Annotated in this window: 81 protein-coding genes and 3 pseudogenes (1 of these 84 running past the window's edge); 38 read left to right on the top strand and 46 right to left on the bottom strand. The window is 69.8% G+C overall.

All coding sequences use genetic code 11. The annotated features are described in order from the left end of the window. Together K0817_RS03140 and K0817_RS03135 are read left to right on the top strand one after the other, a co-directional pair. A partial coding sequence (locus tag K0817_RS03140; RefSeq protein ID WP_374209516.1) for a DUF222 domain-containing protein occupies positions 1-1,360 on the top strand: 1,360 nt, incomplete at its 5' end. A 475-nt stretch (positions 1,361-1,835) separates the two neighbouring features. Beyond that, positions 1,836-2,216, top strand: coding sequence for a hypothetical protein (locus K0817_RS03135; protein WP_253735147.1), 381 nt, complete (start codon positions 1,836-1,838; stop codon positions 2,214-2,216). A 39-nt stretch (positions 2,217-2,255) separates the two neighbouring features. On the opposite strand, the gene K0817_RS03130 is transcribed toward K0817_RS03135, so the two are convergent. The 4 genes from K0817_RS03130 to K0817_RS03115 form a co-directional block, all read right to left on the bottom strand. Continuing rightward, on the bottom strand, positions 2,256-2,804 hold the full coding sequence (locus tag K0817_RS03130; RefSeq protein WP_219979895.1) for a GNAT family N-acetyltransferase: 549 nt from the start codon (positions 2,802-2,804) through the stop codon (positions 2,256-2,258). Between the two features lie 91 nt (positions 2,805-2,895). Further along, positions 2,896-3,495, bottom strand: coding sequence for a class II aldolase/adducin family protein (locus K0817_RS03125; protein ID WP_219979894.1), 600 nt, complete (start codon positions 3,493-3,495; stop codon positions 2,896-2,898). After that, a complete protein-coding gene (gene otnK, locus K0817_RS03120) occupies positions 3,492-4,763 on the bottom strand; it encodes a 3-oxo-tetronate kinase (protein WP_253735146.1) in 1,272 nt (423 codons plus the stop codon). The genes K0817_RS03125 and otnK overlap by 4 nt, the downstream gene beginning before the upstream one ends. Beyond that, positions 4,760-5,512, bottom strand: coding sequence for a DeoR/GlpR family DNA-binding transcription regulator (locus tag K0817_RS03115; protein ID WP_219979893.1), 753 nt, complete (start codon positions 5,510-5,512; stop codon positions 4,760-4,762). Before K0817_RS03115 ends, otnK begins: the two co-directional genes overlap by 4 nt. Before the next feature lie 74 nt (positions 5,513-5,586). On the opposite strand from K0817_RS03115, the gene K0817_RS03110 reads away from it, so the two are divergent. From K0817_RS03110 to K0817_RS03095, 4 genes are read left to right on the top strand one after another with little or no spacing between them, the layout of a single operon-like run. Beyond that, positions 5,587-6,993, top strand: coding sequence for an FGGY family carbohydrate kinase (locus K0817_RS03110; RefSeq protein WP_219979892.1), 1,407 nt, complete (start codon positions 5,587-5,589; stop codon positions 6,991-6,993). Continuing rightward, positions 6,990-7,853 (top strand): hypothetical protein, encoded by an 864-nt coding sequence (locus K0817_RS03105; protein WP_219979891.1) that lies wholly within the window; start codon positions 6,990-6,992, stop codon positions 7,851-7,853. The genes K0817_RS03110 and K0817_RS03105 overlap by 4 nt, the downstream gene beginning before the upstream one ends. 2 nt (positions 7,854-7,855) lie before the next feature. Then, positions 7,856-8,512, top strand: coding sequence for an aspartate/glutamate racemase family protein (locus tag K0817_RS03100; protein WP_374209517.1), 657 nt, complete (start codon positions 7,856-7,858; stop codon positions 8,510-8,512). Continuing rightward, on the top strand, positions 8,509-9,963 hold the full coding sequence (locus K0817_RS03095; RefSeq protein ID WP_253735145.1) for an alpha-amylase family glycosyl hydrolase: 1,455 nt from the start codon (positions 8,509-8,511) through the stop codon (positions 9,961-9,963). The genes K0817_RS03100 and K0817_RS03095 overlap by 4 nt, the downstream gene beginning before the upstream one ends. Here the strand turns inward: K0817_RS03095 and K0817_RS03090 are convergent. The 3 genes from K0817_RS03090 to K0817_RS03080 all read right to left on the bottom strand — a co-directional run bounded on the left by K0817_RS03090 (position 9,926) and on the right by K0817_RS03080 (position 12,020). Next, positions 9,926-10,591 carry a class I SAM-dependent methyltransferase gene (locus K0817_RS03090; protein WP_219979889.1) on the bottom strand — a complete coding sequence of 222 codons (666 nt, stop codon included), beginning with the start codon at positions 10,589-10,591 and terminating at the stop codon, positions 9,926-9,928. The two genes, K0817_RS03095 and K0817_RS03090, sit on opposite strands and share 38 nt — an antisense overlap. Positions 10,592-10,783: 192 nt before the next feature. Further along, positions 10,784-11,206 (bottom strand): VOC family protein, encoded by a 423-nt coding sequence (locus K0817_RS03085; RefSeq protein WP_253735144.1) that lies wholly within the window; start codon positions 11,204-11,206, stop codon positions 10,784-10,786. A 22-nt stretch (positions 11,207-11,228) separates the two neighbouring features. Beyond that, positions 11,229-12,020, bottom strand: a complete 792-nt coding sequence (locus K0817_RS03080; protein ID WP_253735143.1) for an inositol monophosphatase family protein — start codon at positions 12,018-12,020, stop codon at positions 11,229-11,231. A gap of 302 nt (positions 12,021-12,322) precedes the next feature. On the opposite strand from K0817_RS03080, the gene K0817_RS03075 reads away from it, so the two are divergent. Then, complete coding sequence (locus tag K0817_RS03075; protein WP_219979888.1) at positions 12,323-13,612, top strand: cytochrome P450; 1,290 nt, start codon at positions 12,323-12,325, stop codon at positions 13,610-13,612. A gap of 38 nt (positions 13,613-13,650) precedes the next feature. On the opposite strand, the gene K0817_RS03070 is transcribed toward K0817_RS03075, so the two are convergent. Next, on the bottom strand, positions 13,651-15,225 hold the full coding sequence (locus K0817_RS03070) for a protein O-GlcNAcase (protein WP_219979887.1): 1,575 nt from the start codon (positions 15,223-15,225) through the stop codon (positions 13,651-13,653). A gap of 29 nt (positions 15,226-15,254) precedes the next feature. Between K0817_RS03070 and K0817_RS03065 the strand changes: the two genes are divergently transcribed. Genes K0817_RS03065 through K0817_RS03055 form a run of 3 tightly spaced genes read left to right on the top strand, consistent with a single transcriptional unit; the run spans position 15,255 to position 19,926 of the window. Then, positions 15,255-17,039 (top strand): hypothetical protein, encoded by a 1,785-nt coding sequence (locus tag K0817_RS03065; RefSeq protein ID WP_219979886.1) that lies wholly within the window; start codon positions 15,255-15,257, stop codon positions 17,037-17,039. Next, entirely contained in the window at positions 17,036-18,886 is a 1,851-nt protein-coding gene (locus tag K0817_RS03060; RefSeq protein ID WP_219979885.1) for an MBL fold metallo-hydrolase, read from the top strand. Before K0817_RS03065 ends, K0817_RS03060 begins: the two co-directional genes overlap by 4 nt. 5 nt (positions 18,887-18,891) lie before the next feature. Beyond that, positions 18,892-19,926 (top strand): LacI family DNA-binding transcriptional regulator, encoded by a 1,035-nt coding sequence (locus K0817_RS03055; protein ID WP_219979884.1) that lies wholly within the window; start codon positions 18,892-18,894, stop codon positions 19,924-19,926. Between the two features lie 118 nt (positions 19,927-20,044). On the opposite strand, the gene K0817_RS03050 is transcribed toward K0817_RS03055, so the two are convergent. Beyond that, the gene (locus tag K0817_RS03050) at positions 20,045-21,493 is read right to left on the bottom strand and encodes a sulfatase-like hydrolase/transferase (RefSeq protein WP_219979883.1); all 1,449 of its coding nucleotides are present in this window, start codon (positions 21,491-21,493) and stop codon (positions 20,045-20,047) included. A gap of 180 nt (positions 21,494-21,673) precedes the next feature. Between K0817_RS03050 and K0817_RS03045 the strand changes: the two genes are divergently transcribed. The 5 genes from K0817_RS03045 (at position 21,674) to K0817_RS03025 (ending at position 28,594) form a co-directional block, all read left to right on the top strand. Continuing rightward, positions 21,674-22,639 (top strand): ROK family protein, encoded by a 966-nt coding sequence (locus tag K0817_RS03045; RefSeq protein ID WP_219979882.1) that lies wholly within the window; start codon positions 21,674-21,676, stop codon positions 22,637-22,639. Continuing rightward, positions 22,632-23,210 carry an SIS domain-containing protein gene (locus K0817_RS03040; RefSeq protein ID WP_219979881.1) on the top strand — a complete coding sequence of 193 codons (579 nt, stop codon included), beginning with the start codon at positions 22,632-22,634 and terminating at the stop codon, positions 23,208-23,210. Before K0817_RS03045 ends, K0817_RS03040 begins: the two co-directional genes overlap by 8 nt. After that, on the top strand, positions 23,207-25,810 hold the full coding sequence (locus tag K0817_RS03035; protein ID WP_253735142.1) for an alpha-mannosidase: 2,604 nt from the start codon (positions 23,207-23,209) through the stop codon (positions 25,808-25,810). The genes K0817_RS03040 and K0817_RS03035 overlap by 4 nt, the downstream gene beginning before the upstream one ends. Before the next feature lie 2 nt (positions 25,811-25,812). Continuing rightward, positions 25,813-27,699: a hypothetical protein gene (locus K0817_RS03030; RefSeq protein WP_219979911.1), complete on the top strand. Its 1,887-nt coding sequence runs from the start codon at positions 25,813-25,815 to the stop codon at positions 27,697-27,699. A gap of 166 nt (positions 27,700-27,865) precedes the next feature. Continuing rightward, on the top strand, positions 27,866-28,594 hold the full coding sequence (locus K0817_RS03025) for an alpha/beta fold hydrolase (protein ID WP_219979880.1): 729 nt from the start codon (positions 27,866-27,868) through the stop codon (positions 28,592-28,594). Positions 28,595-28,617: 23 nt separating this feature from the next. Here K0817_RS03025 and K0817_RS03020 read toward each other — a convergent pair whose 3' ends face one another. The 3 genes from K0817_RS03020 to K0817_RS03010 form a co-directional block, all read right to left on the bottom strand. Then, positions 28,618-29,652 (bottom strand): Gfo/Idh/MocA family protein, encoded by a 1,035-nt coding sequence (locus tag K0817_RS03020; RefSeq protein ID WP_219979879.1) that lies wholly within the window; start codon positions 29,650-29,652, stop codon positions 28,618-28,620. Continuing rightward, entirely contained in the window at positions 29,649-30,716 is a 1,068-nt protein-coding gene (locus K0817_RS03015) for a Gfo/Idh/MocA family protein (protein WP_219979878.1), read from the bottom strand. The genes K0817_RS03020 and K0817_RS03015 overlap by 4 nt, the downstream gene beginning before the upstream one ends. 166 nt (positions 30,717-30,882) lie before the next feature. Further along, positions 30,883-31,314 (bottom strand): NUDIX domain-containing protein, encoded by a 432-nt coding sequence (locus K0817_RS03010; RefSeq protein ID WP_219979877.1) that lies wholly within the window; start codon positions 31,312-31,314, stop codon positions 30,883-30,885. Positions 31,315-31,651: 337 nt separating this feature from the next. On the opposite strand from K0817_RS03010, the gene K0817_RS03005 reads away from it, so the two are divergent. Both K0817_RS03005 and K0817_RS03000 read left to right on the top strand, forming a co-directional pair. Continuing rightward, the gene (locus K0817_RS03005; protein WP_219979876.1) at positions 31,652-32,224 is read left to right on the top strand and encodes a hypothetical protein; all 573 of its coding nucleotides are present in this window, start codon (positions 31,652-31,654) and stop codon (positions 32,222-32,224) included. Then, the gene (locus K0817_RS03000; protein ID WP_219979875.1) at positions 32,212-32,739 is read left to right on the top strand and encodes an RNA polymerase sigma factor; all 528 of its coding nucleotides are present in this window, start codon (positions 32,212-32,214) and stop codon (positions 32,737-32,739) included. The genes K0817_RS03005 and K0817_RS03000 overlap by 13 nt, the downstream gene beginning before the upstream one ends. Before the next feature lie 220 nt (positions 32,740-32,959). On the opposite strand, the gene K0817_RS02995 is transcribed toward K0817_RS03000, so the two are convergent. Continuing rightward, positions 32,960-34,966 (bottom strand): ATP-dependent helicase, encoded by a 2,007-nt coding sequence (locus K0817_RS02995; RefSeq protein WP_219979874.1) that lies wholly within the window; start codon positions 34,964-34,966, stop codon positions 32,960-32,962. 321 nt (positions 34,967-35,287) lie between these two features. On the opposite strand from K0817_RS02995, the gene K0817_RS18675 reads away from it, so the two are divergent. After that, positions 35,288-36,493 (top strand): alpha/beta fold hydrolase, encoded by a 1,206-nt coding sequence (locus K0817_RS18675; RefSeq protein ID WP_253735141.1) that lies wholly within the window; start codon positions 35,288-35,290, stop codon positions 36,491-36,493. Positions 36,494-36,612: 119 nt separating this feature from the next. Here K0817_RS18675 and K0817_RS18670 read toward each other — a convergent pair. Together K0817_RS18670 and K0817_RS02980 are read right to left on the bottom strand one after the other, a co-directional pair. Next, positions 36,613-36,822, bottom strand: a pseudogene (locus tag K0817_RS18670) (deaminase); the annotation flags it as partial. A 439-nt stretch (positions 36,823-37,261) separates the two neighbouring features. Beyond that, a complete protein-coding gene (locus K0817_RS02980) occupies positions 37,262-37,834 on the bottom strand; it encodes a TetR family transcriptional regulator (protein WP_253735140.1) in 573 nt (190 codons plus the stop codon). Between the two features lie 103 nt (positions 37,835-37,937). On the opposite strand from K0817_RS02980, the gene K0817_RS02975 reads away from it, so the two are divergent. Genes K0817_RS02975 through K0817_RS02965 form a run of 3 tightly spaced genes read left to right on the top strand, consistent with a single transcriptional unit; the run spans position 37,938 to position 41,084 of the window. Next, positions 37,938-38,276: a cupin domain-containing protein gene (locus tag K0817_RS02975; protein ID WP_219979872.1), complete on the top strand. Its 339-nt coding sequence runs from the start codon at positions 37,938-37,940 to the stop codon at positions 38,274-38,276. A gap of 18 nt (positions 38,277-38,294) precedes the next feature. Continuing rightward, positions 38,295-39,599 carry an NAD(P)/FAD-dependent oxidoreductase gene (locus K0817_RS02970; RefSeq protein ID WP_219979871.1) on the top strand — a complete coding sequence of 435 codons (1,305 nt, stop codon included), beginning with the start codon at positions 38,295-38,297 and terminating at the stop codon, positions 39,597-39,599. 33 nt (positions 39,600-39,632) lie between these two features. Continuing rightward, complete coding sequence (locus K0817_RS02965; protein ID WP_219979870.1) at positions 39,633-41,084, top strand: APC family permease; 1,452 nt, start codon at positions 39,633-39,635, stop codon at positions 41,082-41,084. A 445-nt stretch (positions 41,085-41,529) separates the two neighbouring features. Here K0817_RS02965 and K0817_RS02960 read toward each other — a convergent pair whose 3' ends face one another. The 5 genes from K0817_RS02960 to K0817_RS02940 all read right to left on the bottom strand — a co-directional run bounded on the left by K0817_RS02960 (position 41,530) and on the right by K0817_RS02940 (position 44,581). Continuing rightward, entirely contained in the window at positions 41,530-42,297 is a 768-nt protein-coding gene (locus tag K0817_RS02960) for an ABC transporter permease (RefSeq protein WP_219979869.1), read from the bottom strand. Next, positions 42,294-43,115, bottom strand: coding sequence for an ABC transporter ATP-binding protein (locus K0817_RS02955; RefSeq protein WP_219979868.1), 822 nt, complete (start codon positions 43,113-43,115; stop codon positions 42,294-42,296). The genes K0817_RS02960 and K0817_RS02955 overlap by 4 nt, the downstream gene beginning before the upstream one ends. Beyond that, a complete protein-coding gene (locus K0817_RS02950; protein ID WP_219979867.1) occupies positions 43,112-43,480 on the bottom strand; it encodes a DUF1048 domain-containing protein in 369 nt (122 codons plus the stop codon). Before K0817_RS02950 ends, K0817_RS02955 begins: the two co-directional genes overlap by 4 nt. A gap of 1 nt (position 43,481) precedes the next feature. Beyond that, a complete protein-coding gene (locus K0817_RS02945; RefSeq protein ID WP_219979866.1) occupies positions 43,482-43,844 on the bottom strand; it encodes a PadR family transcriptional regulator in 363 nt (120 codons plus the stop codon). 110 nt (positions 43,845-43,954) lie between these two features. Next, entirely contained in the window at positions 43,955-44,581 is a 627-nt protein-coding gene (locus K0817_RS02940) for a TetR/AcrR family transcriptional regulator (protein ID WP_219979865.1), read from the bottom strand. Between the two features lie 113 nt (positions 44,582-44,694). Between K0817_RS02940 and K0817_RS02935 the strand changes: the two genes are divergently transcribed. From K0817_RS02935 to K0817_RS02905, 7 genes are all read left to right on the top strand, one after another. Next, on the top strand, positions 44,695-45,234 hold the full coding sequence (locus K0817_RS02935; protein WP_219979864.1) for a dihydrofolate reductase family protein: 540 nt from the start codon (positions 44,695-44,697) through the stop codon (positions 45,232-45,234). An 88-nt stretch (positions 45,235-45,322) separates the two neighbouring features. Then, complete coding sequence (locus tag K0817_RS02930) at positions 45,323-46,534, top strand: sensor histidine kinase (RefSeq protein ID WP_219979863.1); 1,212 nt, start codon at positions 45,323-45,325, stop codon at positions 46,532-46,534. Then, positions 46,531-47,205 (top strand): response regulator transcription factor, encoded by a 675-nt coding sequence (locus tag K0817_RS02925; RefSeq protein WP_253735139.1) that lies wholly within the window; start codon positions 46,531-46,533, stop codon positions 47,203-47,205. Before K0817_RS02930 ends, K0817_RS02925 begins: the two co-directional genes overlap by 4 nt. A 58-nt stretch (positions 47,206-47,263) precedes the next feature. Further along, positions 47,264-48,373 (top strand): hypothetical protein, encoded by a 1,110-nt coding sequence (locus tag K0817_RS02920; RefSeq protein WP_219979861.1) that lies wholly within the window; start codon positions 47,264-47,266, stop codon positions 48,371-48,373. Positions 48,374-48,563: 190 nt separating this feature from the next. Beyond that, entirely contained in the window at positions 48,564-49,544 is a 981-nt protein-coding gene (locus K0817_RS02915; RefSeq protein WP_219979860.1) for a ThuA domain-containing protein, read from the top strand. A gap of 152 nt (positions 49,545-49,696) precedes the next feature. Beyond that, positions 49,697-50,434 (top strand): IclR family transcriptional regulator, encoded by a 738-nt coding sequence (locus K0817_RS02910; RefSeq protein ID WP_219979859.1) that lies wholly within the window; start codon positions 49,697-49,699, stop codon positions 50,432-50,434. Positions 50,435-50,438: 4 nt separating this feature from the next. After that, complete coding sequence (locus K0817_RS02905; RefSeq protein ID WP_219979858.1) at positions 50,439-51,188, top strand: IclR family transcriptional regulator; 750 nt, start codon at positions 50,439-50,441, stop codon at positions 51,186-51,188. A gap of 8 nt (positions 51,189-51,196) precedes the next feature. On the opposite strand, the gene K0817_RS02900 is transcribed toward K0817_RS02905, so the two are convergent. From K0817_RS02900 to K0817_RS02885, 4 genes are read right to left on the bottom strand one after another with little or no spacing between them, the layout of a single operon-like run. Beyond that, positions 51,197-51,871: a TetR family transcriptional regulator gene (locus K0817_RS02900; RefSeq protein ID WP_219979857.1), complete on the bottom strand. Its 675-nt coding sequence runs from the start codon at positions 51,869-51,871 to the stop codon at positions 51,197-51,199. After that, on the bottom strand, positions 51,868-52,791 hold the full coding sequence (locus K0817_RS02895; protein ID WP_219979856.1) for a shikimate dehydrogenase: 924 nt from the start codon (positions 52,789-52,791) through the stop codon (positions 51,868-51,870). The genes K0817_RS02900 and K0817_RS02895 overlap by 4 nt, the downstream gene beginning before the upstream one ends. Continuing rightward, complete coding sequence (locus K0817_RS02890) at positions 52,788-53,090, bottom strand: Dabb family protein (protein WP_219979855.1); 303 nt, start codon at positions 53,088-53,090, stop codon at positions 52,788-52,790. The genes K0817_RS02895 and K0817_RS02890 overlap by 4 nt, the downstream gene beginning before the upstream one ends. Continuing rightward, the gene (locus K0817_RS02885; RefSeq protein WP_219979854.1) at positions 53,087-54,931 is read right to left on the bottom strand and encodes a bifunctional sugar phosphate isomerase/epimerase/4-hydroxyphenylpyruvate dioxygenase family protein; all 1,845 of its coding nucleotides are present in this window, start codon (positions 54,929-54,931) and stop codon (positions 53,087-53,089) included. Before K0817_RS02885 ends, K0817_RS02890 begins: the two co-directional genes overlap by 4 nt. Before the next feature lie 135 nt (positions 54,932-55,066). On the opposite strand from K0817_RS02885, the gene K0817_RS02880 reads away from it, so the two are divergent. Then, positions 55,067-55,825 carry an IclR family transcriptional regulator gene (locus K0817_RS02880; RefSeq protein WP_219979853.1) on the top strand — a complete coding sequence of 253 codons (759 nt, stop codon included), beginning with the start codon at positions 55,067-55,069 and terminating at the stop codon, positions 55,823-55,825. A gap of 4 nt (positions 55,826-55,829) precedes the next feature. Beyond that, a complete protein-coding gene (locus K0817_RS02875; protein ID WP_219979852.1) occupies positions 55,830-56,555 on the top strand; it encodes an IclR family transcriptional regulator in 726 nt (241 codons plus the stop codon). A 73-nt stretch (positions 56,556-56,628) separates the two neighbouring features. Here the strand turns inward: K0817_RS02875 and dctP are convergent, their stop codons facing one another. Next, a complete protein-coding gene (gene dctP, locus K0817_RS02870; protein ID WP_219979851.1) occupies positions 56,629-57,687 on the bottom strand; it encodes a TRAP transporter substrate-binding protein DctP in 1,059 nt (352 codons plus the stop codon). A gap of 303 nt (positions 57,688-57,990) precedes the next feature. On the opposite strand from dctP, the gene K0817_RS02865 reads away from it, so the two are divergent. Then, positions 57,991-58,512, top strand: coding sequence for a Gfo/Idh/MocA family protein (locus K0817_RS02865; RefSeq protein ID WP_219979850.1), 522 nt, complete (start codon positions 57,991-57,993; stop codon positions 58,510-58,512). Positions 58,513-58,530: 18 nt separating this feature from the next. Next, a pseudogene (locus K0817_RS02860) lies at positions 58,531-59,091 on the top strand (Gfo/Idh/MocA family oxidoreductase); the annotation flags it as partial. Positions 59,092-59,130: 39 nt separating this feature from the next. On the opposite strand, the gene K0817_RS02855 reads toward K0817_RS02860, so the two are convergent. The 4 genes from K0817_RS02855 to K0817_RS02840 all read right to left on the bottom strand — a co-directional run bounded on the left by K0817_RS02855 (position 59,131) and on the right by K0817_RS02840 (position 64,389). After that, complete coding sequence (locus tag K0817_RS02855; protein ID WP_253735138.1) at positions 59,131-59,574, bottom strand: type II 3-dehydroquinate dehydratase; 444 nt, start codon at positions 59,572-59,574, stop codon at positions 59,131-59,133. Between the two features lie 26 nt (positions 59,575-59,600). Next, positions 59,601-60,881: a TRAP transporter large permease gene (locus K0817_RS02850; RefSeq protein ID WP_219979848.1), complete on the bottom strand. Its 1,281-nt coding sequence runs from the start codon at positions 60,879-60,881 to the stop codon at positions 59,601-59,603. A gap of 3 nt (positions 60,882-60,884) precedes the next feature. After that, positions 60,885-61,523, bottom strand: coding sequence for a TRAP transporter small permease (locus K0817_RS02845; RefSeq protein WP_219979847.1), 639 nt, complete (start codon positions 61,521-61,523; stop codon positions 60,885-60,887). Between the two features lie 163 nt (positions 61,524-61,686). Then, entirely contained in the window at positions 61,687-64,389 is a 2,703-nt protein-coding gene (locus K0817_RS02840) for a PQQ-binding-like beta-propeller repeat protein (RefSeq protein WP_219979846.1), read from the bottom strand. A gap of 238 nt (positions 64,390-64,627) precedes the next feature. On the opposite strand from K0817_RS02840, the gene K0817_RS02835 reads away from it, so the two are divergent. The 3 genes from K0817_RS02835 to K0817_RS02825 are packed head-to-tail and all read left to right on the top strand — an operon-like array spanning position 64,628 to position 67,612. Continuing rightward, entirely contained in the window at positions 64,628-65,689 is a 1,062-nt protein-coding gene (locus K0817_RS02835; protein ID WP_219979845.1) for an iron ABC transporter permease, read from the top strand. 17 nt (positions 65,690-65,706) lie between these two features. Continuing rightward, complete coding sequence (locus K0817_RS02830; RefSeq protein ID WP_219979844.1) at positions 65,707-66,699, top strand: ABC transporter substrate-binding protein; 993 nt, start codon at positions 65,707-65,709, stop codon at positions 66,697-66,699. Between the two features lie 13 nt (positions 66,700-66,712). Next, positions 66,713-67,612 (top strand): ABC transporter ATP-binding protein, encoded by a 900-nt coding sequence (locus tag K0817_RS02825; RefSeq protein WP_219979843.1) that lies wholly within the window; start codon positions 66,713-66,715, stop codon positions 67,610-67,612. Here K0817_RS02825 and K0817_RS02820 read toward each other — a convergent pair. From K0817_RS02820 to K0817_RS02780, 9 genes and pseudogenes are all read right to left on the bottom strand, one after another. After that, complete coding sequence (locus K0817_RS02820) at positions 67,582-68,505, bottom strand: urea transporter (RefSeq protein ID WP_219979842.1); 924 nt, start codon at positions 68,503-68,505, stop codon at positions 67,582-67,584. The genes K0817_RS02825 and K0817_RS02820 overlap by 31 nt on opposite strands. Positions 68,506-68,527: 22 nt before the next feature. Continuing rightward, a complete protein-coding gene (locus tag K0817_RS18665; RefSeq protein ID WP_219979841.1) occupies positions 68,528-69,637 on the bottom strand; it encodes an urease accessory protein UreD in 1,110 nt (369 codons plus the stop codon). Next, positions 69,604-70,239, bottom strand: coding sequence for an urease accessory protein UreG (ureG, locus tag K0817_RS02810; protein WP_219979840.1), 636 nt, complete (start codon positions 70,237-70,239; stop codon positions 69,604-69,606). Before ureG ends, K0817_RS18665 begins: the two co-directional genes overlap by 34 nt. A gap of 47 nt (positions 70,240-70,286) precedes the next feature. Then, the gene (locus tag K0817_RS02805) at positions 70,287-71,006 is read right to left on the bottom strand and encodes an urease accessory protein UreF (RefSeq protein ID WP_219979839.1); all 720 of its coding nucleotides are present in this window, start codon (positions 71,004-71,006) and stop codon (positions 70,287-70,289) included. A gap of 3 nt (positions 71,007-71,009) precedes the next feature. Beyond that, positions 71,010-72,734, bottom strand: a complete 1,725-nt coding sequence (gene ureC / locus K0817_RS02800; RefSeq protein ID WP_219979838.1) for an urease subunit alpha — start codon at positions 72,732-72,734, stop codon at positions 71,010-71,012. Positions 72,735-72,861: 127 nt separating this feature from the next. Next, positions 72,862-73,173 (bottom strand): annotated as a pseudogene (locus K0817_RS18660) (urease subunit beta); the annotation flags it as partial. 25 nt (positions 73,174-73,198) lie between these two features. Beyond that, positions 73,199-74,047 (bottom strand): sirohydrochlorin chelatase, encoded by an 849-nt coding sequence (locus tag K0817_RS02790; protein ID WP_219979836.1) that lies wholly within the window; start codon positions 74,045-74,047, stop codon positions 73,199-73,201. 23 nt (positions 74,048-74,070) lie between these two features. Then, a complete protein-coding gene (locus K0817_RS02785; RefSeq protein WP_219979909.1) occupies positions 74,071-74,376 on the bottom strand; it encodes an urease subunit gamma in 306 nt (101 codons plus the stop codon). Between the two features lie 111 nt (positions 74,377-74,487). After that, entirely contained in the window at positions 74,488-77,865 is a 3,378-nt protein-coding gene (locus K0817_RS02780) for an FUSC family protein (RefSeq protein ID WP_219979835.1), read from the bottom strand. A gap of 64 nt (positions 77,866-77,929) precedes the next feature. On the opposite strand from K0817_RS02780, the gene K0817_RS02775 reads away from it, so the two are divergent. Next, complete coding sequence (locus K0817_RS02775) at positions 77,930-78,661, top strand: Pr6Pr family membrane protein (RefSeq protein ID WP_219979834.1); 732 nt, start codon at positions 77,930-77,932, stop codon at positions 78,659-78,661. A gap of 50 nt (positions 78,662-78,711) precedes the next feature. On the opposite strand, the gene K0817_RS02770 is transcribed toward K0817_RS02775, so the two are convergent. The 7 genes from K0817_RS02770 to K0817_RS02740 form a co-directional block, all read right to left on the bottom strand. Beyond that, positions 78,712-79,608, bottom strand: coding sequence for an alpha/beta hydrolase (locus K0817_RS02770; protein ID WP_219979833.1), 897 nt, complete (start codon positions 79,606-79,608; stop codon positions 78,712-78,714). Positions 79,609-79,662: 54 nt separating this feature from the next. Further along, positions 79,663-80,244 carry a DUF6790 family protein gene (locus K0817_RS02765; RefSeq protein ID WP_219979832.1) on the bottom strand — a complete coding sequence of 194 codons (582 nt, stop codon included), beginning with the start codon at positions 80,242-80,244 and terminating at the stop codon, positions 79,663-79,665. A gap of 106 nt (positions 80,245-80,350) precedes the next feature. Further along, the gene (locus K0817_RS02760) at positions 80,351-82,510 is read right to left on the bottom strand and encodes an alpha-N-acetylglucosaminidase (protein ID WP_219979831.1); all 2,160 of its coding nucleotides are present in this window, start codon (positions 82,508-82,510) and stop codon (positions 80,351-80,353) included. Further along, positions 82,507-83,904: a Gfo/Idh/MocA family protein gene (locus K0817_RS02755; protein WP_219979830.1), complete on the bottom strand. Its 1,398-nt coding sequence runs from the start codon at positions 83,902-83,904 to the stop codon at positions 82,507-82,509. Before K0817_RS02755 ends, K0817_RS02760 begins: the two co-directional genes overlap by 4 nt. Beyond that, positions 83,901-84,770, bottom strand: a complete 870-nt coding sequence (locus tag K0817_RS02750; protein ID WP_219979829.1) for a carbohydrate ABC transporter permease — start codon at positions 84,768-84,770, stop codon at positions 83,901-83,903. Before K0817_RS02750 ends, K0817_RS02755 begins: the two co-directional genes overlap by 4 nt. After that, a complete protein-coding gene (locus tag K0817_RS02745; RefSeq protein WP_219979828.1) occupies positions 84,767-85,726 on the bottom strand; it encodes a carbohydrate ABC transporter permease in 960 nt (319 codons plus the stop codon). Before K0817_RS02745 ends, K0817_RS02750 begins: the two co-directional genes overlap by 4 nt. Then, on the bottom strand, positions 85,723-87,114 hold the full coding sequence (locus tag K0817_RS02740; RefSeq protein WP_219979827.1) for an ABC transporter substrate-binding protein: 1,392 nt from the start codon (positions 87,112-87,114) through the stop codon (positions 85,723-85,725). The genes K0817_RS02745 and K0817_RS02740 overlap by 4 nt, the downstream gene beginning before the upstream one ends. 177 nt (positions 87,115-87,291) lie before the next feature. On the opposite strand from K0817_RS02740, the gene K0817_RS02735 reads away from it, so the two are divergent. After that, positions 87,292-88,272 carry an Lrp/AsnC family transcriptional regulator gene (locus K0817_RS02735; RefSeq protein WP_219979826.1) on the top strand — a complete coding sequence of 327 codons (981 nt, stop codon included), beginning with the start codon at positions 87,292-87,294 and terminating at the stop codon, positions 88,270-88,272. Between the two features lie 13 nt (positions 88,273-88,285). Here K0817_RS02735 and K0817_RS02730 read toward each other — a convergent pair whose 3' ends face one another. Beyond that, complete coding sequence (locus K0817_RS02730; RefSeq protein WP_219979825.1) at positions 88,286-90,496, bottom strand: PQQ-binding-like beta-propeller repeat protein; 2,211 nt, start codon at positions 90,494-90,496, stop codon at positions 88,286-88,288. Positions 90,497-90,798: 302 nt separating this feature from the next. On the opposite strand from K0817_RS02730, the gene K0817_RS02725 reads away from it, so the two are divergent. Then, positions 90,799-91,054 carry the 5' portion of an alkaline phosphatase family protein gene (locus tag K0817_RS02725; protein WP_219979824.1) on the top strand. 1,058 nt of this gene lie beyond the right edge of the window, so only the first 256 of its 1,314 coding nucleotides appear in the window; its start codon is at positions 90,799-90,801; its stop codon lies beyond the right edge, outside the window.

Raw genomic sequence — 91,054 nt, 5'->3', positions numbered from 1 at the left:
TTACTACTGTTGGGGTATGGCGGATGCTTCCGAGATCGATCCTTCGGACCTGTGGGGTTGGGAGGGTGTTCCGGATGCTGCGGAGTGGATGCCGGTGCCGGATGCGGTGGATCTGGTGACGGAGACGGCGACGATGATGTCGGTGTTCGCCGCGGAACGCTTGGTGCGGATCGATGCGATGCGGCGGGAAATGCTCGCTGAGGCGGTGGGGCGTGGTGTCGGGGTGTTGGAGATCGTGGAGCGGTCGATCCGGTTGGAGTTGGCGGCGGCGATGCGGGTCACCGAGTACACCGCCGGCAGGCTCCTGGTGCTCGCGGAGGCGTTGACGGGCCGGTATCCGGGGGTGTTGGCGTCGTTGTCGGCGGGGCGGATCACGGAGAAGCATGCCGAGGTGTTCGTCGATCTCATCGACGAGGTCCCGACGGAGCTACGCGGCCAGGTCGTTGAGAAGGCGGTGGGGTTGGCGGAGGCGGAGCCGGTGGGATCGTTCCGGCGGGCGCTGCGCACTTTGATCGACACGGTGCAAGCCCGCACTTTGGAGGAGCGGCATCGGGACGCGGTGCGGGAGCGGCGGGTCTGGGTCGAGCCCGGGCGGGACGGGATGGGCACCCTGTGCGTGTATGCGCCGCTGGTGGAGGTGCAGGCCATCCACGGTCGGGTGACCGCGATCGCCAAGACCATCACCGGCCGCCGGAACGACCGCGACCAGCACGACCGCGACGCTGAGGACACTCGCGCGTTGGATCAGGTGCGCGCCGATGTGGTCTGTGACCTGCTCATCGACGGCACCACCGACACCATCCCCGCCGCGGCGCACGGGATCCGTGCCACCGTGGTCGTCACCGTCCCCGCGCTGGCCCTGCTGGAGGATGAGGTGGCGGAGAGTTGTGATCCGCCGGTGGTGGAAGGCATCGGCCCCATCCCGTTGCCCCGGGCGCGGGAGTTGTGCGGTGGGGACGGGAGATGGATGCGGGTGCTCACCCACCCCGAGACCGGGATGGTCCTCTCCGTCGGCCGCGACCGGTACGAACCCCCCGCCGCACTCCGGAAACTGGTGAAATGGCGCGCCGACCGGTGCATGGGACCCGGCTGCACCCTCCCCGCCAGCAGGTGCGAGGTCGACCACACCATCCGGTGGACCGACGGGGGCGACACCGACCTGCGCAACCTGACACCCCTGTGCAAAGGCCACCACATCGTCAAAGACAACACCGACTGGACCGTCACCCAAATCCCCGGCAGCGGCGGCGCCATCCAATGGCTCTCACCCGCCGGGCGGCGGTACATCGTGCAACCCGAACGCAAGATCCCGGTCTTCACCACACCCCGCGACCACACCACCCACCACGCACCCTTCTGAGTGCGCGGCGGCATGCCGGCGTGAGACGATGCCGGGGATGGATAGCGCCGCTCGAGAGGAACTTGGCCGACTCCGTGCTCGCGCGTACGGCCCCGCAGCTGACATCGAGCAGGATCCTGTAGCGGTCCAGCGCCTCCACGAACTCGAAGGTCTGCATGCCGGCCCGGACTCCGCGCCTTCCGCCGATATCGAGCCGGCGGCGGTGCCGGAGATCGTCGAGCCAGATGAACCGCCCGCCGGGGCAGAGACTGATGCCGCGCCCCCTCAGCCGCGCATCGAACCCGCCCCGGAGCCATCCGAGACGCCAGAGAGCGAAACGGTCGCCCAAGCGTCAACCGCGCGTCTGCCGATTCGATGGAAGCTGTTGTGGGCAGCGTCGATAGTGGGATCGGCTGCGCTGGCCGCGAGCGTCATGTTCGGCCTCGTGTGGATTTCGCCTGTCCCTGCTTCGGCGGGGGCTCCCCAGATCGCCACATTGGAGACGACGTCGACGGCCGAGGTTCCCTCCGGCTTCGCCGGTGCCGGCCCGAGTTCCTCGGTGTTCGAGTTCCACGGGCTGACGCTTTTCGAGAGTGCGGGCGGGTTCGGCAGTTACGGATCCGGCGTCGGGGCTGGGCCGTGCCTCACCGTCATGGCGACGGAGCAGGTGCCGTCCGCGGAGGAGTTCGATCCGTCCTCGTGGAGCTTCAACGGCCCGGTGTACTCGGGCTGCGCGATCGGCGCGTTCCCCGCGTCTGTAGAGGTCGGCTTCGACAGCAACACCCCGAGCGAGCTGCGTGATCGCTTCCCGTCGGGCCGAGCATTGCAGTTCGTCCTCGACGGCGATCGGCTCGGCGTCTTCCTCGACAGCGAGTAGCCGGCACGCCGTGCCGCGGGCCGGTCCGCGTTCAGGTGGTCACGAACGACCGCCCGGTGGCGGCGGCGCAGGCCAGCTGCTGACAAGAATCACTTCGTGCACCCCATCCACGAACCGATCCAGGTCGGGGCGACGCTTCAGTCCGATGGATGCCGCGGTGCGCTGAGACGGGATGTTGTCCACCGTCGTCCTCGCCACCACAGGCAGCCCCGGGAACCGCTCTTGCGCCATCCGCACGGCTGTTCCGGCCGCCTCTCGGGCATAGCCGTGCCCCCAGCTCGCCGCCGAGAACCTGTAGTACAGGTTGAGAATGGCGACGCTCGACCACGTGCCATGCCTCAGGCCCGAGAAGCCGATCACGTCAGCGCTGTCGACCGCCTCGATCGCCCAATATCCGAATCCGTGCCGCTCCCAATGCGCGATCCATTCCGCCAAGCGCCGCGCGCTCGCGTCTCGGTCTGCGTCGGGACCGTCGGGGTTGAAGCGGTTGGTCTCGGGTGCCGAGTGCACCTCGAAGGCGGCATCCAGATCGCCACTCGTCGGCCGACGCAGCAGCAGGCGCTCTGTGCGGACCTCATCCCAGTCCATACGCACACCTCCGCCATGAGTCGTCTCCCACATCTCACCATGGCCTGGTACGGCACGTGATGATCTGCGCGATCTCGCGCGGGCAGCCAAGTCAGCGCCAGGCAGTCTCGGGGTCGAGCAGTCTCGCGTCGCGGCCGTGCAGCGTCAGCGCGAGCCCTGCCGCCGCCTCGAGCTCTTCACACAGGTCCACCGCGCGCACGAGATCGGGCGCACACACGACGCTGCCGTGACTGGCGAGCAGCATGACGTGGGCGTCCACCGCCGCCTCCCCCACTCCGCGAGCGAGGTTATCCGATCCGGGTGGCGCGTAGTCGACCAGCCGAACGCGGCCCAGCGTGCGGATCCGGTACGGGGTATACGTGGGCAGCGGGTCGGCGCCGGGCGGGCACGCGAGGCACGACACCGCCGTCGCGGCGCGCGAGTGCAAGTGAATGACGGCACCGGCATCGGGTCTCGCTCGGTAGGCGGCGACGTGAAGCGCCCACTCCTTGGTCGGCGCCGGACCCGTCACATGCGCGCCGTCGATCGTCAGCTCGGCGATGTCGCCGGGCTCGACGCGCCGCAGCGACGACCCCGTGGGCGTGATCAGGATGCGGTCGCCCGCACGCACGCTCGCATTGCCAGAGCTCCCCGGCGACAGGCCCGCCGCCGCGACCGCCCGGCAGGCATCCACCAGCAGCTGCGCGCTCATGCATCCTCCTCGAAGGCTCCGGTCTCCTCGAAGGCTTCCGTGAAGAAGTCCGTGCCCCCGAAGTTCCCCGACTTGAAGCACAGGTCGAGCGCACGACCGGCCTCGTCTGTCGCCGTCGTCCACGCGACGCCCGGCGCAGCCACGCGGCGCACACGCAACACATCCACGCCGAGACCCGCGGCGACCGCGCCCGACGTCTCGCCGCCCGCGACGAGGATGCGACGCACGCCCAGCTCGTCGACAGCCGCGACGGCGATCGTCGCGAGCGCGTCCTCGACAAGAGCAGCCGCCCGCTCGCGCCCCCAACGCTCCTGAGCATGAGCGACGGTCGCAGGCTCCGCCGTCGCCGATACGAGTGGCACCGTGTCGCACGACCGAACGAACGCGAGAGCCTCCGCGACGACGGCGTCGAAGTCACCCGCGAGCGCGTCAGTATCGAGGTCGAACCTCGGGCCCGCGAACGCCGCCACCTGCCCGCGCGTGCGCTCCGAGCCGCTCCCCGACAGCACCAGCGCCCGGCCTGCAGGCGGCGCCGCCACGACCGGCGTCGCACCCGCACCGAGCCGCCGCGCGAGAGCCACGGCAAGACCGGCGGCTCCACCGAGCAGCACGCCATCCGCGTGTGCGACCGCTGCGGCCGCGGCATCCAGATCCCGGTCCTCCACCGCGTCGAGCAGCACATGCCGCACGCCCTCATCGCGGAGATCCCGGATGCCGGAGGCCACGGCATCCGCTCCCGCCCTGGCCTGCTCGATCGGCACGAAACCGACGCGATGCGGAGTCTGACGCCCGAGCACCCGCACGAGGTCGGCATCGCGCATCGGCGTCAGGGGATGGTGCGCGAGAGAGGACTCCGACAACAGCCGATCGCCCACGAACAGATGCCCGCGGTGCATCGTGCGCCCGACCGCCGGAGTCGCCGGCGTGCCCACCGAGCCCCACACCCCGAGCTCGTCGACGAGAGCGTCGGCGACCGGGCCGATGTTGCCGTCGTCGGTCGAGTCGAACGTGGAGCAGTACTTCTGGAAGATGCGCCCCGCGCCCCACTCACGCAGCACGCGCGCCACCGCGACGCTCTCGGCCACCGCCGATGCGACCGGCGCAGTGCGGGACTTCAGCGCCACGATGACGCAGTCGCTCGACGGCGACCGGCCCGGATCGGGCACGCCGAGCCGCACCTCCGCGCTCAGCCCCGCCGCGGTCACGCCGGCAGCGACGTCGCACGCACCCGTGATGTCATCGGCGATCACGCCGAGCACGATGCTCATCGGGCGACTCGCACCTCGACGCCGGCGGACTCGAAGCTCGCGATCACCCCAGCGTCTGCCCGGTCGTCGGTGATGAGGGTGTCGACGATGTCGAGCCCGGCGATGCGCACGACCGAGCCCTGGTCGAGCTTGCTCGCGTCGGCGAGCAGCAGCACCCGCTCGGACTGCCGCGCCAAGACGCGCTTGATCGCGGCATCCAGCACGTTCGTGCCCCACAGCCCATCGAGCCCCACCGCGGTCGCCGACAGCAGCGCGACGTCGCACCGCACCGCACGCAGCGTCTCTTCCGCGAGCGGCCCCGCGAAGCTGCGCGTGTCGGGTTGGTAATGGCCGCCGGCGGCGATGAGCCTCGGCTCCGGCTCCCGCGAGAGCGCCTCGATCACGGGAAGCGAATGCGTCACGATCGTTGCGGAGCGCAGGAGGGATGCTGCGGCGGCGACCGTCGTGCCCGCGTCGAGCGCCACGACCTCGGCGCCGGCAGCCTCACGCGCGGCCAGTTCGGCGATCGCCTGCTTCTGGGCGGCGCCGACCGCACCGCGGCTCTCGAACGGGATGCCCGCCGAAGCGATCGTGGCACCCCCGGCCACGCGCCGCAGTACACCCTGTTCCTCGAGCAGGCGCAGATCACGGCGGACGGTCATCTCCGACACCCCGAGACGCTGGGCGGCGGCGGCCGACGCGAGGTACCCGTCCGTCGACACGAGCCGTTCCAGCTCTGCACGCCGTTCCGGCGCTGCCGTGTATCGCATGCCCCCATCCTTCCGTCCTGACGATTATCGAACAACATTTGCCAAATGTGTTTGAAATGTCACAAACTGGACGCGTGACGCTCGTCCTGGGTCTGGACATCGGCAGCACGACGACGAAGGCCGCCCTCGTCGCCGTGGCCGCTGAGGTCTCGGTCGTGCGCGTCGCCCGCACACCGACGCCCGCCGACGCCGCCGAGCTCATCGCCGCCTGCGCCGCCGTCGCCCGCGAGTGCCTGGCCGATGCGCGGCAAGCGATCGCCGCCGTCGGCATCGCTTCGATGGCCGAGAGCGGCGCCGTCCTCGGCGCGGACGGAAGCCCGCTCACACCGCTGCTGCGCTGGGATCGGCACGTCGACCAGCAGCATCTCGACGACCTGCTCGCGCAGCATCCGGGCCTCCCCTCTCTGACCGGAGTGCCGGCGACCACCAAGCCCGCCGCCATCGCTCTGCGTGCCCTGCGCGCCGAGCACCCCGGTCTGTTCGGTGCGACACGCCACTGGGCCGGCGTGGCCGACCTCGTCGCGCACGCGCTCACGGGCGTGCGGGCGACCGACCACACCCTCGCGGCGCGCACGATGATGGCCGGCGCCGACGGTGATGGGTGGGATGCCGCGGTGCTGGCGTCCACGGGCATCGCCCTCGCCGCACTCCCCGATGTGCGGGCGCCGGGCGAAGCCGTCGCACCGACCACGGCCGACGCCCTCGCGTTCGGGTTGCCCGCCGGCGTGCCCGTCTTCATCGCCGGACACGACCACGCCGTCGGGGCATGGGCCAGCGGTGTGCGCGCGCCCGGCGCAGTGGCCGATTCGCTCGGCACGGCCGAGGCGATCGTGCGAGTGACGGATGCCGCGGCCACCCCCGCTGCGGTCGCCGACGGCTTCTCGGTCGGGCGCACGGTCGACGGTTCGGCGCGGACGCTGGTGGGCGGCAGCCGTGCGTGCGGGGCGATGCTCGAGTGGTGGGAGGCGAAGCATCCCGCCGATCGCCTGCTCAGCCGGCTGGGTGCACTCGACCCCGAATCCTGGGCGACGAGCAGGATGACGGTCCTGCCCTACCCCTCGGGCCGGCAGTGTCCCCGACCCGACCCCGACGCACGCGTGGCTATCCGCGGCGAAGAGACCGATCCCGCTGGCCGGGCCCGGGCCGTGCTGCAGGGCCTCGTGCTCCACGCCCGCTGGATGCGCGAGACGATCGACGCGCACGCCGGCTCTCCGTCCACCGACCTCACCTTGCTCGGGTCGCTCGCCGATCGCATCCCGCCGTGGGCTCCGCTCACCGGGACGGCCGGTATCCCGGCCCACCGCACCACGACCGGCGAACCCGTCGCCGCCGGCGCCGCGCTGCTGGCCGCCGTGCGGGTGGGCGCGGCATCCCCCGATCTCACCCTCGAGCGCACCGACGTCGCACCCGCGACCGCTCCCGGGCTCGACGACGCCTACCGACGGTTTCTCGACGCCGCCCTCACCGAAGGAGAACGATGACCACCCTCGACGCCATCGCCCGCCCGTCCGGCGCATTCGCCATGGTCGCGATGGACCAGCGCGAGAGCCTGCGCCACATGTTCGACGTCGCCGGTCGCGGCCGGCCCGCCGATGACGTGCTCATCGACTTCAAGGTCGCCGTCGCCGAGACGCTCGGCCCGTATGCCTCCGGGTTCCTCGCCGACCACCAGTTCGGCTTCGACCAGGTGCGCGCGGCGCTGCCCGAGTCCGCCGGCCTGATCCTCGCCGTCGACGCGCTCGACCAGGCCGACGGCGGCCCCGTCGAAGACACCGACCTCGACGAGGCCGCTCTGTCCGACATCCCGGAGCAGGTCACCGGCCTCAAGCTGCTGCTCATCTGGCGCCGCGACGAGCGCCGCGAGGCGCGCGTCGAGCTGGCGTCGCGCTTCATCGAGACGGCCCGGGCGAACGGGGTGCTTTCGGTGCTCGAGCCGGTCGTGCGCGCGGCGCCGGGCGAGGCGGACTTCGATCCGGACGCCGCGATCCGCGAAGCCGCGCGCGAGCTCGCGGCACTGCATCCCGATCTGTACAAGTCCCAAGTGCCCCTGGCCGGAGCCGGCGACGAGGCGCAGCAGCGGGCCGCGAGCGCCGAGCTCAACCGATGCATGACCGGACCGTGGGTGGTGCTGTCGCAGGGGGTCGAGCGGGACCGGTTCGCCGACGCCGTACGCGCCGCGTGCCTCGAAGGCGCCAGCGGCTTCCTCGCCGGACGCGCCCTGTGGAGCGACGTCGTCGGCACCTCCGACGTGCGCGGCGAACTGCGTGCCCGCTCGATCGACCGGCTCACGGCCCTCGGCGACATCGTCGACGAGACGGCACGGCCGTGGCACGAGGCGTGACCATGCGTGTCGGCGTGCTGCACACCGTTCCAGCCCTGGTGCCGGTGTTCCAGGGGCTGCTCACCGAACGCCGCGGCGACCTCGACATCGTCCACGTCGCCGACGGCTCGCTGCTGGCGCGTGCGATCGCGTCGGGCATCACCGACGACGTCGAGGCCGGCATCCGGGGACATCTCACCGCCCTGCGCGACGCCGGAGCGCGTGCGGTGCTCGTGACGTGCTCGTCGATCGGCGAGGCGGCGACGGATGCTGCGGCCGCCGTCGGCGTGCCGCTCGTGCGCGTCGACCAGGCCATGGCCGGCGAGGCCGTCGCGCGGGCGAAGGCGGGCTCCGGTCGGATCCTGGTGCTCGCGACACTCGCGGCGACGCTCGGACCGACCAGTCGGCTCGTGCAGTCCGCAGCGGCGGCGGAGCCCGCCGTCAAAGACACCGCCGTCGAGGTGACGTCCCAGGTCGTGACCGATGCGGCCGATGCGCGCGCCGCCGGCGACCTCGCGACCCACGACCGGCTGATCGCCGACGCCATCGCGGCGGCCGGCGACGTCGATGTGATCGTGCTCGCACAGGCGTCGATGGCGACCGGTGCCGGCGGCGACCCGCGCGTGCTCACGTCGCCCGAGTCGGGAGCCGACGCCTTCGTCGAGAGCCTCACGTCGTGACCGGGCCCCTCATGAGCGGAGTCTCGCTGCTCACGTACGCGGACCGGCTCGCCGGCGACCTTCCCGGGCTCGGTCGGCTGCTCGACGACGAGCTCGCGGCATTCGACGGCGTGCACGTGCTGCCGTTCTTCACGCCGTTCGATGGCGACGACACCGGCTTCGACCCGATCGACCACACCGCCGTCGACCCGCGACTCGGCTCATGGAGCGACATCCGCCGTCTCGCCGGTGCGCGCGAGGTGACCGCTGACCTCATCGTCAACCACGTCTCGAACCGCTCGGCGGAGTTCGAGGACTGGCTCGCACGCGGCGACGCCTCGCCGCACGACGGCATGTTCCTCACGTTCGACCGCGTCTTCCCGGACGGCGCGTCCGAGGCCGACATCACGGCCTTCTACCGGCCCCGGCCCGGCCTGCCGTTCACGCCCTATCGCGGCTCCGACGGACGCCGTCGCCTGGTGTGGACTACGTTCATGCCCTCGCAGGTCGACATCGACATCACCCACGCGGCCGGCATCGGCTACCTCGAGCGCCTCGCCGACACGCTCGCCGCCGGGAGCGTCGGTACGGTGCGACTCGACGCCGTCGGTTACGCGGTGAAGACGCCCGGCACCGACTCGTTCATGACGCCGCTGACCCTCGATTTTGTGGCGCAGGTCGCGGAACTGATCCGTGCGCGTGGCATGCGAGTGCTCGTGGAGGTGCACGCGCACCACTCGCAGCAGCAGGCGATCGCCCCGCTGGTCGACCTCGTGTACGACTTCGCGTTCCCGCCGCTGCTCCTGCACGGGCTGGCGACCGGCCGAACCGATCGCATCGCGTCGTGGCTCGGCATCCGTCCCTCGAATGCCGTGACGGTGCTCGACACGCACGACGGCATCGGCGTGATCGACGCGGGCCCTTCGGGCGACCGACCCGGGCTGCTGTCGCACGACGACATGGCGGCGGTGTTCCGCGCCGCGCACGACGCCACCGGCGGGCACTCTTCGGTCGCGTCGGTGATCCCCGCATGGATGACCCTGCCCCACCAGATCAACGCGACCTTCTTCAGCACCCTCGGACGCGACACACGACGGATGCTGCTGGCCCGCGCCCTGCAGACCTTCCTGCCCGGCGAACCGCAGTTCTATTACGTCGGGCTGCTCGGCGGCGCCGACGACACCGAGCTATTCGCACGCACGGGTCAGGGACGCGACGTCAATCGGCACCACTGCACACGCGACGAGGTGCTGCGGGCGCTCGACACCGACGTGACGCGAGGCCAACTGGCGCTCGCACGACTGCGGCGGCATCCCGTCTTCGGCGGTTCCTTCTCGTGGGACGCACCCGACGACGCGTCGCTCGTGCTGCGCTGGCAGGGCGGTGGCCACGTCGCGGTGTTGCGAGCGCGGGTCGACGACCCCGACTTCGAGATCACGCTCGACGGGATGCCGGTGGATCTGCTGGCGTGACGGACCGGGCGAGCACGAAGCCCTGGGCGTGCTTCTCGGCCGGACGGGCCGCACGGTCGAGCACCGTGTCGATGCCGAATCCGTGAGCACGGAGCGCGTCGCACACGTAGGGCGTGTGGTGCAGGTATGCGGTCAGCTCGACGTCGTGGCCGTACGGCCTGTCGAGCCGGCGATCGCCGGTGCCCGCCTGATACCCGAGCAGGAGCACGCCGCCCGGACGAAGAACACGGGCGAACTCGTCGAACACGGCGCCCAGCTCGTGCGGCGGCGTGTGGATGACCGAGTACCACGCGAGCACCCCGTCGAATCGGTCGTCGTCGAAGGGCAGAGCCGCGTGGCCGGCCACGACCAAGTCGAGATCCGGATGACGCGACCGCGCCTGCGCGAGCATCCCTGGTGACAGATCGCTGCCGGTGATGTCGAGGGCGCCGTCGAGCTGTGTGAGGAACGTGATCATGCGGCCCGTGCCGCAGCCGGCCTCGAGCACGGAGGCGGGGCGGTCCGGCATGGCATCGACGAAGTGCCGCACCATCGCGAGATCGACCGGTGCCTCGTACCGGGTGTCGGGCAGCAGCTCGGCATAGCTCGCCGCCACAACGTCGTACCCCACTCGCGTCGCGTCCGTCACCCCTCGGATGCTACCGCCGCCCTGCCCCGCCCCCGCCGAGCATGTCGGTTTCACGCCGAGCATGCCGGTTTCACGCCGAGCATGCCGGTTTCACACCGACCATGCCGGTTTCACACCGACCATGCCGGTTTCACGCCGACCATGTCGACATGGTCGCGGCGAAACCCACATGGTCGGCGCGGGAAGGAGGCGTCAGGGAAGGGGTGGGGAAGCGACCAGCTCGACCTTGAAGCGGTCGGCATTCTCGAGGAAAGCGGCGTAGTGCTCGTCGCCGCCCGCCCACGGATGCCTGTCGGTGTATAGCTGTGTCCATCCGTGCCCGGTCGCTGCAGCCCAGAGCCGATCGACATCCGCCTCGGAGCCCGCGTGGAAGGCGAGATGGCTCAGTCCCGGGCCCCGACGATCATGCGAGCCGGGGCGCGGGGCCCGTGCGATCACGATGTACGCCTCGCCGTTGCGCCAGCTCCGGCCACCTTCCCACTCCTGGTAAGGGAGATACCCGAGTTCGCCGAGCAGCCAGTCCCAGTGCGGGATCGCGCGCGCAAGGTCGGCCGTCTGCAGCTCGACATGATGGATGGCTCCGAAGCGGTGCATCCGTCCATCTTCGTCGTGCATCGTGATCCTCCCGCATCCCGTGTCAGCGGAGTGAGTTCATCGCGGACAGCAGCGACGCGTGAGTCTCGGCATCCGCGGCGGCGATCAAGCCGTGCTCACCGGTATGCAGCTCGTCGCCGGCGAGGTTGGTGACGCGCACCCCGGCGGCACGGCACAGCGCGATCCCGGCGGTCCAGTGCACGCTCCCGCGAAGGTCCCCGCCGGTGATGTAGCCGGCCTGCTGTCCCGTCGCGACCCACGCGAGCGCCAGCGTGGTCGACAGGCAGCGGGGGCCGAACTCTGCCCGAAACGGTTCGTGCGACAGCAGTCGGATGCCGATATCAGCCGGGTAGGAGGCATCGAGGTCGATGCTCACCAGGCGGGACGACGGACTCGGCACCAGCGGCCGGTCGGCGGGCTTGTCAACGCTGCGGCGCCATGCTCCCGCACCGTCGGTCCAGAAGACGTCTCCGGCGGCCGGGTCCGCGACTGCAGCCGTCGTGGCGAGCCCGTCCTCCTCGAGCGCGACATTGACCCCGAACAGCGGCACGCCCGCCGCGAAGTTGAGAGTCCCGCAGAGGGGATCGACCAGCCATCGCCGGGACGACAGGCCCACCGCGCCGAGTTCCTCACCGACCACGCCGTCGTCGGGGCGCGACTCTGCCAGCACATCACGGATGGCGCGTTCCGCCTCGATGTCGACATCCGTCGCGAAGTCGAGGCCTTGCTTCGCGATGCGGCGCGTCTCGGCGCCGAATCGCGAGCGCACGACCGCCGCTCCAGCCAGGGCCGCCCGCACGGCGACCTCCACATCAGACACACCGAGATCGACCACCGCGAACTGGATCCTTCGTTCGATGGGCCGAACCCGCCACCGTTACGACCGTGCCCAGATCGATCTTCGCAGAGAGGGCCCTCGTGTACCGATGGCGGAGGCACGACGCCGAGCATGTGCGTTTTGCGCCGAGCATGTTGGTTTCACGCCGAGCATGTCGACATGGTCGCGGAGAAACCGACATGGTCGCGGAGAAACCGACATGGTCGCGGAGAAACCGACATGGTCGCGGCGGCCTAGCACACAGGATCGCGGAACCGCACCCCCTGGAGCCCAGCGCTGCCGCCTGAGACATTGGCGTCATGCGCGTCCTCGTCGATGACTCCCTCTCGCTCCTCGCCCACGGCTACGACGTCGGCGCGCGAATCTGGCGACGCGCTCGCGACGGCGCACGCTCTGCCCCCATGCGATTGCTGGGCAAGGACGCCATGCTGGTGCGCGGTGTCGAGGGCGTCGATCTCTTCTACGACGAAGAGCTCATCGCCCGCCACGGCGCCATGCCGGCTCTCGTGCAAGAGACGCTGTTCGGCCATGGCTCGGTGCACAGTCTCGACGGCGACGAACACCGTCATCGCAAAGCGACGTTCGTCGATGTCGCCTACGACGATGCGCAGGCCCAGCGCTTCTCGCCCCTGCTCGAGAACGAGTGGCGGCTCGAGCTCGATGAGTGGGTCAGGGGCGGCGCCCGGACGGCGTACGACGCCGCGGTCGGCGCCTTCGGGCGGGCGGTCATGAGGTGGGCGGGGCTTCCCGGCACCCGCGCGGCGCAGACGCGCTGGGCCTCGCGGCTCGCCCAGATCGTCGACGGGTTCGGCGCTCCCTATTCGCCGGCCTTCGTCCTGGCGCAACTGAACCGCATCTGGTCGGACCGGCACACCGAACGTCTCATCGAAGCCGTGCGCGCAGGCTCGCTCATCGCTCCCGCGGGCACCGCTCTCGCGGCGTGGGCCTGGCACCGCGACCGCGAAGGCGCCCTGCTACCCGCACGCGTGGCCGGGGTCGAACTGCAGAACAGCATGCGGCCGATGATCGCGGTGGCCCGCTTCGTGGCCTTCGCCGCGAAGGAGCTTCACGACCGCCCCGAGTGGCGAGAGCGCATCGCCGCCGAGGCGGCCGAGCGCGATTCGCTGGTGGGCGGGGCCCTTGCCACGATGTTCGCGCAAGAGATCCGGCGCACCGCTCCCTTCGTTCCGATGCTGCCCGGATGGGCGACGGCCGATATCGAACTGGACGGGCAGCGGATGGATGCCGGGGGGCGAGTGCTCCTCGACATCCTGGGCACCGACACCGATGGGCGGTCGTGGGAGCGCCCGGACGAGTTCGATCCGGAGCGCTTCCGCGGCGTGGACGACTACGAGGCGCTTCGGGCATTCATCCCGCACGGCGGAGCCGGCGTTGCGACAGGGCACCGCTGCCCCGGAGAGAAGCTCGCGATCGCCGGGCTTGCCGCGGCCATCTCGGCGCTGAGCGACCCGCGCGTGACGATCCTCGACTCGGGTCTCGAGGTGAACCGGCGGCGTCTGCCCACGATGCCCCGCTCGGGCGGCCGCGTCCGAGCGACGGGTGCGCCCTCGCGCTGCCCCATCCACTGAATACTGCGGCCATCGCTTGCCGCAGGGCCACCAGACCGTCAGGAGCCCTCGCGCTCCAGCACGGTGCGAACGAAGGCGGGCACCACATCGGTCGCGACCTTCGCCGCGTGCTGCTCGGCGCGCGTGAGCGCCGCCTCGACGTCCGCGCGAGTGCCACGCCGCTCGGCGAGGTTGAGCGCGGCGAGCCCGGCCGCACCCATGCTGCTCGCCGCCTCGAGCCACGGCCGCAGCGAACGCACCGGCTCGCGCCGGCCGTCGACCTCGCCCAGGGCGACGAGCTCTTCGAGCCGAGCGCGCAGGTCCGAGCTGTCCCCGCCGGCGAGAACTGCATCCACAGCGTCCGCTAGCGCCGGATCCATCGGCGCCGACGGCGGCCACGACGACAGCGTCCGCACGAGCGGCGCCAGGGCCGCGGCATCCGTTCCCGCCACGATGCGCAGCGCGGCCCGGGCTGCACGTTGCGGGTCGTACGCGGCGGGGTTCCAGGCCCAGTCCGCGAAGGCGGCCATGCCGAAGCAGCCGGGCGCGAACTCCACCATCGGGTTGGTCCACGCGCCGCGCAGCGCCGAGCCGTCGAGGTCACCGGTGCGCCCGAGGAGAGGCCCGAGGAACGCGCGACCGCGGTCGAAGTCGTTGACCGGGAAGTTGTCCCACAGCAGCAGCCGATCGCCGAAGACCTCGCCGGCCGCATCGATGTCGGCGCGCGTGATCTCGCCCACCACGATGTCGCGGCCCGTCCACCACACGTAGGTGTCGTCGGGAAGCCCGGCCGCGAACGCCGTGCGGTAGTCGGAGGCACGGGTCCCCGCGTAGTCGGTCGCCACGACGAGCAGTTCCGCATCCGCGCGCCGGGGACGCAGCACGTCGGCCAGGAACCGGCTCGCGGTCAGTGCGTGCGCGGTGCCGATCCCGGCTCCGTCGTCGCCGAATCGCTCGCGATCGAGGTCGTTGGTCGGCGTCATCGGCACGTCGTCGAAGAGCAGGGCGATCGACGGGATGCCGGCATCCAGCAGCTGCGTCGCCTTGGCCGCGAGCAGCTCGTGCTCGGCGTCGTCGGCGAAGACCATCGATCCGGCGGGGTGCAGCGCCACCACGACGTCCACGCCGTTGGCCGCACCCTCACGCGCGAGCTCGACGAGCCGTGCCAGCGCATCGGGCGGATACAGGTCGCGCCACCGCTCGCGATGCCACGGGTCGTCCTTGGGCGCGTAGACGTAGGAGTTGAGCTTCACACGCCCGGCGAAGTGCAGGGCCGAGAGCCTCTCGTCGTGCGACCACGGCTCGCCGTAGAAGCCCTCGATGATGCCGCGCCACCGCAGCGCGGGGGCGTCTTCGATGCGGATGCCCGGAACCCGGCCGCCGTTCGCATCTGCGAGCTCCTCGAGCGTCGCGCTGGCGTGCCGAAGACCGCGCACGTCGGATGCCTCCACCACCGCCCGACCGCCGGACACCTCCAGCCGATAGGCCTCGGGGGGAAGCCCCGCCACCGTGGTCTCGCTCACCACCAGGTCGGCCAGCGGCCACGCCCCTGGACGAGTTTCGCCGCGCTGCGGCCTCGGAATGAAGGGCATCTGATCGGGAATCGGGTGCGCAATCGCGTCGACTTCGAGCACCTGGGAACGTTATCACATAGACTGTCGGCATGACCTCGTTCCCCTCGCTGACGAGTGACGATGACCGACGGACGGTCCGAGGTGCCGGCTATTCGCTGTCGTGGCGCACCGGCTCCTCGGGACTCGTGCGTTCTCCCTACCTCGAGTTAGCCGCCGCCGACGGCTCCCGCTGGATGCGCCTCTGTGCGCTGTCGAGCGTGCACACCGGTCAGGGGCGCGACGAGAGTATGAGCCTTTCCGAGCCCGACGTGCGCACCGAAGCGGACGCGGTGGTCATCACCATCCGCACCGCCTCGCCCGTGTGGCGCGAACGCGCGCTCGAGCTGCGCTGCACGCGCGACTCGGTGGAGGTGACGCTCGAGGCCCGCGGCACCGGCGTCCTCACCGATGTCACCATCCTCGGCGGCGACGGCGTCGTGCCCACCGGCGCCAGCGGCACCTTCCGCTCCGGCTTCGATGCGCAGTCGCTCTACGTGCCCAGCCCGACCGAGCCGGTCGCCTTCGTGCGTCCGGTGTGGTCGGCGGCGTCGCTCGGCGTCGTCGGCGACGCCGACCCCGGACGCCTGAACGGCATCTTCTCGCCACCGCCCCTCGCGCTCGCGTTCGGCCGCGACCCCGCGACGGATGCGTTCTCGCCTGGCGCCGGCCCGTGGCTGGCGACGTGGCTGCGCGCCCCGGTCGAGGAGCTGCGGTTCACCACGATGCGCTTCGACCCCGTCGACGGCGGCGGCCTGCTGCGCTTGGCGTACGAGGGGCACACGCCCGTCGACGGCACGTGGCGCTCGCCGACCGTGGTCATCCGGCCCGTCGACTCGCCCGCCGAGGCCTTGCGCGCGCATCGCGACGACCTCGTGGCTAGCGGGCACGCCCCGCAGGCCGGTCCCGAGATCCACCCTTGGTGGCTCGAGCCCATCTTCTGCGGCTGGGGTGCGCAGGTCGCCCAGGGCGGCAAGAACGGCTGGGCGCCCGACCTCTGCCGCCAGGAGATCTACGACGGCTTCCTCGACACCCTGGCCGCAGCATCCCTCGATCCCGGCACCATCGTGATCGACGACCGCTGGCAGGCCCAGTACGGCACGGCCGAGACCGACACCGAGGCGTGGCCCGACATGCGCGGATGGATCGACGGCCAGCACGACACCGGCAGACGAGTGCTGCTGTGGTGGAAGGCGTGGGATCCTGCCGGCCTCCCGCTCGAGGAGTGCATCACGGATGCCGCGGGCCGGCCGATCGCGGCCGATCCGGGCAGCCCCGCCTACCTCGCGCGCCTGGACGCCATCGTCGAGCGACTGCTCTCGCCCGAGGGGCTGGACGCCGACGGGTTCAAGGTCGACTTCACCCAGCGCGCGCCCAGCGGGACGATGCTCCGGCCTGCGCCCGGAAGCGACGGCGTGTGGGGCGTCGCGGCGCTGCACCGACTGGTCGGGCGCATCCACGCCGCAGCCAAGCGGATCAAGCCCGACGCGCTCGTCATCACGCACACGGTGCACCCGTCGTTCGGCGACGTGTCGGACATGATCCGCACCAACGACGTGCTCGAGCATGACGTCACCGGGACGCCCGTCTCGGTGGCCGCGCAGTTGCGAGCTCGATACGAGATCGTCGCCGCGGCCTTGCCGGGTCACCCGGTCGACACCGACCAGTGGCCCATGCCCAGCCGGGACGAATGGCTCGACTACGCGCACGCACAGGTGGGGCTGGGGGTGCCCGCGCTGTACTACCTGGACCGCGTGAGCGACGACGAATCGATCGATCCCGAGCACCTCGCGATGATCGGCCGGACGTGGGCGAAGTACCGAGAGAGCCTCGCATGACGACGGCGACGACGGCGACGGCGATCGCCCGCGGCGTGTGGCGGATCTCCGACACGTGCCACGTGTACCTGCTCGTCGACCCCGACGCTCCGGCGGGCGAGCGGGATGCCGTGGCCATCGACTTCGGGTCGGGTCTGGCACTGGATCACCTCGAGGATCTCGGCATCCGTCGCATCACCGATGTGCTGATGACCCACCATCACCGCGATCAGGGGCAGGGGCTGCCGCGCGCCGTCGCGCACGGCGCCCGGATCCATGTGCCGCCGGTCGAGCGCGAACTGTTCGACCGCGTCGAGGAGATGTGGCAGAGCCGCCAGCTCGACAACGACTACAACGTGCGCCAGGACCGGTTCTCGCTGCTCGAGTCGGTGCCGGTGCACGCGACCGTGCCGGAGTACCGCGAGCTTGAGGTGGGCGGAGTGCGGCTGCTGGTACTGCCGACGCCGGGGCACACCATCGGATCGGTGACGTACCTGCTCGATCGCGACGGCGAGCGCCTGGCGTTCACCGGCGACCTCATCTATGCGCCCGGCAAGGTGTGGTCGCTGGCGGCGACCCAGTGGTCCTACACGCAGACGGAGGGGCCCGCCATGACGGTGCTCAGCGCGCTGCTGCTGCACCGCTACCGGCTGTCGATGATCGCGCCGTCGCACGGCGAGATCATGCACGACCCCGATCAGGCGCTCGAGCTGCTCGCCCGGGTGATGCAGGAGTACGTCGACTCACGGCGGTCGTACCCGTGGGAGCTGCGCGCGCGGCTCGAGGACCCCTTCGTCGCGCTGACACCCCATCTGCTGCTCAATCGCACCGCCATGTCGTGCTCGTACGTCGTGCTGTCCGAGACGGGCGAGGCACTCATGATCGACTACGGCTATGACATGACCACCGGGCTCGTGCTCGGCCAGGAGCGCGCCGCACGCCGGCCGTGGCTCGCTTCGCTGCCCGCGCTGCGCGAGCTGTACGGGGTCACGCGCATCTCGGTGGCCCTGCCCACGCACTACCACGACGACCACATCGCCGGGATGCCGCTGCTGCGCGACGTCGAGGGCACCGAGTTGTGGATCCCCGAGAACGTGGCGCCGACGATGGCTGATCCGTGGCTCGAGGACCTGCCGTGCCAGTGGTACGACCCCATCGTCGCCGACCGCGTGCTGCCGCTCGGCGAACCGTTCACCTGGAACGAGTACACCTTCACGGCGCACGAGCAGCCGGGCCACACCCTGTACGCGGTGGCCTACGAGCTCGAGATCGACGGCGTCACGGTGGTGTTCACCGGCGACCAGCAGGAGGGGCTGGGAGGACGCGACGGCCGCCGAGACATCATGAACTACCAGTACCGCAACCTCTTCCGCCTCGGCGACTACGTGCAGAGCGCGGCGCTGTACCGGCGCATCGGGCCGGGCCTCATGGCGAGCGGACACTGGGATCCTCGCTGGGTCGACGAGGAGTATCTGGAGTACCTGACCCGGTCCGCCCGCTTCGTCGACGACATCCATCAGCGCCTGCTGCCGCTCGACGACCTGTCGATCGGTCCAGACGGACAGGCCGCACGCCTGCTGCCCTATCGCCGCCGAGCGCGCGTGGGCGAGTCTCTGGATTACACGGTGCGTGTCAGCAATCCGCTGCCCGCCACCGCCCTCGCGCGGCTGACTCCGGTCCTGCCGGTAGGCTGGCGCTCGTCCGTCCCCGAGCTGACGCTCGAGCTCGGACCCGGCGAGGAGTCCACCGTGCAGTTGACCGTGACCCCTGCGTCCCCGGGGCGCAGGCAGCGACTTGCGGTCGACGTCGCCATCGGCGACCTGCGCCTGGGCCAGCACGCCGAGGCGCTGGTCGACGTGGAGGAGTGAACCGCGTGAACGAGACACCGCGACGAGAGCCCGTCGTCCGTCCGACGATCCGAGAGGTCGCCGACGCGGCGGGGGTGTCGCGGTCGACGGCGTCGCGTGCGCTCTCGGGCAACGGCTACGCCGCCCCCGAGGTGCGCGACCGCGTGCGGGCGGCGGCGAAGGAGATCGGCTACGTCGTGGACGTGACCGCGCGCAGCCTCAAGCAGCGCACGAGCCGCTCCGTCGGTGTGCTCGTGTCGGACCTGCGCAACGTGTTCTACGCCGAACTGGCATCAGGCATCGGCGAGGAGGCGCGCGCACACGGACGCACACTGGTGATGGTCGATCTGCGCGGCGAAGAGTCCGACGAGCTGGAAGCGGCCGAGACACTCGTCGGGTCGCGCGTGTCGGGTGTCATCGCGACACCCGTGTCGCGCGAGCTCAGCGCATTCCTCACCCGCGTGGGCGTACCGCTCATCGAGGTGGACCGCCGCTTCGACGCCGAAGACACCGACGCGGTCGTCGTCGACAACCGTGCCGCCGCGCGCGACACCACGACGCGCCTGCTCGCCGCGGGGCACGAGCGCATCGCACTGCTCATCGACGAGACCGAGTGGACGACCGGCGAGGAGCGCCAGCGCGGCTACCTCGACGCGCTGGCCGCGCGTAAGGTCCGCGTCGACGAGTCGCTCATCGTGCAGGCCGGCTGGGACGCCGAAGAGGCGATGGCCGCGGCGCAGGGCATCCTCTCCCGCCCCGACCGGCCCACGGCGGTGTTCGCCGCCAACAACGTGCTGACCGAGGGCACGTGGCGGGCGGCATCCGCTCTCGGCCTCCGCATTCCCGAGGACGTGAGCCTGGCCGGCTTCGACGATGCGCCGTGGATGACCATGGTGCAGCCGGGGGTGTCGACGAGGAGGCAGGATGCCGGAGCCCTCGGCGCGACCGCGATGCGCGCGCTTCTCGAGCGCATCGACGCCCCGCAGGCGCCGGTGCGCACGATCGTGATGCCGACGCAGTTCGTCGACCGCGGGTCGATCGCGCCGCCTCCCGCGCGCTGAGCCCCCCGCCCGGTGTTCGTTCGCCACATATGTACGCCGAATCGCCCGTTTCACGTACATATGTGGCGAACGAACCGGAAGGGGGACGGCGGTGCGCCGCGGGGGCGGGGGCGGGGCGTTAAGGGGCGAGCGCGGCGGTGCGACGCACGAACGCGCGGTGGAGGAACGCGCGCCGGCGCTGCGATGCGCGAGCGCGCCGCTCGACATCCGCGGGATCGACCATCGCCAGCAGCTGCGCTCGGAGGCGGGTCAGGGTCTCGGCGTGCTCGCGCGCGCCGGCCAGATCGTGCCGCTCCCCCGGGTCGGCGCCCAGGTCGTAGAGGTGCTCCTGGTGTCCGTGCACGAGCACGTACTTGAGCGAGCCGTGCCGCAGCAGGAAGCACGGGGCGTGCACGCCCTCGCCGTGATACTCCGCGACGACCGGATGCCGCGGCGCATCACCTCCGGCCAGCGCCGGTGCCAGATCCACGCCGTCGAGGTCGACCGGAAGCGGAGCACCCACGAACGACGCGAGCGTGGGCAAGAGGTCGACGAGACTCACCGGGGTGGCGGGACTCGTCCCGCGGGCGATCCCGGGCCCGCTCACGATGAGCGGAACCCGCACCGAGCGCTCGTAGAGGGTGCGCTTCTGCAGCATCCCGCGGTCTGCCAGCATGTCGCCGTGATCGCTGACGAACACCACCACCGTGTTCTCGGGTCGCGGAAGCGCCGCCAGCAGAGCGCCGACGCGACGGTCGAGCTCGTGGAGCATCGCGTACACGGTCGCGTACATCCAGCGCAGGTTGCCGGGCTGCATCAGGCGGTCCTGCACCTCGGGCACGTAGTGGAAGTCGTCGAGCCAGCGGTCCATCACGCCCGCCGGCGGCACGATCTCAGGGCTGAGCCTCGGCATCGCCCCGTCGAAGCGCGCGACGAGCTCATCGGCCGCCCAGAACGGGTTGTGCGGAGCGTGATACGAGACGACCGCGAGGAACGGTGCGTCATGCTGGCGTGAGAGGTACGCGAGCGCCTCGTCGTGGATGCGGTCGTCGCGCTCGTCATGCAGCTCACGCCGGAACCGCTCGCGGTAGACCGCCGCTGACTCGGCCGCGAGATAGGACTCGCCCATCATCTGCGGGCTGTTCGGGTTGCCGCCGCTCGGCGTGTTCCAGTCGTACGCGAGCGCGTACAGGCGAGGGTCATGGCCCTTGCTGTAGTCGGTGTCGAGCGCGAGACGCTCATCGAAGCCGTGATGCTGATCGTGCCCGATGAAGTGCATCTTGCCGACGATCGCGGTGCGATACCCGAGCGCGCCGAACGCGTGGGCGATGGTGGGATGCTCCGCCGAGAACTCGCCGGCATTGTCGAAGCAGTCCAGCCGGCTCGCCAGCCGCCCGGTCATCATCGACGCGCGCGACGGGGTGCACAGCGGGGCGTTGCACGACGCATCGAACCGCACGCCCCGGCCTGCGAGCGCGTCGATGTGCGGCGTCGCGCCGTTCGGATCGCCGTACGTGCCCACGAGATCTGGGGGAAGCGAGTCGCACTGGATCACCAGCACGTCGGGGCATCCGGCGGGGGTCGGCATGGTCTGCTCCTTCGATCGGTCGTCGGCAGTGGCGTGGCACGCGTCGGTGTTGATACTATGTGGGAACGATGTCACATCGTGGTCACACCGTGTGGTCACATATGTGATCACTTGGCTGATCACATCGTGATCGTGACCACAACGTGTGAGAGAACGACGCCGCGCAGGCCGGAGGAACCCATGGCAACGAAGCACCCCGTGCTCGCGCTCGACATCGGCGGGACGAAGCTCGCTGTCGCGATGGTCACACCCGACGGGCGCACGCACGGGTTCCTCTCCGAGCCCACCGACAAGCACCGCGGCCCCGAGGCCGTCATCGGCCACCTCTTCGACATGGGAGCCCGCAGCATCGCCGCCGCCGGAATCGGCGCACCGCACGCCGTGGGAATCAGCTGCGGCGGTCCGCTCGACGCCACCGCCGGCATCCTCACCAGTCCCCTGCATCTGCCGGGATGGATCAACGTACCCATCGTCTCGATGGCCTCGGAGGTGTTCGGCGTGCCGGCCGTCGTCGAGAACGACGCGACGGCCGCCGTGCTCGGCGAACACCGCTTCGGCGCGGCCCGTGGCGCCGAGATCGCGCTCTACCTGACCCTCTCGACCGGCGTGGGCGGCGGCTCGATCATCGACGGGCGGCTGCACCGCGGGGCGGCCGGCAACGGCGGCGAGTTCGGCCACCTGATGGTGCGACCCGGCGGCCGACGGTGCGAATGCGGCCGGAACGGATGCCTCGAGGCCTATGCCTCGGGCACGAACATCGCCGTGCGCGCCCACGAGCTGCTTGCCACGAGCGACCGCCCGTCGGCGCTGCGCGAAGTCCCGCTGGTGCGTGCCGAGCACGTCTCGGCCGCGGCCGCCGCGGGGGATCCCGTCGCCGCCGAGGTCTGGAACGAGACGACCGACCTGCTCGGCCAGGCCGTCACCGACCTCGTCAACCTCTTCGAGCCCCACGTCGTCGTGCTCGGCGGCGGCGTCACGCGCTCGGGCTCGATCCTGCTCGACCCGGTGCGCGACACCGTGCGCGACACCGCAATGCCGCCCGCCGCCGCTCGCGCCCTCGTCACCCTCGCCGGACTGGGCGACGCCGTGTGCGTCGTCGGCGCCGGCGCACTCGCCCTCGACCTCGTGGAGGCCGCCCGTGTCTGACTGGCTCGAAGATCAGCTCGACGCGCACATCCACACCGCGCAGCAGGCCAAGCCGCTCCTGGACGACGTCCGCGCCGTCGGGACCGCCCTGATCGACGCCTTCGCGCGCGGCGGCACCCTGTACACCCTCGGCAACGGCGGCAGCGCTGCCGACGCGCAGCACTTCACCGGCGAGGTGATCGGCCACTACAAGCGCGACCGGCGCCCGCTGCCCGCGGTCACCCTCACGACCGACGCCACGGTCTCGACATGCATCGCGAACGACTACGCCTTCGAGGAGGTGTTCTCGCGTCAGGTCGAGGCGCTGGCGAAGCCGGGCGACGTGGTCGCGGCATTCACGACCAGCGGGCGCTCGGCGAACGTCGTCAACGCGCTGTCGGCCGCGCGCGCCAACGGTGCGACGACGCTGCTGTTCGCGGGCGGCGACGGCGGACCGTCGCTCGCACTGGCCGATCACGCCTTCCTCGCGCCGTCGAGCGAGACCCCCCGCATCCAGGAACTGCACACCTTCCTTCTGCACGCGCTGTCGGAGATCCTGGATGCCTGGGCAGCGGGAGAGGAGCCGGCATGACCGACCGAGCCCGCGTGAACAACAGCGCCCCGATCGCGAACGCCCCGTCGGGGAAGCAGCCCCGCGATATGGCTCCCGCTCCGCGACCCACCGCGACACCCGACCGCACACTCCACATGATCGGCAACGCCCACCTCGACCCGGTGTGGCTCTGGCCGTGGCAGGAGGGGTACCAAGAGGCTCGGGCCACGTTCGCCAGCGCCCTGGACCGCATGGACGAGTACGCCGACTTCGTGTTCACGTGCGACCAGATCGTGCTGCTGTCATGGGTCGAGGAGCAGGATCCCGAGATGTTCGCGCGCATCCAGGAGCGCGTCGCCGAAGGCCGATGGGTCAACGTCGGCGGCTGGTGGGTCGAGCCCGACTGCAACATGCCGATGGGCGAGTCGTTCGCACGGCAGGGCCTGTACGGGCAGCGCTACCTGCAGTCCCGCTTCGGCAGGATCGCGACGGTCGGCATGAACGTCGACCCGTTCGGACACACCGCCTCGCTGCCCCAGATCCTGCAGGGGCAGCGCATGGACTCGTACTGCTTCCTGCGCCCCGGCCCGCACGAGGGCGACCTCGACGACACCCTGTTCAATTGGGAATCCGCCGACGGATCGCGTGTGCTCGCCTACCGCATCCCCTTCGAATACGGCAGCCCTCCCGGCGACGTCTCGGGGCAGACCGAGAAGTCGCTCGGCCAGCTCGACCGGGCACTGGGCGAGATGATGGTGTTCTACGGCGTCGGCAACCACGGCGGCGGGCCGACGAAGGCGAACATCGAGTCGATCCATCGCTATGACCGCATGGGAAGCTTCGGAAGGATGACGATGTCGTCTCCGCGCGCGTACTTCGACGAGATGCTCTCGCGTGGAGAGGGGTTCCTCGACGCGCTGACGGTGCGCCGCGACGACCTGCAGCACCACGCGCCGGGGTGTTACTCGTCGCACTCGGGCATCAAGGCATGGCAGCGGCGCGCGCAGTACGCCGCACTTTCCGCGGAGCGGTGGGCCATGATCGATGTCGCCCTCACTGGGAGCGAGTACCCGCGCGACGACCTCGAGCGGGCGTGGAAGCAGATCCTCTTCAACCAGTTCCACGACATCCTGCCCGGCTCCGCGATCGAGCCGTCGTACGACGACGCGCGCGACCAGCTCGGCGAGGCGGTGGCGATCTCCAAGCGCATCATCACGCGCGCACACAACCGCATCGCCCGCCGCATCGACATTCCCATGGATGAGGCCACGCAGCCGGTCGTCGTCTTCAACCCGCACCCGTGGCCGGTGTCGGTCGACGTCGACATGCAGTATGGCGCGCAGCGCAACGGCGTGCGCATCGTCGACCACGAGGGGCAGCCCGTCCTCTCGCAGGCCACCCAGTCCACCGCGACCACCGGCGACCTGAGCCGCGGAGCCGTGACGTTCCGCGCCGACGTGCCCGCACTGGGATACGCGCTGTACCGGATGCTGCCGGGCCCGGCCCTGCCCGCCGACACCGGGCTTTCGGTGGCCCGGGACGGCACCGTCATCGAGAACGCCCACGTGCGGCTCGAGCTCGACCCGCAGACCGGCGACGTGGTGTCGCTGCTCGACAAGGCCAGCGGCGTGGATCCGCTCGCCGGCACGCGGGGGCAGCCGCGCACCGCGGTGTGCGACGACCCGACCGACACGTGGGGACACCGCGTCATCTCTTACGCATGGCCCGGCGCCGCGATGACCCTCGATCGCATCGTCGTGCGCGAGACCGGCCCGCTGCGCTCCCGCGTGCGGGTGGAGAAGTCGTGGGGCGCCAGCACGCTCGTCGAAGAGTACCTCCTCGCGCATGACGCCGCGGCGGTGCGGGTCGACGTGACCATCGACTGGCGCGAGAAGGCGCACCTGCTCAAGCTCCGCTTCCCCGTCGGCCTCGAGGATCCCTCGGCGACCTACGAGATCCCGTACGGCACGATCCAGCGCCCGGTCGACGGCGCCGAAGAGCCGGCGCAGTCCTGGGTGGATCTCACCGGCACCGTAGACGGCGCCGCCGCCGGGCTCACGGTCATCGCCACCACCAAGCACGGCTGGGATGTCTCGCCCGCAGGCTCGGCGGGCGGCGAGACTCCCAGCATCGGCATCACCGCGGTGCGCAGCCCCGTGTACTCGTGGCACGATCCGCGCCTGCTCGACCCCGAGGGCGTGTACTCGTTCCAGGATCAGGGCATCCAGCGCTTCAGCCTCGAGCTGGTCCCCCACGCCGGCGACTGGCGCACCGCGCAGCCGACGCGTCGCGCCGCGGTGCTCGGCGCGCCGGTGCGCGCACAGCTCGAGTCGTTCCACGACGGCGACCTGCCGCCGCGGCGCAGCTTCGCCGACGACGGCGCGGGCGCGGTCATGGTGACGGCGGTCAAGGGCAGCGATGACGTGCCGGCCATCGGCCCGGCCGACCTCATCGTGCGCGCGGTCGAGACGCGCGGCGAGCCGGCGACGGCGCACATCGACGTGCCGCTGGCAGGTCGCGCGATCGACGCCGACTTCCGGCCGCACCAGGTCCGCACGTTCCGCGTGCCGCTCGAGCCCGACGGCGACATCGTCGAGGTCGATCTGCTCGAATGGCCGCTCGGAGAGCAGCCCGCGTGAGCATGACGCCACCGGCTGAGCCGATCGGCACGAAGCCGACCGCGCCGACCGCGCCGACCGCGCCGACGGTCACGATCCTCGACGCAGAACCCGCGGACTTCCACGTCGCCGTCTTCGCCGACGGCGACGTGCACCGCGTGATGGTGCGCTTCGACGGCGAGAGCCCGGTCGAGGCCGCCGTCCGCGTCACCGTGCAGGCCGGCGACGCCGACGACCCGTGGTGGCTCATCCCGGGCCTGTTCTACGGCGAGAACCGGCCGGCGACCAACGACCGGCTCTATCCGCGCTTCGAGGCCGGCGCCCGCGCCCCCGAGCAGCACGCCGCGTTCGTGAGCGACGAATGGCATTTCCGCTCGGATCGGGCGGCCACGCCAGTCGCGTTCGTGTGGCCGTCACCGGGAGCGGCGGGCCTCGCCCTGTCGGTCGAGCCCGTCACCGCTCTCGGGCTCACTGGTCTCGGCTTCGCGCTCCGGGACGGCGCTGCCGAGCTGAGCGCCACGTTCCCGGCAAGGGAGTTCCCCGTCACCTACTACGGCGACAGCCGGCCTCGCCCAGCCGAGGTGCTCCGTCACCGCTTCGACCCCGGCGATGCGGTCGAGCTCTCGGTGCACGTGCACGTGCTCGGCCCGGACCGCCACGACTACGCCCCGGTGCTGCGGGCTCTGCACGCGGCATCCGTCTCTTCCGCACCGTTGCGCCCGTGGGTCGATGTGCCGACGGCCGCCGCCCTCAGCGCCGAGGGTCTCCTGCGCTGGCACTACGACCCCGACCCGGGAGTGCTGCTCGAGACCGTCGGTTTCGACCGCGAGGTCTCGGGGCGCGACGGCACCTCCGTCGATCGTCAGGCGATGCACGTGGGCTGGGTCTCGGGCATCCCGTGGGCCTACGCCATGCTGCGCCACGCGGAGCGGACGGATGCCCCGGCCCTTCGTGACGCCGCGCTCGACGTGATCGACTTCTGCACCGCCGAGCTGTCGCCGAGCGGCACGCTGTGGGGCGTGTGGTACCGCGAGAGGGGATGGACGCAGAGCTGGACGACCCACCGCCGTGGACTGCACAGCCGGACGCTGGGCGAGGCGACGCAGTTCCTCGTGCGCGCCATTGCCCTCGCCGATCGCCCGCAGTGGCGCGACGCCGCGCGATCGAACCTCGACGTCGTCGTGGCCCGCCAGCGCGACGACGGCAACCTCGGCAGCATCCACCATGCTGAGACCGGCGAGGTGCTGTCGTGGAGCGGCTCGGCGGGGCTGGCGTGGGTGGGCGCGCTGGTCGAGGCCGCGGCGTGGGATGGGCGCTATCTCGACGCCGCCGCGCGGGCCGGCCGTTACTACGCCCGGTTCGTGCACGACGAGTACCTGCACGGCGCCCCCGAGGACGTCGACCTCGCCGTCACCAGCGAAGACGGCTACGTCGCGCTGATGGCCTACGTGGCGCTGCACCGCGCGACCGGCGACCGCGAATGGCTCGACCTGGGACGGCGGGCGGCCGATTTCGCGCTGACGTTCCGCTACACCTACGACGTGGAGTTCGCGCCGAGCACGATGCTCGGGATGTACGACTTCGGCACTCGCGGCGCGGATCAGGCCTCGGCATCCAACCAGCACCTCCACGCGTACGGGCTGGTCTGCACGCGCGAACTGCTCGAGCTGGCCGACGCCGCGGCAGACCCGCACTACCGCGAGCGCGCACTCGAGACCCTCGCCTGCTTCAGGCAGTTCGTCGCCCGGTTCGACGGCGACTTCAACGCCTACCGCGGAATGGTGACCGAACGGTACTACCAGACCGAGTGCTTCCAGCCGAAGGGGATGCTGCTCACCCTCTCGCACGCCTGGAGCGCCGGCGTGCTGCTGCTCGGCTGCGAAGACGCCCTCGCTGCCCGCGCCGGCTGAGCCGCGGCATCCGTCCCTGCCCGCCCACCTGCGGTCGCCATGCCGCGAGACGGTCAGGCGCCCCGCTTGCACAGCGCCGACGGGGAAGCAAGCCCCTCGGGACGAGCAAGCGGCGGGGCGAACATGGCTTCTCGCGCAATCGCGACGCCAAGCGCATGGAGGTGGGATGGACGTCATTCTCGTTCCCGGACTGTGGATGGGCGCGTCGTCGTGGCACGACGTGGCGACCGCCCTGACCGCGGCGGGGCACACGCCGCACGCCCTCACTCTGCGCGGCCTCGATTCGCGCACCGCCGACCGCAGCGGAACGATGCTCGCCGACCACGTCGCCGAGATCGTGGCCGCGATCGATCGCTGCGCCGGCAAGGTCGTGCTGGTCGGCCAGGCGCAGGCGTGCGGGCTTGTGCACGCGGCGCTGAATCGTCGCGTGGACCGTGTCGCCGCCGCGGTGCACGTCGGCGGGCTCCCCAGCGCTCACGGCACGCACGTCCTCAGCGGATTCACGTTGGACGCGCGCGGAACCCCGACGAACACGGCGGGCTACCGCGCGGTCGACGCGAGCCTTTCGGGATGGCATGACCGCGTTCGCGAAGACGCCGACCACGTGCTGGATCAGGTGCAGAAGCTGACCGACGAGCGCCGGCACGCGGTTCCCGTCACGGTGGTCGCCACGGAGTTCACCGCCGACGACGTGCGCCGGTGGATGGCCGCGAACATCGACCCCGCGCGCGAGCTGGCGCTTCTGCACGACGTGACGCTGGTCGACATGCCCGCGGGCCGCTGGCCGCAGATCGAGCGGGCGGATGACCTGGCGCGCATCATCGTCCAGGCGGCATCCGTTGCGGATGCCGCGTCCCCGAGCGCGCACTCCGCTCCGCTCGTCCCGGGCAACTGAGCCCTGACCGGGCGCGCCACGGCTCAGACGGCGGCGGACCTCTCGACGGCGCGCACCGGGGCGACCGAGCCCGTCGTCGCGGACTCGTAGGCCGCGAGGATCACGCCGAGCACGTCGATGCCCTCGACGTGCGTCTGGATCGGCCGGCGCCCTTCCAGGATGCACTCGGCGAAATGCGCCACCTCAGCCGCGAACTCGTGCACCGGCTCGAACGTCGCCGTGACGGGCTCCTGGCCGCGCACGCGCGAGATGAGCGTGGTGCCGTCGGAGCTGAGCGATCCGTTCTCTCCGACGAGCGAGAACTTCTCGGTGCCGACCGCCGGCTCGTACGCCCAGCTCGTGGTGACATGGCCGACCACTCCATTGTCGTAGCGCACCAGCACCTGGGCGGAGTCCTCGCCCTCCATGAACTCCAGCCGATGGCGCGAGAGCATCGCGGCGACCTCGACGGGCGTGCCGCCTGCGAAGTGCTGCAGCAGATAGAGCGGGTGATACCCGGTGTCGATCAGCTCGCCGCCTCCCGCGGTGGCCGCCTGCGCACGCCATCCCATGCTCTCGACGGTGAAGTCGTTGAAGAAGCTGTACGTCGTCCGCACCTCGAAGACACGTCCGAGGGCACCGCTCTCGACGAGCTCCTTCGCGGCGGCGACCGCCGGCTGGAAGAGCTGGTTGTGCGCGCACATCACCGTCACGCCGTTGCGCTCGACCGCGGCGGCGATCGCCTCGGCCTCGTCGAGCGTGAGGCACAGCGGCTTCTCGCACAGGACATGCAGTCCGGCATCCGCGGCCGCGATCACGGCCTCGGCGTGCAGGTGATGCGGCAGGCAGATGTCGACGGCGTCCAGCCCGCCCGCCGCGATCATCTCGCGGTAGTCGGCGTAGATCCGCACGCCTTCATCGTCGCCGCGCCGCTTCTCGGCGCTCTCGCGCACCGGATCGGCGATCGCGGCGAACTCGACCGTGTCGGGATTGCGACGGAAGCCTGCCACATGCGCACCGGCGATGCCGCCCGCTCCGATGAGTCCGATCCGCACCTTGCGGGCTTCGCTGACCGTCATGACCGTCCCTCTGTGTCGGTGTGTGCTTCGGTGTCTGGGTCGATGTCTGTGTCTGGGTCGATGTCTGTGTCTGGGTCGATGTCGACCGCCGCGCCGGTCACGGCGGCGGTGTTCGCGGCGACGACGAACCGCGTGAGGTCGATCGCCGCCTTCAGGTTGTGCGTGGTGTCGGCGCCGTTACTAATCGCGTCGATCCACAGGTCGAACGGCGACGTGGCCGCGTCGGGGAGCGGCACCGGCGTCCAGTCGTCGCCGAGCTCTCCGCCCTTGCCGATCAGCTCCTCGCGGCCGAAGCCGTACAGCAGCGAACCCTTGGTGCCGCGCACCTCGAACGCGAAGGCGCCCGGGGTCGTCACGAAGCTCGCCTCGGCGACGCCGATCCCACCGTCGGCGTACCGGGCGACCACCACGGCGTTGTCCTCGACGGCGCGCCCGGTGACGCGACCGTAGACGGCCGTCACCTGCGCGGGGCGGGGTCCGAGGAACCGCTGCACGAGGTAGGCGGGGTGGCAGCCGAGGTCGGCGAACGCGCCGCCGACCGCCGCGACCGGGTCGGCGAAGCGCTCGGGAAGCCAGCCGCCGAGCCAGCCGTCGTGCGCCATGCGCACGCGGGCGTACGTGATCTCGCCGAGGGCTCCGGCGTCGATGAGACCGGATGCCGCGACGATCTCACGCTCCGACAGCCGGGGCAGCGACACCGCGAGCGCGACGCCGGCGTCGCGGGCGGCGGTGGCGAGCGCCTCGGACTCAGCGACGGTGGGCGCCAGGAGCTTCTCGGTGAAGACGTGCTTGCCGGCTTGAATGGCGCGGGTGATGACCTCGGTGTGGTCGGCGGTGGCCGTGGTCACGGTGATGGCGTCGACATCCTGCCGCGCGAGCAGTTCGTCCAGCGATGCGGCGGCGGGGATGCCGAGATCCGCGGTGCCTTCGTCGGCCAGCGCCGGGTCGGCATCCCAGCCCGCGACCACCTTCGTGGCCGGATGCTCGGTCGCGCTGCGCGCGTAGTCCGGCGCATGGACATGCCAGAATCCGGCGATCCCCACGCCGATGACGTCGTCTGTCACGCTGTGCACTCCTCTGTGTGTGGCGTTGCTCGGCCGACGTGTGGCAACGTTACCAGATGCTTCTCGCCCGTCGCGAGAGCCGCAAGAGCCTCCCGATCTCGGGGGGTGAGGAGGTGTCGCTCGACGCCATCGCCCGTCGTAGCGAGGGGACAGCTCACCTCGCGTGCTAGCTTTCGATCCGGCCGAGCAGTGCTCCGAGTCCGGCGGAGAGGACGTGTGCGTCGGCAAGGGCAAGCCACCAGCATTCCCAGCGCTCCGCGCCGCCTCCGGTTGCGGGATCTCTCTCACCCGCAATCCACCGCTCGGGAGCCTCTTCGTCGAGCTCGAGCTGAAAGAACGACCTTCGGGCGATCTCGTCCCGGTACGGGGCCATGTCGTATTCGGAGCTGCCGAGCTCACGAACCACTCGTGTGCGCAGGCCGGTCTCTTCGAGAGTCTCGCGGACGGCCGCGTCGGCCGCGTTCTCGCCCGCCTTGACCGTGCCCGCCGGCACCTGAACTCCCGTCACCGTCGACGGGCGGTCCAGGTGGGTGAAAACGAGAAGCCGCTGCCGGTCCACCACGTAGCAGACGACCTTGTCAGTCCTCACGCGCGCCATCACCCGAACCTATCCATCGTTCGCGAGTAGATCCGGCTACGGGCGATACTGATCAGGTCTCTGCTGAGGAACATCCGGCGGCGTTGTCGTCTGAGCATTCATCTGTTCCGCCGGCTTCAACACGGCGAAGAAGACCGTGATCGCTCGAAGGAGAACGCGACCAACGACGGCCATCCATCGCTTTGCCGTTGAGCGGTAGTGCGTCACGTATTCAGCATCACCTGCGCGAGCGCGCTTGTCCATCCGCTCAGTGCACGGTCGGATGTGGACCGTTTGCGAGGTCTTTCGGACAGCTCGACGTTGAGCGCACATGTTCTGTGTAGATGAAGGGTGAGCCGTGGACGATACGAAGATGGAAGAGCTGCTGTACGCCTCTTCTCCGCCGACAGTTGTGCCGCCAGAGCTGTCGTCCTTGAACGACGAGATCCTCGCCAGAGCCGCCCGCCGGCGGACGGGGCGGCGTCGGTGGTTGGCGGGAGTGGTGGCCGGTTTGCTGGTGGTTGCCGGCGGTTCCGTTGCAGTGGCCGGTGACGGCCGTCTGACGCCGTGGGGCTGGGTTGCCGACAACATCTTCGCCTTCGCGCAGCCGGATGGATCGCTGTGCTTTCAGGGCATGCGGATCGATTTCCGCGGGCTCGACCAGGACGCACCCATCGTGACGGATGCCCAGGAGATCTTGCGAGGTATCGATGTGTCGTCGCTGGACACCACGCAGATGGAGAAGGGCTTGGTGTGGGAAGCGACCGAGTCCAAGCACAACCCGAACCCGATCACTCAAGCGGAACTCAAGCAGAGCGCGATCGGAACGATGGTTGCTGAGATCCTCTTCGATGAACTCGCTGCACGAGGATATGACCTGAACCCGAGCCCGATCAGCATGGCCGCCCAGACGACGGAATGCGGCGCGTGAGGCCATCAGGGAGGGACGCGCACTTCGAGCGATGCATCGAGGCGAACGGCCCCGACATCCTCCGATACCTGCAACGACGAGCCACTGACCAGGGCGACGCCGCGGACACCTACGGCGAAACTCTCCTCACTGCGTGGCGAGCGCGTGGCCGCATGCCGCGGGAAGAAGCAGCCAGTCGCATGTGGCTGTTCGTGGTCGCGCGCAACACTCTCTTGAACAGCCGTCGTGGGGACCGCCGCCGGTCTGCCGCTGTGACGCGTCTGAGCGAACGCATCGCCATTCAAGCTAGCGACGCGGAGACGGATACCGCTGTGGAGCTTCGCCTGGCGATCAGTAGGCTTCCAGCCGAGCTGAGCGAGATCATCCGCCTCACCTACTGGGACGGATTCAGCTCGGCAGAGGTTGCCCAGATCCTGGGTTTGAACGCTTCCACGGTGCGAACCAGGCTCTCACAAGCTCGCGCGCAGCTTCGAACGGAGCTGGCCCTGTGGGACGATCCCATCGCCACAGACTGAGCGCCTACCTGACAGCGCCGAAACAGCAGAGTCCGACCCGATCGCGTCGGACTGAAGGCACTCTATGACGCGCTCCCGGGTCCGAAGACGTTCATGCTGTTCACCGACGTCGAGGGCGCGGGCGTGCACTGGGAGACGCTCAATTGCTCGCTCGCGACCCGTCGCACTTTCGACTGGCTCGACGAGCCGGCTTCGAGACGGCGAAGAAGATCGTTGTCGTTCAGGCGAACAGCTCGTCGAACGCGTCCGTGCGGACGCGGGGTATCCCGACGGCGCGCTTGATCGGAGGCTCGGGGTTGACGGCGGCGGTGCTGACCGACTCCATGAGAGCGCGGGCGGGCTCGGTCAGGAACCTGCTCGGCTTGGCGGCGACATGTCTCGCCAGGAAGGCGGTGGGGTGGGTGGGCAGTTGTGAGGGCACATACACGTCGAGGGCGTCGCGTGCGCGGGTGAGCGCGACGTAGAAGAGGCGCTCCTCCTCGGCGAGGCCGGCAGGCGAGGTGAGTGCCATGTCCGAGGGCATCGCGCCATCGTTCACGCGTAGGAGATGCACCGTGTCCCATTCCAGGCCCTTTGCAGAGTGAATCGTGGACAGTGTCAGCCAGTCCTCGTCGAGATGTGGCTGCTTCGCCCAGTCACTGGTGACGTTCACCGGGTCGATCGCCTGCTCGCTCACGAACGTGCGGAGATCGCTTTGCCCGGCGGCGGCCTGTGCGATGCCGTCGACGTCGGTCACGCGACGCTGCCAATCCGGGTAATGCGCGCGCAGCAGCGGATCCACCGCGCCGCGGCATGCCTCAACCAGCTCCGGTACGGCGGTCGTGGAGTTGACGGCGCCCAGCAGCCCCAGGGTCGCCGCGAGCCCGGTGCGCGCCTTCGCCGGTGCCGCCGCGACCGCGTCGGCCGTGCGATCGACGCCCCCGTCCGCGATGATCCTTGCGAGTCCGCGGGCACTCGCCTTGCCGATCGCGCGGTGGCGGGTGAGCAGGCGGTACCAGGACACCTCATCTGCCGGATTGAGCACCACTCGGAAGCTCGCCAGCAAATCGCGCACATGAGACGTCTCGAGGTAGCCGATCCCACCGAACTTGTGGAACGGGATGCCCCGCACCTTGAGTTCGACTTCGAGCTGCGCGCTGTGGGATCCGGTGCGCATCAGCACGGCCTGCGAACGCAGCGGCGTGCCATCGACATGCGCGGCGAGGATGCGGTCCGCGATCGTGCGGGCCTCGTCGTCGGCATTGCGGCAGGTGACCAGCGTCGGCCAAGCCCCCGGCTGAGGACGGTCTGCGATGAGCCGCAGCCGCAGTTCACCCGGGCGCACCTGGTTCGCGAGGTCGAGGATCTTCTGCGTGGAACGGAAGTTGCGCTCGAGCCGCACGAGCGTGGCGTCGGGGTACGCCTCGATGAGCTCGAGCAGGTGCCCGGCGCTGGCCCCCCGGAACGCGTAGATCGCCTGTGCGTCGTCGCCGACGACGGTGAGCCCGCGACCCTCGGGGCTGAGCCCGCGCACGATGTCGACCTGAAGCTGGTTGACATCTTGGTACTCGTCGACGAGCACCCAGTCCCAGCGCGCCCGCAGCCGCGCTCCGATATCGGGATCAGCGACAAGCGCCCGCCAGGCGATGAGCAGATCATCCAGGTCGAGCAGGCCGCGCTCGCGCTTGCGGTCGCGGTAGTGGCGCAACAAGGCGGCGACCTGGTCGGCCTGCTCGAGCGCCCAGGGAAACTGCTCTTCGATGACGGTGCGTGCCGGGGTCGCGGTGTTGATCGCGCGGGAGGCGATGTCCGCGATGGTGCGTGTCGTGGGCAGCCGCACCTCGGTCCCGTCCAGGCCATGCTCCGCGCGCAGCAGGTCGATAAGGTCGATGACATCGTCGGGATCGATGACCGTCACGTCCTCCAGCCCAAGATGCTGCGCGTGCTCGGCGACGATGCGGTGCGCGACGGCATGGAACGTGCCGCCGGCGATGCGCTGCGCAGCCTGCGCGTCGCCGCACATCACCGCAGCGCGAGAGAGCATCGCGGATGCCGCGCGCCGGGTGAACGTCAGCAGCAGGATCCGTTCCGGCGCGACCCCCGCCTCGAGCAACCGCGCGACACGCGCGGTGAGCACGCGCGTCTTCCCAGTGCCGGCCCCCGCCGCGACCACAAGCGGCCCGTCGTCGTGCTCGACGGCCTCAAGCTGCGCCGGATCCAGCCCGGCGAGCGCATCAGAAGTTGTCACGGAGGGGACGGTAACCAGATCCCCCGACATCCAGCCGTCATGGCGACTTTGCGGAGATGGGAGAGCGGGTCCGTGTGATCGCGTCCGAGCGGTATGCGAACCCGCAGCACCTGATGGCACGAATTACGGGCAACTACAAGCGGGGGAACGAGCGGCCGAATCCTCGTCAGCGGTAAAGCATCAGCCACGCGCTAAGGAGGGCGCGGGCACGCTACGCGTTGTCGGTGATCACGCCCGTCTGCGCACCTATCCAAGCCAGCCCGCAGGGCATACAGTCGGCCCGTGTGACCCCCTGATCACTGAGCAGCTTTGGAGGCCCGCGTGCAACTCTTCGACGATCCCATCCTGAACGAGTACGCGAGCGTCCTTTTGGGCCTCGCACCCTATGGCGGCGCCGACATCGGCGAGGTCGAGGTGATGATCAGCAAGGTGACGGACGGTGACGACGACTCCTTCTTCGAGGCCTGCTCGGCCGGCGCTCGCGCGCGCATCGAAGAGGGCGACGCGGCCGCCGCGGCGGGCCACACCGAGACCGCGTACGACTGCTACATGCGCGCGTCGCTCTGGCTCGGCATCTCCTACCATCCTCTGTACGGCACGCCCGTCGACCCCCGGCTCGTGGATGCGTTCCACCTCCAGATGGAGACGTTCGAGAAGGCGCTACGGCTCGGCGTCGTGCGCGCCGAGCCCGTCGACATCCCCTACGGGGACACGAAGCTCCCGGCGTGGTTCCTCCGCGCACCCGGCCACGAAGAGGAACGTCGCCCTGTTGTCCTGGTCGGCGGTGGCTGGGACTCGACCATGACCGAGAATCACTTCGGGTTCGGCATCGCCGCCCTCGCACGCGGCTACCACGTGCTGCTGCACGACGGTCCAGGCCAGGGCAGGCTGCTCATCGACGAGGGACTCACCCTGAGGCACGACTGGGATGCGGTGGTCACTCCGGTGGTGGACGCGGCGCTGCGCATCGACGTCGTCGACCCTGAACGGATCGTCTATTGGGCGTGGAGCCTCGGCGGCTACTTCGCGCCGCAGGTCGCCGCGCACGAGCACCGCCTCGCCGCGATCGTCGCCGACCCCGGTCAGATGGACGTCGGCGTCAAGGTCACAGCACCGCTGGCAAGGCTCGGACTGGACGCCGACGCGATGGCGCGGCTGCCCGAGATGTCCGACGAGGACGAGCACAAGATCATGGCGTTCTTCTCCGGGAACCGCGCGATGCACTGGAAGATCATCCAGCGCGGCCTATGGACCAACGGCGGTGGCGACCTCTCCGGGTTTCTTGCCGAGATGATGAAGTGGAAGCTTGAGCCGTCGGAGATCGCCTCGATCACCTGCCCGGTGCTCGTTGCGGCGGCGGAGTCCGACCCGATCGCGTCGGACTCGAAGGCGCTCTACGACGCGCTCCCGGGGCCGAAGACCTTCATGCTGTTCACCGATGCCGAGGGCGCGGGAATGCACTGTGAGACACTCAATCGCTCGCTCGCGAACCGTCGCATCCTCGATTGGCTCGACGACACGCTCTGAACATCGATATCCCCGCCGGCGGTCAAACCTCGCTGTTCAACAGGATGGGACTCTCGGGGCAGGTTGTAGCGGTCGATGAGACCGGCGGTGCCGAGTCGGCGAGCGAGGTCAGCGCTGCCGTGGATGAAGATTGACCCGCCGTCGCTCTCTTTCAGTGCGCGGACGTCATCGGTCGAACGGAGGATCGATTGCTCCCCCCAACCCGCTGCGAGGCTGTCCTCGCGGAGCGTCGTGGAAACGACATACTTGGGACGATCCCGGTATGCGACATGGTCTTCGGATGCGGGCCAGACGCGTGAGAAGGCGTCATCGCTGCGGCGTCCGAACATCAGAGCCGTCGTCTCCTCCAGTTCTTCGCTCTTGAGCGAGTATGCCTCCGGCGAGAAGAGGGTTCGAAGACCCACCCTCCGTTCGGGTGTCCTTCGGCGGTGCCGCTGGGGAGTCGACAGTGCCGTCGACAGTGATGAAGCCGGTGTAGACGAGTTCGCGGGCCATGAGCTTGCCCCCTACCTCAGTGGGGCGGCACTGGTGGCCGTTCCTACGATGACGTCAAACGAGCCGGACTGCGATCGACGTGGACGGAAGAATCGGTACTCTGGGCCATCGCTGCTGCGGGTACGCCGGATGCGGCGGTGATAGCGACCCGAGGGCGCACACTCAGCTGATCGCGCGGGCAAACGGAAGCGGCACGACCGCCGCGCATGCGGCTTTCTTGTGATCAGTGAGCCGCAAGTCGACCCGCGGATCGGCGGGCGTCGGTCGTCGCTCTTAGTCCTTCGATACAGGGGTCGCGATCCTTGGTCGTATGCCCGCCCATACTTGCTCGAGCGCGCCTCGCAGGTCGGTTTGGTCGACACCTGCCATGTACTGCAGCACGATGCCATCGAGTGCTGCGAAGGTGGCCCGCGCGATCGCGTCTGCGTCTCCCTCGACGTCATAGTGCCGAAGGCTCTCCATCACCACCTCGTGATAGCGGGTGTAGAGCCGGATCACTGGCGCCCGATACAGCTCATTCCTGCGTGCCTCCAGGATCATCTCGTACTGGAATGCCTGCAGCTCGGGGCGGACCGAGATCGCTTCCAAGAGGGTGTCCGCGAACTCCTTCTCGGATGCGAGCTCGAGGAGGTCGGTGGTTTCGATCGACCGCTCCACCGCCCACTCGAGCGCCGCGGCGAGGAGCGCCTCCCGAGTGCCGAAGTGATGCGCGATCAGCGAGTTGTTGACACCCGCGCGCTCGGCGATGGCTCGGAAAGTAAGGCCGCGCAAGCCCTTCTCCGCGACGACGTCGACAGTCGCAGAGATCAGCAGGTCTCGGCCCTCGCCGTATGCCACACGCGCCACGCCCTCATGGTACTCACCCAATTTGCCCCTTGTGCGAAGAACTAAGCATTTGCTTAAATCTTCTCAGCGCACCGCAGCGCCACCCTGCCGAGGAGGACGACCGATGTCTGAACAGTTCACGATCGCCGGCTCAATCGACCGCGCCGCCGCCGAGCCTTTCGAGGTCGGCGTCGTCCAGTGGGTGCGCCGCCCAGGTGAGGGTGGTCGGGAGGCGTTGTCTGCCGGGTACTGGTTCGTGTCCCCCGATGAGACGCCGGGCCCGATGCTTGTCGTCGGTCACGCCGACGAGACCGTTCACATCGTCGAGGGTCGGGTACGAATCGAGCCGAAGGGCGGCGAGCCGATCGAGCTCACCGCCGGCGGCTCTGCGTCGCTGAACAAGGGAGTCCCGGCGACTTGGACCGTGCTTGAGCCGACCGTTGAGTTTTTCGTCTACTCCTGAGCGAGCGCACAGATCACTATGGACAACACCTCCGACGTCATCGTCATCGGCGCCGGCTTCGCCGGCCTCACCGCCGCCCGCGAGCTCGCGCACGCCGGCAAGCGCGTGACGGTCCTCGAGGCCCGCGACCGCATCGGCGGGCGCACCTGGCTCGACGAGCGGATGGGGCTGAACCTCGAACTCGGGGGCACCTGGGTGCACTGGACACAGCCGCACGTCTGGGCCGAGCTGCGACGCTACGGTATCGGCCTGGCGCCGAGCCCGGTGCCGCAAAACGCCTACTGGTGGAACGGCGCGCGCGCCATCGCCGGCAGCCCCGACGAACTCCTCAAGCTCCTTGACCGCCCTAACGAGCTCCTCGCGGCTCGTTCCCGAGAGGTCTTTCCGCAACCCTTTGCCCCGCTCGAATCGGCGCTGTTGGCCGACTTCGACGACGTTTCGCTTCTCGACGAAATCGACCTCCTTCCGATCTCCGCAGAGCAGCGCGCGCTGCTCGAATCGTTCTGGACGCTCAACTTCAACGGCCGGATCGAGGATGCCGCGTTCACGCAGGCGCTCCGGTGGGTCGCCCTCACCAACGGCGACTGGAAGGTGATGTTCGAGGCCTGCGCGACCTACAAGATCGCCGGCGGAACCAAGGCCCTCGCGCAGGCCATCCAGGCCGACACGACCGCAGAATTCCGGCTCGGCACTGACGTCCGCAGCATCAGCCAGGATGACCGGGGGGCTGTACTCGCCACCGCCGACGGCGTCCAGTACAAGGCAGACGACGTGGTGCTCGCCGTACCCATCCAGACCCTTCGACGCATCGCGTTCACCCCCGCACTGCCCCTCGCTGTGGAGACCGCAGCCGAACAGGGACAACTCGGTCTGGGCACGAAGGTGTGGTTCACCATCGAGGGCGAGCACCCCGCGTTCGTAGCGCTCGGCGGAGCAGACTGGCCGCTCAACTTCTTCCAATCCGAGTACATCGCGAACAACAAGACGTTCGTGATCGGCTTCGGCCCGGACTCCCACGCCATCGACGCCGAAGACACCGCAGCCATCCAGCAGCTGCTCAACCGGCTCGTCCCGGACGCGACGGTCGTCGAGAGCGTCGGCCACAACTGGGTCGACGACGAATACGCCCGTGAGACCTGGCCGATGCACCGCATCGGCTTCTTGACCGACTCACTCCCGGCCCTTCAGCAGCCGCACGGTCGGATCCGCATTGCAGGGTCCGACATCGCCGACGGCTGGGGCGGCTTCATCGACGGCGCGATCGACAGCGGCCTGAAAGCCGCTCGCGCCATCCTCACGACCGCGCAACCCGTCGCTGTCTAACCCCACCACCGCACGAGATCAAGGACGATCCTCATGTCGCTCAAGCAATCCAGCCCTGTCCCCGTCGCTACCGCCACCGCATCCACAGACCTGCGCAAGGGTGCGGTCGGTGTGCTGGGCATCCTCTTCTTCGTCCTCTCGGCACAAGCCCCGCTCACCGGCATCGCCGGCGCGCTGCCGCTCACGATCCTGCTCGGCAATGGGGCGGGTGCGCCTGGCGCCTATCTGCTTATCGGCGTCATCATCGTGGTCTTCGCCATCGGGTTCATCGCGATGAGCCGACGCATCGACGGCAAGGGGGCCTTCTACGCCTACGTCGGCGCGGGTCTGGGAGAACGGACCGGCACCGGGTCGGCGTGGCTCGCGCTGCTCGCGTACAGCACCGTTCAGGCGGCCATGTATGGCCTCTATGGCGCAAGTGTCAGCGGCCTGCTCGCCACGCTCGGGGTGAGCATCCCGTGGTGGGTACCGGTCATCATCACGATCGCCATCATCCAGCTGCTCGGCTCGCTCAACATTAAACTCGGCGCGAAGGTCCTCGCGGTGCTGGTCGGGCTAGAAGTTGCCATCCTCCTGGTTTTCGCGCTCGGCGCCCTGTTCACCGGCGGCGGCGGGCCGGAGGGCAGCATCGACTTCGCCGCAAGCTTCTCCCCCAGCGCCATCATGGCCGGCGCTCCCGGCGTGGCGCTGATGTTCGCCGTCGCCTCGATGTTCGGCTTCGAGTCCACCGCGATCTACTCCGGTGAGGCAAAGGACCCCAAGCGCACCGTCCCCCGCGCCACCTATCTCTCTGTCGGTGTGATCGCGATCTTCTTCTCATTCGTATCGTGGATGTTCATCTCCTACTATGGCGCCGAAAACGCCATCGCCGCGGCGGAGAGCGCCGTCATGTCGGGCGACTCGACCCAGTTCGTGTTCCAGGCGCTCGACGGCGTCATCGGAAGCTGGTCCGGAGTGGTTGCGAACATCCTTCTCGTCACCTCGCTGTTCGCCGGCATCCTGGCGTTCCACAATGGGATCAACCGCTATGTGCATGCGCTCGGCAGCCAGAAGTCGCTGCCGAAGCGGCTCTCGCACACCAACCGGCACCAGGCCCCGCACGCCGCCGCTTGGGTGCAGTCCATCACGGCCGTGCTCCTCACCGCACCGTTCGCGATCCTGAATCTCGACCCGATCCTGACCCTGTTCTCGTGGTTCAGCGGTCTGGCGGTCGCCTCGCTCGTGACGCTGTATGTGCTCTGCTCGATCGCCGTCGTCGTCTACGCTCTACGGACCCACGCTACCGAACCGTGGCAGACCCGCGTCGCACCCACGATCGCAGCACTGCTTCTCATCGGCGTGCTGGTCCTGGTTGTCACCAACTTCACCTCACTGATCGGCGGGGACGTCATCACCGCCGCCACCCTCCTGGCCTTCGTACCCATCGCCTTCTCAGTCGGCGTCATCACCGAACGTCGGCCGGACCAATTCGTCGCCGCCGATTAGCCGACGTGTGATCGGCTACGAAGGCGCTTCGTAGGCCGCGCACTACAGGCTGAGTTCGGGTGTTTGCCGGAGCCCCTCATCGCACCGGTGGTAAATCGGGGCGAAGGAACTCGCCAAGGTTCGACGCATTCCTTCCCGACCGTCACTCAAACAGATCCGTCCCTTCTACCGTCTCCAGATGAACATGGTCCTCTCGCGTGATCGGCGCTACGTCCCCTGATTCCACCGGGTGCGCGACGACAGTCGGCTTGACCCGCGACGGCTGGGGACGATGCAGCAGACAGAATCATTGGCGTTTGCCGGTCGTGTAGCGGGCGTCCAACTGAGCCGCTCGGCTTCGATGCTCGGGATGTGCAAGCACAGCCTGCGCCGGCACGCGCGGAAGCCCCGCGATCCCTGAATCCAGGGACCGCGGGGCTTTCGACCGTGTCGTGAAGGCTCACGCTCAGCTGATCTTCTTGCGGTAGATCGCCATCGCACCGATGTAGGCGACGATCAGGATGCCGACGCACCAGGCGAGGGCGACCCAGATGTCGGTGCCGACCGGCTCTCCGGCGAAGATGCTGCGCAGCGAGTTGACGATCGACGTGACCGGCTGGTTCTCGGCGAACCAGGCGACCGGCGCCGGCATCGTGTCGGTGGGCACGAACGCCGAGCTGATGAACGGCAGGAAGATGAGCGGGTACGAGAACGCGCTCGCGCCGTCCACCGTCTTGGCCGACAACCCCGCGATCACGGCGATCCACGTCAGAGCGAGGGTGAACAGGATCAGGATGCCGGCCACCGCGAGCCAATCCAGCACACTCGAGCCGGTGCGGAATCCCATGAGCAGCCCGACTCCCACCACGATCGCGAGCGAGACGACGTTCGCGACCAGCGAGGTGAGCACGTGCGCCCACAGCACAGCGGACCGTGCGATCGGCATGGACTGGAAGCGCTCGAAGATCCCGCCCTGCATGTCGAGGAAGAGACGGTATGCGGTGTACGCGATCCCCGACGCGATCGTGATGAGCAGGATGCCGGGCAGCATGTAGTCGATGTACGACCCCTGACCGGTGTCGATCGCCCCGCCGAACACGTACGTGAACAGCAGCATCAGGGCGACCGGGGTCACCGCGGTGGTGATGATCGTGTCGGGACTGCGCAGGATGTGCGTCAGCGAGCGCCCGGTCAGGACGGCGGTGTCGCCGGCGAAATGGGTGGTGGTGCTCATGATCGCTCCTTACTGGGGTTGGTGGGGGTGGCCGGCGCCGAAACGGTGGCGCCGGACCCGGTGGTGCGGTTGCCGACGACCGCGAAGAAGATCTCCTCGAGGGTCGGCTGCTTCTCGACGTACTCGACGGTGGCCGGCGGCAGCAGCTGCTTGAGCTCGCCCAGCGTGCCGTTGACGATGATGCGGCCTTCGTGGAGGATCGCGATGCGGTCGGCGAGCTGCTCGGCCTCGTCGAGGTACTGCGTGGTCAGCAGCACCGTCGTCCCGCCGCGGGCGAGCTCTTTGACAGCGCCCCACACCTCGAGGCGCGCCTCGGGGTCAAGGCCGGTCGTCGGCTCGTCGAGGAAGATCACCGGCGGGTTGCCGATGAGGCTCATCGCGATGTCGAGCCGGCGGCGCATGCCGCCTGAGTACGTGGATGCCTTGCGGCCACCCGCGTCGGTCAGCGAGAAGCGCGCGAGCAGGTCGTCGGCCACGGCACCGGGGTTCTTCAGGTGGCGGAGCTTCGCGACCAGGACGAGGTTCTCACGTCCGGTCAGCACTTCGTCGACGGCGGCGAACTGGCCGGTCAGGCTGATCGACTCCCGCACGTCGCCGGGCTGTGTGGCGACGTCGAAGCCGTGGACGACCGCGGTTCCGGCATCCGCCTTCAACAGCGTCGCCAGGATCCTGATCGCTGTGGTCTTGCCGGCGCCGTTCGAGCCGAGCAGGGCGAAGATGCTGCCCCGCGCGACCTCGAAGTCCACACCCCGCAGGACGTGGAGGTCCTTGTACGACTTCTCCAGGCCCTTGACCTGGATCGCTGTCTCGATGGTCATTTCTGCTCTCCCTTCTCTGCGTCCTTGACGGCCTTGTTCAGGCGCGAACGCTCCTTGTCGATCCACTGGGTGGCGTCGTAGGCGGCGGCGAACGTCTCGGCGAATTCGACGGGGTCGTCGCCGACGATGTCGCGAACCGGGGTGCCGTCGGCCGCGGCGCGCTCCCACAGGTCGGCGAAGTCGCCGAGCAGCGTCATCATGACGTCGCCCTCGGTGGGAAATCCCGAGTACATGAGGTAGCGCTCGGTCGCCTTCGCGACGGCGCGGTACGGCTCGGGCAGCGCGTTCATCCGCGCCTTGTACTGCTTGTACTGCTTCTTCTGCTCGAGGGATCCGGTCAGGAACTCGATCCATTTGGCGGCCATGTCAGTCCTCTTCCTGTGCTGTCTGTTCGTTGTCTGCGGTCTGCTCGTTGTGAAGCTGGTCGATGCGTGCTGCGAGAAAGGTCCAGGTTCCCCAGAACTCCTCGAGCTGTGCCCGCCCCTGCGCGTTGAGCGAGTACACCTTGCGCGGCGGCCCCTTCTCTGAAGGGACCTTCTCGACGTCCACGAGACCCCTCTGCTCGATCCGCACGAGGAGCGCGTAGACGGTGCCCTCGACGATGTCGGCGAAGCCCTGATCGCGCAGTCGCGCCGTGATCTCGTAGCCGTACGCGGGGCGTCCGGCCAGGATCGCGAGCACGATGCCCTCGAGAGTGCCCTTCAGCATCTCCGTCATCTGATTGCCCATGTGTCTCACCTCCGATCTACTCTGTGTTGCTGACTACCACTAGACGGTAACACTGAGTACCGGTACTTGGCAACACTGAATAGTGAGAAATTTTCGGAGGGGTTCGCACCTCAGTCAGGGGTGGCGTACCGGGCCACGATCGTGCGAGCGGCCTCGTCGACTGTGCGGCGGGTCTCGTCCTCGGTGAGCGACCAGTTGCCGTGGACGAGGCGTGGCCAGAACACGACGGTGGCGATCATTCCGAGGAACTGCGCCGCTGCGACGTCGAGGTCGTCCACGTTCGCGGTGCCCTGAGCGTTCGCCGCCTGCAGGAAGTGCCGGAGCGCCCTGAGGACGGGCAATGTGCCGAAATCGAACGTCCGCTCACGCAGCTCTGGAAACCTCGCGGACTCGGCGATGACCGCGCGGATCAGGTCGTCCATTCGAGGCCGTGACAACAGCTCGGCGTAGGCCGTCCCGAGACTGACCAGACCGGCGTGGAAATCGCCCGATGGCGGCTCGATGGGCTCGGAGTCCGGCGTATCGCCGGCCGCGAGCACCGTTGCCTCGAACAGCTCGGCCTTCGTCGGGAACTGCTTGAACAGAGTCGCCTTCGACACGCCTGCCGCACCGGCGACCCGTGCCAAGGAAGTGCGGTCGTAGCCGACGTCGAGGAAGAGTCCGGTCGCGGCATCGAGGATGGCGGCACGGTTGGTCGCAGCGACTTCTCGATGGTACGCAGACAGTTCGCGTGGCATCCCCTCAGTATCGCGGAAAGGTGAGTCACTTGACTCACGACTGGCCGGTCGATACCCTCCTCAAAGGTGAGTCGGGTAACTCACCTCAACCCGGCAACACTGTAGGAGGAGCAATGTCGAAGGTCTTCATCCATGCCACCGTGTCGCTGGACGGGTTCATGGCCGACGCCGACGGAGATGTCGGCTGGATGAACGGATTTGCTTCAGCCCCCGAGGACGGGGAGCTCGTCGGACGGATCGTGCAGGAGCTCGGAGCCGTGGTCGGAGGCGCCAACAAGGCGCAGACCGTGGAGGATGGCGAGGAGCCCTACGGGGGCGAGCCCAAGGTGCCGGTGTACCTCATGACACATAGTCCTCACGAGCCGATCCAGAAGGACGGTGTCACGTACACCTTCGTCGTCGACGACATCGCGCAGGCCGTCGAAGCCGCCGGCGAGGCAGCAGGCGACAAGTGGGTCAGCCTGCTCGGAGGGAGCGTCTCGCGGCAGTGCCTCGAACTCGGACTCGTGGATGAGATCCAGCTGCACGTTGTGCCGATCCTTCTGGGCGAGGGAATCTCACTCTTCACCGGGCTGCGCAAGCCGATACGGCTGGAACGCCTCGAGACGGCGGCATACGTCAGCGAGACTCACCTCCGGTACCGGGTTCTGTAGACACCCCGGCGCGATCGCCGAGCGGTGGTGGCATGGCTCGCCCTCATGGGTGAGGCGGCCGCGCCCGGGGCGCGGAAGACTAGAGCGCATGACCGCACCGCCGTGGCATCGCAGTGGCGCGCCCGCTCCGAGCTGGATGGCGCCACTCGTGGCTGCCGCGCTGCTGTGCGCACTCGCGCTGCCACTGTCGATCGCCCTCCTCGTGCAGGTGGTCGCACCCGAGCACGGCGCCTCCATCGCCCTGCGCATCGGCATCCTGGCGGGCGTCCTCCACATCGCGGGGTTCGTGTGCGTCCGCTTCCCCCGCACCGGCTTCGCCATCGGCGCGCTCGCGATGCTGGCGCTGGCCGCCACCAGCGTGCCGGGCTTGTCGAGCGCGGCTCTCGTGCCGTCCGCCGCGGTGTTCGTGCTGCTGGAATGGCAGATCGCCTCGACGCAAGAGAAGGCGACGGCGATCGGCGCGATCGGGGTGGGCATTGCGGGGGCCGGCATCATCGCCGCCGTGGACGCGGTCGCGAACCCGTCACCGGAGCCCCTCGGCATCGGGTTCGAGGGCGTCGCCCTGGCAGCGGTCGTCACGGCGGGCTGGCTCCTCGGGCGAGAGGCGCGCCGGCGACGGTCGGCGGCGGCAGCCTGGGCGGAACAGCGCGTGGAAGACGCCCTCGCCGCCGAACGCGCACGGATCAGTCACGACTTGCACGACGTGGTGTCGCATGGGCTGGCCGTCATGATCGCGCAGGTCGAGGCGGCACGCGTGCTGGCGCAGCGAGCCCGCCAGGAATCGCCGGGCTCGCCCACGTCGGAAGCGCCCGAGCTGGAGACGCTCGAGCGGGCCGCCGAGACGGGACGCTCCGCGATGCAAGGCCTGCGCGGAATGCTGCGCCTGCTCGACGAGCCCGGCGACCTCCCGCCGGTGTCCGGCCTGGCGGGCATCCCCGCGCTGGTCGAGGGCGCCGCCTCACCGGCTCACCGCGTCTCGTTCCTGGAGTCCGGTCGAACTCGCGCTCTCGCACCAGACGCCGAGGTCGCGCTCTTCCGCGCCACGCAAGAGGCGCTGACCAACGTGATGCGCCACGTGGAACCGCCGCTCCAGGCGACTGTCGCGCTGGACTGGCGCGACGACGACGTCGTGCTGACGGTGACGGATGACGGCGGCACCGGCCGACGCGATGCGGCCGGGGCGGGGCGGGGTCTGGTGGGCATGGCTGAGCGTGTGCGCCACGCCGGCGGCACGCTGCAGGTCGAAAGGGGGCGGGGATGGAGCATCCGGATCACGATGCCGCTGACGGACGAGACGTGAGCCGCCCGATCCGCGTCCTGCTCGCTGACGACCAGGAGCTGCTGCGCGACGCCCTCGCCACCGTACTTGGCGCCGAGAGCGACATCGAGGTGGTCGCGACCGTCGCCGACGGCGCTGCCGCGGTCGCCGCCGTGCGGACGCACCGGATCGACGTGGTGCTGATGGACATCCGGATGCCGGGAATGGACGGCATCCGCGCCACCGGCGAGGTGCTGCGCGCGAGCCCGCGGACCCGCGTGCTGGTGCTGACGACGTTCGACATCGACGAGTATGTCTTCGCCGCCGTCCAGGCCGGCGCGAGCGGGTTCCTCACCAAGGACGCCCGGCCGGTCGCGCTCGCCGATGCCATCCGCAGCGTCGCAGCCGGCGATGCCGCCGTCTCGCCGCGCGCCACGGCGACGCTGCTCGGCCACGTGCGGCGGCGCGCGAGCGCAGCTTCGGGAAGGGCGGCGCTCGAGGCCCTGAGCCCGCGCGAGCGCGACGTCATGCGCCACCTCGCGCGCGGGGCCTCCAACGCCGAGATCGGCCGAGGTCTGCACCTCACCGAGAACACCGTGAAGACCCACGTCAAGGCGATCCTCGCCAAGCTCGGGCTCGCCGACCGCATCCAGGTCGTGATCTGGGCGTACGAGCACGGCATCGTCGAGCCCGGATCTCACCCGGCCGGGTGAGCCTCGCCCGCCCGAGCGGGTGAGGCGCCCACGGGTGGGCGCGCGGGACGCTCGAGCCATGACAGCCATCACCGACACCGTTCCTCCGCTGCGCAGCGCCCGCGGCATCCGCCCGCTCGCCTGGACCGGCTCGGTCCTCGCGACCGTCGTGCTCGGCGCCGCCCTCGTCTGGCTCGTCGCGCCGCAAGCAGGTCCGTACGACGCAGGCGGCACCGTACTCGCGAGCTGGATGGGCGACATGACCGCCGCGTTCGTCGCTGCCGGAATACAGGCGGCCGCCGCCGCGATCACCTTGGCGACCGGCATCCTGCTCTTGAACGATCGGGCACGGGAGGGCCTGGTCGCGCCGGTCGTCGTTCTCATCGCGGTCGGCGTCACCGCCATCGCTCTGCTCGGCTTCGACGGGATCGTGATCGCCGGCTACACCCTGGCGTTCCTCGTGCCGATCGCGGTCGTGCTGCTGGTGCCGCTGCTGGCTCGCCGCCGGCCGGTCATCGCCGGCCTGCTGGTCGCCGCCATAGCCGGACTGATCGTGCTGCAGGTGGTCGGGATCTTCCCGCTGCTGTCGTTCTACACGCGCTATGCCGAAGCCGTCGTGGCCGATCCGGCACGGTTCGGGACCTCGCTCGTGCTCACCGCGTTCGTCGGGGTCTGGACGCTGTGGTCGGTCGGCGTCATCACGCGCCGCGCGGCGCGGGCCGGCGCGTTCGTCCAGCGGCACCGCGTCGCGATCACGGTGACGGCGGCCGCGATGGCCCTGCCGTACGTCGTCGCCCGCGCGTCGTGGCTGACGCCCTGGCCGCTCTTCGGCGGCAGTCGCGACGCCTTCACGGCGAACCCCGACATCCAGGTCGTGGGCCTCATGCTCGGAGCCGCGATGCTCACCGGCGCCGTCCTCACCCTGGGGCTCGTCCTGCCGTGGGGCGAACGCGTCCCGCGGTGGGTGCCCCGGGCCGGCGGCCGTCCCGTTCCCGTTGCCCTGGCAGCCGTCCCGGCCGCGACGGTCGCCGCGCTCTTCACCGCGGGTGGGCTGCAGTCCCTGAGCCTCGCGCTGACCGCCGCCGTGCCGATCGGGACGGCGCTCATACTGCCGTTCTGGGCGTGGGGCCCGCTGCTCGGCCTCGCGACCTGGGGCTACGTGCGGCACCGTGCGACGGCATCCGTCTGATCACATCGCCCGCGGCCTACTGGGTGGAACGCGCGTTGCCGGTGAGAGTCGCGCGCGCCTACAGTCGCAGCGACTCGGAGGTCAATCCGTACTCCCGCCCGGCGGACCTGCTCTCGGAGGCCGTCCCGGTCCGCACCGGTGACGCGCTTCGACCTTCGAGGAGAGAACACGACCGATCGAAGGAGATCACGTGAGATCGCTCATTCGCTCTGGAGTCGCCCTGGTCGCCGCGGCGGCACTGGGCGCAGGCCTGGTGCTCGCCGGTTCCGCCGTCGGCAGCGACAAAGGCAACGGCAACGGACTCGGCGGCAGGCCGGCGACGGCGGACCAGATATATCAGGACGGCGTGAAGGACTACGGTGTGTGCCGCGGAACGGATCCCGTCTGCTATCACGACTGGGGGAACGGCTGGCAAGAGGGCGAACAGAAGCGCATCCTCATCTGGAGCCGGACGGCCGGTCCCCGCCATGCCCACCTGGGCGCGCCGCTGGGCCCGGGACTGAATCCGCCGCTGAACGCCGACAACGTCGCGCAGGCGGCCCTGAAGACCTGGGCGGAGGAGCGCGGAATCGCGGTGGACTACACCGAGGACCTTGCGAGCTTCAGCCGCCTGAACAACTATCAGGCCGTCGTCTTCCTCAGCTCCAATCGCGACACGCTCGACGACACGGCGCAGACCAACCTGCTGCAGTATGTGCGGCGCGGGGGCGGCTTCGTGGGCATCCACAACGCCTTCGGCGCCGAGTACCACTGGCCCTGGTACGAAGGGCTGCTCGGCGGCACGAACTTCTACGACCACGCACCGCATCGCGACGGCACCATCGAGACGATCGACGGCGATGACGTGTCGACCTCGTTCATGCCGTCCGAGTGGGCCTTCAAGGACGAGTGGTACAACCTCGAGCCGTACCCGAGCTACGTCAACGTCCTGCTCGAAGTCGACGAGGCCACGAGTCTCAACGGTCGCGATTCCGGGCACCCCGGTCACGGCGCCGAGCACCCGATCAGCTGGTGCCATTACTACGACGGCGGCAAAGCCTGGCTGACGACGCTCGGACACGACCCGGCCGCATGGACCGACGCCGCAATGGTCAACGACGATCTGTTCAAGCAGCACGTCGTGGAGGGCCTGGAAAGCGCCATGGGGATCAAGCCGTTCTGCGCCGGCTGACCGGCGATCAGCGGGGCCCGGGGCCGGCATCGCCGGTCTCGGGCCCCGTCTCGCGCTGCCACGGCGAACGCCGAGTTCCACTGAATGGGACCATCCGGCCGATGCCCGGCCGGGGTCTTGCCGCGCCGTGCGCGGCCGCACATACTGCACTCATGCGCACCGCCCAGTGGGACGAGCCGGTGTCTGTGCTCGACCGGATCATCGCCATCCTCGAGGCCGTTCGCGAGTGCGACGGCACCGCCTCGATCTCGCAGCTGTCCCGCTCGACCGGCATCCCGAAGTCCACCGTCTCGCGGTTGGTCGGCGATCTGGCCCGCCAGCGATACCTCCGCCGCACCGACGACGGCGTGACGATAGGCCTGCGCCTGTTCCAGCTCGGAGCGCGTGCCAGCACCCCGCGGCGCCTGAGCGCCGCCGCACTGCCTGTGCTCGCCGAGCTCTTCCACGCCACCGGCGAGCACCTGAACGTCGCGGTGCACGAAGGCCGCGACATGCTGTCGGTCATCTCGGTGCGCGGGAGGCTCCGACCGGCCCCCTCTCGCGCGGGCGTACGGGTGCCCTTCGCGACCACCGCGCTCGGAAAGGCGGTCCTCGCGTTCACGAATGACGAATCGGTGCTGCGCGGTGTGACGACGGGACTCGACCCGCGCTCGCGCCACGTCTTCGAACGCGAACTCGGCGCCGTTCGCGCCAGCGCCGTGGCGATCGACCGCTGCGAGACGTTTCCGGGTGTGGTCGGGGTCGCCAGCCCGGTCCTGTCGTCCGAGCACCTCCCGATCGCCGCGATCTCGGTCGCCGGTCCCGTCAGCGATATGGACCCGAACCGGATGGCGCCGCTCGTCCGCCATGCCGCGATCGCGCTCACCCGCCGGCTGGCGCAGGTGGCCTGAGGGGATGCATCCGCCTGCGGACGAAGCCGTCGGCGTCCTCGACAGGATCACAGCGATCTTCGAGGCCTTCGACGACGAGGACAGCGGCCTCGGCGTTTCGGAGCTGGCACTGCGGGCGGGGCTGCCGAAGTCCACGGTCTCTCGTCTCGTCGCGGATCTCGTGCGCCAGCGCTACCTCGAGCGCGACGGCAGGTCGATCCGCCTCGGACTCCGGCTGTTCGAGCTGGGTCAGCTCGCCGAGGGGCCGCACGAGCTGCGCAGCGCCGCGATGCCGGTGCTGGCCGAGCTGCGCCACGCCACCGGCGCGACGGTGCACCTGGCGATCCTCGAGGGTCACGAGATGACGTACGTCGCAGTGATGCGCGGACGGGATCCGCTGCCCGGTTCGTCCCGTGCCGGCGGGCGAGTGCCGCTGTCCTCCCCGCTCGGGCGCGCGCTGCTCTCGCACCTGTCGGCGGCGGATGCGGACGCGATCCTGGCCGGCACCGGCTCGAACGGCCCCGGCGCACCCGATGCCCTCCGGGCGCGGCTGGCAGATGTGCGGCGCGCCGGCATGGATGTGGAGATCGGCCGCTCATCCCCCGCGGTCACCACCGTGGCGGCTCCCGTGCTCTGGCCGGCCCCCGACGCGGCCGCGGCCGTCGCGGTGTGCGGCCCTTCCGCCGGGCTCGATGTCGAGCGCACCGCAGCGGCACTGCGGACCGCCACGCTCGCCATCCAGCGCCGGCTCGCACCCGAACTCGAGGTGCCCTGAAACGCGGGTCAGTCAGCGCGGGATGCCGCGGCCCGGTCGGTCATCGTCGCCACGATCATGTCTCCGATGAGCCGCCGGTGCGAGTCCTGCAAGGCGTCTTCCAGCAGGTCCCGCTTGAAGATCGCGGCGAAGGTGTGGCGGTTGGCGACGTGGAAGCACGCGTACGCGCTGATGATCATGTGAACGTCGAGCGCGTCCACGTCGTCTCGGAACCTGCCCTCCTCGACGCCGCGCGCGATCACCTGCTCGAGCAGGGTGATGGCGGTGGCGTTCTCTCGCAGGATCGTCTCGGACTGACGCAGATGCTCGGCGCGGTGGATGTTCTCGATGCTGACGAGCTGGATGAAAGCCTCGTGCGTCGTGTGGTGATCGTAGGTCGCCTCGGCGAGCCGGCGCAGCGCCTCGTCCGGGGCCAGCTCGTCGACCTGCACGCCGCGCTCCACCCGGCGGATCTGCGCATACACCCGCTCCAGCACGGCGAGGTAAAGACCCTGCTTCGAGCCGAAGTAGTAGTAGATCATCCGCTTGGTCGTACGGGTGCGGGCGGCGATCTCGTCGACGCGCGCGCCGGCGTAGCCGTTCGCCGCGAACTCCGCGGTGGCGACGTCGAGGATGTCCTCCTGCGTGCGCTCGGCGCGCAGGGTGGGTGCGGCATCGCGGACCTCGCGCAGCTGATCCGTCATCGAGAGCTCCCCTTCGCGCCGTCCGACATCACGGCATCCGCGACGAGGGCCCGGAAGTGCGCCTCCATGCGGTCCCGATCGGGCAGCCTGCCCGTGATGATCTGGAGACTAGCGTAAGCCTGACCGACTGCCATCCGACCACCGTCCAGCACCGGGTGACCCCGCCGAGCGGCCTGGCGGATCAGTTCGGTCTCGAGCGGGCGGTACACGACGTCCGACACCCAGGCATCGCGGGGCAGCAGCGAGACATCGAAGGCGACGCCCGGGTGGTGCAGCATCCCGAGCGGGGTCGCATGCACGACGCCCGATGCGCCGGCGATCGCGCGGGGGAGCTCGTCGGCGGGCACAGTCGCGACGTGCTGCGCGGGGAACAGCGCACGCATCCGGGTGGCGAGCTCCTCGGCGCGTCCGTGATCCACATCGAACAGCTCCAGCCGAGTCACGCCGTGCGCCAGCAGTGCGTACGCCGTGGCCGCACCCGCCCCTCCGCAGCCGACCTGCACGACACGATCGAACGACGCCCCCGCCAGCCCCGCCGTCAGTCCGTCGCGATAGCCGACCCAGTCCGTGTTGTGCCCGACCAGACGCCCGTCGTCGAAGACGACGAGGTTCACAGCTCCCAGGCGGGCGGCATCCGGATCCAGCTCGTCTACGATCTCGACGACCAGCTGCTTGCACGGATGTGTGATGTTCATCGCGGCGAAGCCGTCCCGCTGCGCCTGCCTGAGCAGGTCTCCGACGTCTTCGGGAGGGCGGCGCAGTGCGATCAGGTCGAAGATCCGGTATTCGTACTGCAGGCCGAGGGCGGCAGCCTCAGCCTCGTGCAGCGGCGGTGAGAGGGACGCCCCGATCCCCTCGCCGATGAGGCCGACCAGGTAGCGGGTCGGCAGGGGCGCCGCGCGCGGGGAGTGATGCGTCATGACGGATCGGGCATCTCGAAGTCGACGGTCGCCAGCGACACCTTGACGGGAGCCGAGATCTTCAGCACCTCGGCGTGCGCGGGATGCCGCGTGTACGCGTCGAGACCTTCGAGGTCATCGAAATCGGCGACGATCGCGAGTTCATGCGAGGACGGGCCGCCCACCAGATCGGCTCCCACGGTCATACTGCGAAGCTCGGGGATCCGGCCCGGGAGCGCCCGCAGCATCGCCATCCACTCCTCGCGCTGAGCCCCGGTGAACGACGGCGCGAACCGGAACACGGCGACATGGCGGATCACGCGGAGATCCCTGTGGTCGCCTGGCGCCGCTGCTGATACTGCGCGGCGAGCCGCACGGGGGCGTTGAGCGCCCCATACCCCTCGTAGCCGTCGCGCCTCTCCACGACCTCGAGGAACACCGTGCCGATCGGCGGTGTGTAGAAGTGCAGGAACTCACCGGACTCGTCTCGGTCGTACATCACGTTGAGCTCCCTCAGCTCGTCCAGCAGCAGCGGGTCCATCGCGTACCGCGCCCGCAGGTCGTCGTAGTAGTTGGCGGGGATCTCGAGAGGACGAAACCCGCGGTCGCGCGCCGATCGGGCGAGCGAGAGCACGTCGGATGCCGCGAACGCGATGTGCTGCGGAAGGATGGTCTCTCCGCGCTCGCCCGAGGGCACCAGGTTCAGCGCGATGCGCACGATGCCGTCGGCGCTGCGCAGCACCTGGCTGCGTACCAGCCCGACCGGGGCGGCGACCTCCATCGACGGCTGCGTGTGCAGATCCAGCACGGAGTGCAGGAACAGCACGGCCGCATCGAAGTGCTGCCACGGCTGCGCCAGATTGAGGTGGTCGACACGCTCGATGAGTGCCGCGCCTTCGTCCGCCGGCTCGCCGAACTCGTGCACCCACGGCGGCTGCGTTCGGGTCGCGGCACCGAAGAACACCTCCGAGCCGTCGGGCGCGCGCACGCCGACCAGCGGCTCGTCGCCGGCGTCCTGCTCGCGCGGTACCTCGCGCGCGAAGAGCTCGGCGGCACGGCGGAGTGCGATCCCGGGGTCGGGCACCGATAGTCCGATCCCCGCCACCGTCGGCTGCCGCACCCCCGGAGCCGGGCGCCCGAGAACGACCCGTGCAGCACCCTGCGACCAGAGCTCGACGTTCTTGGTGCGATGGCGTCCGTGGGCCTGGAACCCGAGCTGCCCAAGCAGATCGCGCATGTCTGCCAGGGCATCCGTCCGCAATTCGACGTAGCCGATGTCCGACGCCGGCTGCACTGCCGGCAGCTCGGAGACCGGCATGCGCGCGGCACGTCCGGCCGCGGCGCCGAGGAACGTCGCCGCCTCGTGCTCGAGCCAGCGCAGCGACCGGCGCGCCTCGACTGCTGTCGCGCGAGGGTCGGCCTGGCGGAAGGTGTCGTTGAAGATCTCCAGCGACACCGGCCCGTCGTACCCGGTGCGCACGAGATGTCCCATGAAGGCGCCCAGGTCGAACCCGCCCTCGCCGGGGAAGAGCCGGTGATGCCGGCTCCATGAGAGCACGTCCATCGACAGCAGCGGGGCGTCCGCGACCTGCACGAAGAAGATCTTGTCTGCGGGGATGGTCTCGATCGCCTCGGGGCTGTGTCCTTTCGAGAGGATGTGGAAGCTGTCGAGGCACAGGCCGATGCTGGCGTGGTCGGCCAGGCGGACGATGCGGGCGGCCTGCTCGTAGCCATCCACGAAGCGGCCCCACGCGAGTGCCTCGTAGGCGACGCGGACTCCGAAACGCTCGGCCAGGTCGCCGAGATCACGCAACTGCGCGGCCGCGAGCTGCTCGTCGCCGCTGCGCGCGGTGGCGACGTTGCTGCACAGCAGCATGGTCTCGATGCCGAGCCGATTCATCAGCGCGAACTTCGCGCCAGCGCGCCGAAGGTTCTGCTCGAGCAGATCGGGTCCGACCCCCTCGAAGTCCCGGAACGGCTGGTAGAGATCCAGCGATAGGCCCAGATCGGCGGCGCGCGCCCGGATGCGCTCGGGAGAGTCCGGTGACGCGACCAGATCGGGCTCGAAGACCTCGACGCCGTGGAAGCCGGCTTCGTGGGCCGCGACGAGTTTCTGATCGAGCGTCCCGCTGAGGCAGACCGTGGCGATCGACGCGCGCATCACACCTCCGGCGGGTCGCGTTGATGGCGACCGAAAACATCGTTGCATCAGAACGTACTAACTAGTACGTTCGATCGCACAGCACCGATGTGAGGGCGATCGACGTCGATTCAACCTTGCGGAAGGGGATCCTCGATGGAGAGTCTCGCCGAATGGAACACCGCCCCGCCCAGGCCGACGGCACCCGCCTCGGTGCTCGATCGGATCATCGCGATCCTCGACGTCGTCAAAGACCACGGCGGGACGGCCTCGGTCACCGAGATCGCGATCAGCACCGGGATGCCGAAGTCCACGGTCTCGCGCGTCGTGACGAGCCTGACGCGGCAGCGCTACCTCGAGCGCACCGATGAAGGTGTGACGCTCGGGCTCCGGCTTTTCGAACTGGGAGCCCGCGCGCGCCTCCCCCGGCGACTGATGGCCGCCGCGGGACCGGTCATCAGAAACCTCTGGGATGCCACCGGGGAGCGGATCGTGCTGTGGGTGCCGCAAGGCCCGCACATGGTGTCGATCGCAGCCGTCCCGGGACGGCTGCCCATGCTGCCCACGCATGCCGGCATGCGGGCACCCGCCCTCACGACGGCCAGCGGCAAGGCCTACCTCGCATTCTGCGCAGACCAGCGGGTGGTCGACCGCCTGAGCGCACCGCTGATCGACGACGCTGCCGACCACTTCCGCGATGAGCTGAGCCGGGTGCGCGCGACAGTGGTTGCGACCGACCCGGGAGTGTCGTACCCGGGAATCGTGGCCGTGGCCAGTCCGGTGCTCTCGGCCGATCACTCGGTGCTGGGTGCGATCTCGATCGCCGGGCCCGATGGCCAGATGAATCCCGACCGTGTGGCACCCCTCGTGCGCGCAGCCGGTGCCACCCTCACGCATCGCCTCGCGGCGGCGTAGGACGATGCGCACGGCCGACTGGACAGACGCGGTCAGCGTGCTGGACCGGGTCACCGCCGTGTTCGACGCGTTCGGCGACGACGAGGCGTTGGGCGTCTCGGAGCTGGCCCGTCGCGCGAACCTGCCGAAGTCGACGGTCTCTCGGATCGCCGCCGACCTGGTCGAACAGCGTCTGCTCGACCGCGACGGCGATAAGCTCTCACTCGGCATCCGCCTGTTCGAGTTCGGGCAGACTGTGCAGCAGCCCCGGCTGCTTCGCACGCACGCGCTCCCCGTGATGGCGCAACTGCGGAATCTGACCGGATACGCCGTGCATCTCGCGGTGCGCGACGGAGCGGACGTCGTCGTCATCGCCGCCCTCCGCGGGAGCGGTCCTGCCGCACCGGCGCAGAGAGTGGGTGCCCGCCACCCTGCGCACGCGACCGCCGCCGGAAGGGCGATGCTCGCCTTCTCGCCCGCCGGCCCGCTGGACCAGCCCGCGCTCCAGCGGGATCTTGCCGAGGTGCGGCGGGGCGGCGTGGCCGTCGAGAGCGGTGACGGCGAGGTCGGAAGACCCGGCCTGGCCGCCCCCGTGCTCGGTCACGGGAACATCGTGGTCGCAGCGGTCGGGGTGACGGCATCCGTCGATGACATCGGCTCGGTCGATGCGCTCGTGCAGCGGTCGGCGCCCGCGGTACGAGCGTCGGCCCAGACGCTGGCGCGCCGTCTCGTCGCACCTCGTAGCTCGTGACCTGACCGGCTCGGCGCCGACGCCGAACGGGGCGGATGCGCGTGTGCGCACCCGCCCCGTCGCGCCGGAACGCTCAGTCGGCCATCTCGCGAATGGCCTCATAGGCCTCGAGGCTCTCTCCGGTGAAGTACTCACTGAAGAACGCCTCCGACTTCGAGATGAACGCATCCATGTCGATGTCCTCCTGCTCGATCACCGTGAACGCGTCGTTCGCGCGGTACTCGTCGAGGATCTCCTCCGTCGCCTCGTCGACGCACGCGGCGTTCTCGGGTCGGATCTCATGGATGGTCTCTTCCAGGAGAGCGGCCTGCTCGTCGCTCATCTTCTCGTACGTCGCATCGCTGACCAGGATCCAGTGGATGCCGACGTTGTGGTCGTTGAGGACGGCGACGTTGAGGATCTCGTCGTAGCTGGACGAGTGCGTCGCGACGATGGGATTCTCCTGACCCACCGCGATGCCCTGCTGGAGCGCCGTGTACACCTCCTCCACGGCCACCGACACCGGGTTGGTGACGCCGAGGGCCTCGGCGTTGGCCAGGAACGCGGGAGAGTTGGGGAACCGGATCGGCACGCCGTCGAGGTCGTCCGGGCTCCGCACCTCGACGTCCTTGGTGGTGAACGTGCGGTTGCCGAAGAACCAGCCATCGACGATGCTCACCCCGGTCGCCTCCTGGAACGAGGCGAAGAGGTCTTCCGAGCCTTCGTCGATCCAGCGGAAGGCGTGGTCCACATCATCGAAGGCATAGGTCGCATCGACCACGCCGATCGGCTCGAACGTCGAACTGAGCGCCGAGGCGCCTTGAAGGTCGATGTCGATGTCTCCCGCCTGTACGAGCGGGAACCGGTCGGCATCGGGCCCCAACTGGCTGGCGGGGTAGAGCTCGACTGTGAACCCGATGTCGGCTTCTTCGAGCCGCTCCTTCAGCAGGTCCACGCCGCAGTAGTAGTTCGGGGTCTGCTCGTTCTGACTGGTGGCGACGGTGAGGGTGACCGGACTGTTCTCCGATCCCTCGCCTTCGCCCTCGGTGTTCTCCGGGGTGCCGCCGCCGGCGCAGCCGGTCACGGTGAGGGCGGCTGCGGCGAAGACCGACGCGGCGACGGTGCCTCGGCGCGTCGAGCGGGCTGTGCGCATGTGACTCTCCTCTTCTTCGAGCACGTCGTGCTGGATGCCGTGGACGTGTCCCCCGGCCGCTGCCCGACGCGTCTGACGAGGACCGGTACGGGTAGGGCTTCGTCGTCCGCACTGTCGGTGGGCGGCTCGGTGGCAGTGCCGACTCTGGCCGAGTCGCGTCGGTTCGCAAAGGGATGTCCCGACGAGTGGAACATGGGCTCGGCGCGGTTCGGGTCGCCCCGCTCAATGGAACGACGGGTGTCGCGCGGCTCCATGCTGGCATACGCTGACGCTCCCGCCCGCCGGCCGACGTTGGAGGAGTCCGTGATCGAATCCGACGGTCCACCCGTGCGCATCGGGGTCATCGGCGTCGGGTTCATGGGCCGCCAGCATGCCGGCTTCGTCCGCGCGGCGCACGGGGCGCGACTGGCCGCTGTCGCGGATCCGGCGCGTGATCGGACGGCAGAGCACGCCTCCGGGAGTGTCACGCTCGAATGTCCGTGGTACCCCGACGCCACGGCGATGCTCGACGCCGAGCCGCTGGACGGTGTCATCATCGCGAACCCGAACGCGCTTCACGTCGACACCGCCATCCAATGCCTCGAAGCCGGCGTCGCGGTGCTTCTCGAGAAGCCGATCGCGGTCGACTACGCACAGTCGCTCCGGCTGGTCCGCGCGGTTTCGCGACGTGAGGGGAGGCTGCTCGTCGGCCATCACCGTCGCCACCATCCGGCTACGGCGCGCGCACGCGACGCGATCCGCTCCGGCATGCTCGGAGAGCTCGTGGCGGTGAGCGGCATGTGGTCCGCCCGGAAGGAGGACAGGTACTTCACGAGCGCCGCCTAGCACCGCAGCACCGGTGCGGGTGTCTTGCTCATCAATGCCGTCCACGATCTGGATCTGCTGCGCCACCTCTGCGGCGAGGTGGCCGAGGTGCAGGCGGTGATCAGCTCGAACGCACGCGGCTGGGCGGTGGAGGACACGGCTGCCGTCACGCTGCGTTTCGAGAACGACGTGGTCGGCAGCTTTCTGGCTTCGGACGCCGGAGTCTCGCCATGGGGATGGGACCAAGCCACCGAAGAGACGCCCGAGTTCCCCTTCGTTCCCGACGGCGAGGCCTACCGATTCGTCGGCACCCGCGGTGCACTCTCGGTGCCGAACCTGGCACTGTACTCGTACGGTCCCTCGGTGGCACCGGACTGGCACTCACCGCTCTCGCGAACATATCTGCCGGCCGCGCCGCGGAACTCGTTCGCAGCCCAGTTCGACCACTTCCTCGACGTCGTTCGCGGCCGGGCCGAACCGCTGGTCTCGGCTGAGGATGCTTCGCGCACTCTCGCCCTCGTGGAGGCGACTGCTCTCGCCGGCCGCACGGGTCACACGGTCGACGTCGAGCGATACCGCAGCGAAGTCGCGGCGCGCTGAGCGCTCGACTGGGCTCCGATCCGATCAGGCGGAACCTTGTCAGCCTCCGCCGGTGAGCCGGTCGGCCGCGCGGATCGCCAGCTCGTAGCCGTAGACGCCCGCACCGGCGATCACCGTGCTCGCCACCGAAGACACGAGGGAGTGCCGGTGGGCCTCGTCGCGGGCATGGATGTTCGTGATGTGGATCTCGACGACCGGGGCCCGCAGCATCCGGAGGGCGTCCAGCAGCGGGATCGAGCGGAAACTGAACCCGGCGGGATTGATGACCACGGTCGCCTCTTCGCGGTAGGCGTCGTGCAGCCATTCGATGATCTCGTGCTCGGCATTGGACTGGGCGAAGAACAGATCGAAGCCGAGCTCCCCCGCCACGCGCGTGCAGTCGGCCCGCACATCGTCGAGCGTGGCACTGCCGTACAACTCCGGCTCGCGCTGTCCGAGCATGTTGAGATTCGGCCCGTTGAGCACGAAGAGTGGTCTGGTCACGGAGCGTTCCTTTCGCTGATCCAGGATCACATCAGGCCGAGTAGCGTCGGCACGATGGTGACGATGGGCTCGAACACCGTCAGCAGCAGCAGCACGATCCCGAGGGGGATGAGGAAGGGCAGGATGCCGCGGAACAGCTCGCCCATGGGCCTTCGCGTGATCGACCCGACCACGAACAGGACCGCGCCGACCGGCGGCGTGAGCGACCCGATCATGAGGTTCAGGATCATGATGACCCCCAGCTGTACGGGGTCGATCCCGAACTGGCCGATGATCGGCATCAGGATGGGCACGAGGACCAGGATCACCGGGGGCGCCTCGAGGAAGATCCCGAGGAGGATCAGCAGCACATTCAGAAGCAGGAGGAACACGATCGGGTTGTCGGTGAGCGCAGCGAGCCATTCGCCCAGATTGCGTGACACCTGCTCGCGTGCGAGCACCTGCCCCATGAGGTTCGAGGCCCCCAGGATCAGCAGGATGCCGCCTGAGATGACGACGGTCTCCTTGGCGGCCCGCCAGAACGCCTGCAGCGTCAGCGTGCGGTAGATGACACCGAGCAGCAGCATGTATGCCGCTGCGATGCCGGCGCTCTCGGTCGGGGTGAACCACCCGCTGAAGATGCCTCCGAGGATGATGACCGGCAGCAGCATGGGCCCGATCACGCGCACGGCGGCCTTGCCGAGCATCCGGCCGTCGAACCGTCGGCTCGTCGCCACCTCGGGGTGCAGACGTACCCACACGAAGATGTATGCCGCCAGGCCCAGCGCCATGAGCGCCGCCGGGAGGATCGACCCGGCGAACAGCGCGCCGGTAGAGATGGATGCCGTCGCCGCGAAGAGCACCGCCGGGATGCTCGGCGGCATCACGGTGCTCATGAGCGAGCCCGAGGCCGTGAGTCCGGCCGAGAACCCGTACGGGTAGCCGGCCTTGAGCATCTGCGGGATCTGCACCTTGCTCGTCGAGGCGGCGTCAGCGAGGGCCGACCCGCTGATCCACGAGAACCCGATGGCGGTGCCGAGGTTGACGTACGCGAGGTTGCCGGGCAGGCGCGGAAGGAGCGCCTTGGCGAAGTCGTAGAGCCTGGTGGCGATGCCGAGGTGGTTCGCGATGGTGCCGACGAAGATGAACAGCGGCACCGCCAGCAGCGGAAAGCTGTTGATGCCGTTGACGATGGAGGAGATCGCATAGCCCGACGACAGTCCGTGACTGTAGAAGTAGAGCATGCTGGGCGCGATCATCGCGAAGGCGACGGGAACGCGCAGCAGAAGCAGGACGACGAGCAGGAGGAGGTACAGCCAGAGGTCCAAGGCCTAGCCCTCCATCTCGGAGATGTCGAGCTTGCGTTCGGGGCGGTGGGCGTAGGGAATCTTGAAGCCTGAGTGCACCGCAGCGGAGAGGAAGCCGATGAAGGCGAAGATGTAGAGGACGCCGAGCGGAACGTGCATCGCGGCGCTGGCTCGGCCCCATTCGGCCTCGATCTTCACGAACGCCTCGTATACGAGCGCCAGGCTCGTGATCACCATGACCACTGCCGAGATGACCCGCAGGACGACGAACAGCTTCTTGCCGGCCAGCAGCTGGTCGAACACCTCGAGCACGATGTGACCGTTGCGACCGACCAGGTAGCCGGTCGTGATGAACGTCATCGCGACCATCGACAAGAGCGCGAGCTCGCCGGCTCCCACCCATGCGAGCGCCGGGATGTACCGCCCGATCACCTGATACATCACGCCGATCACGATGAGGGCGAAGAGGACGACGCCCAGCGTGACCTCGACGGCCGAGAGCCCGCGGATGATCGCGGGGTCCGGTGGCACCCCTTGGTTGAGCTTGGGGACGGTGTAGTACGTGTCGGTGTGCCCGTAGATCGACTGCTCGCGCTCCGTGGCGCCCTCACGCGCTTGCCGCTCGCCGTCGCCGGGCTCGTCGCGGTCCTTGTCAGGCACCATGGCCAACCTCCTTGTTGGTGCGCGCCCGCCCACTGATGCCGGCCGCCCCTGCGACTCTGGATCGTCAGGCGGGCGTCTGCAAAATCGTGTTTCGACGAATGGGACACCGCAGCGCCGGACGGCGCGCACGGATGCGCGCCGTCCGGCGCTGCAGTGTCGATGGCTACTTGACGACGGTGACCGCTGCTGTCGAGCTCAGCAGCTGCTGAGTCCCGTCGGCGCCCGTCACATACGCCTGCACGGTGAGCGTCACCTCACCCGTCGGAACGTTGTTGTCGACGGCGGCCTTGTCGAACCGCACGATCAGCCGGTTCTTGTTGGCGGTGACCTTCACGGCGGGAATGGGCGTCTGCGACAGCGGCGTGATGAGCACGGCGCCGCTGTCGTAGGCATAGCCCTCCGGCAGCGCGAAGTGGGCGGTGGCGACGCCCTCGACGCCGGTGAAGATCCCGGTCTGCGACCCCAGGTTCAGCGTGGCGGGTGTGAATCTCAACGCGCCGGGCTGTTCCAATGGGTCGAGATAGACCTCGATCTTGCCGGTCGGCCGGGGGTCGGTGCAGTCGTTGAAGAAGTACTCACCTGCCCGATCGAAGGTGTGCTGGTAGCTCTCCCCCGGCTCCAGCTTGACGTTGAACTCGCCCTCGAAGAACTGCGTCGCACAATGCGGCTTGAGGTTCGGGAAGTTCGGGAACGTCTCTGCGCCCGGGTTGAGGAACGTGACCGTCGTGCCGGCCGGCACGCGGAGGTGCGTCGGCTGCATCGCGCTCTGCGCGGTGGCATCCTGGGCGACAGCGGTGTCCGCGGTACGGCTGCTGCGCGCGAGCAGCACCGTGTTGCCGACCGTATCGCCCGCGACGGCAGCACCGCTGATCGGGCGACGAATCGACAGCGGCGCGGTGGACGGTCCCTCCTGGCTGCCCGACTCGGTGGTGTAGGAACCCCCGAGTTTGAACGCCCACAGCGAATCGCCCCGGGTTACAGAGCCGCCGTACGGGTTCGTCGAGCCGGCCGCGAACACCGCGACATACTGCTCGCCGTCCACCTCATAGGTGACCGGCGCCGCGGCGATGCCCGAGCCGGTCTGGAAGTCCCAGAGGACCTCTCCGGTCGTGGCATCCATCGCCAGCACCCGGCCGTCGATCTGACCGACGAAGACGAGATCGGATGCCGTGGCCAGCGGTCCCTGACCGTGCGACATGTCGGTGCCCAGATGGTTACGCCACCGCACCTCGCCGGTCGAGGCGTCGTAGGCGAGGATGCCGCCGGTCTGGTACTGGCCCATGGCACGCTGCCCGTTGGCGGATGCGCCGTTCCAGTGGGCGACGGGGTTCGTGCCGTACGGGAAGTACACCAGGTTGGTGCTGTGGCTGTAGGCGTTGTTCGACCAGTCCCCACCGCCGTTCTGGCTGGTGGTCGAGAGGATCGGCAGATCCCACTGCGGGTCGTACATGCAGCCCTCGCGGTGCCCCGACGAGCCCTCGGGGTAGGTCAGGAAGGGTTCGTCGGCGGCGACGTAGCTGTCGGGGTTGAAGACGAGGTCGCCGTCAGCGTCGGGCTGGTAGCCGTTGTAGTTGGGCACGGCGCGCCACGGGTCTCCGGGGATGTTGTGCGGGTCGAGTTTCTGCCACACCAGGCACTCGGGCAGCAGTCGCTGCGCAGGGAAGGGCTGGGTGTCGGCGTGCGCTTGGCGGGAGTCGGTGATCATCGACTTCTGGACCACGGGAAGAACCGGCTCACCGTCGGTCCGGTCGAGGACGAACTGGTGGCCGGACTTGCTGCCGTAGAAGAGCACCTTGCGCTCTTGTCCGTCGACCTCGACATCGGCCAGGGTCGGCGGGTGCACGTTGTCCATGTCCCACACGTCGTGACGGATCGACTGGTAGTGCCACTTGTAGTCGCCGGTCGTCGAGTCCACCGCGACCAGCGTGCTCGAGAAGAGGTTGTCGCCCGGCCGCAATGAGCCGTTCTGCGACGAAGTGCAGCTGCGGGCGTTGCCGAAGGTCATGTAGTACATGCCGAGCTCGGGATCCACCGCGCCGTGGATCCACGGGGTCGAGCCGCCCACGAGCGCGCAGTCCGTCCCGTCGGGCAGCCTCGGACCCCACGTCTCGCCTGCGGCGACCGTGTTGCCGTTGACGTCGGTGTACACCGCGTCGCGGTCGGGTCCGCCGAAGAAGTGCCACACATAGCTGCCGTCGCTCGCATCGAGCGCGACCACCGCGGCGCGATCGCCGTTGGCCGCGTGCGCGTATACGAGGCCGTCGTGGTACACGGTCGCCACGCGCTCGAGGTTGCCCAGGAACTCGCCTTCCGGACCGGTGGGCTGAACGACCCACACCTGTTCGCCCGTGGCCTGGTCGAGGGCCACCACGCGATCGCCGTCGGCGTGGGTGAAGATCTTGCCCTCGCCGGCCGAGACGCCGCGGCGCGTTCCGGCGGTCTCGAATTCCGTCGGCTCCCACTTCCACACGGCTTCGCCCGAGGTGCCGTCGACGGCGATGACTCCGCCGCTCGGGGTGTCGAGATAGAGGACGCCGTCGACGACGATCGGCGTGGTCTGCTGGCCCACGTCATCCGTCGCCGGCGCCACGGCGGAGACGTGAGTGCGCCACGCCGGCGCCAGTTGGTCGAGATTGGTCTTGTCGATCTGGGTCAGCCCGCTGTAGTGCTGATTGCCGAGGTTGCCCCCGACGGTCGGCATGTCTGCTCCGGTCGGCTCGAGGCCAGTGAGTCCGTCGCTCTCCGAGGCGCTCGGCGCGTCCGGTTCGGCGGGTGGTACGAGACCGTACGCGGGTGTCGCGAGTGCGAGCACGAGCAGTGCCCCGACCCCCGCAACCCCCAGCCTGGTGGTCAGACGTTTGCGCATGCGTTGACTCCTTGATCCTCGCTGATCCGATGGGCGTGCCTAGGCGTTGTGACCAGGACGCTAAGGCGTGGTGACCGCGCCGACAAGGCTGCGGCCCACCGAGTGGTACACCGCCTGAGCGGGGCACCGCCCCGCGCCGACACCGCGGACTCCGGATGCGATACCGTCGCACTGACCGCGAGTCGAGCCGGGGGGAGCAGGCGTGAGGACGATCGCCGAGCCGGTACCCCCCGAGCCCATGACGCTCGCGAGAGCGGCTCGCAGCGCCCGCCACCGGACGACGCGGTGGACGGTGCTCCTCGCCGCCGCCCTCGCAGTCTCGGCGCTCCTGGCGATCGGGATCGGCCCGGTGCCCGTGGCCCCGGCCGACATCCTGGCGATCGTCGGCCATCACCTGTTCGGAGTTCCTGCCGAGGCGTCATGGACGGCCGCCGAGGAGGCGATCGTCTGGAACGTCCGTGTCCCGCGCGTGCTGCTGGGCATCGCCGTCGGCGCGGGCCTGGCACTGTGCGGCGCCGCTCTGCAGGCCATGGTTCGCAATATGCTCGCCGACCCGTACGTGCTCGGCATCTCGGGCGGCGCCTCGACGGGCGCCGCCGGGGCGATCCTGTTCGGCTTCGGCGCCGTCGTCGGTGAGTACGCACTGCCCGCGAGCGCGTTCCTCGGAGCGCTGGCGGCCGCACTCCTGGTCTACTTCATCGCCCGCACCGGAGGCGGCGTGACGTCGCTTCGCCTCCTGCTCGCGGGTGTCGCCGTCGGCTATGCGCTCTCGGCCGCGACGAGCTTCCTCATCTTCGCGTCGGATTCGGCCGAGGGGTCGCGCTCGGTGATGTTCTGGCTCCTCGGCTCGCTCGCTCTGGCCCGCTGGGACGCGGTCCTGGTCGTCGTGCTCGTGGTGGTCACCGTGACCCTGGCCGCCCTGCTGGTGACGGGCCGCCGACTGGACGCCATCGCGGCGGGCGACGAGACGGCGCTCACCCTCGGCGTGGCCCCCGAGCGCACCCGAGTGGTGCTGCTCGTCGTGGTGTCGCTGTGCACCGGCGCGGCGGTCGCCGCGGCCGGGGCCATCGGATTCGTCGGCCTCGTCGTGCCCCACCTCGCGCGCCGCCTCGTCGGTTCGGTGCACGCGCGGATGCTGCCGGTGACGGCGCTCCTCGGATCGCTGTTCCTGGTGTGGGCCGATGCCCTCGCCCGCACCGTGATGCAGCCCCGCGAGCTGCCGATCGGCATCCTCACGGCCATCGTGGGAGCTCCGTTCCTGCTCGTCCTCGTCCGCCGCATGTACGCGCGACGAGTCTGAACCGCCCGAGGAGATCCATGAGTCGCCGCCATCGTCTGGTCGCCGCCGCTCTCGCGGTGCTCGCCGTCGTCATCACAGGGTGCGCCCAGACGTCAGCACCCCAGGCCGAAGGCACCGCGCCGGGCGGCGGCACCCGCTATCCGCTCACGGTGACGAACTGCGGCGAGGACGTCGTGTTCGACGCCGCGCCGGAGCGCGTGATCCTGCTCGAGAGCGCTCCGGTCACGATCCTCGACGGGCTCGGGGTGCTCGACCGCGTCGTCGCGCGCGCGGGGTCCTTCCCGAACGGCTACTACGACGCCGACCTCGCACGCCGCATCGAGGGGATCGACTCGCTGTCGGACGACATCGACGCCTCGGGTCATCTCACGATGTCGCCCGAGGTCGTCCTCGCGCACGAACCCGATCTCGCGCTGGGCCTGCCCGAAGGCGTGACCCGCGAGGCGCTCCGCGACAGCGGAGTGAACGCGCTGATCCATCCGGTGTACTGCCCGTCGGGCGTCGGCGACGCGTCGTTCGACACGCTGTACGACCAGGTGCGGATGTACGGCGAGATCTTCGACCGATCGGACGAGGCCGAGTCTCTGGTGCGGGCATTGCAGGGGCGCGTCGCGGCGGTGATGAGCGACACGGCGGATGTCGCGCCTCGCACCGCTGCGGTGCTCTATCCGTCGGTCGGTGGCGGTCCGCTCTACGCTTACGGCCGTGGCTCGATGTCGCAGCCGCAGCTGGAGGCCGCCGGATTCGAGAACGTCTTCTCCGACGCCGCGGAACGCGTCTTCGAGGTGAGCGTCGAGGAGCTCATCGCCCGCGACCCCGACGTGCTGATCCTGCTGCATCAGGGCGGCGAGGACGGTGTCGCCGAAGAGATCGCGGGTCTGCCGGGGAGCGAAGCGCTGCGGGCTCTCGAGAACGGCGACGTCCTCCTGCAGCTGTTCAATTTCACCGAACCGCCCACGCCGCTGTCAGTGGACGGCCTCGAGCTCATCGTGGAACGATTCGGCTCATGAACGGCAGCGCTCGATGATCTCCACGGAGGGCGTGAGCCACTCGTACGACGGCGCGGCGGTGCTGCGCGAGGTCGCACTGGCGGCCGCTGCGGGCGAGGTCGTCGGACTGATCGGACCGAACGGAAGCGGCAAGACGACCCTGCTGCGCACTCTCTACCGCGGCCTGGTGCCCGACCGAGGCGAGATCGCGGTGGGGGGCGCGAGCATCGGCACCTACTCGCCGCGCGAGCTGGCCCGCATCGTGGCGGTCGTGACGCAGGAGGTCCACGGCGAGCTGCCCCTGACGGTGGCCGACACCGTGCTGCTCGGCCGGGCGCCGCACCAGGGTGCGTTGCAGCGCCAATCCGCGGCCGACATCGACATCGCCGCCGAGGCCCTGCGCCGCGTGGGCGCCGAGCATCTCGCCGATCGTGACGTCGGCGACCTGTCGGGCGGGGAGCGGCAGCGCGTGCTCATCGCGCGGGCGCTCGCCCAGCAGGCGACGCATCTGCTGATGGACGAGCCCACCAATCACCTCGACATCCACTTCCAGCACGAGATCCTCGGCCTGGTGCGCGAACTGGCGGTGACCACCGTCGTCGTGCTGCACGACCTCAACCTCGCCGCGCGGTACTGCGATCGCCTCGTGCTCCTCGACCGCGGGCGGGTCGTCGCTGCGGGCGACGCCGAAGAGGTGCTCGACCCGGCCGTCCTCGAGCCCGTCTACGGCATCCGCATCGACGCCGTGCGTGCCGGCGACGGCCGTCTGCAGCTTCTCTTCCGCGCGCCTTCCCACGGTGTGCCCCTGGCGCACGAGCACACGGGCACCCACGAGCACACCGACACCCACGAGCACACCGACACCCCCAAGCACGCCGATGGCGCCGGCATCCCGGCTCCTGATCACGCGGAGCGGGTCAACCCCCGGATGTAGGTCGCGACGATGAGCGCCACCCACGTCGTGAGGATGTACGGCCACGTGTACGTCACGACGCCCGCGCGATGCATCAGCAGCGTCACGACCGCGGTCACCGCCACCCACGGCAGTGCGTAAAGCCACGACGCAGTGGAGCTCTTGAGGAACGTCACCGACAGCGCGATCGCTGTGAGCACGCCCGAGTAGTTCGCCAGGCCGTTGGCGATCTCGCTCCACGGCTCCCCCATCGCCACCGCGACGACCGAGCCGACGACGCTGCCCATGAGAGCGGCGAGGCCCACCCGCCAGCTCGCGACGAACAGTGCCACGAGGATCAGCGCGCCGCACACCGCGTTGTCGATGAGCACCACCTGCGACACGTTGGTGAGGATCGAGAGCAGGAAGGCCGGAACCGGATCATCGGGAAGATCGGATGCCGACGCCGGCACCGCGAGCGCGGTCGTGGTCGTGGTCAGAAAGATCACGGTCGCGACGATCACGAACGGGGCCGTCGTGTACGGCAGGTGGTAGCGCTTGAGCGGCGTGCGGGTGAACAGCGCGTCGACGAGCCGCGTCACCGGTCCCGTCGCGAGGCCGCCGGCGAAGGCGAGCACGTACGACCACCACGCGGCGCCGCCGAGCGCCGCGAACACCGCGGCGCCGACGAGCGTGCCGCAGAACGACTGCATGCCCGTCGAGATGTCGCCGCGGCGGTAGCCGGCAGCCCGGCCGCCCAGCATCCCGCCGATCGCACCGAGCACGGCCAGCAGTCCCATGCGCCAATCCGCGACGAAGAAGGCCGCCAGGATGAGCAGTCCGCTCACCAGATTCTGCTGGAAGTAGATCTGCGACGGCCCGCGCACGAGGCCGAAGACCCCGGTTCGTCCGGTACCGAGTGCGACCGTGCTCATTGTCGGGCCTGCGCCTTCCGTCTCATTTGCGGATCGCCGGGGCCGGCAGCCCGGTGATCAGCTCGTGCATCGCTGCGGCTGCCGACGACGCCACCACGGCCGAGGTCACGGTGTCGTCGCCGACGAACCGCAGCCAGGCACCGGCGTCGTGGGGGAGGATGCTGACTCCTGCCCGCGCCGACTCATCGGCCGAATCCGCGAGCGCCCGTGTCACGGTGTCGTGCAGCGCATTCGCGACTTCTCGCGCCGGGACGCGAGACGTCACCACGTACAGACTCGTGACGACATCCCTTGCGCCCAGCACGGCGGGTCCGCCGACCTGGCCATCTCGAGGAACCAGACGCACCCGGTCCAGCGCGACCGGAATGCCCGCCGGGCCGGGCCGCGTCACCTCGAGGTCGCTCGCGAGCACGGCGTACGCGTGGCGCTCGCCCCGGCTGAGGCGTCCGGCGTAGATGGTCTCGCCGACGATCAGGGTCGCGTCCGGGTGTACCGTCGCGGCGGTGCGCTGATAGAAGCGCGCATCGATGTAGGGGATGAGGGGGTCGGGCAAGTACTCGACGTACGCGCCCTCTCCCACCTCGAGGTTGACCAGCGACGTCGCATAGCCCGCTTCCATCCGGTACACCTTGGTGTGCGCCTGCGTCGTCACGTGCGCCGACGTGCCCGGACCGAAGACCAGGTCGATCCGCTGCCGATCGTTGTGCAGGATGCCGCCCCCCGCGGTCATGAGGTAGGTGTAAGGCATGTCGGGCCGGGCCACGTTGTAGTACAGCGGCTGCATGATCTGCAACGGCGACTTCTGGAAGTGCCGCACGAGCTCGGTGCGGCGTGCCTCGCCGACGCCTCGCAGCGCGAACTCGAGCTCGAGGATGCCCACCTTGCCGGGACTGCCCACCGGCAGCGTGTGCGCCGCGGTGCCGTACCGGGCCACCTCCGACGGCACGTGCGCGGGTTCAAAGTGCGCCGGCTGCAGGCGGGGCCCGCCGTACAGGACCGGGGCGTCCGGAGTGGCGGCCGGATCCACGGGCGCGCCGGCGTCCTGCGCCGGAGCCGGGACGTCGGCCTCCGTCGCCGTCAGCACCGGCGCGTCGGCGCTCACGCGACCAGCTCGCCCTTCGAGGCGTGCCACACCGCCATGATCGTGTCGAACAGCTCGCGCACCCCGGTGCCGTCCAGCGAATTGGTGAGCACGACCGGCTTGCCGCTGCGCACCGCATGCGCGTCGCGCTCCATGACGCCGAGGTCGGTGCGCACGTACTGCGCGATGTCGATCTTGTTGATGACGAGGATGTCGCTCTCGGTGATGCCGGGTCCGCGCTTGCGGGGCATCTTCTCCCCCTCGGATGTGTCGAGCACGAAGACGAAGACGTCGGCCAGTGCGGGCGAGAAGGTCAGGGTGAGGTTGTCGCCGCCGGACTCGTAGATCAGGGTGTCGATGTCGGGGAAGCGCTCGAGCATCTCTTCACCCGCCGCGAGGTTCATGGTGGGGTCGTCGCGCACCGCGGTGTGCGGGCATGCCCCGGTCTCGACGCCCACGACCCGTTCGGGATCCAGGATGCCGGCGAGCTCGCGCCGCACGTGCTGCGCGTCCTCCTGGGTGTAGATGTCGTTGGTGATGACGCCGGGCGTTCGGCCCGCCGCCAGGAAGATGGGCACGAGGGCCTCGGTGAGTGCCGTCTTGCCGGAGCCGACGGGCCCCCCGATCCCGACTCGCAGAACGTTCTCGCTCATGTCGCGATGCTTCCTCTCATAGGGCGCCGGCTCGGGGCCGGCACCGGTCAGGTGGTGAACAGACGCGCCTCGGCGCGTTCGTGGCCGGCCGACACGATGTCGGCGACGGGCGCGAAACCGCCGATGTCGCGCAGCGGCCGCGCGATCGCATCGAGGGTGACCGCCTCGATGACCGGCTGCGCACGGCGAAGCAGCACCTGCGCGCCGCGGTGGTCGGTGAGCCGCAGTCGCAGCGCCGCACCGACGAAGCTCACGGCGAACGCGAACAGGTCGGATGCCACGGCCTCCGCGATCGGCACGCCGGTGGCCGCGTAGCAGACGGCCGTGACCACGGGCTGGCACCCGGGCGACTCCTTCGTCTTCACGCGGTTCGCCCACGTCGCGATGTCTTCCGCGCCCGGACCGTCCGCGAACGCTTCGCTCGCGATGTCGGCCAGCTGGCGACCGCTGCGCGTGCTGGCGACGCGCAGCTCGGCGTTGAGCTTCGAGGAGAAGAGGATCCGGTCGACGTCGGTGACGGCATCCCAATCCCGCAGGTTTGCCGCGTCGTGGGCGCGTGCCAGCGCCGTGGCATCCCCCGGCCCCACTGCGGCGGTGAGCAGGTCGGCGAGCAGATCGCCGACCTCGGCCGGGCGCACCAGACCCCGCTGATGGAAGCCCTCCAGACCGTGCGACATCGTGTAGAAGCCGCTCGGGAACGCCGAGTCGCTCAGCTGCAGGCTCACCAGCAGCCGGGCGACCGGCGAATCCACGTCGGATCGGGACATGCCTCAGACCAGGAAGAACAGCTGCGTCAGGGGCAGCGACTGTGCCGGCTCGATGTGCGCGGGCTCACCGTCGACCGTGACCTTGTACGTCTCGGGATCGACCTCGATGACCGGCGTCCTGCTGTTGCGCACCATGTCCTCCTTGCCGATCGAGCGGGCCCCGGTGACCGGCAGGATGCGGCTCTTCAGGCCGAGCTGCGTGGGCACGTCCTTCTCGATCGAGACCTTCGAGACGAACGTCGCGCGGGTCTGGTGCAGCGTCTGGCCGAGCGCGCCGAACATCGGCCGGAAGTACACCGGCTGCGGCGTGGGCAGCGACGCGTTCGGGTCGCCCATGAGTGCCCAGTTGATGAGGCCGCCCTTGATCACCATCTTCGGCTTGGCGCCGAACGTGTCGATCGGCCACAGCACGATGTCGGCCATCTTGCCGGGCTCGAGCGAACCGACGTACTGAGAGATGCCGTGGGTGATCGCGGGATTGATCGTGACCTTGGCGAGGTAGCGCAGCACCCGGAAGTTGTCGTTGCCCTCGGCGTCCTCGGGGAGCTTGCCGCGCTTGTCCTTGCAGTGGTGGGCGGTCTGGAAGGCGCGGGTGACCGACTCGCCGATGCGGCCCATCGCCTGCGAGTCCGACGAGAACATCGAGATGATGCCGAGATCGTGCAGCACCGTCTCAGCCGAGATCGTCTCGGCGCGCACGCGCGAGTCGGCGAACGCGACGTCTTCGGGGCTGTCGTACGACAGGTGGTGGCACACCATCACCATGTCGAGCAGCTCGTCGATCGAGTTGACGGTGTACGGCAGCGTCGGGTTGGTCGAGGACGGCAGCACGTTGCTCTGCCCCGCCATGCGGATGATGTCGGGAGCATGCCCGCCGCCGGCGCCCTCGGTGTGGAACGTGTGGATCGTGCGTCCGTCGATCGCCGAGATGGTGTCTTCGACGAAACCCGCCTCATTGAGGCTGTCGGTGTGGATCGCGACCTGAACGTCGTACTCGTCGGCCACCCGCAGCGCCTGGTCCAGTGCCGCCGGAGTGCTCCCCCAGTCCTCGTGGACCTTGAGCCCGCCCGCGCCCGCCTCGATCTGCTCGATGAGGGCCTCGGGCAGGGAGCCGTTGCCCTTGCCGTGGATGCCGACGTTGACCGGCAACTCGTCCCACGCCTGCAGCATCCGGTGGATGTTCCACGCGCCGGGGGTGCACGTCGTGCCGTTCGTGCCGTCGGTCGGGCCGGTGCCGCCGCCGAACAGCGTCGTGATGCCGTTCGACAGCGCGGCGTACGCCTGCTGCGGCGAGATGAAGTGCACGTGCGGGTCCATCGCGCCGGCGGTGGCGATCAGGTGCTCGCCGGCGATGACCTCGGTGCCAGGACCGACCACGAGCTTCGGGTCGACGCCGTGCTGGGTCTGCGGGTTGCCCGACTTGCCGATGCCGACGATGAGGCCGTCCTTGACGCCGATGTCGGCCTTGACGATCCCGAGGATCGGATCCATCACAATGGCGTTGGTGATCACGAGGTCGAGGGCGCCCTGCGTCTGGCTGGCCAGCGGATCGGCGCCCATGCCGTCGCGTGCCGACTTGCCGCCGCCGTAGACGATCTCGTCGCCATAGCTCTCGGCGGCGTAGTCCTTCTCGATCTCGATGATGAGGTTCGTGTCGGCGAGCTGCACCTTGTCGCCCACGGTCGGGCCGAAGAGGTCGGTGTACTGCCTGCGAGGGATGACGGCCATTTCAGTTGCTCGCCTTCTTCGTGTCGGATCCGGTCGCGGCCGGCGCGGTCGGCGCTGCCGACGGTTCGCCGTTCTCGAAGCCCCGCTCGCCCAGCAGGCGCAGCGCGGTGGTGCGGGCCTGGGCGGAATCGAGCCCGCCGTTGACCAGGCCGTTGAAGCCGACCACCCGCCGGGCCCCGGCGACGGCGACGAGCGTGACCTCCTTGGTCTCGCCCGGCTCGAACCTCACGCCGGTACCGGCGGGGATGTCCAGGTGCATGCCCCACGCCTGGTCGCGCGTGAACCTCATGGCCGGGTTGACCTCGAAGAAGTGGAAGTGCGAGCCGACCTGCACCGGCCGGTCGCCGGTGTTGGTGACCCGCATGGTGGCCGACGCGCGGCCGGCGTTGATTTCGATCGTTTCGTCGCCGTGCAGATACTTCGGCCTTCTGCTGACCATGATGATCCTTCCTCCGGCTGCCGATTCAGTGCTGATGTGCGTGCGCGGGTGCGAGTGTCTCGTCGCCGTCCGCGTGGGAGTGGGTATGGGTGGTGCCGTCCGCGTGGGTGTGCGGGTGGGCATGTGGATGCGAGTGGCCGTGCCCCTGGCTCTCCTCGAAGGCGTGGGAGTGCGCGTATCCGTGGTCGTGGTCGGCGGCGAGCCCCTGGTCGATCCCGTCGCTGCCGGCGGCGAGAGCGGCCAGCGCGTCACGGACGCGGGTCTGGATCACGCGGCGGACCGCGCTGTGGCTCATGAGCGGACCGAGGTCTTCGGCATCCGACACCGGCAGACTCTCGGCGAAGCCGGCAGGCACCGCAGCGACGCGCGACGCGCCCAGCCGGCGCAGCCGCTGTACCGCGGCTGACACGGCGTCGACGTCGTCGGCGATCGCGACCGCGACCTCGGGCAAGGCGCCGTGCGCGGCCACGAGATAGGCGATGCGGTGCAGTTCGGCCTCGTCGAACGCATTCGAGGGCGGCGCCACGATCAGCAGCGCGGTGTCGGCATCGGTGGCTCGCGCCCGGTTGGCGGCGGTCCGCAGCCAGGCGACGAGATGGTCGGGCTGGCCGAAGGGTGCGGTCAGAGCGAGTTGAGCCGGATGCCGCGGCGCCAGCCATCTGAGCGTCTTGGCCGTGTCGGCGACCATCGTGGGATTGCGGCCGAAGGTCATCGGCAGCACCACGACGGTCTCGCCCTCGTCCAGGAAGGCGCTGAGGCTGTTGTGCAGTCCGCGGCCCGGTGTGGCGATGCTCACCCGCTCGTCGACGTCGTCGAAGCGAACGAGGTCGCCGCCGTCCGAGCTCTCGTGCCCGCCGACGAGGACTACGCGCACGGCAGCGCCTCGGCCCTCACGGCTCAGCCGCCGATCGGATCGTGACACGACACGAGCTTCGTGCCGTCGGGGAAGGTCGCCTCGACTTGCAGGAGCGTGATGCGCTCGCGCACACCGGCCATGCATTCGTCGACCGTGACGATGGTCTTGCCGAGCTCCATGCATTCGGCGACCGTCTTACCGTCGCGAGCACCTTCGAGGATCGCCTCGGTCACGAGCGCCTGCGCCTCGCTCACGTTGAGCTTCGTGCCACGATCCCGGCGCCGGCGCGCGAGTTCCGCGACCTGGTAGACGAGCAGTTTGTCGATCTCGCGCGGAGACAGATCCATGTCAACTCCTGCATCATGGGTCCCGGCCACCCCGAACGGGACTCCCAGCAGTCATACTGGCATGCCCCATGCATGTCTGGCGAGGCATGGAGTGCACCTTTTTTCGCCCGTTCATCTGGAGTCGACGGCCGTGGCGGCGGGATGGGAAGCCGTCATGGCGGCGACGGTCCCCGGTCTGATCGCGTCGACGAGAGACAGCAGCGCCTGGTTCAGCCGCACCACGAGCAGCACGCACCGACGAGCGGCGTCGGAGACATCGGCGCGGGTGACGTCCAGCTGCTCCGCTTGCTGGAGCCGTAAAGGCAGCTCGCCTGAGAGCACCGCTTCGACGGCGGCGAAGTTGTCGGACGTCGCGAGAGCGAGCCGAGACACGTCGATGGCGGCGAGCGCGTCCTGGTCGAGATCACGCAGTTCGTTCGACGCACGGCGCACGTAGTACAGCACCGACCACAGCGCAGTCAGCTGCGCCTCGATACCGCTGCGCCGCAGCGAACCGGGGTTGCGGCGCACGGGCCTCGCGAGCGTCTCGAGGGTCGCGAGGCGCTCGGCGGCACTCTGCAGTCCCGCGCCGATGTCACGCCGGGCGAGCGTGCCGTCGTCGGCTCTCTCGAAGATCTCGTCCGAGAGCGAGCGGGCAGCACCAACGACGTCGCGCATGCCGTCCCCCAGCCGGACGCGTGTGCGGGTGGGGAGCACGATGGCCGAGACCACCACCGCGACAACCGCGCCGATCGCGGTCTCGACCACGCGCACCTGAACGGTCTCGACGCTCAAGGTGGCCAGCACGTCGTACATCGTCGCCAGCAGCATCGTCTGCCAGAACACCGTCCACACCGACGCGATCGGACGCAGGAATGCGATGAAGAAGGCACTGGCGATCAGGAGCGGGAAGGCGACCGCGGGGGAATGACCCGCGAAGATGGCGAGCCCGAACGCGATGGTCGCGCCGGCGAGCGTGGCGAGCACCCGCTGCAGGGCCTTCGTCCGGGTCTCGCCGTCCGAGCCGCTCAGCACGGCGAACGCCGGCATCGCGGCCCAGTACTGATGGCTGGTCGATACGAGGCTTCCCAAGAGCAGGGCGAGCCCGGTCGAGATGCCCGCCTGGACCGCCAGCCGTCCAGAGGCGGTGGCCGGGGTGCTCCTCGCCGAGATCGCCGGAGCACCGGCCACTGCGGCGGCCGCGGCATCCGGCAACTCGATGCCCTCATCGAGCCGCTCGTGGGCGGCGGCGTCCGCGCCCTCCCGCAGCTGCTGGAGCCGATCGACGGCGACCCGCAGCTCGGCGATCGCGGCACGCGTGCGGCGGGCGTCGGCCGGCCATCCGTCCGTCGGCGTCACGCTGTCCGTAGGCGAAGGCGGCGAGACCGGCGAGTGGCCGCGACCAGGTCGAGGCAGGAACGACGCGAGGTGCGCCTGCCCGTCGGCCAGTTCGGCCGACAGGGTGGCGCGCTGATCGATCGTGAGCGCGACGCTGCCGACGACCGGGACGAGCGTGGCGAGATTCTCGGCCGCGAGCTGAACATCGAAGATCCTCACGCGCAGCGCCAGCGCGCGATCCGAAGACAGGCCGGGCGTGACCGCGCCGTCGAGGCGTCCGGCGGTCACCTCGGCCGCCGTCTGCAGCGACGCGAGCTCGTGCCGCAGAATGCGCACGAGCCGCGGGTCGCGGCGGCCCGTCGCCACGAGATCGAGCATCGTGCCCAGGAGCGACGCGGTGCGCTCGCACACCGCGTCGACACCACTGCTCAGCCTGCGGTGCAGCGATGGACCCGGCGGGAGATTCGCCGCCCAGCTGCACACCAAACCCACCCCGGCCGCCACGAGCCCTCCCCACACGTCGGCGACGCCGAGCCCGAGCATCAAGCTGAAGTAGAAGGCGATGAAGCCGAGCTGGCCGAGGCCCCCGGCACGGGTGCCGTACCGTCTCAGCCACACCGCGGTCGCCGCGATGAGGGCGATCGCGACGACCGTCACGAGGGGCTCTCGCGGCAGCAGCGAACCCAGCGCCACGCCGACCGCCGTCGGCACGATCGCGACGATTCCGAGCCAGCGACGCGTGCCCGCCGGCGCGCCCACCGCGGCGGGAGACGCGAACAGCGCGATCAGCCCCGCCAGCACCGCCCCGTAGACGGGCTCGGATCCGGTCAGCTGAGCGAGTGGGACGATGACGGCCACCGCCACAGCGACCGCAGCGATCGTCCGCGCGGCGCCGCTCAACCGCACGAAGCCGGGGTCGACGAACAGCGCACGCCGCCGCATCCACGATGAGAAGCGGTGCAGCGCCGACGGTTCACGTACGCGCGTGGCGGGCGTGACGTCCGCGGGCAGCAGCTCGTACGCGCCGTCGGCCGCGTCGACCCGGCGGTAGATCGGCTGGTAGTCGAGGTCGCGCGCCACCGCCGCCAGCAGCGCCTGCGCCTGGAACTCGAACGGCAGCCATGTCGTGTAGCGCCGGTGCGCATCGGCGCGATCGATGGCGGCATCCGACTGAGTCAGCTGCGCCATGCGCCGATCCACCGTGAGGAAGCGGACCACCCAGGGGTCCAGGGGCGCGTTCCTTCCGGGCGCGAGGAACGCATCGACGATCTGGTCGAACTGCGTGCGCGAAACCGGTGCGGGTGTGGGATCGGGCGAAAGGCGCAGCGCCTGCTCCAGACGCACGCGGAAGTCCTCGAACACGTCGGTGAGTCGCACGACGCCCGGCTCGGTGGACGGATCGCTACCCGTCGGGAGCCCCCACCGCAGCGCGCCGATGACGCCGGAAGTCATGTAGAGCGAGAACGGAAGCGAGAACTGGTCGCGGCCGCTCTGGAAGTAGTAGGCCGCACGGTTCTGCGCCAGGCCGTCGGCGTACGCGCTGAGCGATCCGAGGATCGAATCCAGCTGGCCGTCGAGCCAGCGCGAGCGTCCGTCGAGAAAGAAGGGGGTGAGCGATTCGATGGGGTCGGCGATGCCCGTGCCGGCGCGGAAGAAGTTCGCCGACAGCGACTGCAGAGACTGGATGACGCCGTACACGCTGCCCAGGAACGTGATGATGAACGAGAGCATCACCACCGCCATCATCGCCTCGGCCACCGTGATCAGGTTCAGCCACGCGACGCTGGGCCCGATGTTGTCCACGCCGACCGTCGCGAACTGCCCGAGGCTCAGATACAGAGCACCGAGGAAGTCCGGTGCGGCGCCGGTCGAGGTCGTGATCGCGCCGCTGATCCCCATGGCGCCGAGGTAGATGAACGCGAATCCGAAGACCACCCCCGCCACCCACCACAGGATGGTGATCAGGATCAGGATGCCGGTGACCTGACGCAGCACCAGCGGCCGCCACCGCCGACCCACTCGCCGGGTCACCGCACGAAGGAGCACCCACTGGGCGCGAACGATGCGGTCGACGAACACGCCCGCCTGGTCGTAATTGAGCACCGCGAGGAACGCGTCGAGGAGCGTGACTCCCAGCAGCAGCACCCCGACGACGATCCATACGACGTCCATGGCGCATACCCTAGCGGCGCCGCTAGCATGAGCGCGGGCGCATACGACCTTGGGGGGCCACGCCATGAGCGCGACGATCGCGACAACAGAGTCCACGCACGTCCGAGAGCGCGTCGCCCGGATCTGGTACGGCACGATCGCGGTGGTGGTCGCGATCGCGCTGATCATCCAGATCGTGCTGATCCTGACCGGCGGCCAGGACGCCAACTCGGGGACGAACGCGACGGGGCCGGTGGGCACACGCCTGGTGCGCCTGTTCAGCTTCTTCACGATCCAGAGCAACCTGTTCGTGCTCGGCACGTCGATCGCTCTGGCGCTCAACATCTTCCGCGACGGCAAGCTCTGGCGGGTGCTGCGCTTCGACGCCCTCCTCGGCATCATCATCACGGGCCTCGTCTACGAGACCGTGCTCGCCCGGCTCGTCGACCCGCAGGGATGGGCTCTCGTCGCCACGATCGGCTTCCACTACATCGCGCCGTGGGCGACCCTCATCGGCTGGCTCATCTTCGGACCGCGTCCGCGAATGACCTGGTCCACCACCGCCTACGCGTTCATCTGGCCGCTGCTGTGGCTGGTCTACACGTTCGTCCACGGCGCCGTGACCGGCTGGTACCCCTACCCGTTCCTGGACGTCGCGACGATCGGCTTCGCCGAGTCGGTCCGCAACTCTGCGATCGTCCTGGTGATCGGCGTCATGATCGCGGTCGTGCTGACCTTCCTCGACCACCATCTGCCGTCGCTGGTGCGCGACCGCGACCGGAACCCCGGAGCGAAGAGCGCGGTCGACCTCGGCTGACCGGCGCTGCGATTCCGGGTCAGCGCGCGGTCAGGTCGGCGAGACCGAGGTCACCGCAGTCGTGCCCGGGCGAAGTCCCCGAATTCCGTGAGGGCGCGGCGCGCGTCGGCCAGCACGGCGTTCCACAGCGGGAACGCGTGGATCATCCGCGGGAACGCGTGCAGCTGGATGTCGGCTCCAGCCGCCGCCGCGGCGCGGGCGAGCCGGACGGCGTCGTCGAGCAGCGTCTCGTCGGTGCCCACCTGCACCAGCGTCGGCGGCAGTCCGGTGAGATCGGCGAACAGCGGCGAGACCCGGGGATCGTCTCGCGGAACGTCAGCCGGCAGGTATGCCGCCGCGAGCTCGGCCAGGTAGGCGCGGTGCAGGAGGGGGTCGACGGCGTCGTTGTCGTCCATCGACGCCCCCGAGAGGGTGAGGTCGGTCCATGGCGACACCAGCCACAGCCCCGCGGGGCCTGATCGTCCGGAACGCTGGAGCCGTTGCCAGAGCGCCAGACTCAACCCGCCCCCGGCGCTGTCTCCACCGACGATGATCTCGCCCGGCCGGTGACCCTCTGCCACAAGCCACTCCCAGGCCGTCGTCGCATCGTCGATCGCGGCCGGGAACGGATGCTCCGGTGCGAGGCGGTAGTCCACCGCCAGGGTCGGCAACCCGGCCGCGCGCCCGGCCTCCGCCGCCATCGTCCGATGGCTGACGATGGAGCCGGAGCAGTAGCCCCCGCCGTGCAGGAACAGCAGCACCCCCGCCGTTCCGGCGCCGGGTGCACGCGACCATTCCGCTGGCACACCACCCGCGTCGACCGCCTCGAGCTCGATGTCGTCGGCGAGCGGCCATGCCCCGCCCACCTCGGCGATCCGGGCTCGGCGCTCGACCCACCCGACCGGGCGTGCCTTCGCGCCGAGCATCGCCCGCACGGCGTCGATGCCGTCGTCCTCCATGGGTGCCATGAGCGCGAGGTTAGCGAGGTTCTCGCGCGCGGGCCATCCCCTGCGGATCAGCGGTCAGGCTTCTGCCACCTCGAGAACGGCACGGTCCACCTCCGCGTCCTGTCGCTCGCGGCGGCTCGCCGCGACGAAGCCCCACAGGAACACGAAGCCGATGAGGGGCAGCAGGATGTCGGTGTACAGGATGCTGCCGGCGTTTCCCTGCGCCTGGTTGCCGGCCGTGGCGATCTGATAGATGTGCCCCGCCGCCGCGCCCCACAGGAACAGGGCCGGCCCCAGGAGGGCGGCGAGCTTGACCACCCAGCCTTGCCGACGCGGGAAGGCCAGGAAGCCGACGGCGGCGAAGCCCAGGCTCGCGAAGGCGACCTCGAGCTGGAACGGGCTCTGGTCCCAGCCGATGATCTCGGCGGTGAAATCGCCGAACACGCTGTGCATGACGAAGTTGTAGAGGTAGCTGACTCCCACCGACAGCAGCAGGAAGTGGTTGAGAAGCTCCTCCCACACGACGGCGGCTGTCAGCCCGTCGCGGCGCCGGGCGCGCAGCATCCCGATCCCCGCGGTCAGCAGTCCGAGCAGGAACAGCGTGACGGTGAAGTTGGACAGCACGAGCGTGATCGCACCCTCGATGACGGCTTGCATGGACGTTCCCTCCCGGCTGCTCCCCCTGTGCGATCTGCGTCGCGATTGCACTGTACTGGCAGCGCCGCAGGATCGCGCGCTGCAGGATCGCGCGCCTCGGGTGCTCTCAGAATCCGAGGCGCGTCAGCACTCGAGAGGCCGCCTCGAGCGGGTCTTCTCGTGAGACGTCGTCACTGCCCCGAGCCCCGCGCCAGGACTCCTCGATCTCGACGATGGCGGCGTGCAGCACCGTCTCATCGGGCTCGGAGTCGCGCTCGATCGCCTCGGCGAGCCAGTCGCTCCATGCGCTCCAGCGCGCCACGTAGAGGTCGCGGATGAGGCCCGCCCAGTGCCGGCCCGAGTAGTCATGCAGACCGCTCGTCTGGTGGCCCCACACCGAGACCAGGCTCCGCGCATCGCGTTCCATGACGTCTTGTTCGTCCGGCGTGTCGCCCCACGAGCGTGCCGCTGCGATCCAGGTCGAAACGCGCGAGTCGGCACGCGTCGCCACGAGGGCATCGAGTGCGAGCAAGTCGTCGCGCAGGCGCTCCGCGTGGCCGCGCACTGCGGATGCGTCGCGGACGGCATACCCGGCGAGAACCCCGCGGATGTGCTGCCGCGTCTGCTGCGCCAGCACGTGGCCGGTCAGTTCGACGACGTCGCACTCGAGCGACTGACGCCGCGATGCGCGGTCGCCGAGCCCGATGAGGAGGCGAGCAGCCCGAGCGATCGACGGCAGGTCGTCGAGCACCGCGGGGTCGTTCTCGGCATCGATGTTGGCCGACATGCGCGTGGGCTCGGGCAATGCTTCGCCCGCCAGCCGCTGGCCCACGAAGGGAGCCGCGGCGCTCCAGGGCCGGGCGATGACCGGCGAGGGGATGGAGCGGGTGCGCCCGGGGCCGTAGAGACTGTCGCCGAGCAAACGCCATGCCTCGCGCGCATCGTCGTCGTCGACGCCGTAGCGCTGCCGCGCGAAGTCCGCCAGCCACGCGTCGACGTCGATGCGACCCCACACCAGGTCGGCGGCGGCCTCGTAGAAGACGGTGTTGTTCTCGATGGCCTCGGGCGCGAGGCCGACGCCCTCGAGGCGTTGCGGACGCAGCTCCGCCAGTTCCGACAGGTCGCGCGCGAGGCCCCGAACGTCGCCGAAGAGCGCGAAGCGCCCACCGAAGTTGTGAACCGCCGTCCAGATCCAGCGACGCCCGTGCATGCCCTCGCGCCACATCGGCGCATGCTCGCCCCACAGATCGATCAACAGCAGGCGGTCATGCGGCACGTGTGAGAGGTAGGCGGCGACGCGGTCCTGTGTCCAGAACCCGCGGTGGTAGTGGAAGGGCCAGCCCTGCAGCAGCCACGTCGCGGTCGGGTGCGTCGCCGCGAGCGCCTGATGGATGCCGCGCCCCGCGGCCGCGAGCCCGCGCGCATCGCCGGACGGCGGGAGCGACTCGATGTAGGGGTCGACGGCGAAGACCGGGTCGCGTCCGGGATCGCCCAGGAGCTCGCGCTGAACCTCGAGGAAGGTCCGCATCAGTCCGGCGTACGCGGGCGACGACGGATCGAGCATGGGCGTGCGCCATCCCTGCCACTCGATCTCGACGGCATCCGGACCGGCGATCGCAGCGGGAACGTGCCCGCCCGTCGCCGGCAGGACCGGCGTCATGCCGAACTCGCGTGCCCGCGCCAGGATCCTCCGGGCCAGGTCGAGGCGGCGCTCGGCCCAGCGCGCCGGGAGCGGGCCGCCGAAGTCGTGCATGCCGCCCATCGACATCCAGGGGACGTGCGGCGCGCCCCCGACCCACGAGGCGGCCTCGTTCTCGTCGCAGCCCCGGCGCCGCAGCGTCTCGTGCAGCACCACCTCATAGGCGGCGAGAACCAGGAGATGCGTCACCCCGTGCAGCGCCATCCAGTCGAGCTCTCGCTCCCACCGGTCCCAGTCCCAGAACGGCGTCGAGTAGCCGTGCGTCACCACGTTCAGGTGGTAGCGGATCGCGAAGGGCGTGCGGACGGTCGCCCGCGGGGCATCGGGCCACCGATCCCACGCCCCCTCGAGCACCGCCGACTCCCAGGTGATGCGCTGGCCCTGCGCACGCAGGTACGCAGCCAGCGCGCTCGCGGCGGCGACGAGATCCGTTCCCTTCAGGGTCAGGATCCCGCCGGATGCTGCGTACGCGCCGGTGGCCGCGGCATCCGTCTCCTTCTCGTGCGGTTCGATCCGCACGCGCGTCGCATTGCCGCCCAGCCGGGCGATGAGACCCCGCAGCGCCTCGGCGAAGACCGGTTCGGTCATGGCAACGGTGGCCTCTCGCCGGCGGGCACCGGCGCGCCGGCAATGCCGAGCTGCCCGACCCACTCTGCGAAGTCGATGTGCGCGGCCGTCAGGCGTGACTCCTCCGCCGCGAAGGCGATGAGGTGACTGTCCAGCGCGGTCTCGAACGAGAGTTCGCCCTCACCCACGGTGCCCTCCCGCAGCGCGTCGACGAACTCCGACATCAGGGCCGCGTCACCACCCGCGTGGCCGGCGTGGTCGCCGAGGTCGGCGTTGGGCATGAGCACCCGCACGGTGTGGCGCGCGTGTCCCATCGGCGGCTTCGTCTCGACCTCGTGGGCCGCCAGGGGCAACCCCTCGGGCAGCGATGCCGTGGGAGAGAAGAGATCCACCACGATCTCGCCGCTCTCCATGTGGCCCGTCAGCTGACCCGCCGAGCCCGTGATCGTGACGTTGCGCGTGTTCTCGGCGGTGAACGCCGAGGCGGTGAGCGTCGCCGTCACTCCGCCGGGGAACATCATCGCGGTCTGCTGGTGATCGGCCACGTCGTTGTCGCTGCGGAAGACGCAGCGCCCGTAGTCCCCGGTCCGCAGCGCGGCGAGCCGGCCACTCGGCGAGGAGTCGGGGCCGAGCAGATGCACGGGATGCCCCGACACATCCGCGAGCGCGTCGACATAGTAGCGAGGGGCGAAGAACGGACAGCTGTCGGCGACCGGGCACCCGTCAAGGCAGAACTCCGGGGCGCCGGCGGGCGCATTCTCAGCACGGAACCACGTCAGTTCGCCGATGCTGTAGACGCTCTCCGGCGCGGCACCGGCGATCCAGCGGATGAGATCGAGGTCGTGCGAGGTCTTGGTCAGCACCATCGCACTCGAAGTGGCGCTGTTGCGCCAGTTCCCGCGCACGTAGGAGTGGGCGAAGTGCCAGAACCCGATGTTCTCGCGCACCTCGATCGTCATGGTCCGCCCGATCGCGCCCGAGTCGACGATGCGCTTGACCGAGCGCCAGAACGGCGTGAAGCGCAGCACATGGCCGACTGCCAGCCGCGAGGACGTGCGGCGGGCGTGGCCGGCCAGGCGTGCCAGCTCGGGAAGAGTGGGCGCGGCCGGCTTCTCGAGCAGGAACGGAACGCCCGCGTCGGCCACGGCGATCGCCACGTCCACATGCAGTGCGTCGGGCACGGCGATGATGACGCCGTCGGCGCCGAGTGCGCCGAGGTCGGCTACGGCGTCGCGCCAGTCGCGATACTCCGCCGCCCCTCCCGCCTCGGCCGCCAGCGCTGATCGACGCTCGCGCGAGACGTCGGCCACCGCGACGATCGTCGCGCGGTCGGGGTGCTCGATCGCCCAGCGGCCGTAGGCGTCGCGCCCCCGTCCGCCGGCGCCGATCACGACGAGGCGCTGCGGTCGGGTCACTTCTCGGCTCCTGCGGTGAGTCCGTCGACGAGGTAGCGCTGTGCGAAGAAGAACAGCACGACCACCGGCGCCGTGACGGCGAGCGCGCCGGCGAGCAGCACGGTCACGGGGACGTTGAAGTCGGCCAGCTGCGAGATGCCGAGCGGCGCCGTCCACAGCGCGCGGTCCTGCACCAGGAACAGCAGCGCGTAGAAGTACTCGTTCCACGCGATCATGAAGACATAGACCGCCGTCGCGATGACACCGGGAAGGGCTACGGGCAGGATGACGCTGCGGAGCATCTGCCACAGCGACGCGCCGTCCACGATCGCCGCTTCCTCGATGCTCTCGGGCAGGGCCTGGAAGTAGTTGCGCAGCATGTAGATCGACACCGGGACCGTCGTCGCCACGTACACCAGGAACAGGCCGACCAGCGATCCCGTCAGGCCGGCCCTGGCCAGCAGCACGAACAACGGCACCGACAGCACGATGCCGGGGAACAGGTAGACGCCGAGGATGATGGCGTTCACGACGCCCCTGCCGAGGTAGCGCAGCCGGGCTGCGGCGTACGCGCCGAGGATCGACACCGCGATCGACAGGACGATCGTGCACAGCGCCACGACGAGCGAGTTGATGACGAAACGGCCCAGACCGAACCCGCCCTGAGCGGGGTCGAGCATCGCCGACGTGTACGCCGAGAAGTCGATCTCGCCGAACGACGGAATCAGGTTCAGCGGCTCCTGCACGATCGCGTTGAACGGGCGAAGGGACAGCAGGAAGCCGTAGAGCACCGGGCCGAGCGCGAAGATCAGGGCCAGCGCGATGAACACGAACCGCCCGGCGGTCGACAACGGATGCGGCCTGAGCGAGGATCGGCGGCGGGTCATTCGACATCCACCCTTCTTCGCGAGAGCGCGACGTAGACGGCCAGCAGCGAGACCAGGACGACCGACATGAGCAGGCCGTACGCGGCGGCGCTGCCGATGTCGGCGCGCGTCACGAGCTCGGTGTAGACCTTGAGCGCCATAACCTGCGTGCCGCCGGCCCCCTCGGTGAGCAGGTACACCTCGCTGAAGCTCTGGAACGTCCAGATGAACCGCAGCAGGCACAGCAGCAGGATCACGCCCTTCAGCTGCGGCATGACGATGCGGCCCAGGATCTGCGCCCCGTTCGCCCCGTCGAGGGCGGCCGCCTCTTCGATACTGGGGGAGACCCCCTGCAGGCGCGCGGTGATGAACAGGAACGACAGGGGCGCCGACGCCCAGATCTCGAACACCACGACGACCAGCAGCGACAGCGGGATGGGGATGCCCCATACGTACGCGGTCGTCGTGTTGAGGAATCCGATCGACTGCTCCCAGCCGAGGAACTCGCGGCCGAAAGAGTTGACGAGGCCGTACTGGGGATTGAGCATCGTCTGCCAGATCGTCACGGCGGCGATGATCGGCAGGACGTAGGGCACCAGCAGCAGCGCGCGGACGATGCCTCGTCCGCGGAAGGGACGGCGCAGGGCCAGCGCGAGGGCGAGTCCCACCCCGACCGATCCGATCATCGTGAGCGACGCGTACAGCAGGGTCGTGCCGAGCGCCTGCCAGAAGGACGGATTGTTCAGCGCCCGACGGAAGTTGTCGAGCGTCCATTCGACCGGCTCCGTCCCCAAGCGGGGGATGTCGACCAATCGGATCTCGCTGAAGGCGAAGACCACGACGAGGATCAGCGGGATGATCGAGGCGAGCACGACGACGACGAGCGTCGGCGTCGTCAAGAGCAGCCCGTTGCGGTTGTCCCGCTGGGAGCGGCTGAGAGGCCGCCCCCAGCGGTGACGGGTGATGGCGTTGCTCACAGGCCCGCCTGGACCTCCTCGACGGCCGCCTTCATCGCGGCTGTCACGTCTGCCGCGGGCACTCCGTTGTAGAGCTGCTCGATCTGACCGGCGAGCACGCCCTGGCTGTGCACGAGCCCGGCGAGCGTCGCGTCGGGCGTTCCCATACCCCACAGCGAGACGGCGTTGATGCCCTCTGCCATCTCGCTCACGAACTCCTCGCCGTAGATCTCCACCGAGGTGAGCTCGTGGGCGGGTCCGATTCCCAGGCCGCCCCACGCTTCGATGAACTCGGTCGGGTTGTCGGCGGTGCCGTTGCGCAGCGGGATGCGGCCCTCCGTCGCCACCGCGAGGGTGTCGACGTAGCCGGCGTCCAGCACGTACTCGATGTACTGCTGGGCCGCCTCGACGTTGGCGCCGGTCGGGATGCCGTAGCTGAGGATCGCGCCGAACTGCGCCGGGTCGTCCTCGCCCAGAACCGTCACGAACTCGGTGTTCTCGGCCAGGAAGGCCGGCTGCTCGGCGCACTCCGGGCACGTCGCGGGCGTCGCCTCGTCCAGGCCCGCCAGTTCGTCGAGGATGTGGGTGGAGAACAGCAGCATCGCGGCGTCGCCGTTCATGTACGCGGCGCGTGCGCTCGTGACGTCGAAGTCGCCCGCCACCGACGAGTTGCGCAGTCGCAGGAACTGCTCGGCGGCCTCGGTGCAGGCATCCGAATCGATGACGACTTCGCCGTCGGTGACGAGCTCGCAGCCCGCGCTGTGGAAGAGCGACTGGATCCCCTCGGTCGCCGACGCGGTCCCCGCTTGGGTGCCGAAGGCCAGCCCGGTGATGCCCAGTTGCTCCTTGATCGTCGTCGCGGCGTCCGCGAGCTCCTCCACGGTGCCGGGAACATCCACTCCGGCCTGCTCGAGCAGGTCGCTGCGGTACGCGACCACATGGGTCCAGCCGTCGCTGGGCACGGCTGCGATCTCGCCGTCGATCGTGACGGCCTCGAGGGCGTGCTGGTTGAACGTGTCGATCCCGAGCGCCTCCACGGTGGCGGTGGCCGCTTCGCTGTCGAGGAGGCCCTGGGAACTCCAGACGCCCGTCTGTGGCGAGGCGTGGAGGATCACGTCGGGCACGTCGCCCGTGGCAGACCCGGTCACGAGCGCCTGATCCTGGTCAGCGCCCGCCATCGGGACGACCTCGACCTCGATGCCGGTCTCGTCGGTGAAGGCGGCGGCAACCGCCTCCTGTGCGGCCAGGCGCTCGGGCGTCGTCTGCGGGGTCCAGAAGACCACGCTCTGGTCTTCTGTCGAAGGCTCGCCGCCACCGCCGTCGGTATCGGCGGAACAGCCGGCCAGCAGGCCGAGAGCGGCGATCGCCGCGAGGGGGGCCGCGATGCGCGCGGTGGACATTCGGGTCATATGCATCACTCCTCATTGTCGTGGCGACGAACGCCGGAACGGGGGCGAGACCGGCGCAGCGTCGGTGCTCTCGCGGTGCTGCGATCCTGCCGGTGTGCGAGCAAACACGATGACATCGGGAGCGAGAATGCAACAAAGCACCTATCACGACGCTACTCATGAATGTATGGTGCATTCGTGGACGATCTCGACCTGCGCATCACCGGCGCGCTCCTCGCAAATCCGCGGGCCACGAACGCGCAGATCAGCGAGGCCGTCTTCACCTCCGAGGCGACGGCGTCTCGGCGCGTGGCGCGCCTCATGCGAGACGGCACGGCTCGGGTGATCGGCGTGCTCGACGGCGAGGCGACCGGTCGGTCGCGATCGCTGTTCGTTCGACTGCGCTGCCGCCCCGGCGAAGCACACCGCTCCGCCCAGCGGCTGGCGACTTGGGCCGAGTGCGGATCCGTCAAGCTGCTGACCGGAAGCGTCGACTGCATCGCCGAGATCAGCTACACCTCGAACGACCACCTCCTGGCGATCACACTCGAGCAGCTCCCGGCACTCGACGGCGTGCTGGCCGTGTGGAGCAATCAGGTCATCCGGCGGTTCGCGACGCCGCACAGCTGGCTGCCTGATCTCCTGCCGCCCGACGTGGTGGAGCAGCTGCGGGCTCAGCGCCTCGACCCGTGGAGCGATCCGCTGCCCGACAGCCGCGTCAAGACGGACGCCCTGGACGAACACATCGCCGCCGCCCTCGCTGCCGACGGCCGCCTCGGCTGGCAGCGCCTCGGGGAACTGTGCGATGCGAGCCCCGTCACCGTGCGGAGGCGGGCGGAGGCGATGATGTCGTCGGGAGCGCTGCGGATGCGCACGGTCGTCGAACCGGAGCGCATCGGGCTGCCGGTCAACGCGTTCGTGGCGCTCAGTGTGAACCCGACGCAGTTGAGCCGGGCCGGCGAGCTGCTCGCGCAGCATCCCTCGATGCTGATGATCTCGGCCACGACCGGTGACCGCAATCTGTGCGGCGAAGTCGCGCTGTCTTCGGACGCCGCGCTGTATGGCTTCATCTCCGACACGATCGGCGGGCTGCCCGGGCTGCAACACGCCGACGTCGCCGTCGCCCTGCATTCACTAAAGCGCGCGGGACGCACGAGAGAGCTCGCGGCGGTCGGCTGACAGCTGCCGCCGCTCAGATCGTCAGCCCGCGGAGCACCCCGTCCTGAGCGGCGACGACCAGCTGCTCTCCGACGATGACCGGGGTGGAGAAGGTGTTCGCCGTGAACAGCTGCCGGTCGACCGATACCGTGCCCGTGGCCGAGTCGACGGCGACGAGCAGACCGCCCACCGACACCAGCCACACCGTGCCGTCGCGCGGGTCGAGCGCCGGCCCCGCGTTGAAGGCGCGCGGCACCGCCTGCGCGCTCCACCGCGCGGCGCCGGTGGCAGGGTCGAGCACGCTCAGAACGCCCCACTCGGTCGTCAGCAGCAGTCCGCCGTCCGGCAGCATCACGCTCGGGGCGTAGATGTGGCTGCCCGCCACCCGCCACAGCTCGCCGCCGGTCACGGGATCGATCGCGATCGCGTGCGTCACGGTGCTCACCAGCACGGCGCCGGTCGGGAGCACCTCGATCCAGTCGTCCCAGGGGCCGTAGATGAGCCGGCGGTACGCGTCGGGCCGTTCGTTGGTGAGGAAGGACCACAGCGGTTCACCCGTCCCCAGGTCGTAGGCATAGGCGCGCCCGTCTCCGGCCCCGACGAAGACGCGCGCCCCGTCGCTGGCGGCGCGACCGGCGGTGAGGACGGGAACGGATGCCTCCCACAGCGTCGCACCGTGGTCATCGAGGCACCGCAGCCTGTCTTCGGCGGCGACGACGATGCGGTCACCCTCGCCGGTCGCGAAGACCGCCGGGGTCGACATCACCGGCTTGTCGAAGCTGCTGACCCAGGCGACCGCGCCGGTGCGCGCGTCGAGGGCGGTGAGGCGGTGGTCGGCGCCGGGCACGCACACCAGGGCGCCGTCGGTGGTGAAGGCCGCTCCGCGGTGGACCGGACCGAGATCGGCAGTCCACCGGCGCCGATGGCGGGAGGAGCCCTCGACCTCGATCGCCGCGACGCGGCCCGAGGTCGAGCCCGCGACGACCGTGGCCCCGCGCGCGGCGAGCGCCCCCTGCAGCTGTCCTCCGATCGCGAGCTCCCACGCCGGCCGAGCGCGCGTCACGCCACGGCGGTCGACCTCGGCAGTGTCGTAGCGCCTGCCGCCCGCGGCATCCGTCGCGCGCAGCTGCACGCGATGCACCCCGGCAGCGAGAGCGGCCGCATCCACCGCGCCGTGCCATGAGGCGCCCCGCGGCGCGAGCGGAGTCCACACGCCGTCCTCGGCCGCGCCGAACACCGCCTGGGGGTGCACGCGGGCCTCGACGGCGGTGGCGGCACGACCGGCGACCGCCGTGAGGGCGATGGCGGTGTCGCGGGGTCGCGCCGCGATCCGGATCGGCTCCGCGCCCGCGGGCGGTGCATCCAATGGCATCTCTGTGAGCGGCTGGACAGTGGGCGCGTCGGCATCGGTGGCGCCGAGCGTGACCTGCTCGACGACGAGACGGCGACCGTCCCCGTCGTCGACCTGGGTGACGCGCAGGTAGAAGGGTCCGCTGCGAGTCGCGACGGCGGCGACCTGGGTCAGCCCGTTGAAGCGGTCGATCTCGTTGCGGTGGATGTGACCGGCGAAGATCCCGCGAACCGGGAAGGGGTCGATCGTGCGCAGGAACGCGTCGGCGTCGTTGACGTAGTAGTTGCGCCCCGCGAGCGGGTAGTGCAGGAACATGACCGTCGGCCGCTCGCCGACACGACTCAGGTCATCGCGCAAATGCTCCAGGTCGTCACCGAACAGGCCGGGCTCCTGCAGCGCCTGGGTGGGATCGAGGGCGACGAAGTGCACGCCGCCGGCATCGAAGCTGTAGCTCGTCGGCCCGAACCAGCGCTGGAAGCGCTCGCGCGCGCTGGTGTCCCATCGGATCTCGTGGTTTCCGGGCGCGTGCCGCAGGCGGTCCCACAGGCCGTCGGGGATCGTGGCCCGGTAGGCCGCGAACTCCTCGTCACTGCCGTAGTCGGTGATGTCACCGCAGTGCAGCACGAACTGCGGCTGCTCGGCATCGACCACGGCGAAGACGCGGCGGAGGTTCTCGAGGCGCGCCGTCTCTTCGTGATTGGCGTGGGTGTCGGTGAGCACGACGAACCTCAGTGGGGCATCCCCCGGCGAACGCGGGGAACCCACCGCAGCGCCCGGCCACGGCCCCCACGCGGTCGAGCCCATGCCCATACCGAGCCCGATCGCCGAGAGACCGAGGAATCCGCGGCGACTGAGCCCCGAACCCCGCTGTGTCGTGTCCGCCGTGTCCGCCATGCGCTGCTCCTCACGTCGTGCCTACGACGAGCACACAATCCGGATGCCGCGACCGGGCCAAGCACCGGGCGCGCAATTGCGAGGGATCGACACGGGCGGAGGCCGCGGCGCAAGAAACCGGCGACCAGCGCGCACCTCCGTCCGGTGTGGCGGATTCTCCGCAACACGGAGGCGGCGATGGGCGATTCCTTGCACGCGACGGTCGGGCTGTTGCCTGCGCGGCCTCCGCCCGGCCAGCGTCGAAAGCCAGTCGGCCACCCGGGCCCGCCGGGATTCGAGCCGACCCGCGAGAGGAACCGAAGATGCGCTCCACCGCCAGATTCCGCCGCCCCGCCCGCCTCGCCGCCGCGTTGCTCACCGTCGCGGCGCTCGGCGCCGGAGCGCTTCCGGCCGCTGCCCAAGGCGCCGCTTCCACTGAGGCCGCGACAGCTCCCCCACCGGCGGAGCATGTCGTCTTCATCGCCCTCGACGGCTTCGACATCGACTACCTCGGCCGCGCCCCGATGCCCAATCTCGAGGCGCTGGCCAAGCGGGGAAGCCTGAGCGTCTCGACGGGGG

It is taken from the genome of Microbacterium sp. HD4P20 (assembly GCF_019449275.2).
GTDB lineage: Bacteria > Actinomycetota > Actinomycetes > Actinomycetales > Microbacteriaceae > Microbacterium.
This window is presented reverse-complemented; position numbering and strand designations above follow the sequence as displayed.

Coding starts and splice junctions, on each gene's coding strand:
- K0817_RS03130 (WP_219979895.1), bottom strand. CDS start 2,804: ATGGACTGGGATGAGGTCCGCACAGAGCGCCTGCTGCTGCGTCGGCCG.
- K0817_RS03125 (WP_219979894.1), bottom strand. CDS start 3,495: ATGAGCGCGCAGCTGCTGGTGGATGCCTGCCGGGCGGTCGCGGCGGCG.
- otnK (WP_253735146.1), bottom strand. CDS start 4,763: ATGAGCATCGTGCTCGGCGTGATCGCCGATGACATCACGGGTGCGTGC.
- K0817_RS03115 (WP_219979893.1), bottom strand. CDS start 5,512: ATGCGATACACGGCAGCGCCGGAACGGCGTGCAGAGCTGGAACGGCTC.
- K0817_RS03105 (WP_219979891.1), top strand. CDS start 6,990: ATGACCACCCTCGACGCCATCGCCCGCCCGTCCGGCGCATTCGCCATG.
- K0817_RS03100 (WP_374209517.1), top strand. CDS start 7,856: ATGCGTGTCGGCGTGCTGCACACCGTTCCAGCCCTGGTGCCGGTGTTC.
- K0817_RS03085 (WP_253735144.1), bottom strand. CDS start 11,206: ATGCACGACGAAGATGGACGGATGCACCGCTTCGGAGCCATCCATCAT.
- K0817_RS03075 (WP_219979888.1), top strand. CDS start 12,323: ATGCGCGTCCTCGTCGATGACTCCCTCTCGCTCCTCGCCCACGGCTAC.
- K0817_RS03065 (WP_219979886.1), top strand. CDS start 15,255: ATGACCTCGTTCCCCTCGCTGACGAGTGACGATGACCGACGGACGGTC.
- K0817_RS03060 (WP_219979885.1), top strand. CDS start 17,036: ATGACGACGGCGACGACGGCGACGGCGATCGCCCGCGGCGTGTGGCGG.
- K0817_RS03050 (WP_219979883.1), bottom strand. CDS start 21,493: ATGCCGACCCCCGCCGGATGCCCCGACGTGCTGGTGATCCAGTGCGAC.
- K0817_RS03045 (WP_219979882.1), top strand. CDS start 21,674: ATGGCAACGAAGCACCCCGTGCTCGCGCTCGACATCGGCGGGACGAAG.
- K0817_RS03035 (WP_253735142.1), top strand. CDS start 23,207: ATGACCGACCGAGCCCGCGTGAACAACAGCGCCCCGATCGCGAACGCC.
- K0817_RS03030 (WP_219979911.1), top strand. CDS start 25,813: ATGACGCCACCGGCTGAGCCGATCGGCACGAAGCCGACCGCGCCGACC.
- K0817_RS03025 (WP_219979880.1), top strand. CDS start 27,866: ATGGACGTCATTCTCGTTCCCGGACTGTGGATGGGCGCGTCGTCGTGG.
- K0817_RS03020 (WP_219979879.1), bottom strand. CDS start 29,652: ATGACGGTCAGCGAAGCCCGCAAGGTGCGGATCGGACTCATCGGAGCG.
- K0817_RS03010 (WP_219979877.1), bottom strand. CDS start 31,314: ATGGCGCGCGTGAGGACTGACAAGGTCGTCTGCTACGTGGTGGACCGG.
- K0817_RS03000 (WP_219979875.1), top strand. CDS start 32,212: ATGCGGCGCGTGAGGCCATCAGGGAGGGACGCGCACTTCGAGCGATGC.
- K0817_RS02975 (WP_219979872.1), top strand. CDS start 37,938: ATGTCTGAACAGTTCACGATCGCCGGCTCAATCGACCGCGCCGCCGCC.
- K0817_RS02970 (WP_219979871.1), top strand. CDS start 38,295: ATGGACAACACCTCCGACGTCATCGTCATCGGCGCCGGCTTCGCCGGC.
- K0817_RS02965 (WP_219979870.1), top strand. CDS start 39,633: ATGTCGCTCAAGCAATCCAGCCCTGTCCCCGTCGCTACCGCCACCGCA.
- K0817_RS02960 (WP_219979869.1), bottom strand. CDS start 42,297: ATGAGCACCACCACCCATTTCGCCGGCGACACCGCCGTCCTGACCGGG.
- K0817_RS02955 (WP_219979868.1), bottom strand. CDS start 43,115: ATGACCATCGAGACAGCGATCCAGGTCAAGGGCCTGGAGAAGTCGTAC.
- K0817_RS02950 (WP_219979867.1), bottom strand. CDS start 43,480: ATGGCCGCCAAATGGATCGAGTTCCTGACCGGATCCCTCGAGCAGAAG.
- K0817_RS02945 (WP_219979866.1), bottom strand. CDS start 43,844: ATGGGCAATCAGATGACGGAGATGCTGAAGGGCACTCTCGAGGGCATC.
- K0817_RS02940 (WP_219979865.1), bottom strand. CDS start 44,581: ATGCCACGCGAACTGTCTGCGTACCATCGAGAAGTCGCTGCGACCAAC.
- K0817_RS02935 (WP_219979864.1), top strand. CDS start 44,695: ATGTCGAAGGTCTTCATCCATGCCACCGTGTCGCTGGACGGGTTCATG.
- K0817_RS02930 (WP_219979863.1), top strand. CDS start 45,323: ATGACCGCACCGCCGTGGCATCGCAGTGGCGCGCCCGCTCCGAGCTGG.
- K0817_RS02920 (WP_219979861.1), top strand. CDS start 47,264: ATGACAGCCATCACCGACACCGTTCCTCCGCTGCGCAGCGCCCGCGGC.
- K0817_RS02910 (WP_219979859.1), top strand. CDS start 49,697: ATGCGCACCGCCCAGTGGGACGAGCCGGTGTCTGTGCTCGACCGGATC.
- K0817_RS02905 (WP_219979858.1), top strand. CDS start 50,439: ATGCATCCGCCTGCGGACGAAGCCGTCGGCGTCCTCGACAGGATCACA.
- K0817_RS02900 (WP_219979857.1), bottom strand. CDS start 51,871: ATGACGGATCAGCTGCGCGAGGTCCGCGATGCCGCACCCACCCTGCGC.
- K0817_RS02895 (WP_219979856.1), bottom strand. CDS start 52,791: ATGACGCATCACTCCCCGCGCGCGGCGCCCCTGCCGACCCGCTACCTG.
- K0817_RS02885 (WP_219979854.1), bottom strand. CDS start 54,931: ATGCGCGCGTCGATCGCCACGGTCTGCCTCAGCGGGACGCTCGATCAG.
- K0817_RS02880 (WP_219979853.1), top strand. CDS start 55,067: ATGGAGAGTCTCGCCGAATGGAACACCGCCCCGCCCAGGCCGACGGCA.
- K0817_RS02875 (WP_219979852.1), top strand. CDS start 55,830: ATGCGCACGGCCGACTGGACAGACGCGGTCAGCGTGCTGGACCGGGTC.
- dctP (WP_219979851.1), bottom strand. CDS start 57,687: ATGCGCACAGCCCGCTCGACGCGCCGAGGCACCGTCGCCGCGTCGGTC.
- K0817_RS02845 (WP_219979847.1), bottom strand. CDS start 61,523: ATGGTGCCTGACAAGGACCGCGACGAGCCCGGCGACGGCGAGCGGCAA.
- K0817_RS02840 (WP_219979846.1), bottom strand. CDS start 64,389: ATGCGCAAACGTCTGACCACCAGGCTGGGGGTTGCGGGGGTCGGGGCA.
- K0817_RS02835 (WP_219979845.1), top strand. CDS start 64,628: ATGACGCTCGCGAGAGCGGCTCGCAGCGCCCGCCACCGGACGACGCGG.
- K0817_RS02830 (WP_219979844.1), top strand. CDS start 65,707: ATGAGTCGCCGCCATCGTCTGGTCGCCGCCGCTCTCGCGGTGCTCGCC.
- K0817_RS02825 (WP_219979843.1), top strand. CDS start 66,713: ATGATCTCCACGGAGGGCGTGAGCCACTCGTACGACGGCGCGGCGGTG.
- K0817_RS02820 (WP_219979842.1), bottom strand. CDS start 68,505: ATGAGCACGGTCGCACTCGGTACCGGACGAACCGGGGTCTTCGGCCTC.
- ureG (WP_219979840.1), bottom strand. CDS start 70,239: ATGAGCGAGAACGTTCTGCGAGTCGGGATCGGGGGGCCCGTCGGCTCC.
- K0817_RS02805 (WP_219979839.1), bottom strand. CDS start 71,006: ATGTCCCGATCCGACGTGGATTCGCCGGTCGCCCGGCTGCTGGTGAGC.
- ureC (WP_219979838.1), bottom strand. CDS start 72,734: ATGGCCGTCATCCCTCGCAGGCAGTACACCGACCTCTTCGGCCCGACC.
- K0817_RS02785 (WP_219979909.1), bottom strand. CDS start 74,376: ATGGATCTGTCTCCGCGCGAGATCGACAAACTGCTCGTCTACCAGGTC.
- K0817_RS02780 (WP_219979835.1), bottom strand. CDS start 77,865: ATGGACGTCGTATGGATCGTCGTCGGGGTGCTGCTGCTGGGAGTCACG.
- K0817_RS02775 (WP_219979834.1), top strand. CDS start 77,930: ATGAGCGCGACGATCGCGACAACAGAGTCCACGCACGTCCGAGAGCGC.
- K0817_RS02770 (WP_219979833.1), bottom strand. CDS start 79,608: ATGGCACCCATGGAGGACGACGGCATCGACGCCGTGCGGGCGATGCTC.
- K0817_RS02765 (WP_219979832.1), bottom strand. CDS start 80,244: ATGCAAGCCGTCATCGAGGGTGCGATCACGCTCGTGCTGTCCAACTTC.
- K0817_RS02760 (WP_219979831.1), bottom strand. CDS start 82,510: ATGACCGAACCGGTCTTCGCCGAGGCGCTGCGGGGTCTCATCGCCCGG.
- K0817_RS02750 (WP_219979829.1), bottom strand. CDS start 84,770: ATGACCCGCCGCCGATCCTCGCTCAGGCCGCATCCGTTGTCGACCGCC.
- K0817_RS02740 (WP_219979827.1), bottom strand. CDS start 87,114: ATGACCCGAATGTCCACCGCGCGCATCGCGGCCCCCCTCGCGGCGATC.
- K0817_RS02730 (WP_219979825.1), bottom strand. CDS start 90,496: ATGGCGGACACGGCGGACACGACACAGCGGGGTTCGGGGCTCAGTCGC.